Below are 113865 nucleotides of genomic sequence, written 5' to 3'. Positions count from 1 at the left end.
CAACAACGTCGTGCGCGGGTCGGCGCAGTTCGCCTCGATCGGCTACTGGCTGGACCGCGAGGTCGCCGGGCGCGGGATCATGCCGCGCGCGGTCGCGATGGTCATCGACCACTGCTTCGGACCGCTGGGGCTGCACCGCATCGAGATCGCGATCCGCCCCGAGAACTCCAACTCGCTGCGGGTGGTGGAGAAGCTCGGGCTGCACGAGTACGGGCTCGCGCCGCGCTACCTGCACATCGACGGCGACTGGCGCGACCACCGGCTCTACGCGATCACCCGCGAGGAGCGCCGGGGCTCGATGCTGGACCGGCTCGACAAGTCCTGAGCTCCGGCAGGTCGCCCCGGGCTGCTCGGGGGCTTTCGGATGTCCGGTGGGCGAGACGGGCCCGAGAAATGTCGGCCAGTCACAGGAGCCTCACCAGTAGTTTTGCGACACACCTGCCGATCTCCGGAAGTCGGTGGGGCCGCGCTCCTAGGCTCTTGACTCGTGAACCCGAGCGCACTCATCTTCCTCGCCCTGGCTGTGGCGTGGGCGGTCTATCTCGTCCCGAAGGCGCTCAAGCACCACGACGAGGCGGTCCGCAGCCGCTCGGTGGAGCGGTTCTCCGACACCATGCGGGTGCTGGCGCGCCGTGAGCCCGTGGACCGTGGCTCCCGCACGGTGCTCACTCCGGGCCGCACGCCCTCCGCGCCGGTCGTGGCGATCAAGCCCTCGGGGTCCTCGACTCCCTCCGCTCCCTCGGTCGAGGTGCCCGCTGCGGCCCCCGTCGTACTCACCCCCGCGCAGCGCCGCGCGCGCCGCGAGGCCGCCAACCGCGCCGCGGCCCGTCGTCGCCGGGTGCTGGTCGCGATCCTCGGCGCCAACGCCGTGGTCATCGGGCTCGCGTCGTTCTCGGTGATCTCGTGGTGGTGGGTCGCCGCCCCCGTGGCCGTCCTCGTGGCCTGGCTGGTCGCGTGCCGGCTGATGGTGCGCCAGGAGCGCGGCCTCTCCGCGCGCGTCGCGCGTCCCGCTGCCCCCGTCTCGGCGGCGGCCGAGGAGTCGCCGGCCGAGCCCGAGCAGGCTCCCCTGGTGTCCGCGACGGCCGAGGAGGCCGACCACGAGGCGCCCGGCGAGAGCACCGAGGAGTTCAGCGTCGTGACCGTCACCCCCGACGCCGAGACCGGCCTCTGGGACCCGGTGCCGGTCACCCTCCCGACGTACGTCTCGAAGCCCGCGGCGGCGCGCCGCTCGGTGCGCACCATCGACCTCGACGACACCGGCGTGTGGACCTCGGGTCGCACCGACGCCGACAGCCAGATCGCCCGCGAGGCCGCGGACGCCGAGCGTGCCGAGCGCGCGGCCCGCACCGAGGGCGACAGCCAGCGGGCCTTCGGGTCCTGACCCGCTCCTCGCCTCGGGCCGATTGGCTGGCCCGGGGGAGCGGGTGCTAACGTTTCGCCCGCGTCATCACGACGCGATGGGGCTGTGGCGCAGTTGGTAGCGCGTCTCGTTCGCAATGAGAAGGTCAGGGGTTCGAATCCCCTCAGCTCCACCGAAGACACGAACGGCCGGCGAGGATCTCGCCGGCCGTTCCTGTATTTCCGCCCCGGTCGCGAGACCGTCCGGGACGCTCCGCCCGCGCGTCACCCGGACGGGCGAGATCGTGCCGCGCTCGAACGGGTGACAGGGGGAAGCCGATCCTCAGCAGCGGGGCTCGGTTGGTACGACGTCGAGAGACGTCCTGTCTGAAGGCGAGACGACGATGCTGACCCTGAGTGTCATCCTGGCCGCCCTTGCGCTGGCGGCGTTCGTCACCCGCGTGCTGGTCCCGACCTGGCAGCACGACGCAGAACGGCGACACCACGGCACGCCGGGACGGGTGGGCCGCCACGCCGATCGGACGCCGCGGGGCGGCCTCGCGCGGTGAGGGCGGGCCGGCCCGGCCCGGCCCGGTCACCCGCTGCCGCGTCACCCGCTGTGTTCGCGCGCGGACTGGCGCAGCCGGCGCCGCATGGCCCGGGCTGCCGGCGGGAGCGTGGCGGGTCGCGGGCGCTCGGCACGCCGTGCCGCGGCGCGGTAGAAGGAGTGCTTGGTCGCCTCGGCGGCGACGACGTAGGCCAGCGTGATCAGCACCAGGGACCCCAGCACGGCGGCGGGCAGCGGACGCAGGCCGAGCAGGGAGGCGCCGGTGGAGTAGGGGATCGCGATGGTCACGACCGCGACCACGCCGGAGGTGATCAGCAGGGCCCTGCCCGGGCGGCTGCGGTACGCCGGCCGGCGGGTGCGCAGCACGAGCAGGACGGCCAGCTCGGTCAGGGTCGACCCGACGAACCAGGCGGAGCGGAACAACGTCGAGCCGGCGTCGAAGACCTGCAGCAGCACCGCGAAGGTCAGCAGGTCGAAGGCGGTGCTGAGCAGGCCGAACAGCACCATGAAGTCCCGGATGAACCCGATGTCCCAGCGCTGCGGCCGCTCGAGCTGCTCGGCGTCGACGTGGTCGGCGGCGAGCGTGGTGCTGGGGATGTCGGAGAGGAAGTTGAGCAGCAGGATCTGCCGGGGGAGCAGGGGGAGGAACGGCAGGAACGCCGAGGCGACCACCATGCTCGCCACGTTGCCGAAGTTCGCGCTGACGGTCGTGGTGATGTACTTCAACGTGTTGGCGAAGGTCTGGCGGCCGAGCCGGACGCCGTGCTCCAGGACCGCGAGGTCCTTGTCCATCAGCACGATCGCGGCCGCGCTCTTGGCCACGTCCACGGCGGTATCCACCGAGATGCCGACGTCGGCGAGGTGCAGGGCACCGGCGTCGTTGATCCCGTCGCCGAGGTAGCCGACCGTGGCGCCGCCGGAGCGCAGCGCCCGGATGATCCGCTCCTTCTGCGCCGGGTCGACCTCGGCGAAGACCTGGGTCTCGCGTGCCTGCGAGACCAGCTGGTCCTCCTCCAGCCGGTCGATGCCCGCGCCGGTCAGCAGCCCGGCCGGGTCCAGGCCGACCTCGCCGGCGACGTGTGCGGCCACCCGCTGGTTGTCGCCGGTGATCATCCGGACGCTGATGCCGGCGGCGGCCAGCTCGCGCAGGACCGGGGCGGCGTCCTGCTTGGGCGGGTCGGTGAGCACGAGGAACCCGGCGAACACCAGGTCCCGCTCGTCCTCGGCCGTGACGGTGTCGACCCCGGGCAGCTCGCGCTGAGCGAGCGCCAGCACCCGGTGGCCCGCGTCGCTGAGCTCGCGGAACCGGGCGTCCAGCTCGGCGTGGGGCGTCTCGGGGACGCAGACCCCGATCACCGAGTCGTAGGCGCCCTTGCAGACCAGACGACGGCCGTCGGGGCCCTCGACGAGCACGCCGAGCCGCTTGCGGGTGAAGTCGTAGGGCACCTCGTCCACCGCGGCGTACGCCGGGTCCGGGGCGCGGGCGGCCACGACGGCGGCGTCGATGGGGTTGGCATACCCGCCCTGCAGCCCCGCGTTGAGCGCGGCGAGCGCGAGCACCTCCTCGCTCGGGGTGCCGGCGGCGTCCAGCGCCGCGTGCAGCCGGACGGTCCCCTCCGTGAGCGTCCCGGTCTTGTCGGTGCACAGCACGTCCATCGCGCCGAAGTCCTCGATGGCGTCCAGGCGGCGCACGATCACCCGCTCGGACGCCATCCGCCGCGCGCCGACGGCCAGGCTGACCGCCACGATCGCCGGCAGCATCTGCGGGGTCAGCCCGACCGCGAGGGAGAGGGAGAACAGCAGCGACTCGGCGAACGGCCGGTCCAGGCCCAGGTTGAGGCCGAAGATCACCAGGCCCAGCACGAAGGTGACCCGGGCGAGCAGCAGCCCGAAGCCCCGCACGCCGCGCTCGAACCCGGTGGTCGGGGCGCTCTCCTCCAGTCGTCCCGACAGCCGGCCCAGCTCGGTGCGCGCGCCGGTGCGCACCACCACCGCGAGCCCGCGACCGCTCACGACGTGCGAGCCGAGGAACAGCGCGTCGTGCCGCTCGGCCAGCACCGTGTCGGCGCGCACCGGCTCGGGGTGCTTGTGCTGGGGGAAGGTCTCGCCGGTCAGCGGCGCCTGGTCCACCTGGAGCGCGTCGGCGTCGAGCATCCGGCAGTCGCCGGGCACGACGTCCCCGGCCTTGAGGACGACGACGTCGCCGGGCACGACCTCCTCGACGGCGACCTCGACGTCGGTGCCGTCGCGGCGCAGGTCCGCATGCACCTGCACCAGGGCGAGCAGCCGTTGCATCTCCACCGAGGCGCGGTGCTCCTGGTAGAACCCGAGCAGTCCGCTCAGGGCCACGATGGTGAGGATGATCGCGGCGTCGGTGACGTCGCGCAGCACGATCGAGACCAGGCTGGCGAAGACGAGGATGAGGATCACCGGGTCGGCGAACTGCTGACCGAGCGTCCGCAGCCAGCTGCCGTGCCGGGCCTCTGCCAGCCGGTTCGGGCCGACCTCGTCGAGGCGCCGCGCGGCCTCCTGTGCGGACAACCCGGCCTCGGTCACCTCCAGCGAGCGAAGGACCGTGTCGGCCGGTGTGGCCCAGTAGGTGTCGAGATCCCGCGGGGGCGGACCCATCTCCCGATCATGGGCGGCGGTGTCCCGGGCGTCCACCGCCATCGGACCCGGGCCGGACCCGGCATCGGACCAGGGCCGGGCTCACCGGCAGGTCAGTCGGCGCCCAGCAGGGAGAGCGCGGCCAGGATCGCGGTCTCGCGCAGCTGGCGTACGTCGTCGCCGTCCTCGGCCGCCCGGGCGACCAGCTCGCGCAGCCCACCGATCAGCACCAGGGCGAGCGGTGCGCGGGCCGCGAACAGCTCGCCGGCGCCCGCCTCCTCGGCCACCCGGGCGATCAGGGAGGCGAAGGAGTCGTTGGCCATCCGGGTGAGCTCGCGCCCGGCGGCACCCAGCGCCGGGACCTCCCGGATCCAGGCGAGGGTCAGCCCGGGGTCGGCGGCGACCTCCTCCACCCAGGCGCTCACCGCCTGCACGACCTGCTCGGTCAGCGGCAGCGAGGAGTCGATCGCGGCCTCGATGCTGGCGACGGTCTGGGTGTTGCGGTCCTGCAGGAGGGCGACCAGGCAGGCGTCGCGGTCGGCGAAGTGCTGGTAGAAGGTGCGGCGCGAGGTGCGCGCGCGGCGCACGACCTCCGACACGGTGACCTCGGCGAACGGGTTGTCGCGCAGCGCCTCGGCCATCGCCGCGAGCAGGCGGGCACGGTGCTCCGCGGGGGGAGAGGTGGCGGGTGCGGGGTCAGCGTGGGTCATCGGGACTCCTTGCCGTGTCGGGCCCTCCGCCGTACGGTAGTTGGTACGGCAACGTACCGATATGGGAGGTACCTGTGGCACAGGTTAGTCCGCCCCTCGCCCGGACGCGCGCGTCGGTGCGGTGGGGCCTGGGCCACGCGCTGCCCCGCACGGCGATGACGCTCGCGGCCCGCCGCGGCGACCTGCACGCCCGGCTGGTGGTGCACAGCGGTGCGGGCGGGGAGGAGTTCTGGAGCATCGCCGAGGAGGTACGCCGGGCGGGTCCGCTGACCCGCAGCCGGTTCGCCCACGTCACCTCCTCCCACGCGGTGGTCCGTGAGGTGCTCGGCAGCCCCGACCTGCGCTCCGGCGTCGCGGTCGCGCCGGCCCGGGGACCGCTCGCCCGGCTGGCCGAGTGGGGGTACGCCGACGCGCCGCTCGGGCCGCTCTCGCCGCCGTCGCTGCTCGTCACCGAGCCCCCCGACCACACGCGGTACCGCAAGCTGGTGACCCGGGTGTTCTCGGCGCGCGCCGTGCAGGACCTCACCGAGCGGACCCGCGAGATCGCCGAGCGGCTCGCCGACGACCTCGAGCGCCGGGCCCGCACCGAGCCGAGCCTCGACCTGGTCCCGGCGTACTGCGCGCTGCTGCCGGTCACCGTCATCGCCGACATCCTCGGCGTGCCCGCGCAGGAGCGCGACGTGGTCCTGCGGCTCGGCAGCGCCGCCGCGCCGAGCCTGGACCTGGGCCTGTCCTGGTCGCGCTTCCACGCTGTCGAGGCCGCGCTGCGCGACTTCGAGGCCTGGCTGACCCACCGCCTCGAGCAGGTACGCCGCGCGCCGGGGGAGGACCTGCTCAGCCAGCTGGTGGCCGCGCAGCACGACGACGGTAGCGGAGGGCTCACCGACACCGAGCTGCGCTCCACCGCCGGGCTGGTGCTGGCGGCCGGCTTCGAGACCACCGTCAACCTGCTCGGCAACGGCGTCGCGCTGCTGGCCGCCCACCCCGAGCAGCGCGAGCTGCTGGGCCAGCAGCCGGAGCGCTGGCTCGACGCGGTCGAGGAGGTCCTGCGCCTGGACCCGCCGGTGCTGCTCACCGGCCGAGTCGCCGCCCGCGACACCGTGCTCGCCGGGGTGGAGGTGCCGGCCGGGTCGGTGATCACCGCGCTGCTGGCCGCGGCCAACCGCGACCCGGAGGTGTTCGCGGACCCCGCGCGCTTCGACGTGACCCGGGCCAAGGCCCGAGAGCACGTCTCCTTCTCCTCCGGGCGCCACTACTGCCTTGGAGCGTCGCTGGCCCGGATGGAGGGCCAGGTCGGTCTGGAGACGCTGACCCGGCGCTTCCCTGCGCTGACCGTGGAGGCGGGGGTCCGACGCCCGACCCGGATCCTGCGCGGCTACGACATGCTCCGCGTGGCTCTGCGAGCCGGTTGTGCTCCGGAGGTGGCATCGCGCTAGCATCGGTGCCAAGCACCACCTCCCGGGACTCGCCGTCCCCTGGTCCGCGTCCTGTCGGATCCACGCGCACGGCCCTGGGAACCGCATCACGATCGCCGGGCGATCGACCCGCGACTTCGTCGTACGACACGGAGAACGGGCCCGGCGTGCACCACGTGCGGGGTGCCGCACGCCTCGACCGGGGCGGAAGGCAGTCCAGAGGAGGACCCTTGGCCCGAGGAGGCCAGCGCCAGGCCGGCGCTACCCGCAACGCACCCCGAGCCCGTCGTCGTCAGCGAGAGCTGGACAACGAGGGGCTCATCCCGGTGCTCGCACGCGCCGTGCGCGAGGTCGAGACCGGGGTGCAGCGCAAGGCGGTCCGCCCCTCGACCCGCACGAAGTTCCAGGTCGTGGCCCTGCTGGTGCGCGAGGAGCGCACCCGGGTCAAGAACGACACCGGGCTCAGCGAGGGCCGTCGCGCGGAGGAGCTCAAGCGCCTCGACGGCATCGGCACGATCCTCGCCAAGACCGCCGCCCGCGACCCCTCCCTGCTCGCGCTGCTCGCCGAGGACGCCAAGGTCACCGAGGAGGCCCGCGAGCTGCGCCGCGAGATGGTGCTGGCCGCCGGTCTCGAGCCGGTCGTCGAGGAGGAGCCCGAGGCCGAGGAGGTCGCCTCGCCCTTCGCCCACCCCGAGCGCCAGGTCGTCCCCCAGTCGGTGATCGCGCGCAAGCTGGCCAACCCGTTCCTCGCCCCCGACTTCACCTTCGCCACGCGCAACGGCCACCCGCGCCGGCTCGCCGGCTGGGAGCTGCTCGGGCCGCTGTTCCGCTCCTTCGAGCAGGCCGGGCCCAGCGCCTGCATGCCGCTGCCGGAGGAGAGCGCCGTACGCGCCCCGCAGGGTCTGGAGCTGATGCCGCACCAGGCGCGCGTGATCGCCGCCGCGGCCGCCGGGCACCGCACCTTCCTGCTCGCCGACGAGCCCGGCCTGGGCAAGACCGCGCAGGCGCTGATGGCCGCGCACGCCGCCGACGCCTACCCGCTGCTGGTCGTCGTGCCCAACGTCGTCAAGACCAACTGGGCCCGCGAGGCGCACCTGTGGACGCCGGGGCGCACCGCCACCGTCATCCACGGCGATGGCCACGACGTCGACGGGTTCGCCGACATCGTCGTGATCAACTACGAGATCCTCGAGCGCCACGTCGGCTGGCTGAGCGACTTCGGGTTCCGCGGGATGGTCGTCGACGAGGCGCACTTCATCAAGAACAAGACCTCCCAGCGCTCCCAGCACGTGCTCCACATCGCCGACCGGATCCGCGAGCGGATCGCCTCGCCGCTGATGATGGCGCTCACCGGTACGCCGCTGATCAACGACATCGAGGACTTCCGCGCGATCTGGCAGTTCCTGGGCTGGATCGACGACGTCAAGCCGCTCGGCACCCTGATGGAGGCCCTCGAGGACACCGGGCTGACCCCGGCCGAGCCGGCGTTCTATCCCGCCGCCCGTGGCTGCGTGGTCAACATGGGCATCGTGCGACGTCGCAAGATCGACGTCGCCAAGGACATCCCCGCCCGCCGGGTGGCCGACCTGCCGGTCGAGCTCGACGACGAGGCCGGCCGGTCGATCCGGGCCGCCGAGCGCGAGCTGGCCCGCCGCCTGGTGGAGCGCTACCTCTCCGCGCTGGAGGTGCGCGGCCAGTCCTACGACGGCATCGACGAGGAGCTCGTACGCCGCGTCGCGACGTGGGAGCGCGAGGACACCGTCTCGGCCAAGGACGGCGAGAACGTCTTCAGCATGATGCGGCGCATCGGCCAGGCGAAGGCGGGCCTCGCGGCCGACTACGCCGCGCAGCTGGCGCGCAGCGTCGGCAAGGTCGTCTTCTTCGCCAAGCACGTCGACGTCATGGACGCCGCGGAGGAGACCTTCGCCCGCCGCGGGCTGAAGTACTCCTCGATCCGAGGCGACCAGACCCCGAAGGCGCGCCAGAAGGCGATCGACGCGTTCGTCGAGGACCCCGAGGTCGCGATCGTCGTGTGCTCGCTGAGCGCGGCCGGCGTCGGGCTCAACCTGCAGGTGGCCTCCAACCTGGTGCTCGCCGAGCTGTCGTGGACCGACGCGGAGCAGACCCAGGCGATCGACCGCATCCACCGCATCGGTCAGGAGGAGCCGGTCACCGCGTGGCGGATCATCGCCGCGCAGACCATCGACACCCGGATCGCCGAGCTCATCGACAGCAAGGCCGGCCTCGCCGCCCGTGCTCTCGACGGCTCCGACGAGGAGATCGGCGGCTCCGCGGACGTCCAGCTCGAGGCCCTTGTCAGCCTCCTCACCGACGCCCTGCAGCAGCGCTTCGGCCGCTGACCGCGGGGACTCCCGGGCCTTCGACCTGATGGTCCGGGCGTCAGCGGGGGGCGACCAGGGCGGGGCCGAAGACGAAGCGGTCCACCTCGAGGCGCAGGGCGACGCGCTGCGGGTTGGGGTGCGGGGTGCGGTAGCGGGCGGTGTAGCGCTCGATCGCGCGGGCGACGGAGTGCTCGTCGTCGCAGACGGTGGCGGTGCCCTCCAGGCTCGACCAGCGGGGCCCGTCGACCGAGCAGGCCGCGACCGGCGCGCCCGGGCCCGCGGCCCGCACGTTCGCGACCTTGCGCGAGCCCGCACTCGTGATCACCCAGGCGCACTTCTGCTCCAGGTCCAGCGACACCCCCACCGGTACGACGTGGGGCCGGCCGTCGGGGCGCAGCGTCGTGAGCGTGCAGATGTGGTACTCGGTCCAGAAGTCGAGCAGCGGCGTGGGGATGGTGTCCCAGCCGGGACGGAAGGTCGTCATCGCGTCAGTATCCGGTCGGGTCAGCGCGCGGCCGACATCGGCGTGGACGTGCGCACTCGGCGCCCCTGCCCGCCCCGCTCGCGCGGCACCGGGGGCAACGCTGCGGCGGCGAGCAGCAGCACCGCCGCGCACAGCCCGGCGGCCACCGCGGTGGGCAGCGACTCGGGGGTCTCGGCGGTGCGCCCGACGGCCACCCAGGCAAGCCCCCACGCACTGGCCAGCGCGACCGCCCAGCGGGCGCCGTATCGCCAGAAGAACCCCACCTCGAGGGTGGTCAGCAGCGCCAGCAGGGCGATGGTGCCGACCACCGCGATGGTGTCCTCGGAGGAGACGTCCCAGCGCGAGTCGCCGACCGCCGCGGCGGTGTTGGCGCAGGTCGCCACGGCCACCCAGCCGAGGTAGAGCCCGAACGTCGCGTCCACGGCCAGCCGGTCCCCCCAGCCCTCGGCACGGTGCCGGGCCAGGCGGCGTACCAGCTCGACGAGGACGGCGAGGAGCACCACGATCACCACGACGCTGAGCCAGACCAGGTCGGCCTGGGTCACCAGCAGCCAGGTCGCGTTGAGCACCATCGACGCGGCCGCCAGCCATCCGGTCGCGCGGGCCCGGACGTCGGTGGCGTTGCCGGGCAGCAGCTGCCAGATCGTGTACGCCGCCAGCCCCAGGTAGATCACCGACCAGATCGAGAACGCCGTCCCGGCCGGTGCCACCAAGGTGGCGTCCGCGGACAGCGCGCCCCCGGCCGTCTCCGCGACCGGGGTGCCGATCACGCCGGTGCCGACCAGGGTCCCGACGACGCAGAACACCTCCGCGAGCACGACGACGAGCTGGCGGACACGGTCGGTGCGTGTGGGGCCCATGGCCCCGTAGTACCCCGACGGGTCAGATCCAGCGCTCGAACCAGATCCGGTCGAGCCACTCGCCGTGGGTGAGCAGGCCGTGGGTGAGGACCGGCCAGAACCACGCGAAGTTGAGCAGCGCCAGGACCACGAACGCCCCCGACACGATCACCCCGGTCGTACGCCGCGGCGTGGCGGCCCGCGACGGCCCGATCAGGCGCCCCATGGTCAGGGTCAGCGCGAGCACCAGGAAGGGCAGCGTCAGGACCGCGTAGAAGAGGAAGATCGGCCGGTCGTCGTAGAGCAGCCAGGGCAGCCAGGTCGAGGCGGTGCCGACGACCGCGACGCCGAAGCGCCAGTCGCGTGCGCCGACCCAGGCGACCACGGCGAACAGCAGCGCGAGCAGGCCGCCCCACCAGATCACCGGGGTGCCGATCAGCAGCACCTGGCGCAGGCAGTCGCTGTCCGGCGCGGCGTCGCAGCCGCGGGTGCCGGGCTCGATGCCGGTGTCGGCGGAGACCCCGACCGGGCGGTTTAGCAGCAGCCAGCCGAGCGGCTTGGAGGCGTAGGTGTGCTCGGAGTCGTTGAGGAAGTGGGTGTGGAAGGTGTAGACGTCGCGGTGGTAGTACCACAGCGAGCGCAGCGACTGGGCCACCTCGCCGAGCCCGTCGGCGTCCGGCTCCTGGGCGGTCGGCCAGGTGGCGTCGCCCTCGGCGACCGCGCGGTCGCCGTCCATGTGGCTGTAGCGGGTGTACTGCGTGGAGGAGAGGTGCTCCTCGTACTCCTCGGCGTGCACCATCCAGCCGGTCCAGGTCGCGGTGTAGACGACGCCGGCGAGCACCACCAGGTAGCCGAACGCCGGGAGCCCGTCGGTGAGCGCGGAGCGCAGCACCGGGCGGCGTACGCCGAGGGTGCGCCGCGCGCCCGCGCTCCACAGCCAGCACAGCAGCCCGAACGCCGCGAGCGGGTAGAGCGCCGTCCACTTGGTGCCGATCGCCAGGCCCCACGCGATCCCGCCGGCGAGCAGCCACGGGCGCCACAGCATCGCGCGCACCGGCCCCCAGCCGTGGGTGACCTGGTCGGGCACCAGCCGGGCGAGGCGGGCCCGGGACCAGTCGCGGTCGTTGACGATGCACGCGACGCCGCACAGCATGAACAGGGCCAGGAAGATGTCGAGCAGGGCCAGGCGCGAGAGCACGAAGTGCAGCCCGTCCAGGCTCAGCAGCAGCCCGGCCACGCAGCCGAGCAGGGTGGAGCCGGTCATCCGGCGGACCAGGCGGCACATCACGAGCACCATCAGCGCGCCCGCGACCGCGGCCGAGACCCGCCAGCCGAACGGGTTCATCCCGAAGGCCCACTCGCCGAGCGCGATCAGCCACTTGCCGACGTCGGGGTGCACGATCATCGACGGGTCGTCGGTCCACAGCCCGGTCGTGGTGCCGTCGAGGATCTTCTCGTCGGCGCCGTCGACATGGCTGCGGACGTAGCCGTGGTGGAGCAGCGACCACGCGTCCTTGGCGTAGTAGGTCTCGTCGAAGGCGAACTCGCGCGGCGTGCCCAGGCGCCACAGCCGCAGCACCAGCGCGAGCAGCGCGATCCCGAGCGGCGCCAGCCACCCGATCAGCGGGTCGCTGCCGGTCAGTCGGCCGCGCATCCGGACCCAGGCCGAGGGGCGCGCCTCGACGGGGATCCGAGGCGGGCCGGCCGCGGGGGCCGGGCGGGTGGACGTCACGGGCACGAACAATACGGGCGCAGCGGGCCGGGAGGGCCCGGGCTGACATGATCGGGCCATGACTGGCGTGCTCGTCCTGGCCGCGACTCCGATCGGACAGGTCGGCGACGCCCCGCCCCGGCTGACCCAGGAGCTGACGACGGCGGACGTGATCGCCGCGGAGGACACCCGGCGCTTCAAGCGGCTCACCACCGACCTCGGCGTCACCGTCACCGCGCGGGTGGTCTCCTACTTCGAGGGCAACGAGGCGGCGCGCACCCCGGTGCTGCTCGAGGCGCTGCTCGCCGGTGAGCGGGTGCTGCTGGTGACCGACGCCGGGATGCCCAGCGTCTCGGACCCCGGCTACCGGCTGGTCGCCGCCGCCGTCGAGCACGACGTACGCGTCACCGCGGTGCCCGGACCGTCCGCGGTGCTGACCGCGCTCGCGGTCAGCGGGCTGCCGGTGGACCGGTTCTGCTTCGAGGGCTTCCTGCCCCGCAAGGCGGGCGAGCGCGCCCGCCGGCTGGCCGGGCTGGCCCGCGAGGAGCGCACGATGGTGTTCTTCGAGGCCCCGCACCGCACCGAGGCCGCGCTGGCGGCGATGGCGGAGGCGTTCGGGGAGGACCGGCCAGGCGCGGTGTGCCGCGAGCTGACCAAGACCCACGAGGAGGTACGCCGCGGCCCGCTCGGCGAGCTGGTGGCCTGGGCCGCCGAGGGGGTACGGGGGGAGGTGACCGTGGTCGTCTCCGGGGCCGAGCCCGGGAGCACGATCGGGACCGATCCCGAGAGCCTGCGCGCCGCGGTCACCGAGCGTGAGGAGGACGGGATGACCCGCAAGGAGGCGATCGCCGAGGTCGCGAAGGTGGCCGGGGTGCCCAAGCGCGAGGTCTACGACCTCGTGCACCGGGGGAGCGGGGCATGAGCGCCCGCCTGACCTCCTTCGAGCGCGACGGGCTGGTCTTCGACGTCCGCGACGAGGGCCCGCTCGACGGCGATCCGGTGGTCCTGCTGCACGGGTTCCCCGAGCGCGCCACCTGCTGGCGCCGCGTCGAGCCGCTGCTCGCCGAGCACGGCCTGCGCACCTACGCCCCCGACCAGCGCGGCTACTCGCCGGGCGCGCGCCCGTCGGGTCGCCACGCCTACCGCACCGGCGAGCTGGTCGCCGACGTCGTGGCCCTCATCGACCGCATCGGCGGGCCGGTGCACCTGGTCGGCCACGACTGGGGCGCCGCCGTCGGCTGGGGCCTGGCGATGACGCGCCCCGACCTGGTGCGCACCTGGACGGCCGTCTCCGTGCCGCACACGGGTGCGTTCATGTCCTCGATGCTCACCTCCACCCAGGGCCTGCACTCGACCTACATGGCGTTCTTCCAGCTGCCGCTGGTGCCCGAGCTGCTCGCCCGGCGCGGGCTGTTCGAGCCGTGGCTGCGCAGCGCGGGCATGGACGCCGAGGACCTCGACCGGTTTCGCACCGAGGTGCTCGAGGACGGTGCACTGCCCGGCGGGCTCGCCTGGTACCGCGCGGTGCCGTTCTCCCTCGGCGGCGCGAGCGGTCGCCAGGTCACCGTGCCGACCACGATGGTGTGGAGCGACGGTGACGTCGCGATCACCCGGGCGCCGGTGGAGGCCACCTCGGCGTTCGTCGAGGCGCCGTACGAGCTGGTCGTGCTGGAGGGGGTCTCGCACTGGATCCCCACCCACGCGCCGCGCGCGCTCGCCGACGCCGTGCTGGCCCGCATCGGGGCCGCATGAGCCAGCGCCCGCCCGTGCCGGAGCCGCTTCCGCACCCCGTCGTCGACAACCACTGCCACCTCGACATCGCCCGGGGCGACGAGCCGGCGCTGCCGGTCGCCGACGCGCTCGCCTCGGCCGCCGCGGTCGGCGTCACCCGGATCGTGCAGATCGGCTGCGACCTGCCCGGCGCGCGCTGGGCGGTCGAGACCGCGGCGACGTACGACGCAGTGGTGGCCGGCGTCGCGCTGCACCCCAACGAGGCGCCGCGGCTGGCGGCGACCCCGGGCGGTCTGGACGCGGCGATGGCCGAGATCGAGGCGCTGGCCGCCGCGCACCCGAAGGTCCGCGCGGTGGGGGAGACCGGGCTCGACCACTTCCGCACCGGCGAGGACGGCCGCGCCGCCCAGGTCGAGTCGTTCCGGCGCCACATCGACCTCGCCAAACGGCTGGACAAGACCCTCGTGATCCACGACCGCGACGCCCACGACGACGTGCTGGAGGTGCTGGGGGAGGAGGGCGCCCCGCCGCGCTGGGTGATGCACTGCTTCTCCGGCGACGCCGACTTCGCGCGGGCCTGCCTGGACCGCGGCGCCTACCTCTCCTTCGCCGGCACCGTCACCTTCCGCAACGCCCAGCCGCTGCGCGACGCGCTCGCGGTCACCCCGCAGGACCGGGTGCTGGTCGAGACCGACGCGCCGTACCTCACCCCGCACCCGCACCGAGGCGCGACCAACGCGTCGTACCTCGTCCCGCTCACGATGCGCCTGATGGCCGAGGTGCGCGGCGAGGACCTCGGCGAGCTCTGCGCGGCGGTCGACGCCAACACCGAGCGGGCCTTCGGGGGCAGCTGGTAGCGGTCGGTGCGGCTGGTCGCGGAGCCCGCGAGAACCTGCACTCCGCACCCCCGGAAACGGCGTCCGGGAAGCACGAGACGCTGCCCACACCGCCACAAGATGTGGGACGAGGGTTTGCAATCGGTCCGAGATCTTGTTGCAGTAGACGACTTGTAGGCCGGGATCGGGTCGATCAGACCAGTGCACCGCGGCCGGCCAGGGCCCCCATCGCGGCCCGCCAGCCGCCCCGAGCACGACGTCCGCACTGGGGAGCACGAGGCTGTGCTCGCACTGACACCCGAGGCCCGGAGAGCACGACGTATGGAGAATCGTGGCTTCCACGCTGTCCACCCTGCGCGCCCGTCTGGGCCGCATCACCCGTAGCCGGGCCATCCTCGGCACCCTGGCGGCCGTCGTCGTCCTCGCGGTCGCCGGCACCACTCTCGGCTACAGCGCCCTGACCACCACGGTGACCCTGTCCCTGGACGGCGAGTCCCGCGAGGTCCGCGCGATGGGCGGCACCGTCGGCGACGTCCTCGAGTCCGAGGGCATCGAGGTCGGCAAGCACGACATCGTCGCCCCCGGCGTCGAGGAGGAGGTCTCCGACGGGTCGAAGATCTCGGTCCGCTTCGGGCGCCCCCTCGAGGTGACCATCGACGGCGAGACCCAGACCTACTGGGTGACCTCCACCGAGGTCGACGACGCGCTGGACGAGATCGGCCGCTCCTTCGCCGCCGCCCGCCTCTCCACGAGCCGCGGCGCGCTGATCAGCCGCTCGGGCCTCGAGCTCGAGGTCGTCACCCCCAAGAAGCTCACCTTCGCCATCGCCGGTCGCAAGCCGGTGCAGAAGACGGTCACCGCCCTCACCGTGCGTGAGGCGCTGCGCGCGATGAAGGTCAAGGTCGACGACCTCGACCAGGTGAGGCCCGGCCTGAAGACCGAGGTCGAGGACGGCGACAAGATCGTCCTCACCGACATCCGCAAGGAGACCCGCCGGGTCGAGGGCGAGCGCATCGACTTCTCGACCGAGGAACGCGAGGACGCCTCGATCTACGAGGGCGAGGAGAAGGTCGAGCGCGAGGGCCGCGCGGGCAGCCGCGACGTCACCTACCGCCTCACCTACCGCAACGGCGAGGTCGTCGAGCGCAAGGTCGTGAAGCAGAACGTCACCGCCAAGCCCGTCTCGCGCATCGTGCTGGTCGGCACCAAGGAGAAGCCCGCGCCGGCCCCCGCCGCGCCGGCCCCGAACTACGCCGGTGGCGACACCGTGTGGGACCGCCTGGCGCAGTGCGAGTCCGGTGGCAACTGGGCCACCAACACCGGCAACGGCTACTACGGCGGCCTGCAGTTCAGCGCCTCCACCTGGGCCGCCGTCGGTGGCACCGGCCTGCCGCACCAGCACAGCCGCGAGGAGCAGATCAAGCGCGGACAGATCCTGCAGTCGCGTGCCGGCTGGGGCCAGTGGCCGCACTGCTCCTCCCAGCTCGGCCTGCGCTGAGCACCACCCAGCAGGCCGCCTCGACTGCGAGAACCGGGCTCACGCTGACTACGCTGGCGCCCATGTCTGACACCTCCGCCGGTCCGAAGCTCCTCGGACCGGCGGAGGTGCGTCAGCTCGCGGCCGAGCTCGACCTGCGCCCCACCAAGCAGCGCGGCCAGAACTTCGTGATCGACGCCAACACGGTGCGTCGCATCGTGCGCGAGTCGCGGATCGGCGAGAACGACGTCGTGGTCGAGGTCGGCCCCGGCCTCGGCTCGCTCACCCTGGCGCTGCTCGAGGTCGCCGGCCGGGTGACCGCCATCGAGCTGGACCCCGTCCTCGCCGCCCGGCTGCCGCAGACCATCGCCGAGCACGCGCCCGCCCAGGCCGACCGCTTCGAGCTGGTCCTCGGCGACGCGATGCGGGTCACCGAGGTCCCCGGCCCGGCCCCGACCGCGCTGGTCGCGAACCTGCCCTACAACGTCTCGGTGCCGGTGCTGCTGCACCTGCTCGAGCTGCTGCCCAGCCTCGAGCGCGGCCTGGTGATGGTGCAGGCCGAGGTCGCCGACCGGCTGGCCGCCCGCCCCGGCTCCAAGGTGTACGGCGTCCCGTCGGTCAAGGCGGCCTGGTACGCCGACGTGCGCCGCGCCGGCTCGATCGGGCGCAACGTCTTCTGGCCGGCCCCCAACGTCGACTCCGGGCTGGTGGCCTGGACCCGCCGGGAGCCGCCGACCACCACCGCGACGCGCGAGGAGGTCTTCGCCGTCGTCGACGCCGCCTTCGCCCAGCGCCGCAAGGCCCTGCGCGGCGTGCTCAAGCCGCTCGCCGGCTCCGCTGCGGTCCTCGACGCCGCGCTCGCGGCCGCCGGCATCGACCCGTTGGCCCGTGGCGAGTCGCTGGGCATCGAGCAGTTCGTGGCCCTCACCGAGGGCATCGTCGCCGGGCGCCGCGAGGAGCGCGGATGAGCGAGCGCACCGTCCGTGCCCCCGCGAAGATCAACCTGCACCTCGGCGTCGGTGCCCCGCGCGGGGACGGCTTCCACCCGCTGGTGACCGTCTACCAGGCCGTGGGCCTGCACGACGACGTCACCGTGCGCGAGGCCGACGACTGGTCGGTCGAGGTCGCGGTCGCCGACTGGATGGCGGGCGTCGAGCTGCCGTCGGTGGCCGACAACATCGTCACCCGCGCGGCCGACCTGCTCGCTGCGCACCACGGCGTACCGCGTCGCGGGGCGGCGTACGTCGCCAAGGCGATCCCGGTCGCCGGCGGAATGGCCGGCGGCTCCGCGGACGCCGCCGCCGCCCTGGTCGCACTGGACCGGCTCTGGGGCACCCAGACCACCGACGAGGACCTGCTGCGCCTGGCCGCCGAGCTCGGCAGCGACGTGCCGTTCGCCCTGGTGGGCGGCACCGCGCTGGGCACCGGACGCGGCGAGGTCGTCGAGCGGGTCCCCGACGCCGGCACCTGGTGGTGGGTGGCGGTGCCCTCGGCCGAGGGGCTGTCCACCCCCGCGGTCTACCGCCACTACGACGCGATGTTCCCCGACGCCGACCCCGAGCCGCGCAGCGCCGACGCGCTGCTGGCCGCCCTGGCCGCCGGCGACGCCGACGCGCTGGCCGCCGCCCTGCACAACGACCTGCAGGCCCCCGCGCTCGACCTGCGACCCGAGCTCGGCGACCTGATCGCCCGGGGCGAGGAGGCCGGCGCGCTGCGCGGGCTGCTCTCCGGCTCGGGCCCCACCTGCCTGTTCCTCTGCCGCGACGGCGACCACGCCCGTGAGCTCGCCGCGGCCCTCGACGCCGGCGATCCCGGCGACCCCCCGCACCCGACAGTCCTCGTCGCCAACGGCGCGGTCTCGGGAGCCCACCTCGTGGAGTACGCGTGAGCACCGCCCCGAACAACCTGATCAACCTCGAGCGCGTCTCGAAGTCCTACGGCGTCCGCCCGCTGCTGAGCGAGGTGTCCCTCGGCATCGGCGCGGGGGAGCGGATCGGCATCGTCGGACGCAACGGCGACGGCAAGACCACGCTGCTCGAGGTGATGACCGGCATCGAGGAGCCCGACAGCGGGCGCGTGTCGCGCACCCGCGGGCTGCTGATCGGCTACCTGCACCAGGGCGACGAGCTCTCCGACGAGCACACCGTGCGCGAGGCCGTGCTCGCCGGGCTCGCCGACCACGAGTGGGCCGCCGACCCGCGCACCCGCGAGGTCGTGGAGGTGCTGCTGGCCGGGATCGAGCTCGACCGTCCCGTCGTCGGGCTCTCCGGCGGCGAGCGGCGCCGCTGCTCGCTGGCCGCGCTGCTGATCGGCGACCACGACCTGCTCGTGCTCGACGAGCCCACCAACCACCTCGACGTCGAGGCGGTCGCCTGGCTGGCCGCCCACGTCGCCGCCCGGCCCTCCGCGCTCGTCGTGGTCACCCACGACCGGTGGTTCCTCGACGCGGTGTGCCAGTGGACCTGGGAGGTCCACGACGGCGCCGTCGACGCCTACGAGGGCGGGTACGCCGCGTTCGTGCTCGCCAAGGCCGAGCGGCAGCGCCAGTCCGCGGCCTCCGAGGTGCGCCGGCAGAACCTGGTCCGCAAGGAGCTCGCCTGGCTGCGCCGCGGCGCCCCGGCGCGCACCTCGAAGCCGAAGTTCCGCATCGACGCCGCCAACGCCCTGATCGAGGACGTGCCGCCGCCGCGCGACCGGCTCGAGCTGCAGAAGTTCGCCGCCCAGCGCCTCGGCAAGGACGTGCTCGACGTCGAGGACGTCGACCTGTTCCGCGGCGAGCGGCAGCTGCTGCACCACGCGACCTGGCGCATCGGTCCCGGCGACCGGATCGGCATCGTCGGGGTCAACGGCGCCGGCAAGACCTCCCTGCTCTCGCTGCTCGCCGGCGACCTGGAGCCGAGCGCCGGCAAGGTGAAGACCGGCCGCACGGTGGCGCTGCGACACCTGACCCAGCAGCTCGACCACCTCGACCCGACCGCGCGGGTGCTGCCGACCGTGGAGCGGGTGCGGCAGCTGACCCGCACCACCGACGGCGGCGAGATCACCGCGACCTCGATGCTGGAGCGCTTCGGCTTCACCGGCGACCGGCTGACCGCGCGCATCGGCGACCTCTCCGGTGGCGAGCGCCGCCGCTTCCAGCTGCTGATGCTGCTGCTCGACGAGCCCAACGTGCTGCTGCTCGACGAGCCGACCAACGACCTCGACATCGACACCCTCAACGTGCTCGAGGACTTCCTCGACCGCTGGCCCGGCACCCTGATCGTGGTCTCCCACGACCGGTACTTCCTGGAGCGGGTCACCGACTCGATCTGGGCGCTGCTCGGCGACGGCACCGTCTCGATGCTGCCGCGCGGGGTGGAGGAGTACCTCGAGCGCCGCGAGGCCGCGCTGGCCGCCGAGGACGCCGCTCTCGCCGCGGCTGCCGCGGCCCCCGCCGTACCGACCGCGGGTGGGTCCACCAAGGCCCGCTCCGGCTCCGCCGAGGAGCGTACGGCGCGCAAGGCCCTGGCGCGGGTGGAGAAGCGGCTCGCGAAGATCGCGGAGCAGGAGGCGGTGCTGGAGGAGAAGATGGCCGCCAACCTCGAGGACTACGCTCTGCTCGCCGACCTGGGCAAGCAGCGGTCGGCGCTCGCAGAGGAGAGGGACGCCCTCGAGCTGGAGTGGCTCGAGGCCTCCGAGCAGCTCGGCTGAGCCGAGCCGGGGGCGTCAGCTGAACGGCACCAGCAGGGTGCGCAGCAGCGAGGCCAGCTGAGCCTGCTGGTCGGTGTCGAGGTCGGCGAGGATGCCGGCCTCGGCCTCGAGCAGCTCGGTGAACGCGCTGTCCACCGCCCGCTTGCCGTCGGCGGTGAGGCGCACCAGCACCCCGCGGCGGTCGTGCGGGTCGGGCAGCCGCTCGACGAAGCCGCGCGCCGCGAGCCGGTCGACCCGGTTGGTCATCGTCCCGCTGGTCACCAGCGTCTCGCGCAGCAGCCGACCGGGGGAGAGCTCGTACGGCGTACCGGCGCGGCGCAGCGCGGCCAGGACGTCGAACTCCCATGCCTCGATGCCGTGCTGGATGAACGCCGTACGGCGGGCCAGGTCGAGGTGGCGCGCGAGGCGCGAGATCCGGCTGAAGACGGCGACGGGGGCCAGGTCCAGGTCGGCGCGCTCGCGTCCCCAGGCCTCGACCAGCTCGTCGACCTCGTCCCGCATGGCGTCATGGTAGCGCCCCGGTCGAGAATCTTGACATCGAGAGACTCTGGGAGCAGGGTGGAATTACCTCGACGTCAAGAGACTTCGGGAGGTTTGTGACCCGGGAGGCTTCGATGAGCGTGCCGTCCACCCCGCGTGACCCGTTCCACCCGTTCGCTTGGGACCCCGAGCGTTATCTCGCCTACGGCGACGAGCGCGGGCGCCCGTTCCTCGACCTGATGGCGCGCGTCGGCGCCACTGCGCCGCAGCGGGTGGTCGACCTCGGCTGCGGTCCGGGCCACCTCACCGTGCTGCTGGCGGCCCGCTGGCCGCAGGCCGACGTGCTCGGCGTCGACGCGAGCCCGGAGATGGTGGAGCGGGCCCGCGCCGACCATCCCGGCCTGACGGTCGAGCTGGGGGACCTGCGCTCGTGGGTGCCGGCGGCGCCGGTGGACGTGCTGGTGGCCAACGCGGTGCTGCAGTGGGTGCCCGGCCACCTGTCCCTGCTGGCCCGGCTGCTCGAGGCGGTCCGGCCGGGTGGCTGGCTGGCCTTCCAGGTGCCGGGCAACTTCGCCGAGCCCAGCCACGCGCTGCGCCGCGAGCTCGCCGCGCAGGAGCCGTACGCCGCCCACACCGCCGGCGCGGCGGAACCGGACGCCCACGACCCGGCGGTCTACCTCGCGGCGCTGGCCGGCCTCGGCTGCGCGGTCGATGCCTGGGAGACGACCTACTTGCACGTGCTGCAGGGCCCGGACCCGGTGCTGGGCTGGATCTCCGGGACCGGGGCGCGCCCGACCCTGGAGGCACTCGAGGCGGCGTCCCCGCGACTGCGCGCGTCCTTCGAGGAGGAGTTGCGCCGCCGCCTCGCCGCGGCGTACCCCGCCACGTCGTACGGCGTGGTGCTGCCGTTTCGCAGGGTCTTCGTGGTCGCCCGGCGCGGGGAGGGATCGTGACGCCCGCCGGGGCGCGGGGCGAGGCCGCGCTGCGCCTGCACCACGTGCAGCTCTCCTGCCCGCCCGGCGGGGAGGGTCTGGCCCGGCGGTTCTGGGCCGAGGGACTGGGGCTGGCCGAGGTGGAGAAGCCGCCGGCGCTGCGCCCGCGCGGCGGCGCCTGGTTCCGCTCGCACGACGGGGGCGGCGCGATCGTCGCCGAGATCCACGTCGGCGTGGAGGACCCGTTCGTGTCTGCCCGGCGCGCGCACCCCGCGCTGCTGCTGGCCGACCTGGCCGCGCTCGAGGCGACCGGCGCGCGACTGGAGACGCTCGGCTTCGAGGTCGACCACCGCGAGCGGCACACCTTCGCCGGCTACGAGCGGTTGCATGTCCGCGACGGGCACGGCAACCGGGTGGAGCTGCTGGCCGAGGCCGCTGCGCGACACTGAGACAGGCCGGACGAGAGGCCCCGCGAGAAGACAGGGGCCCCTCGAGCGAAGCGGGGGGAGCTACGCCCGAGGGGCCGCGGCCTACGCTAGCAGTCCCCGGCGACGAATGAGAGGACCCCCAGGTCCCGGATCGCCGCGCAGGAGCGCGCGACCATGGCGGCGAACATCCGATCGCCGCGCTCGCTGCGGGCGCCGTAGGCGCACCCGAACACCGACACCAGCGGCCCCTGGAGCATCGCGAAGCGGTAGTCCTCCCACGCCTCGCGCCCGGTGTAGCCGCCGACCCCGTGCCCCACCAGCGCGGTGTGCCAGGCGCCGACCAGGTCGCGCTCGTGGGTGCGGCGGTCGGCGACGGAGAGACCGGTGCCGAGGAAGTACGCCAGGTCGCGGGCCGGCAGCGCCAGCGACAGGGTCTGCCAGTCCAGCGCCACGCAGCCGGCGGCGCCGTCGGGCGCGAACATCAGGTTGTCGAGGCGGTAGTCGCCGTGCACCAGGCCGAACCGCTCGCCGCGGGCCAGGACCCAGCGCTCGCACAGCGGCACGCAGGCCGCCAGGGTCGCGGCGTCGGCGGGATCGACGAGGTCGCCCAGCCCGGCCAGGAAGATCTCGGTCGCGGGCCCGTAGAGCTCCGCCAGCAGCGCGGCGCCCTCGGGACCGCTGCGGTCCAGGCCCTCGATCGCGAGCAGCGTCGGGTCGCACCAGCGCGGCCCGTGCAGCCCGGCGAGGTTGACCACCGCGTCGTGCGCCTGGGCCGGCGAGCACCCGGCGACCTGGTCGCCCTGCACCCGCGGCGCGAGGTCCTCCAGCAGCAGGGTGAAGTCCGCGCCGTCGCCGCTCCAGGCGGCGTGGTGCACCCGCGGCACGCGCACCGCCACGGTCGGGGCGATCTCGGCGTAGAACCGCAGCTCGCAGCGGTAGGCGCCGGCCACCATCGCCCGGGCGGCGGGGTCGGCAGCGGGCAGCTTGGCGAGCAGTACGCCGGGGACGCGCGCGCCGACGTCCGGTCCGGTGAGCCGCAGCCGGAAGCAGGTGGCCATCTGGCCGGTCCCGACCGGCTCGGCGACCACGGTGTCGATGCGGCCGCCCAGGGCCTCCGAGAGCCACTGCGGGCTCAGCTCCTCCGGCGTGGTGGCGACGGTCGTGGTGCTCATCGCAGCCACCCGGGGTTGCGCGGCAGCGCGTCCAGCCCGTCGGGGCGCACCGTCCGCCAGGCGTCCAGCACCGGCGCCAGCTCGGCCGGGGTGGCGCCGTGCAGGATCACGCTGTCGGCGCCCGCGTCGAGCTGGTCGCCGACCCGGGCGGCGCACTGCGCGGGCGAGCCGTACGCCGCGGGCAGCCACTCCGCCGGCAGCAGCTCGGCCAGCCGGCCGAGCTCGTCCACGGTGCCGACCGCGTCGAACGCCCCGGCGTACCCGCTCACCAGCGGGTCCTCGCGGAAGCGGCGCAGCACCTCGGGGTCCCAGCCGTTCGCGCTGACCAGCACCTCGCCGTACCCCTGGAGGTAGGTGGCGAGGCGACCGACCAGGCGGCGCAACCGCTGCTCGTCGGTGACGGGATCGGGGACGGTCGCGAGCACCGCCCAGACGCGCACCGCGGCCGGGTCGCGTCCGGCCTCCTCGGCCGCGCGCCGCACGGTGGCGACCGAGCGGGCCAGGGTCTCGTCGGTGAGGAAGGTGTGCAGCACGACGCCGTCGGCGACCCGACCGGCGAGCGCGAGCGACCTCGGGCCGATGGCGGTCATCAGCACGGGGACGTCCTCGTCGAAGGACGAGTCCTGGGAGAGGTAGGGGAAGCGGCCGGCCGGACCGTCGTGCCCGAACGCCTCGCCGCGCCACAGTCGCCGGTAGATCCCGATCGCGTCGGCGAGCTGGGCGCTGGTCACGCGGGGCAGGCCCATGACGTCGAAGAGCAGGTCGAAGCCGCGTCCGAGGCCGAGGGCGTAGCGCCCGTGGCTCATCCGGTGCAGCGTCGTGGCCATCGTGGCGGTGACCAGCGGGTGCCGGGTGTTGTGGTTGGTCGCGGCGGTGCCGATCCCGATCCGCTCGGAGGCGGCCACCGCGGCCCCGGCCAGCACGCCGGCGTCCTTGAGGTTGAACCGCTCGGAGAGGAAGACCGCTCCGATGCCCAGCCGCTCGGCCAGGCGGACCTCCTCCAGGAGGTCGGCGGGGGAGGAGGTGTGCCCCGCCAGCCCGTAGCAGCCGATCTCCGGCAGTGGCGCGTGCGATGTGGCGTGGGTCACGTCGCGGACGCTAGCAGCGCGCCCGCCCTCTTGACGCGTGTCAGTACGCCGAGTCGGCGCTTGTGGTGCTTGTGGCGCAAGTTACCGCTCGGTAATGTGCCGCCCATGACTCAGGTCCTCACGATGTGGCAGAAGACCAACGCCGTCCCGAGGGTCGGCGCCCGCGTCTTCTCGATCCTGTTCGCCCAGAAGGCGCCCTACTTCGCGAGCGTGCGCCCCCGGTTCACCGTGCTGGAGCCGAACCGCGCCGAGCTGGTGGTCCGCAGCCGGCGCCGGGTGCACAACCACCTCGGGACCGTGCACGCGATCGCGCTGTGCAACGGCCTCGAGGCGGCGATGGGCGCACTGGCGGAGGCGAGCGTGCCGGCGGACCGGCGCTGGATCCCGAAGGGGATGGAGGTCAGCTACACCGCGAAGGCGACCGGCGACGTCACCTGCATCGCCGAGACCGACCCGGCCCAGTGGAGCGGCACGGACCCGGACCTTCCGGTCCGGGTCCGTGGGGAGCTCGCCGACGGCACCGTGGTGATCGAGGGCGTCATCCGGCTCTGGGTGACGCCGCGGCGCTAACGGGGGGCTAGACGGCCCGCCCGCCGTCGGTGCCCGACACTCCCACCCCGGCGACCATCGGCACGTCGAGCATCTTGCGCTCGCCGACGAGCCGGCGCTGGAGCACCGTCGCAATGGCCGTCAGCACCAGGTTGACCAGGATGTAGATCGCGGCGATGACCAGTGCGGTCGGCACCTGGTTCTTGAAGTCCAGCGTGACCTGCTTGTACACGAACGTGAGACCGGGCGCGAGGATGTAGGAACCCAGGCTGGTGTCCTTGAGCGCGACCACGCACTGGCTGATCAGGGCCGGGAGCATCATCTTGACCGCCTGCGGCAGCTGGATCTGCACCATCACCTGGGTCTTGCGCATGCCCAGCGCGTACGCCGCCTCGACCTGTCCGCGCGGGACGGCGTTCACGCCGGCGCGGAAGACCTCGGCGAGCACGGAGCCGTTGTAGAGCGTCAGCGCGATGATCACGCACCACATCGGCGACAGTGGGCCGTCCCCGACGGCCAGCAGGTAGAAGAGGAAGATCATCAGCATCAGCACCGGCACCGCGCGGAAGAACTCCACGACCAGCCAGGAGGGCCAGCGCAGCCAGGCGTGCTCGGAGAGCTTGCCGACGCCGAAGATCAGGCCGAACACGACGGCGAAGATGATGGCACCGAAGGCCATCAGGAGGGTGTCGAGCAGGCCCTGCAGGATGACCTCGATGTACGACGGGGTGAGGAAGACCTCCCACTTGTCGTACTCCAGCTGGCCGGTGTCCTGCATCCGCCACACGAAGAAGCCGATCACGGCGACGAGCGACAGCCAGGTCAGCACCGAGTAGAGACGGTGGCGCGCGATGGTGCGCGGGCCAGGGGCGTCGTAGAGGACGTTGCCGCTCATCTCAGGCCACCTTCCACTTGCGCTCGAGGGCATAGGAGGACAGGGCGACGACTTCGACGATGATGATGTAGCCGATCGCGAAGAGCAGGAAGATCTCCGGGCGCTGGCTGCCGTAGTCGTTGGTGAACGAGCGCATGGTGGCGGTCGCCTCGGCCATGCCGAACGCCGCGGCGACGGAGGTGTTCTTGATCAGCGCCACCTGCACGCTGGTCAGCGGGGGTACGACGGCGCGCAGCGCCTGGGGGAGCACGACGTAGCGCATGCTCTGGAGGAAGGTGAGGCCGATGGCGCGAGATGCCTCGGCCTGGCCGACGTCGACGGAGTTGACCCCGGAGCGGAACGCCTCGCAGACGAAGGCGGAGGTGTAGAGCGTCAGCGCGATGGTGGAACGCACGAAGAACGCCGACACGCTCCACCCGGCGATCTCGATGTTCTCGACCCACTTGAAGTTGTAGCCGAGCTTGGGCATCGCGGCCGCCATGAAGACGAAGATCATCAGCAGCGGCGTGTTGCGGAAGATGGTCACGTAGAGGCCGGCGGCGCGGCGCATGACGCTGACCGGCCCCACTCGCAGCGCGGCGAGGATGAGCCCGAGCACGAGCGAGGCAAGCCCCGAGACGATGAACAGCGCGAGGGTGACGCCGAACGCCTTGAGGTACTCGTCGAAGTTCGAGAAGACCGCCTCCACAGGCGTGTCCCCTTCCGTGAAGGACCGGCGGGAGCCCGAGAGGGCCCCCGCCGGTCAGTGGCGTACGGAGCTCAGGACTGGCAGTCGTCGAGCTCGGGCTGCTCGGGGGCGTCGGCGCCGGACTCACCCAGGGTGATGTCGAACGCCTCCTCCCACGAGCCGTCCTCGAAGGACGTCTTCAGCGTGTCGTTGATCCACTGGCACATCTCGGGGCGGTCCTTGGAGTAGCCGATGCCGTAGCGCTCCTCGGAGAACGGCTCGCCGACGACCTTGAGCTCGTCGGGCTGCTCGGCGGCGTACCCGAGCAGGATCGAGCCGTCGGTGGTCATCGCGTCGACGGTGCCGTCCAGGACCTGGTCCACGCACTCGGAGTAGGTGTCGAAGCCGCGGGGCTTGGCACCCTCCTTCTTGACGTTCTCGAGCGAGGTCGAGCCGGTGACCGAGCAGACCTCCATGCCCTTGATGTCCTCGACGCCGTTGATCTCGTCGTTGTCGGCGCGGACCAGGAGCTGCTGGCCGGTCACGTAGTACGGGCCGGCCTGGCCGACGACCTTGCGGCGGTCGTCGGTGATCGAGTACGTCGCGATGACGAGGTCGACCTCGCCCTCCTCGAGGAACGGCTCACGGTTGTCGGAGATGGTCTCCTTCCACGTGATGTCCTCCGGCGCGATGCCGAGCGAGCCCGCGAGGATCTTGCCGATCTCCGGGTCGAAGCCCTTCGGCATGTCGTCGGTGGCGCCCTTGAAGCCCAGGCCGGGCTGGTCGTACTTGACGCCGATGGTGATCTTGCCGTCCTCGGCGAGCTCCTTCATCCGCGTGCCGTCCTCGAACTCGTCGGCGGCGTTCTCCGCGACGTCGACGTCGCGGGTGTCGGTGTCGTCGTTGCCGGCGTTGCCGCAGGCCGCGAGGGACGTGGCCAGGACCGCGGTGGCTGCCGCTGCCGTGAACCTACGGAGGGTCGGGCGAGGTCGCATGCTGTCTCCTTCAGTGCTTGAGGATCTTGCCGAGGAAGTCCTTGGCCCGATCGCTCTTCGGGTTGGTGAAGAACTCGTCGGGAGTGTTCTCCTCGACGATCGCGCCGTCGGACATGAAGACCACCCGGTCGGCTGCTGTGCGGGCGAAACCCATCTCGTGGGTGACCACGACCATGGTCATGCCGCGCTTGGCCAGATCGACCATGACCTCGAGGACCTCCGAGATCATCTCCGGGTCGAGCGCCGAGGTCGGCTCGTCGAAGAGCATCACCTTCGGGTCCATCGCCAGCGCGCGCGCGATCGCGACGCGCTGCTGCTGACCGCCGGAGAGCTGCGCGGGGTACTTGTCGGCCTGGTGTGCGACGCCGACGCGCTCGAGGAGCTCGCGGGCGCGCTTCTCGGCGTCGGCCTTGGACTGCTTGCGGACCTTGATGGGGCCGAGGGTGACGTTCTCGAGGATCGTCTTGTGTGCGAACAGGTTGAAGCTCTGGAAGACCATCCCGACGTCGGCGCGCAGCGCCGCGAGGCCCTTGCCCTCCTGGGGCAGCTCCTGGCCGTCGAGGCTGATCGTGCCCTTGTCGATGGTCTCGAGGCGGTTGATCGTGCGGCACAGCGTCGACTTGCCCGACCCGGAGGGGCCGATGACGACGACGACCTCGCCCTTGCCGATCGACAGCTCGATGTCCTGCAGGACATGGAGGTTGCCGAACCACTTGTCGACGTGGTCCAGCACCACCAGGGGTTCACTCATGTTTTCCTCCGTGCCCAGCCGGGGGAGGGGTGAACCCCCGAGGATCGGGTAGGTGGGTAGGTGTGTCCGAACTGTGACCTGATCGCGGGGCGGTCCGGTCCACTCGTCGGTGTCGTCGGCTGCGTTCTACCGCGGTTCGGGGAGGATATCCCAGTGAGCACCCACGATGCCTTCAGCACCCTGTCCGTACGGCGCGCCGACGGCACCCGCGAGGTCCACGAGTACGCGCGGTTCCTGGGCATCCGCGACGGCTTTCTCTTCCTCGAGGACGGCGTGCCGACCGACCGGGCGGGCATGGGGATCAAGACCGCCCAGACCCACATGCTCCCGCTCGCCGACGTCGTCGCCCTCGACATCGAGACCCACGCGGACGGCGACGACAACAGCGAGACCGCTCTCGCGCTGGAGTCCGCCGGGCTGCTGAACTTCGACGGGTCGGTGTACGCCGGCTGAGCCGGGTGCGGGCGCGAGCAACCAGCTGTAACGCGGGGTTATCGACGCTGCACACGCCGTATGCGGTGGGTGCAGCGTCAGTAACCCCGCATTACATGCCCTGCGCCAGCGCCGCGCCTACCAGTAGTAGGTGCCTCGGAGTTCGCCGAAGCGGCGGCGGCGCTCGTAGGCTTGAGCGGTTATGAGCAACGCGCGCACGTACGAGGTCCGCACCTACGGGTGCCAGATGAACGTCCACGACTCCGAGCGCCTGACCGGGCTGCTGGAGGACTCAGGCTACCTGCCCTCGCCGGCCGGCGAGCAGGCCGACGTGGTCGTGTTCAACACCTGCGCCGTGCGCGAGAACGCGGACAACAAGCTCTACGGCAACCTCTCCCACCTCGCGCCGATCAAGGCCGCCAACCCGGGCATGCAGATCGCCGTCGGCGGCTGCCTGGCGCAGAAGGACCGCTCCACGATCACCGAGCGGGCGCCGTACGTCGACGTCGTCTTCGGCACTCACAACATCGGCTCGCTGCCGGTGCTGCTGGAGCGGGCGCGCGTGCAGGAGGAGGCCCAGGTCGAGATCCTGGAGAGCCTCGACGTGTTCCCCTCGACGCTGCCCACCAAGCGCGAGTCGGCGTACGCCGCCTGGGTGTCGATCTCGGTCGGCTGCAACAACACCTGCACCTTCTGCATCGTCCCGGCGCTGCGCGGCAAGGAGAAGGACCGCCGCCCCGGCGACATCCTCGCCGAGGTCCGCGCGCTCGTCGCCGAGGGCGTCAGCGAGATCACCCTGCTGGGCCAGAACGTCAACGCGTACGGCGTGGAGTTCGGCGACCGTCAGGCCTTCTCCAAGCTGCTGCGCGCGTGCGGCGAGATCGAGGGCCTGGAGCGGGTGCGCTTCACCAGCCCGCACCCGGCGGAGTTCACCGACGACGTCATCGAGGCCATGGCCGAGACGCCGAACGTGATGCCGAGCCTGCACATGCCGCTGCAGTCCGGCTCCGACCGGCTGCTGCGCGCGATGCGCCGCTCCTACCGCTCCTCGAAGTTCCTCGGCATCATCGAGCGGGTCCGCGCCGCGATGCCGGACGCCGCGATCACCACCGACATCATCGTCGGCTTCCCCGGCGAGACCGAGGAGGACTTCCTCGAGACGATGCGGGTGGTGCGCGAGTCGCGCTTCTCCAGCGCCTTCACCTTCCAGTACTCCAAGCGCCCCAGCACCCCCGCCGCCGACCTGCCCGACCAGGTGCCGGCCGACGTGGTCAAGGACCGCTACCTCCGCCTGGCCGACCTGGTCAACGAGGTCGCGTGGGAGGAGAACAAGAGGATCGTCGGGCGCACCGTCGAGCTGATGGTCGCCGAGGGTGAGGGCCGCAAGGACGCCGCCACCGCGCGGCTGTCCGGCCGGGCGCCGGACAACCGGCTCGTGCACTTCGCGGCCGACTTCTCCCGCGTGGACGCCGACTCCGTGCGCCCCGGGGACATGGTCACCGTCGAGGTCACCTACGCCGCCCCGCACCACCTGGTCGCCGACGGCCCGGTCCTCGGCGTACGACGCACGCGCTCGGGCGACGCCTGGGAGGCGCGCACCGCCGCGCCGCAGCAGTCCGGTGTCGCTCTGGGCATGCCCACGATCGGTGTCCCGGCCCCGCTGCCGGACGCGCCCGCCTGCGGCGTCTGACCGGCCGCGGAAGCCGGACCCACCCCGCAGACACCGGAGCCCCCCTCGACCAGGTCGAGAGGGGCTCCGGTGCGCCGGACGAGTCAGCTCACTGCTTGACCTTCACCTTGCGGGTGAGGGTGGCGGTGGCGACGTCCTCGTTGCCGAGGTAGGTGACCTTGAACGGCGCCTTCGTCCGCAGCTGCTTGGCGGTGAAGAACGCTTTCTTCAGCTTCGGCAGCCGTACGACGGCGCGGCCGTCGACCAGGCGGGCCTGGACGGTCTTCTTGCCGAGCTTGACCGTCACCGGGCCGTTCGTGGCCGCGCCGGTCAGGCCGCGGACGGTGAGGGTCGCGGTGACCGTCGGTCGCTTGCCGAGCCGGACCGTCTTCGCGGTGACGGCGACCTTGAGGCTCGCCGCCAGCTTGGCGCTGGTGGCGCTGACCGCTTCGCTGGTGGCGGGGTCCCACCGGCGGTCGGCCGGGACGAACGCGGCGGTGTAGCTCCGCCTGCCCAGGGGCGCCCGGTCGACCTGCAGCGTCGCGACGCCGTCCGTCACGGCGACCGTGCCCAGGACGGTGGCGCCGTCACGGAACTCGACGCTGCCCTCCGGGGCAGGGTCACCGGTGACCGTGGCGCTCAGCGTGACCGCGCGGCCGAGTGTCGTCGAGGTCAGGGCGACGCCGGTGTCGGAGACGGGGCTGAGGACCAGGGTGGCCGTCGCCGCGCTCGAGGCGCCCTTCGCGTTCAGCGCCACGACCGAGACCTCGTGCTCGCCGGGGGCGAGACCCTCGACGTCGAGGACGGCCTCGGTGATGTCGCCCGAGACCTCCTCGGTGAGGTCGCCGAGCGTGAGACGGTAGCCGGTGACCGGGGTGCCGCCGTCGGAGACGGGCGCCTCCCAGACGACGCGGGCCGACCGGTCCCGCGGCTCGAAGTCCGCCGTCAGCGCACGCGGGGCGCCGGGCTCGACCATGACGTCGGCCGAGGCCTCGGCCGACGACTGGCTCCACCGCTTGCTCGTGGGCACGACGACCGCGACGTAGGTCTGCCGGCCGAGCGGCTGGTCGGTGAGCGTGAGCTGCGCGACGCCGCGGGTCGTCGTCGCGGTGCCGAGCGGCGTGTTCCCGCGCCGCACGGTCACCTGGCCGTCGACCAGGGCGTCGTCCGTGCTGGACCGGGTGGTGACCTCCAGGGTCACCGTGCGCCCGCGGGTGGCGGCGGTCATCGTCGTGCGGCTCGCCGTCGGAGCGGGGACCTTGAGCTCGGCGCGGGCGGGCGTGGAGGCGCCCCGCGCGTTCACGGCCTGGACCTCGACGCCGAACGTGCCGGTCCCGGCGGGGAGGGTGTGCGAGGTGGCCGGCGCCGCGACGGTGTGGGTGGCACCGCCCGCGGTCACGCGGTACGCCGTGACGGCCGAGCCGCCGTTGTGCTCGGGCGCGCGCCAGGTCGCGGTGACCTCGCGGGTGTCCTGGTCCAGGCCGAGGGCGAGGTCGCGCACCGTCGACGGGGCGGTCTGCGGCGTCGTCGCGGTGGCGGTGCGTGACGGGTTCCAGCGCTTGTCCGCGGGGACGTACTCCGCCGTCAGCTCGGTGCCGAGGACGTCCTCGTAGGGCACCGTCACGGTCGCCTCGCCCCCCATCAGCGCGACGGGCGTCGCGAGCTCGCGACCACCGGCCGTGACCCGCACGGTGCCCTGGGCCGTCGTGGTGCTGGAGGTGACCCGGGTGCGCAGGCTCACCGTCCTGGCGGCGTCGCCGTAGGTGGCCGTGAGCGCCGTGGTGGTCGTGGCCGGCGCCGGGGACCTGAAGGTCGTCCCGGCCACCTGGCCGTCGCCGAGGGCGTTGTTGGCGTTGACGTAGACCTTCAGGTCCCCGGCCGGGACGTCGGTGAAGGTGTGTCGCCGCGCCGAGGCGTCGAGCCGGATCGTCGGCATCTTGCCGAGCTGTTCGCCGACGGTGTAGCCGGTGACAGGGTGCCCGCCGTTCTCGGCGGGGGGCTGCCAGGTGACCGTCAGGTTCCGGGTCGCGGGGTCGAAGCTGTGCGTGACCGCGGTCGGCTGCAGCGGCGGGGTCGTGACCGGTACGCCGTCACACCCGGTGACGCTCCAGTCGTAGTAGCCCAGCACGCCGTAGTCGTTCTGGTACTCGCCCCTGGCGTCGGTCATGACCTTCAGGTAGTACGTGTCTCTCGGCAGGCCCTTGACCGTGGTGTCGACGTCCTCGCGGCTCGTCGGGGCGTGCTCGTAGACGTCGTCTCCGACGGCGTTGGTCACCCCGATCCGGGTGTCGGTGTTCGAGCCCTTGGGGGCGATGTTGACGCGGACCTTCACGTCGCCCTGACAGGTCCCCAGCTGGAAGATGTCGATGTCCCGGGTCTCGTGGTGACCGTCCTCGCCGCGGATCGCGGCGGTACGCGTCCACCGCGCGTCCTGCCAGTTCTCCGGCCCGCCGTCCGCGCGCGAGCCGAGCCGCCCGCGGATGATCGCCAGGTCGTCCTGCTTGGGCTGGGTGGCATCCGGCCAGGCGCCGTTCGCCCACCGGGTGTGTTCCTTGCCGTAGCTGTCGCCCATGATGGGTGCCCAGCCGCTGTGGCCGGCGTAGTACTCCGTGCTGCCCTTGCCGTGGTGGTACAGGCCGAGGTTGTGGCCGATCTCGTGGCTGGTCACCTCGGCCACGTTGGCCGCGGAGTTCCCCGACCCACGGGTGAGGGTCCAGGCCGGCTTGAACTGGTTCCGGGACGGGTCGACCCCGACGTAGGCGATGCCGCCGCAGCCCTCGTCGCACAGCGCCTTGTGCGCGGCCTGGTTGCCGGTGATCACCGCGTGGTAGCCGGGGAAGGTGAGCAGGTTGGCGGGGGCGACCGTGGTGACGTTGACGTTGAAGGGGTGGAAGTCCTCGGCGACGCGCTGCCAGACCTCGATCACGGCGCGCTTCTCGTCGTCGTTGAACGCCGCGCCGTTGTTCTTCGGGTCCCAGCCGGGGACGCTGCCGGAGACCCCGTAGCTCTCCTGCCACCTCGAGCCGTAGGAGGAGGAGATCTCGACGCCGTCGAAGTCGAGGTAGATCGTCGCGCCCGCCCCGGGCAGCGAGTTGAGGTTGAACGCGTCCTTGACGTCGATGTTGCGCGGGATGGCGGCGACCTCGGGGCCCTGGTCCTGGTCGCCGTCGATGTCGTGGTCGTGGTCGTCCGGGTTCGTGGACGCGTCGCGCAGGTGTGCCGGGGCGGCGGGGTCGACGAACAGCAGGTCGCCCTGCGGCGTCACCTGCAAGGTGTCGTGCGTGGCGAGGTTGTGACGCAGCTCGGCGACGGAGAGGTCGTTGTGCTCGGCGACGTCGCGCAGCGAGGGGCGGTCGAGCAGCTCGAGCGCCTCCGGGGCGGGGGTCGGCTCGGCGAGCAGGTCGGACAGGTCCGGCCCCTCGCCGGCGCCCGTGCCGTCCTGGGCGGCAGGGGTGCTCGGTGAGGGGACGGCCTGGGCGCTGGGCATGGCGCCGAGGGTGCTGAGCACCAGGGCGCTACCGAGCGCGAAGGTCGCGCCCAGCCTGAGGGCGCGCCGGCGCCGGGAATGGGGCAGGGAGTGCACGTGCAGTCCTCCGTGAACGGGCGCACTCCCGAGAGCACGCAGAGTGGTTTGAGGAGGCCACTTTAAACGGAGGCTGCGAGTTTTTAGTACTTCGTCTTACGGAGTGTCGCGTGTGAGGGGTGCGCGGCCCGGATCAGGGCTGGTACGGCTCGTCCGCCGAACGCGGGTCGGCGCTGGGGTAGCCGGCCTTGGGGTGCAGTCCGGCCGGGTTCTCCTCGCGGCCGCCGGCCGACTGCTCCGGGGGCGCGACCTCCTCGGGGTCCGGCTCGTCCTCGGGCCCGACCGCCGGTACGCCGCCGGGCCCCGCGCCCGTGGTGACGTCCCGCTCGCCGGTGCGCGCGGTCTGGCCGGGTCCGGTGGGGCCGACGCGCTCGCTGCTCACGCCCATGTCCCCGTCGCGGTCGTGCGTCGGGTCGGGGCTGGCCAGGTCGGGGTCCGAGTCGGGGGCGGGGCCGGGCTCGCTCATGCCGGGGACTCCTCCTCGGCCGGGGTGGGGTCCTTGTCGTCGCGTGTCGCCTCGGTGCTGGTGTCCTCGCCCTCCTGGAGCGGGTCCGGGGCGGTGGCGGTGTCGACGGCCGGGTTGTCCTCCAGCGACAGGTCGGCGGGCACGGTGCTGTGCTCCTCCGGCAGCGCGTCCGCGCCCCCGGGGTTGGGCTCGCCGGGCTCGATCACCGGGTCGGGCTTGGGGCCGAGGTCGACCTCGTCGTTGCTCATGCAGTGCTCCCTTCGAAGCCGAGGGTCAGGTAAGGAGGGGCGGTACCCGACGCGATCGCCTCCAACACCACCCGCTCGTGGGGGACCACCGGGTCGGGCAGTGCCGCCAGGGGGAACCAGCGCAGCGCGGCACAGCGCTGTGGCTCCCGCACCCGGGGCGTGCCGCGCCAGGAGCGCGCGGTGAAGAAGAAGTCGACCCGCTCGCCGATCGGCTCCCCGCCGCCGGTGCGCTGCACCGTGGTGAGGAACGCCAGGTCCAGGCCGTCGACGCCGATCTCCTCGGCCGCCTCGCGCCGGGCGGCGTCGTACGCCGTCTCGCCGTGCTCCACGTGGCCGGCGGCGCCCGCCGCCCAGTGCTCGTCCATGAAGCCGGTGCCGCGGCGCAGCTGGAGCAGCACCTCCGGTCCGTCGGCGCCCTCGCGCAGGAGGAGGACGTACGCCGCCGGCACGAGCAGGTGGCGCTCGCCCGGCGGTGCGCTCACTCCTCGTCCGTCTCCTCGGCGACGAGGTCCTGCGGGGTCTCCGCGGGCTCGCCGTCGGGCTCGTAGACCGTGCCGGTGTCGGGGGAGATCCGCGCGTCCTCATCGGGGAGGTACTCCTCGGCGTCGGGACCCTCCGCCGTGGCGGCCTCCTCGGCCACGACCTCCTCGGGCACCTCGGGGGACAGGTCGCTCATCGCGCCCCACCCTCACCGTCGGGGCGGTCCAGCCGGCGGAGCGCGTCCTTGGCCTTCGCCGCTCCGGAGTCGAGCTTGTCGGCGTGCTTGCCGCCGGTGCGCCGGTCGATCGTTTGGGCGGCCTTGTCGATGCCGCCGGAGATCTTGTCCCCGTGCTTGTGCACCGCATCGCCCAGCTTGGCCTTGGCATCGTCCAGGAATCCCATGGGTCTCTCCTGCCGCTGTCGGGATGGATCCTCCACCGTAACCAGCCCGGGCTACTGCGACGGCTGGTCGAGCGAGGTGCCGGCGTTCTCCGCCTGCACCGCGGCGTCGACGGCGTCCTGCTGCGTGCGGTCGCCCTGCGGCGTGGGCACGTCGGGGTCCTCGGCCAGGTCGTCGGGGAGGTCGGGCGTATCGGTGTCGCGGGCGTCGGCGGGGTGTTCGGGTCGGGACTCGGTCATGGGATGCCCGTACCCCGGACCCCGGGCGGCTCACCCGGGAACTGCGGTCGGGTCGGCGCTGCTGGGCGAGCCCGTCACCCAATGACGACGGCGACTTCGTCGCGGTGTCGGCGGACCGGGAGACCTCGGGGCTGGCGTTCCAACGGGCCCCGGGCCACCCGCGGGCGACCTGGCCGGACCCGTCGGTGCCGCAGCAGATGCACCTCGACGTGATGGTCGAGGACGTCGCGGCGGTCGGCGTACGCGTCCCCGAGGTCGGGGCGCGCCACCTGCAGGGCGACGTGTACGCCGACCCGGCAGGTCACCCGTTCTGTCTCATCCGGCGCCCGGGATGGGCGCCGCCGTTCGCCGCGGGGTGAGGCTCAGCGCCGGTGCGTGTGGGCGATGTAGACGTCGCAGTGGGCCTTGTGGGCGATCTCGTTGGCGATGCTGCCCAGCACCCGGGAGAGGCCCTGCATGCGCTTGTTGCCGACGACGATCAGGTCGGCGTCCAGCTCGTCGGCGGCCCGGACGATCGCCTCGGCGGGCTGGCCGACCGCGGCGGCGGTGTGCAGCTTGAGGTCGGGGAACTCCATGCGCAGGGCGTCGGTGACCTCGTTGGCCACGGAGAGGGCGTCGCCCTCGGAGCTGTAGACGAACTCGTCGCTGCCGGCCTTGAGCCGCTCCACCTCGAGCTTGCCGTAGGCGGAGAGCACGTGCAGCTCGGCGCCCAGCGACAGCGCCAGCCTCGCAGCGGTGCGGGCCGCCTCCGCGGCGGTCTCGCTGGCGTCCACGCCGGTCACGATCCTGGTCGTCATCTGCACTCCTGTGGGGTGGGCGAATCTGCTCGGATCCTAGGGGGACGGAGCGACGAGCGGGGCGGCTCGTCGCAGTCAGCGAACGTCGGTCGCGAAACCGACGCTGGTGTAGGCCGGCACGTCGCCGCCGGCGAGCAGGTCGAGCACGATCCGCTCGTGGGGCACCACCGGCTCGGGAAGCGCCGCGAGCGGGAACCAGCGCAGCTCGGCGCACTTGTGGGGCTCGACCACCCGCGGCTCCCCGCGCCAGGTCAGGGCGGTGAAGAAGAAGTCGACCCGCTCGTCGATCGGGTCGGCGTGCAGGGTGCGCTGCATCGTGGTCAGGAAGGCCAGCTCGAGGTCCTCGACGCCGATCTCCTCGATCGCCTCGCGCCGCGCCGCGTCGTACGCCGTCTCGCCGGGCTCCACGTGGCCGGCGGCCGCCGCGGCCCAGAAGCCGTCCATGTAGGGGGTGTTCTGGCGCAGCTGGAGGAGCACCTCGGTGCCCTGGGAGCCGTCGCGCAGCAGGTAGACGTAGGACGCGGGGACGACGACGAAGCGGCCCTGATGGGGGTCGGGCTGGGGGTCGGGGGATCCCATGCGGTTCTCCTGGGGCGGCGCGGTGGGGCGAGGGGACGGCTCGCCACGCTAACGCTCTTGCGACACTTCTCCCGTGTCCGAGCAGCCCTCCGCGTCGCGGGTCCCGGTCGTCGCCGTCGTCGGGGCGACGGCGTCCGGCAAGACCGCGCTCTCCCTCGACCTGGCCGAGCGCCTCGGCGGCGACGTCGTCAACACCGACGCCATGCAGCTCTACCGCGGCATGGACATCGGCACCGCGAAGCTGCCCCCGGACCAGCGTCGCGGGATCACCCACCACCTCCTCGACACCCTGGAGGTGCGCGACGCGGCGAGCGTGGCGGAGTTCCAGGGCTGGGCGCGCGAGGTGATCGCCCGGCTGCGGGCCGCCGGACGCCCGCCGGTGCTGGTCGGCGGCTCCGCGCTCTACACCCGCGCGGTGCTCGACCGCTTCGAGTTCCCCGGCACCGACCCCGCGGTCCGCGAGCGGCTCGAGGCCGAGCTCGCCGAGATCGGGCCCGCCGCGCTGCACGAACGGCTGCGCCGCGTCGACCCCGAGGCGGCCGCATCGATCCTGGTGGAGAACGGTCGCCGGATCGTCCGCGCCCTGGAGGTCGTCGAGATCACCGGGCGGCCGTTCTCGGCGTCCCTGCCGCGCCTGGAGTACGTCGACCCGCACACCGTGCAGATCGGCGTCGACATCGACCGGCCCGCGCTCGACGCGCGCATCGAGCAGCGGGTGGAGCAGATGTTCGCCGACGGCTTCGTCGCGGAGGTCGAGCGGCTGCTCGCCGAGGGCCTGGCCGAGGGCCGCACCGCCTCGCGCGCGATCGGCTACCGCGAGGTCGCGGCCCACCTCGCCGGCGAGCTCTCCGAGGACGAGGCCCGCGAGCGCACGGTGATCGCCACCCGCCGCTTCGCGCGGCGCCAGGACGGCTGGTTCCGCAAGGACCCCCGCATACGGTGGGTGCGGTACGACGACCCCGACCGCGTCGAGCGCGCCCTGGAGGCCATCCGTGACATCCGTCCCGACGACCGATCCTGAGGCCGGCGGAGCCGGCGCCCCAGCGGCCACCGAGGCGTTCGACCGGGTGGAGGAGGTCCTGGCCACGACCCACGGCCTCCGCGACGGCGCCGTCGTCGGCGTCACCGCCGGGGGCGTCAGCCGGGTCTGGCAGCGCGGGCCCCTGCCGGACGGCGCCGGATCGATCTTCGAGATCGGCTCGGTGACCAAGACGTTCACTGCCCTGCTGCTGGCCGACCTCGCGCGGGAGGGGGTGGTCGTGCTGGAGGACCCCGTGGCGGCGTACCTCCCGGTCGCGCCGCCGGTCGTGGGCCGGCCGATCACGCTCGAGGACCTGGCCACCCACCACTCGGGCCTGCCCCGGCTCCCCGCGGGGATGACCGGCCCCGCGCTGACCGGTCGCGGCGGGGCGCTGGACCGGCGCGACCCCTACGCCCACCTCGACGAGGCCGCGATGACCGAGGCCTTACGTCTCACCACGCCGACCGGCCCGCCCGGGGAGCGGTTCTCCTACTCCAACTTCGGTGCGGGCCTCCTCGGCTGGGCGCTCGCGCGCCGGCTCTCCACGACGTACGACGCCCTGGTGGCGCAGCGGCTGACCGGCCCGCTCGGTCTGCACGACACCTGGATCGACCCGCCCGCCGAGGCGCGGCGGCGGGTGGCGACCGGGCACGGTTGGTGGGGACGCGAGGCGCACCCGTGGCACCTGGCCGGGCTGGCCGGTGCGGGCGGTCTGCGCTCGACCGCGGCCGACCTGCTGAGGTTCCTCGCGGTGTTCGCCGAGGGCGCGGCCGGGCCGCTCGCCGCCGCGGCCGCGGCGACCACGCGCGCCCGCCACGAGGTCGGGCGTCTCGAGGCCGGCCTCGGCTGGCTGCGGATGCCAGCCGGCCGGGCGCCGAAGCGCCTCGGCCTGAGCGAGACAGTGCTCTTCCACGACGGTGGCACCGGCGGCTTCCGCTCGTTCGCCGGCCTGGCGCCGGCCACCGGGGCGGCCGCCGTCGTCCTCTCCGCCCGGGCCCGCGGGATCAGCGGCACGGGGTTCCGGGTGCTCGCCGCTGCGACCGGCGGCTGAGCAACTTCGGTCGGGCGCGGCGGGGTGCTCGGCGCCAGACTGGCTCCATGGCTGACACCACCCCGGGGCGCGACCGGCTCCGCGAGCTGCTGGACGCGGTCCTCGAGGAGGACAACGCGACGCTGACGCAGATGGCCAGCGAGGCGTTCACTTCGCCGTACCACTTCAACCGCCAGCTCTCCCGCGGCGCCGGCGAGCCGCCGGTGGCGATGCGGCGCCGGGTGATGCTGGAGCGCGCGGCCTGGCAGCTGCGCCAGGGCGCCTCGGTGACCGACACCGCCTGGGCCGCGGGGTACGAGTCCGTCGAGGGGTTCAGCCGCGCCTTCGCCCGGGCCTTCGGCCAGCCGCCGAGCGCCGTGCCCGCCGAGCCCGGCACCCACTGGCTGCCCGCCCCCAACGGCATCCACTTCCACCCGCCGACCTCGCTGTGGGTCGAGGGGCCCGCGTCGCAGGCGGCTGGCGAGGCGACGATGCTGATGGTCCACCACGACCTCGACGACACCCGTGACCTGCTGGAGGCCGCCAAGGGGCTCAGCGACGCCGAGTGGCGCGCGGTCCGGCTGCCCGGTCACGCCCCGCTGCCCTTCGACGGGGAGGAGGCCACCCCGGCCGCGGTGCTGCACCACCTGGTGCGGACCAAGGAGATATGGCTGGCCTCGATCACCGGCGCCGACGAGCCGCCCGCCGGAGCGGACGACCCCGCCGCCCTGCTCGCGCGCCACGATGCGGTCGCTCCCCGCTGGCTGGCGGCGCTGCGCGACATCGAGCGCCGCGGTGCCTGGGGCGACCGGCTCATCGACGCGCTGTGCGAGCCACCGGAGAGCTTCGTGCTCGGCAGCGTGGTCGCGCACGTCCTGACCTACGCCGCCCACCGGCGCCAGCTGGCCCGCTGGCTGCTCGGCGCCGCCGCCCCCGGATGGCCCGAGGGCGACCCGATCAGCTGGCTGAGCCGACGCACCGGAGGACTCCCATGACCCGCACCACCTACTACACCGCGACCACGCTCGACGGCTTCCTCGCCGACGAGCACGACTCGCTCGACTGGCTGCTCAGCCAGGACATCGACGAGCGCGGCGCGATGAACTACGACGACTTCTACGCCGGGATCGGCGCGCTCGCGATCGGCGCCACGACGTACGAATGGGGGCGCCGGCACTTCGCGAGCACCGGGGAGAAGTGGCCCTACGACGTGCCCTCATGGGTCTTCACCCACCGCGACCTGCCCGCGGTCGGCGAGCGGATCACCTTCACCGCCGAGCCGGTGGCGCAGGTGCACGCCGCGATGGTCGAGGCCGCCGAGGGCAAGGACGTGTGGATCGTCGGCGGCGGCGACCTGGCCGGGCAGTTCGCCGACCACGGGCTGCTCGACGAGGTGGTGGTCTCGATCGCCCCGGTCACCCTGGGCGCCGGGCGCCCGCTGCTGCCGCGCCCGCTCGACCTGCGCCTGGTCGAGCACGCCCGCAACCGGGCGTTCCTCTGCGCGCGCTACGAGGTCGTCGGGCCCCGCTGAGGAGACGCCGCGTGGCCGGTGCGAGCAGGATCACGGAAACGGGGTACACGGGGCATGGACCGCACGTCACGGGAGGACCACCATGCGCCGCACTGCCTCTGCCCTGCTCGCTCTCAGCCTCGCCGCGGTGGCGGTCCCCGCCACCGCCCCCGGAGCCACCGCCGCGCCACCGGGCAGCGGGAACGGTCCGAACGGTGCCGTGCCGGAGCCGCGCAAGGTCGCCACGGCCGTCGGTGCCGGCGGCGCGGTCTCGACGGTGGACCCCTACGCCACGCAGGTGGGCCTGCGGGTGCTGCGCCGCGGCGGCAACGCCGTCGACGCGGCGGTCGCAGCCGCGGCCACCCTCGGGGTGACCGAGCCGTACAGCGCCGGGATCGGCGGCGGCGGCTACTTCGTGCACTACGACGCGAAGACCGGACGGGTGCGCACCATCGACGGCCGCGAGACCGCGCCGTCGCGGATGCGCTCGGACTCCTTCATCGACCCCGCCACCGGGGAGCCGTACCGGTTCACCCCCGAGCTGGTCACCAGCGGCGTGTCCGTCGGGGTGCCGGGCACCCCCGCCACCTGGGAGGACGCGCTGGGTCGCTGGGGCACCTGGGAGCTCGCCGACGCGCTGCGGCCGGCCACCCGGATCGCGCGCCAGGGCTTCGTGGTCGACCAGACCTTCCACGACCAGACCGACGACAATGCCGAGCGCTTCGGCGCCTTCACCTCGACCCGCAAGCTGTTCCTGCGCGGTGGCAAGGCCCCACGGGTCGGCAGCGTGCTGCGCAACCGCGACCTCGCCGAGACCTACGACCTGCTCGCGCGCCGCGGCGCCGAGGCGTTCTACCGCGGCCCGCTGGCCCGCGACGTGGTCCGCACCGTGCGCACGCCCCCGAAGACCCGCACCACCGATCTGCCGGTGCCGCCCGGCCGGATGCGGCTGGCCGACCTGCGCGAGTACCGCACCGCCAAGCAGGCGGCCACCCGCAGCCGCTACCGCGACGTGGTCGTGCACGGTATGGCGCCGTCCTCCAGCGGCGGCACCACGATCGGTGAGGCGCTCAACATCCTGGAGCGCTTCGACCTCGAGGACCTCGACGACACCGAGGCCATGCACCACTACCTCGAGGCCAGCGCGCTGGCCTTCGCCGACCGCGGCAAGTACGTCGGCGACCCGGCCTTCGTCGACGTCCCCGTCTCCGACCTGCTGAGCGACCGCTTCGCCGCGGAGCGCGCCTGCGAGCTCGACCCGACGCGCGCGGCGACCAAGCCGGTGGCCGCCGGGGACGTCACGTCGTACGACGGGCGCTGCGACGCTCCCGCGTCCGCCGGGGAGGTCGCGGAGGACACCGAGAACATCTCCACCACCAACCTCACCGTGGCCGACCGGTGGGGCAACGTCGTGGAGTACACCCTCACCATCGAGCAGACCGGCGGCTCGGGCATCGTCGTGCCGGGGCGTGGGTTCCTGCTCAACAACGAGCTCACCGACTTCAGCACCGTCTACGACCCGCAGGACCCGAACCGGATCCAGCCCGGCAAGCGGCCGCGCAGCTCGATGTCGCCGACGATCATCACCCGTGACGGCAAGCCGGTGCTCGCGCTCGGCTCGCCCGGTGGCTCCACGATCATCACCACGGTGCTGCAGATGATCGTGGGCGTCGTGGACCGCGGCCTGAGCCTGCCCGAGGCGATCGCGGCGCCGCGCGCCGCGCAGCGCAACACCGCCGCGGTGACCGCGGAGCCCGCGTTCATCGACGCCTTCGGGCCCGGGCTCACGGCGCTCGGGCACACCCTGACGCCCTCGGGCGATGCGTTCACCAGCGCCGCGGAGATCGGGGCGGCCACCGCCATCGGCTTCGGCCCGCGCGGCCGGCTCACCGCGGTCGCCGAGCCGGAGCGCCGCGGCGGCGGCAGCGCGGCCGTGGTGAAGCCGGTGCGCTGAACCGCGGCGGGCCGCTGAGCGCGCCGATCCCGGCGGGCGGCGGACTGGGTAGATTGGGCAGGTGAGCCCGTCCACCCAGCCGCCGCCCGACTGGGCGACGATCGCCAGCGTCGAGGAGCTCGTCGAGGTGATCGGGGAGCCGCAGCCGCGGGCCCGCGACAAGGCCCGCCACGCGCTGCTCGAGGTGGACCGCGCCTGGCTCGCCGCCTCGCCGTTCTGCGTGATGGCGACCGCCTCGGCGGCTGGGGAGTGCGACGCCTCGCCCAAGGGCGATCCCGCCGGCTCGCTGGTCCACGTCATCGACGAGCGCACCATCGCGCTGGCCGAGCGACCGGGCAACCGGCGCGCCGACGGCTACCGCAACATCGTGGAGAACCCGCACGTCGGGCTGGAGTTCTTCATCCCCGGCCGCGGCGACACGCTGCGCATCAACGGCCGCGCCCGCCTGGTCACCGACGCCCCCTTCTTCGAGGAGCTGGTGGTGCGCGGCCACCGACCGGTGCTGGCGGTGGTGGTCGAGATCGAGGAGCTGTTCTCCCACTGCGCCAAGGCGTTCCTGCGCGCGGGGCTGTGGGACCCCGAGACCTGGGACCCCGAGGCGGTGGTGCCGCGGCGCGCGGTGCTGGCCGCCGAGACCGAGACGACCGGGATGAGCCTGGCCGAGCTCGACGAGTACTACCGACCGCAGAACTACGCGAAGGGGCTCTACGCCTGATGCACTACGAGTTCCTCAAGGGCCACGGCACCGAGAACGACTTCGTGATCCTGCCCGACCACGACACCGCCGTGCACGGCGAGCTGGACGCCGCCCGGGTCCGCGCGCTGTGCGACCGGCGGGCCGGCATCGGCGGCGACGGCGTGCTGCGCGTCGTGCGCACCGAGGCGTACGCCGCCGCGCGCGAGCACGTCGACCCGGCCGAGGCGACCTGGTTCATGGACTACCGCAACGCCGACGGGTCGGTCTCGGAGATGTGCGGCAACGGGGTGCGTGTCTTCGCCCGCCACCTGGTCGAGGCGGGGCTCGTCGACGCCGGTGCCCCGATCCCGGTCGGCACCCGCGACGGAATCAAGACCGTCACCGTCGACGGCGACGCGGTCACCGTGGACATGGGCGTGGCCCGTGTCCTGGGCGGCACGATGGTCTCGGTCGGCGCCCACACCTGGCCGGCGCTGCACGTCGACATGGGCAACCCGCACGCGGTGGCCCGGGTGGAGTCCCTCGACCCCGCCGGGCCGGTCGGGTCGCTGCTGGAGTCCCCGGCGTACGACCCGGAGGTCTACCCGCACGGCGTCAACGTCGAGTTCGTCGTCCCGCGCGGCCCGCACCACGTGGAGATGCGCGTCCACGAGCGCGGCTCGGGGGAGACCCGCTCCTGCGGCACCGGCGCCTGCGCGGTCATGGTGGCCACCGCCATCCACGAGCACCACGGCACGATCGGCTCCCCGCCGGCGAGCGACGCGACGTACCGCGTCGACGTCCCCGGCGGCTCGCTGTCGATCACCTGGACCACCGAGGGCCGGGTGCTCCTCACCGGCCCCGCCGTCCTCGTCGCCCGCGGCACCACCGCCCTGTGACCCCCGCCCGTCGGTTGAATCGATACTTCTGAGCGTCGAGTCGAGAGTCGTCACCGGTCGAGTCGATCCTCAGACGTACGCCGGGGCACGGCGCGGCACCTGTGACCCGGCCCACGTGACGCACATCGCACGAGCGCGCCTATGCTCCGGCGCATGGACATCAACGGAGCAAGCGCGATCGTCACCGGCGGAGCCTCGGGCATCGGCGCCGCCGCAGCCCGGCAGCTGGCCGCCCGCGGCGCACACGTCGTGGTCGCCGACCTGCAGGTCGAGCGGGGCCAGGCGCTGGCGGAGGAGATCGGCGGCGTGTTCGCGCACGTCGACGTGACCCGCACCGACGACATCACCGCGGCGGTCGAGCAGGCCGTCCGGCTCGCCCCGCTCCGCGCGGTGGTCAACTCCGCCGGCATCGGCTTCGCCCAGCGCACCATCGGCCGCGACGGCCAGCTCGAGTCCGCGCACTCCCTGGAGGCGTTCACCAAGGTGATCGCGATCAACCTGATCGGCACCTTCGACGCGGTGCGCCAGACCGCGACCGCGATGAGCGGAAACGAGCCCGACGCCGACGGGTGCCGCGGCGCGATCGTCAACCTCGCCAGCGTGGCCGCCTTCGACGGCCAGATCGGCCAGGCGTCGTACTCCGCCTCCAAGGGCGGCGTGGTCGGCATGACGCTGCCGGTGGCCCGCGACCTCGCGGCCGCGGGGATCCGGCTCAACACGGTCGCCCCCGGCCTGATCGACACCCCGATCTACGGCGAGGGTCCGGAGTCGGAGGCGTTCAAGGCCAAGCTGGGCGAGTCCGTGCTGTTCCCGCGCCGGCTGGGCACGCCCGACGAGCTCGCCTCGATGGTCCTGGAGTGCCTCACCAACTCCTACATGAACGGCGAGGTCGTCCGCGTCGACGGCGGCATCCGGATGCCCCCGAAGTGAGCGGACGCGGGCGGCTGCGCCGTGCGGAGCGGGGTACCGGGCGGGTCCTGGACGCCGGGCATAGTTAACCGGTCGCGGGCGTTCACCCGGGGACCTACTCTGGAAGGCGTATGACGAACTCTTCTGCATCTCACTTCAGCCTCGACCACGCGCTCGAGGAGACCACCGGCTGGGACGACACCGACCCGTCCACGGACCGCCTCGACCCGACGACCGACGAGCCCGACGGGCCCGATGGGGAGCCGTTCGAGGACGCCTCCGACTGGGCCGACGAGCCGGACCCCGAGGAGGAGCCGACCGTCGGCGCGATGGAGCTGGCCGAGCGCCACGCCCTGCGCCGCGTCGCCACGCTGCGCACCGACCTCGAGGACATCACCGAGGTCGAGTACCGCCAGCTGCGCCTCGAGCGCGTGGTGCTGGTGGGTGTGTGGACCGAGGGATCGGTCGAGGACGCCGAGAACTCCATGGCCGAGCTCGCGCTGCTTGCCGAGACCGCCGGCTCGGAGGTGCTGGAGGCGATCTACCAGCGCCGCCAGACGCCCGACCCCGCGACGTACATCGGCCGCGGCAAGGTGGACGGGCTCAAGGAGATCGTCGCCGCGACCGGCGCCGACACCGTCATCTGCGACGGCGAGCTCGCGCCCAGCCAGCTGCGCAACCTCGAGGACCGGCTCAAGGTCAAGGTCGTCGACCGGACCGCGCTGATCCTCGACATCTTCGCCCAGCACGCGAAGTCCAAGGAGGGCCAGGCGCAGGTCGAGCTGGCGCAACTGAGCTACATGAAGCAGCGCCTGCGCGGCTGGGGCGGCAACCTGTCGCGCCAGGTCGGCGGCCGGGTCGCCGGCGGTGCCGGTATCGGTGGCCGTGGTCCCGGTGAGACCAAGATCGAGACCGACCGGCGCCGGATCAACACCAAGATCGCCAAGCTGCGCCGCGAGCTGAAGGAGATGAAGGGGACCCGCGACACCAAGCGTGCCGAGCGCCGTCGCCACCAGATCCCCAGCGTCGCCATCGCGGGCTACACCAACGCCGGCAAGTCCTCGCTGCTCAACCGGCTCACCAACGCCGGGGTGCTGGTCGAGGACTCGCTGTTCGCCACGCTCGACCCCACCACGCGTCGTACGACGACCGAGGACGGGCGCGTCTACACGATGAGCGACACCGTCGGCTTCGTGCGGCACCTGCCCCACCAGCTGGTCGAGGCGTTCCGCTCCACGCTGGAGGAGGTCGCCGACGCCGACCTGATCCTGCACGTCGTGGACGGCTCGCACCCCGACCCGGAGGGCCAGATCTCCGCGGTCCGCGCGGTGCTGGCCGACATCGACGCCGCCGGGGTCCCCGAGCTGATCGTCATCAACAAGGCCGACCAGGCCGACCCGATGGTGATCGCGCGGCTCCAGCAGCGTGAGCCGCACTGCGTGGTCGTCTCCGCCAAGACCGGCGAGGGCATCGCGAAGGCGCTCGCGGTGATCGAGAGCGAGCTGCCGCGTCCCGACGTGGAGTTCCGGGTGCTGCTGCCCTACGAGCGCGGCGACCTGGTCAACCGGATCCATCAGCAGGGCGAGATCGAGTCCCTGGAGCACACCCCCGAGGGCACGCTGGTCAGCGGCCGCGCCAACGCCGACCTCGCCGGCGAGCTCGAGGAGTACGCCGTCGCGGCTCCCGCCTGACGGGCTCGGCGCGCCCCGGTCACGCACCGGGGCGTGCTGGGTCGGGGGAGGATCGGTCACGGCGTCCTCGTGCCGACGCGAAAAGGGGTGCCGGGGACGCCGCGTTGTCCGACAATGGTGTGGTGCGACGTCGCGGGGCCGGGTCCCCTCCAGCTGGTGGGTCGGTCGCGCCGACGCCCGAACGGTTGCCCCGACGGTCGCCTTGGCGGCGTCGCCGGGTGGCGGCGGTGCTCGCCGCCCTCATCGTCGGGGCCACCACGACGGTATGGGTGGCCGGACAGGCCATCGGTGACAACGTCGGGCGCTGCGAGCGCTTCGCCGCCGCCGCCACCGACCGCGCGGGCATCGTCACCGGCGAGGGACGCCAGGTCCTCGTGATCGGCGACTCCTACGCCGCCGGACTGCTGCTCGAGGACCCGGCGACGGCGTGGCCCGATCGCCTCGAGGGGCGGGTACGGGTGGCGGGGTTCTCCGGCTCCGGCTTCAGCCGGGAGGCGAGCGGGTGCGGGGACGTCTCCTTCGCGACCCGCGCCGCGGCTGCGCTGCGCGCGCACCCGGGTGCGGAGGTCGTCGTGGTCGAGGGCGGCCTCAACGACCACGACCAGGGCGACGTCGAGATCGTCGCCGGGTTCAGGCGCCTGACCGAGGCGGTCGGCGCGCGCCCGCTCGTGGTGGTCGGCCCGCCGCCCGCCCCGACACGTGCCGAGCAGGCCGGGCTCGTGGACGCGCTGCTGGCCCGGCTGGCCGCCCGGCACGGCGCGACGTACGTCTCGACGGCCGGGCTCGCGCTGCCCTACCTTCCCGACGGGCTGCACCTCACGCCCGAGGGGCACACGGCGTTCGGCGAGCAGGTCGCGGCGGTGCTCACACGGTTGTGAGGACGCCGTCGGCGCCGTCGGTGGCCGCGGTTAGGGTTCTCCGGTGTCCTCCACTGTCGAGCAGACCTCCGTCCGCGACGTCCTCGCGACGGCCGTGCGTGCGCTCGGCGGCAGCGAGCGCGCCGGACAGGTGCAGATGGCCGAGGCGGTCGGTCGGGCGATGGAGGACGAGCAGCACCTGCTCGTCCAGGCCGGCACCGGCACCGGCAAGTCGCTGGCCTACCTCGTGCCCAGCCTGCTGCACCGCGAGCGGGTCGTCGTCGCCACCGCGACGCTGGCGCTGCAGCACCAGCTCGTCGAGCGCGACATCCCCCGCCTGACCACCGCGCTGAAGGGGCAGCCGGGCGTCGACACGTCGTACGCCGTGCTGAAGGGCCGCTCCAACTACGCCTGTCTCCACCGGGTCCGTGAGGGCGTGCCGGACGACCAGGGTGCGCTGGTGCAGCTGCCCGAGGGCTCCATGGGCGCCAAGGTGCTCGAACTGCGCGCCTGGGCCGACAAGGAGGCCGAGGACGGCGGCAGCGGCGAGCGCGACAACGCCCCGCGCCACACCGACAAGGAGTGGCGCCAGGTCAGCGTCAGCCACCGCGAGTGCCTCGGCGCCGCCAAGTGCCCCTTCGGTCAGGAGTGCTTCGCCGAGCTGGCCAAGGAGAAGGCCCAGAAGTCCCACCTGATCATCACCAACCACTCGCTGCTGGCGATCGACGCGGTCGAGGGCGTCCCGATGATCCCCGACTACAACGTCGTGGTGATCGACGAGGCCCACGAGCTGACCCAGCGGGTCACCCAGGCCGCCACCGACGAGCTGTGGGCCGCCGAGGTGGAGCGGGCCGCCCGGCGCGCCCAGCGCTACGTCGACGGCAGCGAGGCCGACGACCTCTCCGACGCCGCCGACGCACTGCGCGCCGCGATGGGCGAGGCCCGCCCGGGGCGCCTCGAGCAGCTCCCGGTCGACCTCGGGGACGCGCTCGTGCTGGTCCGTGACAGCGCCCGCGCCGCGATCTCGGCGTTCCCCAAGGACAAGGACCGCGACGGGGAGGCCGACGCCGGCCGCACCCAGGCCCGCGGCACGCTCCAGGAGGTCTTCACGACCGCGGAGCGGATGGCCGCGGAGCTCGACTCCGACGTCCTGTGGATGACCGAGGGCTCCGAGCGGATGCCCCCGCGGCTGTGTGTGGCGCCGCTGCAGGTCTGGGGCCAGATGCGCGACAAGCTGCTCAACGAGAAGACCGTCGTGTTCACCTCGGCCACCCTGATGCTCGGAGGCGACTTCAGCTCGGTCGCGACCAGCGTCGGGCTCAAGCCGTCCGAGCGGATCATCGACGGCTCGCCGACCGCGGCCGCACCGGGGGAGGGCCAGCCCTGGCGGGGCCTCGACGTCGGGTCGCCGTTCGACTACGGCCAGCAGGGCATCCTCTACGTCGCGCGTCACCTCCCGCCGCCGGGACGCGACGGGCTGGTCAAGGCCCAGCTCGACGAGATCGTGGAGCTGATCGACGCCGCCGACGGGCGCGCGCTGGGCCTGTTCTCCTCGCGCCGCGCGGCCGAGGCGGCGGCCGAGGAGGTCCGCAAGCGGCTTCCGCACCTGACGACGCTCGCGCAGGGCGACGCCCAGCTGCCCGAGCTGGCCAAGCAGTTCGTCGCCGACCCGCACACCTGCCTGTTCGGCACGCTGACGCTCTGGCAGGGCCTCGACGTACCCGGCGAGACCTGCCAGCTGGTGCTGATCGACCGGATCCCGTTCCCGCGCCCCGACGACCCGCTGATGTCGGCGCGGCAGAAGGCGGCCGACAAGGCCGGCGGCAACGGGTTCATGCAGGTCGCCGCCACCCATGCCGCGCTGCTGATGGCCCAGGGCGCCGGTCGGTTGATCCGCACGACCTCCGACCGCGGCGTGGTCGCGGTCCTCGACCCGAGGCTGGCGACCGCGCGCTACGGCGGCTTCCTCAAGGCCAGCCTGCCCTCGATGTGGACGACCACCGACCCGGGGATCGTGCGCCAGGCGCTGGCCCGGCTCGCGGGCAAGCCCTCCGCCTGAGCCGCTCCGCCGGCCGGCATCGCGCCGCGTGCGCGACGAGCGAGGACCTCGCAACGGCGACGGGGCTGGCGCGGGGTGAGCGTGTCACCCCGCGCCAGCCCCGGTCAGAGCCGCGCTGCGTCGATCCGTGCCGGGATCAGACCCGGCGCAGGACCGCGGTGACCTTGCCCAGGATCGATGCGTGGGTGCCGTCGATGGGCTCGTAGGCGTCGTTGTGGGGGAGCAGCCAGACCTTGCCGTCCTTGCGCTGGAAGGTCTTCACCGTGGCCTCGCCGTCGATGAGCGCGGCCACCATGTCGCCGTTGTTGGCGGTCTGCTGCTGGCGGATCACCACGTAGTCGCCGTTGCAGACGGCGGCGTCGATCATCGAGTCGCCGGAGACCTCGAGGAGGAACAGCTGCCCGTCGCCGACCAGCTGGCGCGGCAGCGGGAAGACGTCCTCGACCCGCTCCTCGGCCAGGATCGGCCCACCCGCGGCGATCCGACCCACGACGGGCACGTACGACGGGGCCGGCACGCTGTCGCCGATGCCGGTCTCGTCGATCGAGGATCCCTCGCCCGAGGACATCGCCTTGCGTGCGGCCATCACCTCGGGCAGGAACACCTCGAGGGCGCGCGGGCGGTGCGGGTCGCGCTTGATGAAGCCCTTCTGCTCGAGGACCTTCAGCTGGTGCGCGACGCTCGAGGAGCTGGTCAGGCCGACCGCCTGCCCGATCTCGCGCATGCTCGGCGGGTAGCCGCGCTTCTCGATGCAGTCGGTGATGTGGGTCAGGACCCGCACCTGGCGCGGGGTGAGCCCGGTCGCGTCGGCGGGACCGTCGGGGAGCTCAGCGACCCCGTCGCTCTTCTTCTTGGCCATCTGTGCCTTCCCTCGGGTCGTGGTCCGGGTTGTCGGTGCCCGCTCGCCCGGTAGTCGTCCCCGGGTCGGTGGCGTGAGGCCACCGTAGCGACTCCCACCCCCAGAGTTCAAACATCTGTTCGAAGGGCGTGTCGCGGGCCGGTCGCGGACCTCGACCCTCGAGGTGCCTCGAACATTTGTTCGCTCAGGTGCTTGCGTTCCTCGAACACCTGATCTAACGTCGTACACATGTTCGATCGAACGTCTGGTCGAACCGCTGATCTGGTCCTGTTCCGGCGGGACTGTCGGTGGCGGGCGTTAGACATCCTCTGACGCCGCGATCCGCGGCCGACGCACTTTCCTGCACTTCCCGGCACTTCCCCAGGAGCCATCATGAGCACGCTGCACCCCGCAATCGCGATCGCCCCCGCTCGCCCGACGAGCGGTCAGTCGGTGCGACTCACCCGCCGAGGTCGCGCGGTGATCTTCGGGTTCTGCGTCGCGGTGCTGCTCGCCGTGGGGTTCGCCCTCGCCGGCGGCTCGATGGCCACGGCGGAGAAGGGTCAGGCGGAGCCCACGGAGGTCATCACGGTCGGCACTGGCCAGACCCTGTGGGAGATCGCCTCGGAGATCAGTGACGACGGCGACGTGCGTGAGGCGATGCGTCACATCGAGCGGCTCAACGCCCTCGAGTCCCCGATGCTCATCGCCGGTCAGCGCCTGGCGGTGCCCACCAGCTGACGCCACATCCAGACATCGCCGGTCGCCTCGACCCCGACCGGCGAGCAGGGGAAGAGCGGGGGGCGGGACCATGAGGTCCCGCCCCCTGTTTCATGTGCGGAGGCGTCCGATCCCCGGTGCCCGGTGGTCAGGGCTGGGTGCTCAGCGCGCCGCGCGCCGTCCGCCCGGGGCGGTGGCCCGTGGGGCGGCGGTGTGCTCCGGTTGAGCGGGGTGCGGCGCCGGGAGGGCGGAGTCGGGCGTGTTCGGGTCGGAGGTGATGCCGAGCTCGCGCAGTAGGCGGGCGATGAGCATGAGCGCGACGAACAGGCACGCCACGGCGCCCATCGAGGCGAGGGCCAGGAGCCACCAGCCCTCGGTGTCGCCGCCGCGGGCGCTGGCGCCGAAGTCGATCGCGGCGTAGACCAGATAGCCCCAGGCGACCACCGCCAGGGTGACGCACCCGGCCAGGCCGAGCAGGCGTGGTCGCCAGGTCGGCGCCTTCTTGGTGCCCCGCCTCGAACCTGCCCGCTTGCCCTTGCTTGCCACGCCGTCATTGTCGCTGATGACGGACCTCGGCGCGCGGCGACCCGCATGTTCGCGCGGGGGCTTTCCTGCCAGCCCCGACCCGGCGGCGTCGGTGCCGAGTGCGGTGCGACAGGGCTCTGACCTGCGGTTACGGAGCGGTCCGTACCGGGAGGGGAAAACGGGCGTCGCGGGCTTGCAGACGGTCGGTGGCACGCGTACGGTTACCCCTACATCTAGTACTTACAGCGCTGTAGTTATCCACATCTAGTGCACAGCCCAGCGGTGGAAGACTCACAGATGTGAGCGAGTTCTACACAGAAGAACCCCTGTTATCCACACCCTGAGGCACCTCGCCCCGGGCCGTCGTGGCGCGCCTGAGAGGAGCCCCGGATGCACTGTCCCTATTGCCGGAACACCGACACCCGGGTGATCGACTCCCGGGTCGCCGACGACGGGGGTTCCATCCGGCGTCGCCGCACCTGCGGCTCCTGCGCCAAGCGCTTCTCCACCGTCGAGCTCATGCAGCTGATGGTGCTCAAGCGCTCCGGTGCCAGCGAGCCGTTCACGCGGGACAAGGCGGTGTCCGGCGTCCGCAAGGCCTGCAAGGGCCGCCCGGTGAGCGAGGACCAGCTCGCCTGCCTCGGCCAAGCCGTCGAGGACGCACTGCGTCTCGCCGGGCAGGCGGAGATCCCGGCCCACGAGGTCGGCCTGGCGATCCTCGGCCCGCTGCGCGAGCTCGACGAGGTCGCCTACCTGCGCTTCGCCAGTGTCTACCGCGCCTTCGAGTCGGCGGACGACTTCGCCGCCGAGATCGCCACGCTCCGCGCCGAGCGGAGCCCCGGTCACCCCGCACCCACGCCGGGCTGACCCACGAGCAGCCCGGCGCGTAGTGGGGAAGCTGCGCGCCGGGCCTTCCACGAACTTCCCGCACCACTGTCGGTGCTCGGAGAGACCATCGACAGTGAGAGCACGGACCGGAGCACCACCACCAGCATGAGCACCACACCACGCACCACGAGCCACGACGCATCAGAGGAGACGGGCATGACGGAGACGGTCACCAGCGCAACCAGGGGGCGCAAGGCCGCGAAGAAGGGCCTGAAGGTCGAGCGGGTGTTCAGCACCGAAGGCGTGCACCCCTACGACGAGATCAACTGGGAGCGTCGTGACGTCGTCCAGACGAACTGGCGCACCGGTGAGACCGTCTTCGAGCAGCGCGACGTGGAGTTCCCCGACTTCTGGTCGGTCAACGCCTCCACCATCGTGACCACCAAGTACTTCCGTGGTGCCGTCGGCACCGAGTCCCGCGAGAACGGTCTCAAGCAGCTCATCGACCGGGTGGTGCACACCTACACCAAGGCCGGCCTCGAGAACGGCTACTTCGCCAGCGCGGCGGACGCCGAGGTCTTCGAGCACGAGCTCACCTGGCTGCTCGTGCACCAGTACTTCTCCTTCAACAGCCCCGTCTGGTTCAACGTCGGCACCGAGTCGCCCCAGCAGGTCTCGGCCTGCTTCATCCTCTCGGTCGACGACTCCATGGACTCGATCCTGAACTGGTACAAGGAGGAGGGGTTCATCTTCAAGGGCGGCTCCGGCGCCGGCCTCAACATCTCCCGCATCCGCTCCTCCAAGGAGCTGCTGCGCTCCTCCGGTGGCACCGCCTCCGGTCCGGTCTCCTTCATGCGCGGTGCCGACGCCTCCGCCGGCACGATCAAGTCCGGTGGCGCCACCCGTCGCGCCGCCAAGATGGTCGTGCTCGACGTGGACCACCCCGACATCGAGGAGTTCGTCGAGACCAAGGCGCGCGAGGAGGACAAGATCCGCGCGCTGCGCGACGCCGGCTTCGACATGGACCTCGGTGGCAAGGACATCACCTCGGTCCAGTACCAGAACGCCAACAACTCCGTCCGTGTCTCGGATGAGTTCATGCGCGCCGTGGAGGAGGGCACCGACTTCGGTCTGCGCTCGCGCACCACCGGCGAGATCATCGAGCGCGTCGACGCCCGTGAGCTGTTCCGCAAGATCTCCAAGGCCGCCTGGGAGTGCGCCGACCCGGGTCTGCAGTACGACGACACGATCAACGACTGGCACACCAACCCCGAGACCGGCCGGATCACCGCGTCCAACCCGTGCTCGGAGTACATGTCGCTCGACAACTCCTCGTGCAACCTCGCCTCGCTGAACCTGCTGAAGTTCCTCAAGGACGACGACACCTTCGACGGCGAGCTCTTCGCGAAGGCCGTGGAGTTCATCATCACCGCGATGGACATCTCCATCTGCTTCGCGGACTTCCCGACCGAGTCGATCGGCGAGACCACCCGCGACTACCGCCAGCTCGGCATCGGCTACGCCAACCTCGGCGCGCTGCTGATGGCGATGGGTCTGGGCTACGACTCCGACGGCGGCCGGGCGATGGCCGCGACCATCACCTCGCTGATGACCGGCACCTCCTACAAGCGCTCCGCCGAGCTCGCCGCGATCGTCGGCCCGTACGCCGGCTACGCACGCAACGCCGACGCCCACAAGCGGGTCATGCGCAAGCACCAGGCGGCCAACGACACCGTGCGCCCGCTGCACGTCGCCGACGAGCAGGTCCACAAGCTCGCCACCCAGGCCTGGGCCGACGTCATCGCGCTCGGGGAGACCAACGGCTTCCGCAACGCGCAGGCCTCGGTGCTCGCCCCGACCGGCACCATCGGCTTCATGATGGACTGCGACACCACCGGCATCGAGCCGGACTTCTCGCTGGTCAAGTTCAAGAAGCTCGTCGGCGGCGGCTCGATGCAGATCGTCAACCAGACGGTGCCCCGCGCGCTGAAGAAGCTCGGCTACCAGCCCGAGCAGATCGAGGCGATCGTCGAGTACATCGCCGAGCACGGCCACGTCATCGACGCCCCGGGTCTCAAGACCGAGCACTACGAGGTCTTCGACTGCGCGATGGGCGCCCGTTCCCTCAAGGCCATGGGCCACGTGCGGATGATGGCGGCGGCCCAGCCGTTCCTGTCGGGCGCGATCTCCAAGACGGTCAACCTGCCGGAGACGGCGACCGTGGAGGAGATCGAGGACGTCTACATGCAGTCCTGGAAGCTCGGCCTCAAGGCCACCGCGATCTACCGCGACAACTGCAAGGTCGGCCAGCCGCTCTCCGGTGGCAAGGGTGACAACAAGGGCACCGAGGCCAAGCCGGCCGAGGTCGAGACCAAGGTCGTCGAGAAGGTCGTCTACGCCCCGACCCGTAAGCGCCTGCCCAAGTCGCGTGTCTCGCGCACCACGTCGTTCACCGTCGGTGGTGCCGAGGGCTACATGACCTCGGGTGCCCACGACGACGGCGAGCTCGGCGAGGTCTTCCTCAAGCTCGGCAAGCAGGGCTCGACCCTGTCCGGCGTGATGGACGCGTTCTCGATCGCGGTCTCGATCGGCCTGCAGTACGGCGTCCCGCTGGAGACCTACGTCTCGAAGTTCACCAACCTGCGCTTCGAGCCCGCGGGCCTCACCGACGACCCGGACGTGCGGATGTCGCAGTCGATCATGGACTACATCTTCCGTCGCCTGGCCTTGGACTACCTGCCCTTCGAGCAGCGCGCTGCGCTGGGCATCTACTCCGCCGACGAGCGTCAGCGCCACCTCGAGACCGGCTCGTACGAGTCGGTCGAGGAGACCGGCGCCGCCGCTGAGCTCATCGAGGATGCGCCCGCCGCGACGACCCCGGTCGTCCCGGTCGCCAAGCCCGCCCCCGCGGACGCCCACACCTCGGCCGAGCTCCTGGAGAAGATCACCGGCTCCGCGGTCGACTCGCCGCTCTGCTTCACCTGCGGCACCAAGATGCGCCCCGCCGGCTCCTGCCACGTGTGCGAGGGCTGCGGCAGCACCTCCGGCTGCAGCTGAGTCGTCTGTAGGGCGCCAGCATGATGCGCGCGCGACGACAGATGCTGCGACAGATGTTCGGACACGTGCACACAACGCGCTGACCTGCATAGATGTGTGAGAGGCCCCGAGACTCCTTCCGGAGGAGTCTCGGGGCCTCGCCGTTCTGGTCGCGCGCCGAATGATCGGGACAGGCCTCCTCGTTGATGGCACACTTGGGTACCGCATCGCTGGTGCTGTCCCGGGTCGCTCACCCGTTCCCAATCAAACGGGCAGCGTTACAGCGTCACAGGCTGCGGGGCATGATGGCTGCATGGCAGCGAGAGGCGACTCTTGGGCGTCGAGTAACGCGGTGCGTGCGGTCATGCAGGCCAACCGCCGTCGCGACACCAAGCCTGAGATGGCGGTCCGTCGACTCATCCATGCCCGCGGGCTCCGCTACCTGGTGGATGCGAAACCGTCGCCGACGTTGAATCGGCGCGCCGACATTGTGTTCCGGCGCGCTCGCATAGCCGTGTTCGTCGATGGCTGCTATTGGCACGGTTGCCCTGCGCATGGAACCGTGGCCCGGTCTAACGCGACGTACTGGTCCCAGAAGATCGGCCGTAACCGTGCGCGCGACCAGGAGACCGATCGCCTACTCAGACAGGAGGGCTGGCGCATCATTCGCGTCTGGGAGCACGAGGATCCGGTCGCCGTCGCAGACCGTATATTCGCCGAGGTTCGCGCGGCCCATCATCGGCAGCCGACATCGTCGAACGACCCGGACTAGCCTTCTTCAGTTAACCACTCGGGTTCCTGCGCGCAGTTCCTTGAAGGTGATGATCTCCGGCGCATCGAGATGGGTTTCTAGTTCAACGCCGCTGTGTCAGAACCTCAAGGTGTTACTGACGGAGTTCCGGTAGTTGTCGGAGCCGGTGTAGACCCACCGGTAGTCGATCTTCTTCTTCTTCGCGGCGGGGGGCTTCATGTTGACGACACCGGCGGCGTTCGTCTTGTAGTTCTTCACCGTTAGCCAGCGCCCGGTACCGACCGGCTTCCTCTGAAGGATCACGGGCTGTCGTGCGAGGGCTGATACCCCGGTGCGGAGTGTGACCTTCAGGTTCTTCTTGACCTTGGTCGCCTTCATCTTGGTGTAGACCGTGACTCGCTTGGTCGTTGAGTACGAGGCGTTGTAGGCACGGTCCCCGTGGAAGACGACCCGGAACGTTGAGGCTGTGGTTACTGGCATCGTGAACTTCGCCGTCCCCGTTGACGGAAGGAGGATCTTTTTCACGGTGACGTACTTGCCCGCGTTGTTCCGCTTTTCCAGGTTGACGGTCTTCCCTCCGAGCGGGCGACCGAGGTAGCGGTCCCTGAGCGAAATCGTCATGGTCGTCGGGTAGGTGCCGGTGGTTGCGAAGGTGAGCGCGGTGTCGTGTGCTTCGTCGCCGTCCTCATACCCGTCGTCGCCCTCGTCGCCTCCCGTGTCCTCACCGGGAGGATCTGTGATGCGCGGTCCGACCGTGTAGGGGAACCGAACCGTCTTGTACACCCCGTCTGCGGAGTCGAACACCGTGAGGATCAGCACGTCGGACTCTGGCTTCGACAGGTTCCAGGGGGCGACAAGCGTCACCGTCTTGTTGGAAAGGTTAGTCAGTTGCCACCCTCGTTCGCTCGCCCAGTTGTAGGAGGGCAAGTCCCAGCCTTCGATGTCGGCCGTGAACTGGACCGTTTGTCCTGCTTCGACGTGCGTTGGTCCTACAACGGCGAGGGACTGCACGCCGGGCACTCGCGGCCTGATCTCGAACCGTGCGCTTGCATGTCCGCGCACTGAGTACTCGTCCACTGGGCGGGTCGCGGTGGCTCCGATGTTGAGGTATCCGGTGTTGCCGGTGCACACCATGGTGAGAGTCACGTGCATGGTCCGGTCCCCGGTGCGACTGACGATTCGACATTCGCCGCTGCTGCTCCAGTTCGTCTCTAGTGGCAGCCATGTCGCGTTCTGCGGGTCCGTGATTTTTGCGTGGACTTGGAACTCTTCTCCTGGGAAGACGGTTTCGGGGAGAGTCAGAGCCATCGTGGGTGGCACTAGATCATCTAGGAGGATCTGCGTGCTCGCATATGCGACGGTGTTGCCGCCGCTGGTGGATGATGCCCACACGGTCAGCAGGCTCCTGTGCCAGCACCGCAACGTGTAGGTCCTGCCGCCGTCGGACAGTACTGGGGGATCGCATCGTGAGCCGTCCGATGACCACTGAACCGTGGCATCGGGTGCGGTGAGAGCGGTGAAGGTGATGGTTTCGCCTGCTGCGGGGGCCGCCGAGGAGGTTGTGATGTTGATTGCCGGTGCAGGAGGCAGCGGCGCTACGTCTTCCAAGAACGGTGACAGTGCGATGTTCGATGCGGGGTTGTTCGCGAGGAAGGATCCTGCGGGTGGGTTGGTGTTGAAGTAGTCGTCGTTGTTGCAGTCGATGTTGTAGGCCTCTGTGGCAGGGCATACCGTGCGGCTGTACTGCGGGCCGGTGCCGTCGGCGTAGCACATGACTTCGGACCCGTCGGCGCAGTGCCCCACCTTGCTGCCGTGCGGGGCGTGTGGCTGTACTGCACCGAGTGTGTGGATGAGTTCGTGCAGAGCGGTCGCGGTTGGATCGCCGTCCGTGGTGACCCAGCAGTGCCGGTGGACGCGCGCAATCTGCGCATACCGCCCGTCGTTCAGGTTCACATTCGGGTCTTTGTTGACGTAGTACTCACCTTCACCGCAGATCATGCCGCCACTGTCCAGTGGGGCGTCAGCGAAAAAGAGGTACTTGCGGTCACCCTTGAGCCAGCCACCGTTTTCGAGCGCACGTCGCATGGTGTAAAGGGAGTCGCTCACGGCACCGTCAGGCAGGACCACGTTCAACACGTCGATGTTGCATGACTGGTCCGTGACCCATCGGACGCGCTTGCCGCCGCCGGTCTTTGCGGACGACACGGCAAAGACGTCGTCGATGTAACGGGCCTCGTTGAGAAGAAGGGGCTTAACCTGCGCATACCTGTCCGGAAGGCTCTGCTCGCGCACATACACGATCTGAACACGCTTGCCGTCGGCCCCTGAGCCACCACACCATGGGTCCACATGGTCCACCAGTCCGCGCGGGATCGTCTGCCCCTCGGAGTTAACGGTCGTCGGAGCGTCACGGATCGACGACAGCCCAACTTCGGGTGCTTCGTTGTCCTGTGTCTCTTCCACGAGGGCGCTGGTGGCTCTCGCGAGTTTGCGGGGAGCGTACTCGCCCGACTCCGCGATCGCTGAGAGGACCGACTTGTCGGGCATGAACCCGGCTTGCTTGTACAGGCTGAGCGTGTCGGTTGCCCGGTTGGCGACCTTGTTGGATGCCGGTGGCTCGACCGACACAAGGGGCAGCGGAGCAGCAGACGTGGTCGTCTCAGGTCCGCTCGCCGACTGGTAGGGCTCGTTCGCGGCAGCAGGAACCAGCGACGTCGTAACGACAGTAGAAGCGAACGCCATAGTGGCGAGGGCGGCGGTTAGGCGTCTGAACTTCACAGTCCGTCCTTCGGATCTCTCGACGGCGACCTGTTGCAGAGCGTCACTCTGAGCACAGCCAGCCGTGTGCCAGACGAAGGCACACCAGATTACTAACAGATCGTGTGCCCGCCGCGACGTTCTTTTGTCGAAACGTCCGTTCCGTGGGCCCTGTCAGAAGTGGCGGCGTACAACTCGGCCATTTGGAACCGGCTGGGCGTTTTTCGCCACGAGGGCTCACAGCGTCACGCGATATCCCGTGATGATCCGGTTCGCTGTCACCACCCGGTCGCGGCTCAGGGTATGAAGACAGCGCACACCGTTCGTGAGCACGCTGGTCACGGCTGCGAGCACCCACTGCGGGTCGTTCTCTGCGCGCCAGTTCTCTTTCGCAGTGAGGTTGAACGTGAGGGCGGTGCCGATGATCCCCTTGACCTCTACGTGGAGGGTGGTGCCTTCCCGAGAGAACTCAAGGTCGTAGCCGACTCCATCGGACTGTCGATCCGCCGTGAGTTCCCATCCGCCGTCTTCGAATGCCTTGATGGTCGTCTGCACGGCAATGACCTCAGCGTCGCGGTCGCGAGCGGGGTCGCGCTGCGCTCGTCGACCGCGGCCGTTCCCTCGGGTGGGCCGGAGATAGTCCCCGTCGTCGACATATTGCGCCGGGCGGGGAGGGACCCCGGCAATCTGGCCACTCGGCAACGTCGGCAAATCGAGGATCTGGTGTTCACGCGAGGAGTCGAATGCCTCCCGCGCGCGGCGGGCGGTCACGCGCCCGCCGGGGTCGGGGCTGGTCTCATCGACTTCGTCGTCCGTACCGGCGATCTCGTCGGCATCGACGGTCACAACCATCCCTCGCGGGAACGCCTCCGTCAGGATGTCGTCGAAGGAGGCTCGCGGGATCTCTGTGATGGCGGCCGCTCGGATGTCCCAGCCGGTGATGTGGATGTCGTCCTGCCTGAGCGGAACATCGAAAGGTCGGTAGTCGTACAGGTCGACCGTCCAGGGCGCTCCGCGCGCGGAGCCGTGCACGTAGCGGACCGTCGCAGTCGCGGTGAATGCGCCGCTGTGGCGGTCTGCAAACACGATCCTGCTGCCGGGACCGGCCTCGGCAAGGGTCCGCTGGTGCAGCAGGCCACCGACGGGCAGGGGCATCGTCCGCCAGTCGCGGAGGAGGCGAGGCACAATGAAGCACCGGTCGCGCCCGGTGCAAGCGCTGAGCATCTGGGAATAGGCGCGGACGGTGACTGTGCTGCCACCCCCGGTAGGAGCGTTCTCGCTGGTGTCCCAGGATCCGTCATAGGTGCGCCCGAGGTGAGCGAGGATGGCCTCGGTTTTCCGGTAGGCCGTGCCGATCGCCTCACGACCGGCAATCGCGCGGAAGACTCTGCCTAGGAACTCGGACTCGACCGTGCTGCCTTCGGACAGTCGGGGTGGTGCTGGGAGGTTCAGTTCGGCCGCGAGGGCGCGAGCGAGGGCCTCCTTGCCGGGCCGCGGAATGGAGGATCCCCGGATCACCAGACCACCTGCGCATCCATCTCGTCAAGCATGGGAGTAGTTAACCAATCCCGATGGCTCCGCGCCGCGGTTTGCGCCCCAACCGGAGGACAGTCGATCGGGGACGTGATCCAATGTTGGCCGTGTCCAGAAGCAGCGGGTCTAAGGCGTTCGACGATCTACGTGATGCGCTGCTCAGGCAGCCCGCGCTCAGGGCGGAGTTGGAAGCGGCCCTCGACCTCAACGTAAGGCGCGTCAATCCGACCGATCGCGCTAACCGCTTCGGATCCGGGGCGGCTGTGGAGTGGATCCTGGCGTCCGTCGCCTTCGCCGCAGGCGTTCTTTCCATCCCCGCTGGTCACAACGCCAACGGGTTCGACCTGCGGGATCTCCGGGAGGACGCCCGGGGCCTGTGGTCGGTCAAAAACACCACAAAGCGCAGCGATTTCCGATTGACCAATGGCATTGGCGGTCCGGGGGCAGGTTTCACGGAACCCGTCGTCTTCCTGAGCCCGGTCCTACCTGGGGTCGTGTTCTGCGACCCGAAGACGCACGAGGATGTCCGCCGGGAGGTCCAGGTCAAGTCCGATGCGACCGTCTTGCCATTTCGCGTCGTCGAGGCACATGCGAAGCAGCATCCGGAGTGCGTGGCAGCGTGCTCGATGCCGACGAATCCTGGCACGGGCCAGGATGACCCATGGATGGACTACGTGGAGTCTCTCTTGAGCCGAGAGCGCTTCCCCCAGTTGTCTCGCCTATTCAACGCGGCGAAGCCGGTGCAAGGATCGCTCACCTCGGAACTGCAAGCCCTCATCGCCCAACGCGACTCGGGCGCGATCAACGCCGAGCAGTTCGACCTGCTCGTCCGCCGTCTCGGGGCATGATGTGGGCGGTATCCAAGACACTGCATCCGCGCGGAGGCGCCTAGCGATCGACGCACTGAGCCGGGAACTCGACGGGTCAGACAAGGCGTCCAGCGCCCACCAACTAGGTGAGCGCCTTGCGACCGCGCGTCCCATGGTGGTGAGCGCGGACATCGACGGCCTCGTGTCGGCCGCGATGCTTGGCTCGGTTGCTCCCAACTGGGAGATCGTCGCCTTCGTCGTCGAGTCCACGAAAATCATCCTTCACCCGTCGGTCGTGTCGGGGATGCCTACGGACCTGGTAGCAGTAGACCTCTTTAGCCTCCGCCACGACTCGTTGAGCAACCACGTGGTGAAGTACGGCAACAAGCAGATACGTCTGCGGGGGCTCCGGTCTGCCTTCTCCATCTGGGACGGAATGGTGGACGCGGGCGCATCCAAGCATCTCTACGCTTTGCCATCGGTTTGGGCTGGCACCCAAGGATGCTACGAGGACGCCTACAAGCCCACGTCCTCGAAGTACAAATACCCCCTGGGCACTGCACAGATCCTGCTCGCCATGTTGGAAGCGGCAGGTCACGCGCCCAAGTTCTTCGACCGGCACTACTTGCCATGGCTCGTCGCGAACTGCGACGGAGGCGTGAGCACGTACACAAAGTACGGCTTTAACGCGCGCATCTGGTGGGCGACCATGGCCGGCGCAGTCGGCCCGGCGAGCCTCACGGAGCAAGTCTTTCGCCTCGTCGACACCATGCGCCCGCACGACTTTCTGGACACTGTCAACGCTCTGGACCGTGAGCGCCAAGCCAGCGGAGTTCAGCCTTGGCTAAACGACGACTGGAACCTGGCGGGTGCAGATCGTGGCACTTTGGAGCGAGCACTCACTTGGATCCACGAACTGACCGGCTGGCGCGACCCTGTCCGGGGCGGGATCAGCCAACTAGCATCTTGGGTCGAAGTGCCGGCCTCAGGCAGCGGGATCGTCTACGTCGCGGGCTCCAACGTCGTGAAGCCCGCGACCGAAAAGGCGGCGATCGGATCGGTCATGGCTGCCAACAACGCCATCAATGCGAATTTCTACCACGGCGGATTCTCCGGAAGTCGTTTTAACTGGGTGGGCGGGTGGTAGCGACGCTCTTCGTTGGGACCCGCGGTCCTACTTATGGGGTTGCGACCGTGCGGTCCACCCAGCGCGTCGAACGCTTTCAAGTCCGCTGGCCACAGCGTCAAGCGTTCGGTGTCGTTATCCCGTCGGCTGATGCTCCTTGAGGATCCCGTCGGGGGACCGCGGCGCGACGTCGAGAACCGCCTCGCGGATGGACTCGCCGATCGCGCCGTGGCCCTTGAGGAGCCAGGCGTCGCGGCGTACGTGCTCACGAAGGACGTTCCACACGACTCCGACGTTGACCCCGTTGCCCATCTGCTTATACGTCGCGGCCGGGCGCTGACCTCCGAAATCAAACGTGTCCGGAAGTCCCTGGAGACGGGCTGTCTCCCGCGGGGAGACTCGCCTTTCACGAGGTCCCACGATGCTGGTCTGTGTTATGGCGACGAGTGCAGGGAGATATGTGGGTGCCTTCGCGCGGATGCCGGACGGCCGGAAATGCATAACGGTGTCCCAGAGTCGAGGTGTCTCTTGCGCCTGCCACTCCAACTTTCGGCGGGAAGCCGGGAAGGAATCGGTATACAGGCCCCACTTTTCGGCCCAGGCTCGGATGACTCTGTGATGTGCCCCGAAGAACTCGTAGTTCTTGATCAGGTGCGAGCGCTTCCAAGACGGTAGCGTCGGGTCGATCGTCGGGATTCGCGGTTCGTCGGGGACCCGCGACTTGTCTCGCTTCCACGCGTCACGAACGTCGAGCCAGGAATCCGCCCACAGCGGGAAGCCCGGAAGGCGTCGTCCCTCCCGCTCCTCCCACATGACTTGCACAAACTCGTCCCACGCGTCGATCCAGAGGCGTTCAGCCTCCGTGAGGTTGCAGCCGGGGATGTTGTGGGCGTCATCGAGGAAGTCTTCGATGTCCCACCCCTCCCGCGGGTCCCAATCCGTTCCTGGCAACGTCAGGGGGTCTGGCTCGAACTCCAGTCGGGGATCGGTCTCGAATGATTCCGGGATGAGAGTCGCGGTGATGAAGACCCGCTCGCGAGCCTGTGGGCGGCCCCCGTACTCGGGCGGCAACAGGTGTGGCGAAAAGACCGCGGACTTCTCTGCGACCCGGTACCCCTCGTCCCGCAGCGTCTCGATGATGATCTGCCACTCGTGGATATGCCGGGGGCCGGCCAGGTTACGGACGTTCTCCAGCATTACGATCTTAGGCTTGCGTACCTGGATGATGCGGGCAATGTTCCAGAAGAGCGTGCCTCGCGCCTCCTCCATCCCGTGCTGAGCGCCGCTCTTGCTGAAGGGCTGGCAGGGGAATCCGGCGCAGAGGATGTCGTGCTCGGGGACGTTCATAACGTCGTCATTCGCGTCGGCAGTTATGTCCCCGTACGGGTTGTGACCCCAGTTCCGCGCGTAGGTTTGCGCTGCCTCCTTGTCGATCTCGACCGCGTAGACACACTCGCCGCCGTACGACTTCAGGGCCGCGTGAAAACCGCCGATGCCTGCGAAGAGGTCGACGAACCTGAACTTGGGAGCAGTCTGGGACACAGGTGCAAGCCTACTCGCACCGAACGCACGTTCGATGCAGGACGCGGCGTGTCTCTTGACACGACCGGGCCCCACGCCACGGGGCGGCCGAGCCAGAGTAGACCGCCAACGGGCTGAGGGTCGGCGCGGCGGTAGTCGTGGCGCGGGAACGTAGATCCGCTCGTCGTGGCCTCTCGTGCAGCCGCTCCGTGGTTCTCTCGGTGTGGCGACCAGGAACCACGTCGGACCTGTGGCACCTCTAATCGGAGCGAGGAGAAGGAAGCGCATCGTTGACCAGGGTGCTGCCGAGTTACACCGGCCACGGCGGCCAGCGCAGTATCCTGATGCCATGCCGGAGGGCGGGGTGCCAGAAGAAGTCACGAAGAGCGATCCCGCCTGGAAGATCTTCGAGAAGGACGTGGCCGCCTTCGTGGCCGAACTTGATGACTCGGCAGTGGTTGAGCACGATGTGAAGGTTTCCGGGAGATTCAGTGGCCGAAAGAGGCAGATCGATGTTCGGGTAACAGGAACCGTTGGTGGCTCAACTTTCGAGGTCGCCATTGAGTGCAAGCGCAACGCGAAGAAGGCGCTTGGTATCGCGGTGGTCGACGAGTTCGTAGGCAAGGTTCTCGATGTCGGGGTTGATCGAGGCGTCCTCTACGCTTTCGGTGGCTTCGACGCGGGCGCAAAGGCGCGGGCGAAGGGATCCATCCACCCGAAGATTGAATTGCGAGACCTCGGCGATCGGGATGTCGACCTGCTTCAGCCTTGGGCCGACATTGCCGACGACTTCGTCCGAGACGACTGCCCAAATCCCGATTGCTGGGGTGAGATCACATGGGGCGACTACAGCAGTGAAGCCGGTCGCGCGGTGAAGGCTGGGACCTGCGACTCATGCGGCTCACTCGTCGGAGAGTGCGCTGTCTGCGGAGAGAAGACATCCCTGGACGCCGAAAGAACGCGGTGCGACGGATGTTGGGGTGCTGCGTGGGAGGTCGTGTGGTCCCGCAGCGACCACGATGGCATCGACTTCATCAATTTCGTCGATCCGGGTCAAGAGGAACTGTAGGCGTCCAATCATTGACCGCGATCTCAGCCGAGGCGTTGCATGGCGCAGAATCGATCGTGCCTGACATCTCGGTTCGTGAACGTTGTGGGTCTTCGCCCCGATTGGCCGCGGCTATCGCCACGCTGCGCGGCTGACGCGAGGACGGCTAACGGCGCCTAGTCGTGGGCTAGTCCTGCCTCCGGATGTCGTCACGGTGATTCCAGATCGGGTTGGTCCAGGCGAACAACGGCCTCTGCGCAGCCGCGGCACAGGGTCCCACCTCGGGGCATGGGTTTTTTGGCAGGTCACGATGGAGGGCCCGCCGATCTACCTGGTGTCCGTGCAGGCTAGGAGGGTTACGCGGTTGACCCCGTCGTCCGGCATGGGAGGAGAAGGTCGGTGACCCCACCGCGGTTTACGGGCCAAGGTGAATGCACCACGGTGATCACCGCATACCGTCAGACCGTGTGGCCGAGTCCTTCCAGGACGGCGTCGGTGAACTCGTCCACGAGAGTGTCGTCGATCTCGGAGACGAACCGCCACGCCTTGGACTGAGACACGGTCGCGAGCGGGCGGCGAAGTCCCTTGTTCAGCGCCCACAGATGGGTCCCGGCCCGAAGCAAGGCACCCTCGAAGTCACTCGCTTTGACCCGAGTCCGCAGCGGTGAGTCGACCCAGTCCGCCTCCACCATCGCGATGCTGAATGGCAGGGTTTCCTGCTGCCAGTAGACGGCTGTATAGCCGTCGACCACATGGGTTGCCTTGGGAATCTCCTGCCCGTACTCGGCGAAGTCCGCTGCTTCGACGACTACGCCAGGTCTGCCATCCACCAGCCAGGTGTCGCCTAGCCTGCCGGCCTTGGCCATGATGGGCTGCCAGCGAGGATTGGAGGGGAATCGTTCGTTTAGACGCGGGCTTATATCGATTACCCCGAAGCCAGGGACCAATAGCCAACTGTGGCCTCGTGTGCTCTGTGGCGCGTCGTTGCCGACGCCGTACGGGGAGGCTCCCTCAGAGGACGGGCCGACGATGAACATGTTCGCACCGAATACGAAGTCGGATGCGACCCCCTCGGCTGCAAGCAAGACCCCGGTCAGGACGGTGTGTTCGCGGCAGGACCAGCCGGTGTCGAACATGCGGCTCGCCGCGTTCCAGTGCGGGTCGATGCGCAGGAGGTGGTGTAGATCGGCTCGCGCCGGGCTGTCAAGCAGCGTTCGGACTCGGGTGGTCACATCAGTCGCTGCAGTCACAACAAGATTATGACGTTCGGCAGAGGCCGGTCGCCTTCGTGGGTCCAAGGCTGGACCGGGCGGAGGCCCCGGACGTTACGGCATGTCATAGGTCCTACGGGAAGCCATAGTTAGAGCGCACCGGTAGACGTCCAACAAGTCGAGGCGCGCGCGATGGACAGGCTGGAGGGACCGACGACCCCAAAGGGCCGGAGCCCTGACCGCATTCCCGGACGCGGGCGCTAACGACGCGGCCGCGGAGCCGCCGAACGGCACCGCCGAGCCCGCGACCGGCGGTGCGAGGCTGCGCTGCTCGCCCACTGGATCCCGGTGCTGGCCGACTCGACGTCGACGGGCCGACGCACGTCGCCTGGGTGGAGCGCCACGCGCCGGGCGTGACCGTGGTCGATGACTGGGACGGCCTTGGGCAGCGCGCCACCGCCAGTAACTCGGTGCGCCAGGAGTCCGCAACCTCGCCAAGACCGCTGACCGGGAACGCAAAGACAAGCCACAAGTGGCGGCGTTCTTCAACGTAATCGAGCGGGGTGTTCCCGCTCTCCACGCTGGATCTTGGACACGGCCGTTGGCTGAAGTAAGTGAGAGCGACGGCCGTATCGCCACCCTCGCGGGAGGAGACCCGGTCCTCAGAGGTGGTCGAGGACTGCCCATCGGACGGGGATTGGAGGGACTTATAGGGACTTATAGGAGAACGCTATACATCCACATAAGTTGCTACACCTGCGCGCATGGAACGCGCACCAGCCCTACCCGCCCGGAGCGGGCTGATCCCGAGCGGCGGGGCGCGCGACCCCATCGGCATCTCCTTTCCTCACGGTGACTCTTCGGATCAGGTTTGGTCCCAGGCGACGTTTTCTACGCCTGGTGGCACAGCGCTCCGCGTCGGAGGACGCCCGGCGGAAGGGAAGCCCGGGGCGGTTGGGAGGGTTCTCGATTGCAGTGCCGTACAGCGAACAGTGCGCTTGTTGTTGCGGGCGCGGAGAGGCTCGCCACCATGCCTGAGCCGGAACGTGTGCTTGTGACCTCCTTCGCGCAGTGCGAGACCGCACTTGTCGATGACGACTGGTCTGTTGCCCAGCGCGGGGTTCGCCGGTAACTGGGTCCGGGGTCCGCGGGTCTCCGGCGAGAGCCCAGCCGGGTCCTAGATCTGGGTGAGGTGCTGCCTCAGCCTGACGCTTGATGCCGACACGGCGATCGGGATCTCGGTGCGTAAAGAGCAGTACGAGTGCCTTCCGGTGCCCCTCGCCGGTCCCGCCAGTGGTCGCTCCCGGGCGCGGTGAGATCGTCGGCCTTCTTGACACCGGCTCCCCATCCGGAACGTGGGTCCATGTGCGCGACAGACCACACCGGGAAGCCGATGGTCTGGGCATGCCCCACAGCCTCTACCGGGCATCCTCATCACCCCCCCCGGCGTTCCGTCCTCCCAAGCCCCGCGTGCTCACCGGCCAACGTCCGGGGCGCGCTCTCCACTCAATACCAGTAGAGGGGCTTCAACGGGATTCGCGAGGTTTCGAAGGGGAGAACCTCAAACGTTTCCTGAACCTGGCTCGAGAGGTAGTGGACGCCAATGTACCGGGCGGGTTTGAGGTAGCGGAATGCTGAGATACCAACAACGCTGGCACCGGGGCTGATCGCAGAGACGCCCCACATATTTCGGGCGGCGGGGGTGGTCATGTCGCCCAAAGATTGACTCTCGTGCTTGGTGCCCGTTGTGTCGTACCGCTCGAGGTAGGCACTGGGGCAGAAGGCGAGGAGGTCGTCAGGGGCCTGCGGGCAGTATCGCCAGCGGGCGTAGGCGAAGAATACGGATCGGTCGCCGTCCGCACGAATGGTCATGTGCGTTACATCGTCGTTGAACTCGTGAAGGTTGATGATCTCGCCGTTTCGGTCAAAGAAGGCGAGTACGCCGCCGTTGTCGACTGTGACGAGGACAGCGGCGGACCCGCCGGAGAGGGCTTCGATGTCCTCGATTCTGCAGTTGTCGGACTTGCCTGCGAGTCCGGCGAGGGTGAAGGCAAGCCGTTTGCCGTTGGCGTGTCGGTATCCGACCTGCACCTCCGCGCACGTCCCGTAGTTGATGTCGGCGTCGACGACCGTGCCGTCCTTGGCGACCTTCGCTAGCGCGTAGTCGCGTTCAGCGATGGGCGATACTTCGCCGCCCGAGGCGGGGTCGTACGTTGCGGGATCGTCGAAGGCGGAATAGGGGATCCGGTAGAGGCTTCTGGTGACACTGTCGCCGTCCCTCATGACTACGAGCGCGTCAGCGGTCGGGGCGAGGTTTGCACTGGGGCCTGCCTCGGGGTGCAGGGTCGCGAGAGTGGTGAGTGTCTTCGGGTGGAGGCGTTGAACGGTTCTGCCGTGGTAGAGGTACAGGTAGCCGTCGGTACCCTCGGTGACTGACTTCTTCTCCCCGCCGGTGGTTCCACCAAGGTCGCGGGTGGCCATGACTCCAGATGGCCCGAATCGATAGATGCGGTCGTGGGATGAAGAGAGTCGGTTGTCCCAGCCGGTGACGATGATGCTGCCGTCACTCATGGATGCGACTGAGGTGACGTGTCTGAGGTCTCTCGTCCCGGGCTCGATTTCCGCTCCCCGAGTGCCGTCCGCGTGAATCCAACGGAAGCCGGTGGCGTCGTCGGTTTGCCACCAGACAAGCCATGCACCCCGCGCCGATGGAGTGGCGACAAAGTACTGGCCGTCTAGGTCGGTGGCGCGGTCGATCGCGAAGGCTGCTGCAGGCGGCTCGGAGGGGATGTCGTTGCCTCCGCCGTCCTCGCTGATGTGAACGGAGAGGCTGGCGTCCTGCCACTTCCCGCCGGTTGTCCGGTACTGGACAGTGACGCGGCTGCTGAACGGTGTGCGGAAGTACCCGGAGGCTTTGCCCCGCCGGGTGAGTTTTAATCCGTCTGGTACCACGGCGTCGGGCGCGAAGCGCCACTCCACTGTGCGGCGCGGTGTCACGTCGGCGGCCAGGGTGTGGTTAATGGGGGTGTGGGTGGACCCATTCATCAGGAGCGACTTCGGCGTGGCTTTCGGGGTATCCCGGATCTTCTTGACGACTTCGGCGGCGACGGCGTTGACCATGGCGCCGTTCTTGTAGTCAGGGCCGGTGTGGATCCGGGCTCCCCCGACCGAGGACACAAGGCCGCTCGCGTTCAACAACTGGGGGCGGAAGTCGCACACCAGGTCAAACTTTCGGCAGACCGACCACGTGACGCCGGCCAGCGGCGCCCCGACGTCTGGCGGCTTCGCGAGAGCCAATACGGCATTGCCGATACCTTCTCGCGACCAGTCAGCGTTGCCCACAAGATGTGTGCGACTGCGCCTCGCGCGGTAGCCGTCCGCGAGCAGCACGATTCCGTCGATGCGGCTGAAAACCGCCCGCATGTTCTTCTGGAGGAGCAGACTCGCAGAGCGGTGCATGACCATGGCGCCCTGGGAATAGCCCACAAGGACGATGCGCTGGTCTCGACACTTGCCCGCATGCTTTTTGAGGAGCCCCACGGTGTGAATCGCCGCAGCCTCGATACCGACGAGGTAGCCCAGCGGGCCCACGAAGGGGCTAGCAATCATGCCGACAGCGTGGGCCGGATAGCCCTTCTTCTTGAGCGGAACGGCCGTCACGGTGCGCGGTACTGGCAGGTCCCCAAGTGCGCGAGCGATCAAGGCGCGCATGTTGTTGACCTGTTGGCCGTAGCCGAGCGCCTGGCCCTCCTTCTGCCCGGACCCACGCGCTCCGAGCAACAACACGTCAGAGCACCCAGAGGGAGGTGCCACCATGGCGTTACTGGCTGCGGCTGGATGCTCCGACACCCGGACGAGGGCGGTGGCTCCCACCGCGGTCATCACAGCCGACAGCACGACGAATGCACGGATACACGACCTAACAGGTTGCGCTCCGCGAAAGGACTCGAGCATCGGCTGTCACTCCCTCGGTCAGGAACTTCTGATCGATTCACGCTCAGGGACACACCTCGGGCTGACGAGACTGGGTGGCTTGACCCATTTCGGTGAGGGCAGTCGGTCGGAGGGTCCCTCGGACGAGCAAGAGCCGGGTGCTACATCACCGCGGCTAGAGCCGCGCACCGGCGGCTGCGGGGAGGAGCGCCCGCGGCACCGGACAGCGACTGAGCGGCATCTCGTTCGTCACGGTGATTTCGGATCAGGTTGGTCCAGGCATGCGACGGTCTCTGCGCACTGGTGGCACAGCGCTCCGCTTCGGAGGAAGCCCGGCGGAAGGGGATCAGGGGGCCGGTTGGGAGGGGGCCCGACTGCACTGCCGCATAGCGAACAGTGCCCTTGCTGTTGCGAGCCTAGGAGAGGGAGGTCGAGTTGGTGCCACCCGCAGAGTGGTGTTCGTCGGGTGGGTAGCCGGCCACATCGCGGTGCTGTACATAGCCGGACTGGCGGTGGGCCGTAGGAAACGGCGAGGAGTTTGAGTGCTTCTGTGCGTGTGGGGCCTGGGTTCATGAGTGCGACTAGTTGGGTCAGCACCTCGGAGACGAGGAGACGGCCTCGAAGTCGGTACCGCAGCCAGTTCGTGTTGCCGCTTCCGGCCTCGAGGTAGCCCGCGCCGATCAGGGTCATCAGCGTGTGCGCTGTGTGGTGGCCCAGGCTGTTAATCGAGAGGACGAAGGGCCCGTTCGGCTGTGAGGGGTGCCCGCTGCGCGGGAACTGGAGCCTTCCGGTTGCCTCCACATGGGCGGCGACCCACGCCAACTCCGCGCTCGTCCGGACCGGAAGGCGACTTGGCGGATGCCGGTCGTTGGGCATAGCGGGACCATAGACCGGTTCCGGGTCGTCTTCGGGTGTCAATCGACTCCGTTTCGGTGTCAATCGGCTCCGGCTTAGAAGCCGCTATTGCTCTCATTGGGCGTCGCGAATGACGATCAAGTGGTGGCGAGGAAGCGGGCGTTGCCCGGCGCTAGAGGTCGCGAGGATGTGTCGTGCGAGCGGGCAACAAGACGAACTGCCCGGGGCGTGTCGTGTTCGCCTCCGGTGTGCCACGCCAGCAGTCAGATGGAGCCTCCCTGGCTCGGGCGACTGGTACTGGCTTTTCGCCCTCGCGCCGCTCGTGGTTGGCCAGGGCCTTGTTCTGCACGGCGATCGGCCCGACGGCACGGACGACCTGGAGGAGTCTTGACCGAGGAACCTGTTAACCAACCTGCTCCAGGCGCTCACGCCGCGGACGGCACGGACGACGTCGATCCGGGAGACGTGACGGCCCCGCTGTCAGCGTTCCTGCATGGTGTCCTGGTAATCCACTTCGATCGTGGTGCTGTGGTCAGGCGTCGGATGTCGCAGTCGGACGCCCGCGCTTTCCTCGCCAAGCAGGACGGCAAGGAGAACAACGACGACGCCACGAGGGCTGCGCACTGGCTCAGGTGGGACGGCGACCGGGTGGTGTTCGCATCGTTCGACCGGCTGGTGGACCAGAACTTCGCCATCAGCCCCGAGGAGCGCCGTCACCTTAAGAGCGCCGGCCACGAGCACGGGATCCTCGACTCACTCGCGCGCCTGTGGGACAGCCGTCCGCACCCAAGCGAGCCGACGTACTCGCCTCGCGCGGTTGCAGTGCTGCAGCAAATCGCCCTCAGCGGCGCGAGCCCCCGAAGGTGGGAGAGGGCCGCGGTTCGGCTAGAAGGTGAAGCGGGCGCCGACCTGGTCGCAGGCGCGTGGGTGGGGGACGCGGCACCGGCTGCGGGGGTGGCACCACCCGACGGTGTTCCGCCGGATCTGGTCGATGGCGACGCGGAAGCGGACGGCCTTGAGAACTCGGATGCCTCGGAGCCTGGCGGGGCCAGTTCAACTGGTCGACCTACGGGCAGCCAGACGGCAGATGCGCCTCCTGGTGGCGTCTCCGAGGATGATGACGCTGCGGATGTCGAAGCGGCGGGGTCGGCGGAGCCGGGGCGAGGAGATGATCCGGGCACGCCAGATGTGGATAGGTAGCCAGGTTCGGTCGTCTCAGCAGCCGAGGTGAGGTGCGCTGATGCGCCAGATCGCCGTCGCAGTTCGGTTTGGGCCCGTAGGGTCGATGGCGCGACTAGCCCGGATCACTCGGCGATCGTGCTGCGAGTTGCGCGACATGGCGAAGCAGGTCCTCGGTGGCCTTCATCAGATCCTCGGCGTCGCGATCGCGGGCACGTACGCCGTGCGCAGACACCGGGCGCTTCAGACCAAGGCCGACCGCACGGGCGGCGCGTCGTGCCCGGTTGGCCGAAGCAGCCAGTTCCCGAAGAGCGCTGTCTTGACTGACCCCATCCCGTTCACCTGCGCGCTCCGATGTCTCTTCGGTCGGGTCGGCGACCTGAGAACTGGTTCGAGATGCACGCTGTAGAGCCTTGCGACGTCGTTCCCAGTCCTGCTTGTGCCGCGGGCACCGTGCCGCGCCTTTCTCGGATTCGGTGTTGACGTAGTTGCAGAAGGCGCACCAGTAGAACCTGCCGCCCCATGGGGCGAGCGCCTTCACGCTGGGTCGTGCCCGCACCCGCAATCGATCCGAGGGCGGGCCGGGGTGGGGCTTGAAGTTGTTGCTGAGATCTGGCTCTACGGGACGGCGTGGTCGCGCCCCAATATCTAGGAGTTCAAACTCGGCAGGGTCGTCGTACCATCGCCCGGGTTCAGGTAGCGCGGACGACGATTGTCCGGCGAGCGGTCCGCTTCCCGCCGCGCTCTTCGTGACGCTTGCGGCGGCGCGGTGCTCGGGCGGATCAGCGTCAACGCTCTCCGCGTCCTCCGCAAACCTGCCGCTGGCGATCAGAACTCCTAGGCAACTTGACCCGCCCTGGAGCGGACCTCTTCCGTCGGTGCCTGCGGCTCCGAAAGCCGAGGCGGGGTTGAGCGCTTCGATGCCGAAGGTGCGTCCGATCGAGGGATCTTGTGCATCCGCGACGTCAAGAGCGCTGCAGCAGTTGGAGACTACGTGCGCTGCGCCGCTATCGCTACCGAACAAGCGGGCCGCGTCGGCGCTAGTCGTGGCAGGGCCACGTCCACGGGACACAACCCCGGCATCGCGATCGGGTGTGCCCTGCGCAGCGGCATCTTCTGCGCGCAACTGCTTGACCGCCTCACTCTTGTCCCCGGTAGTCCCATCTATTAGCGTAGGTTGCAATCGCAGTCGGCCCAAACCGGCCCCGTTTCCCGGTGACACGTCCAGCACGCCGATCCCTTGGACGTGACCACCACCAGTCGCCTCGCCGAGGCCACCCACGCAACGAACACCACGAACCCCACCGAGGGTCCTGCACCGTTAACTCATCGCTTTCCGCGTCGCAGCCATGCGGAGGCCCAGGCGTTTCAGCAGGAACTTCTCAGCCCCGGTGGGCCGTGCGTCGTGGGGGAGACCCCGACGCCCCGGTCCGGGGCGCGGACAGTGCCTCGAAGTGCCGCATCGATCGGAGTCCTCGTGCCAGGAACTGCACTTCCCAGAGAACTGTCCGGATACCGCGCTCAGGACGTCGGTCTGCTCACCCACGCCGTCCTCGCCATCGTCACCCCGGCTCTGCGAACGATCCAGCCGATCGATCTTGTCGAGTACGTGCTCGACGTGGCGGGAAGCCTCGTGAACGGCGAGAACCACAATCGTCGCCGTAGCCTCCAGCAGACCGCTACCGGTTTCGCGTGCCGCTACTTGCGCCGCTTCGCGCCCGCCGAGCCCTGGATCCTGATCGGAGCGGAGTTCCAGACCGGGCAGGGCCGAACCGACCTGGCGTGGCAGCACCCCGAGACCGGAGCCGTCTTCTTCGACGAGATCAAAACCCATAGCGGCAGCATCGAACACCTCAGTAGCAACGTCCTCGACCAGGCACTGCGTCAGGCAGCGGGTGGCTACGCGAAGTTCGGCGACGACTTCAAGGGCGTGCGGGTCATCCCCTTCGGGGCTCTGCATCGCACGACTCTGGTACGAGCGGCCAACGACCGAACCTTGCTGGCGCCGACCCCACAGGGGCCCCTCGACCTTTGGCCGCACCTCAACGAACCGGTCGACCTCTCCCATCTGACCAACGGTGTCAAGGACCGTGCTCTCGCCGCGAAGGTGAAGAGCGGCGAGGTCCACGCCCGTCCCCGGTACAACCCCAGTCACTCCCGCACCCGGCGTTCGCCGGGAATCCGGGCATCCGCCTAGCCGTCGACGCCGACCCCTCCCATCCACCCGAGGACCAAGAACATGGCCATCGCAGATCCGCCGTCCGGCGCTGCCGCACCGTCCCAGTCCACGCCGCTCGCCGATCCCGCCCCGCGCGATGCCTTGGCCGCGACGCGCCCCAACATCAAACGCAACAAGCGGGTGGCAACCGCATCGCAGAAGCGCCGGATGCGCTCCTCCGCCAATCCCGGTCTCGTGCGCCGCCCGCTGTCCCCAGCGGAGCAGGGCGCCCGTGACCTGGCGGCCGCCCGGACACGCCAGATCAGCGCCGGCCTGGCGGCGGAGTCTCGTCGTGTTCGCCGGATCGGTACGTCCCCCGTTGGCATCGCCAACACCGTTCCGGCCGGATACCCGGCTACACCGGTCATTCCGAACGAGGCCAACACCCTCACGATGCCGAAGATCGAGCACGGCGTTGCCCTCCGACCCGCACCAGCAGCACGCGCGGATGCCCCGGCAGTGCTGCGTTCACACTTCCCGATCGACTCCGAACGCACCCAGCAGATCAAGGCCCTCGCCATCATGAAGGTCGACTGCGGCCGAATCCCGGGACGGGAGACGAAGGAGACCGCCGCGGCACTCGGAATCTCCGAAGGGCACTGCCGCCGGATGGTGAAGGAGTTCATCGAGGACGGCTTCGTCCGTGATGCCACGCGCCACCGCGAGAAGATCGCAGTGCCCGACATGATCCGCCTCCAGCAGGCCTACTTCATGGCTAATGGGGACGCCGCGAAGGCATATCGCGACTACCTCGACGTCGACGTGGACATGGGAGGCGCCAGCCTTCGCACCTTCCAGCGGATCGTCAACGAGTGGGCAACACCGTTGCGGGCCGCGGCCAAGCACGGGGTCAAGGGCATGATCGTCGAGCAGGTCTACAACCAGGAAGTCATCCCCTACCGGGCCTACGCCTTCGGAATGGACCACACCCGACTGGCCGTGCGGGTCCTCCCCGATCAGCGTGGCGAAGCCGACTTCCCCTGGCTGACCACGTGCTACGACCTTTATAGCGGCGTCACTCTGGCGTATCGGCTCACCCTCGGCGACCCGAACCATGAGACCGTTCTCGACGTCCTCGCCGAGGCCGTACGGGGCTCCTACACCGCGGACGGCGTCTTCGTCGGAGGCAAACCGGAGTACCTCAGGACCGATCGTGGCGCGGACTTCATCTCCAAGGCCGTCAGCAAGCAACTCCTGAACCTCGACGTGCTGCGCCAACTCACCAAGCCCTACCACTCCTGGCAGAACGGAGCCAAGGAGCGGCACCACCGAGAGATCGACACGAAGTTCGCACCGAACATGCCGGGCTTCAATGCTGGCGGAGCCGACACCTACAGCCGCCGCACCGGGGGCCTGATTCTTCCGGAACGATCCCTGGTCAGGCTCTCCACGCTCGACCGGCGCCTGGGCGAATGGTTCGACGAGCAGAACCGCAACCCACGCAAGTCACGAGGGAACAAGACCCCACACGACCTGTGGCGTGAGAGCGACGCCGAGCACGGCATCCCCGTTGTGCGCGCCTCCCAGGACGAGGTGGTCTACGCGATGTCGCGCCGGGAATCACGCAACCTCCACCACTACGGAGTCGAGGCCCGCAAGAACCGCTACCAAGGCCCGGTCCTGAAGCGGCTACGCGACGCGGGCACGCGGCAAGTAGAACTGCGTTACCACGAGCACGACCTCGACACCGTGGAGATCTTCGTCCACGGAAAGTGGGAAGGCACGGTGCAACGTGCCGCGAAACAAACGCAGGGTCAGAAGGCGGCTCTAGTCGCGATGCGAGACGCCGACACCGAGGCCTACCGCGACCTGATGCGCGCTTCCGACAGTGCCCGCGTGCTGATCGAGCGTCAGCGACAGTCCGCAGAAGGGGTGCCCGAGGCCGACTGGCCAGAGATGCCCTACCCCGAGGAGCCCGACGAGGACTGCGAGGCATCTCTCGCCGAGAGCCTGCTCTCCTCGATCGACTTCAGCGTGGACTTCGACGACCCAGACCACGACCCGATCGAGGACCTCGCCACCGGACATCGCGTGAACCCGACCACCGGCGAGATCACCGCCTGACGACGGCGAAGCCTCCAACTACGCCCGCCTCGACACCCATAGACCAGGAGAACCCATCCCATGACCACCTCTCTGACCCCACCGGCAGGGTCGCTTCGGGAGCCGAGCGCGGAAGCCATCGGCCTTACGTCCGGCAACAACGCCGCGAAGCGCACCACGCTGCCAGTACCGCCGTCGCGCTATGTGCCCACCGCCGACGTGAACGCGGTCCGGTTCGCGCTCCGCACCACAATCCGCACCGGGCACATCTCACTCATTGACGGCCCGCGCGGCGTCGGCAAGACCACCGCCATCGTCGAAGCCGTGCGGCTCCACAAGACAGCGCACCCGATCTATGCCAACCTGATCGACACCCGCACCCCACGAGACGCAATGCGCCAGATCTGGGAAGCCGCCACCGGGGAACCCGCCGCTCCGCGGGCAACCGCCGCCGACATCCGCGACGACCTCACCAGCGAGATCCGGCACCGTGACGCGGTACTCGTCACCGACGACGTGCACAACCTCACCGTCCCTGCGATGCGGATCATCCTTGCCCTTTGGAACCGCACCCACGACGCCACCGGCAAGGGCCTACCCACCATCCTCGTCGGCAACGGCCTCGCCAAGAAGGTCGGCGCCACCGTCCCAGAACTGGTCTCCCGAGCAGCAGTCACCGTCAACGTCGGCAAGATGCCCGACAAGGACCTGATGGCGTTTCTCCTCCGCCTCGAACCCGGCATCGAAGGCACGAACCCGCGCGTGTTTCAGGATGTCAACCGGCTGCATCTCAAGGGTCGCATCCGCAAGTGGATCCAGTTCTTCGATCTCATCAAGGACCTACGCAACCAGCAGACCCTCAACGGGCCGATCGATTCCCTCGAGGTCCGCCACACGATCGCCTTCATGCCGGTCATCGACGAGAAGAACGACAACTGATGACCACCGCAACGATGCTTCCCCCATCGATGGACCGACTCGTCTGCGAGGGGCATCCGCTAGCAATCGTCGAGGCGCCCGCTGACCTCCCGTCCACTGCGCTTCGCAGGCTTCGGGCTCACGATCTGTCGGCGATCACCCTCGTCGACGGGCCTGACCTAGACACTCCGGCCCAGATTGCGAAAGCCCTCCTGGCCGCTCTGGGCAAGCGCAACGACGTACGCGGAGTCCTCAAGAGCGAATCTTCTGAAATCGGGCTGGTGGCCACCTGGCTCACCGCTCACCAAACCAGACTCGTCACTGTCACCGCCGCCCAACACATGAGTGCCAAGGCGCTCCAAACACTTGCCGACATGGTGACCCCTACGTCCGCAACGCTCCTGCTCGCCGTCGACAACGGCTACCGCGACGACCTCTTGGGGCGAAGCCAACACCTCGCACCCGTGACGACCAGTTGGCCCGAGGATATCGAGGCGGCCGACGCCGACACTGCGTCCGTCCCGACGAGCGCGACCACGGCTCCAACCTGGCAACTTCCCGTGAGCGTCTACTGGACCTTCCTCGCCGACTGTCGACGACAGATGCTGCCCGAGGCCTATCGCCAGGTGCACCTGCTCTACCTCGACGCCTACCTGCGAGTTCGAGACTGGTTGCAGCAGACACAGCCCGTCAACGCCGAGATCTCAAAGGCGGAGGCATGCGACTGCCTGCACGGGCTCATCGTCGAGCAGCCTCGGTTCGAACACGTCCAAGTCGTCACCCGCGCCGCACAGGCCGCCTTCCACGCCCGCGGTTGGTACCTCGGCCTCGATGAGCGAGCGCTCCGCCACGGGCTACTCCGCTTCCCGCCCAATCACCTCGACGCATCCCTGTTCGTCGCGCTGCGCGGGCTGAAGGCAACCTCACGCGCCGCAGAAACCGCCCTCTACATGGCGGGGGCCACGATCAGCGACATCGCCAAGGTGACAATCGACGACCTCTCACAATGGCGACACAACCCAGCGCGCTGCGTCGCCGGAATCGACGTGCCCCATACCGCGAGCCCCTACTTACGCGCTCACCTCATCCACCGCATGCCCGATGGCCTGTCGCCTCACGACGCCGCGTTTCCCGCCGAGCGACGTATCGCCAACGACATCAACCAGGCCGCCGCGGATCTCGGCCTCAACCTCGGCGAGGCCAACCTCATCTCCGACAAGTCTGCGGCCGACCGACGAGTGCCTCACGACACCGTCGTGCTCGAAAGGCTGTTCACCCATGTCTGAGCGACGAACGTACGCCCGCCCGGCGCTCCAAGAACTCAGTCAGTCGCGCTTGCGACGCATCCGCATGCAACGCGAGGTCTCCTCTCGCCACGTCGCACTTGAGTCCGGCGTGGGCGTGCCCGTCTATCGCCGACTCGAAGATGGCGATAACCCGGACCTGTCCACAATCTCGGTGGCTTCACTGGTGCGCGTAGCGGACTGCCTTCGCGTATCCATCGGCGACTTCTTCGAGCCATCGCTCAACGCCGAAGGCGAAGGCGCGACAGAGACAGGAAGCGACCCCGCCGCGCGGGACACCGACGCCGCAACGCTCGGGGCACTCCTCCAGGCCCTCCAGACACAAGCCTCCGCGGTCGCCCTCGCCGACAGCCTTAATTGGACCCAGGAACGACTGCAGTCCGCAACCCGCCAACTTGACGAAGCCCTAGCCCCGGCCGGACTGCTCGTGTTCCAGGAATCGGGCCGAGTTCAGATCCGTGCCCGCGACGAGGCGCACCAGGAAGCCGAGACGCGGTTCCGTCAACACCCGCGGGCGACTAGGTCGCAGCGATTGGACAGCCGACGACGAGCCAGCCTGATCGCCCAGGCACACAAGTCTCCGATCGGCCCCAACTTCCGGATCCCCGCCACAACCTCCGAGGTCAACCTCCTCCTCGGACTCGGGGTATTAGTCGACAGCGGTTCCGGCTTCGCCCCGAGCGGCGACGTCACCTACTCCCTCTACCCGGCCGCCCTCGACGACACCCCAGCAGGACTTCCCACGTCGCCCCTGAACTGACGCATGACGACCCGGTCGGGGTGTGACGCAGGGGTGCCGCCAGGCGCGACTCGCCCACATCTCAAGGCGTCAGACCGGGAGGCCACCGCGGGGGACCCCGGCAGCCCCCGAGCAACCGCCGCCGACATCCGCGACGGGCCGAATCGCCCAGACGTACTTCGATCGGGGAAGTGAACCGGGCGGTTCTCGGGCCATCGGGGATCGGAGCACCGGCTGTACCTCTCGTGTGGGACCCCGCCACTGGGCCGGGCGCCAACACTTGGCAGGGGGCGTGCTCCCGGGCAGTGACGGGTCCCGCGATGGTTTCACCCGGGTGCTCCGCCTCCGCCAGCCGCAGAGTTCCGCGGCGCAGGGGCCGCGCCGCCGATACTCTATGGCTATGTCTTCGCTTGACCCGGAAGTTCCAGTAGTCATCACGATTCGTTTGACGGAAAACGGCGAAGTCGACGAACTCTTGTCATTGAGGCACCCGCGGGATCCAAATCCATACTCGATCGGGCTTCTGGACACGCCTAGTAATCGAGAGATCGCTGCCACTCGAACCGACAATGTGCCCCTGCTCTCGCCCGCGGAACTTGTGCACGCTGCGGTCGAGCACTGGGAGATGGAGTGCCCAGGGATGCGGCCGTTCGACAAGGGAGAACTCGAACGCCCCGTCTCCCTGGCAGAAGTCGGCGGCAGCCCACACTCGGCGCTCGACCTCTTGACCGAGTTGCGGCCCCGCTACTGCGCCATCGACCCGCAGCCATCCAGCCGGCCATAGCGCGCGGAGCCAATCGGAGCATGGCGCGGATTAGAGCGGCGATTCCGCTCAAGCGATAGTCGTTGTTCTTCAGCGTCGGTGCATCGCAGGGAGTTCCCTGCGATGCATGGTCGGCGCGACCCGCGATGCCCTCGTCAACATCAACGACCCCGGGGCCGTCGACCAACGTTTCCGTCCTGAAGATGCTCGCGCTCAGCCCTGTTGCGCGTCGTCGCGTCGTCGCGCGCGTGCCTCGGCCCAGACCGCTGCGAGGTTCACCGGAGGGTCGGGGACACGGCGGGGAAAGCACTCACCGAATCGCAACACCTCGACGAACTCCTGTGAGATCGCCAGTGGCGGGGTAGTCCCACCCGTACCCGTGGCGTCCGGCTCTTGCTTGTCCATGGGACCTCTCCCATCGCCATGTCCAGGACGACAACTTGACGCAGGAGGCAAGGGTAGTCGCACTCGCGCAGATCGGGACTGCGTCGGTCGCGCTCTACGGGAGGGCAAGCCTGCTGCTGGGCGGGCGTGCTCTCACGGGGCGGATCATTCGAAACAGCCATCGCGAAAGACGTGGAGAACTCATGATGGCCGGATGAACATGGGCCCTGCTCCGCACCGGGTGTTGGCAGCCGTACGGCACCGCATGGATGTGTCCATCCCGCCAGGCGTCGACTTGCCTAGAGGTAGGTCCAGTCTCCGTGGACAAGAACTTGCCGAGTGGCTAGGCGACGTCATTCAACTGCTCCAGCGGCGTTGGGATTGCGAGGTCAGCAGGTTCTCCCGTACGGCAATCGTCATGGAACTCGCGCTGGGTGTCTCAGAGTTCTTGGACAAGGTCCCGCCGGTTGGATCGTCGATCCCGCCGCCGATGTCGAAGCGCCGAGTGCCCATCCCCCCGGGTGCGTACCGCGTGAATGCGCGGCATGCCCTTGAGCGAGCAGTCACCCTGGACCGGTTCGGCACCAAAACCCTCAGCGTGCGGAAGCGGGATCTCCTCATTGAGCAGTTCAGCACCATCGCGCACCTGCAATTGCTCGAAGAGATCGCTCGACGAGAAGACGAACGCCCTCGGACCGATCCTGGCTGGCTTGGCGCGCTCGAAGCAGCGACCAACAATCGCGTCGTGCACATCGACTACGTCCCGGGAGCGTTTGACCTGGTCAAGCATCTGACCCACGCCCAGGTCTTTCGGCGCGATTACGACGAGGGGGACCTTGAAATCTACGCCTCCATCGCGGACGCGATCAAGGACGGTGGGGCGACGGGTGATCCGACATTCGATGCGCTCTCCGAGGCGATGAAGGTTGCCACCGGATTCTCGCTTATCGAACTCATATCCGTTTTTGGCGAGTTAAGGAACGCGGTTGGCGACGTCGAAGTCGGTCGGTGTCGATACGTTGACCTACGCGACCACATCCATCGGGTTGCGTCGAACTATGGCGCTAACTTCGTCGACCCCTTCGACTACCTCATGTTCCAAAGTGACTCGGTGGCCTTGACCGACCTAAAGCCGGGCGCGCTCCGCTGGCAGCCCGTTCGCCTTACTACCCACCCCATCGTGCGTTCCGGCGATTGGGTATTCGTCATCCGAGACCTAATGTTCCAAGCGGTCATCCACTATGTGACGAGCCTCCTGATCGCGGACTGGCCCGCGACCAGCAAACATCGCAAGGAAACAATCCCGGCCTTCGAGGAGGCGCTCAGGGCTGCGAAGGCGCAGCGCGGCAAGCGATTCGAAGAGCAGATCGCTGCCCGACTCGATTCGGCCGGAGTTCCCAACGCCTCCATCAATCACAAGGCGCGGTGTGGACAAACGACGATGCGACGGGAGATCGACCACCTTGCTGTGGACGTGCATCGCAAGATCCTCTGGATCCTCGAAGACAAGGATCTCGTCCACGAAGGAACTTTACTGTCGATTCGTTCCACGCTCGACGAATTCCTTCAGCCGAAGGGGTATCTGTCCAAGTTGCTCATGAGCGTTGAAGACGTCGCGGTTGACCCTCATGCCGTGGCGGACCACGTCCTTCGCCTGAGCGGTCACGCTTCGGTGGCTGGACCTTGGGATGTGCGCGCAGCCTTTGTTATCCGCGACCTGGGTCCGATGGCTCACGTCGTTGGACTCCCAGTCGATGTCGTCTCGGCCCGAGGCGTTGCGGAACGTGTCCTCACCGGCTGATGCCGACCGCTGGGGTCTGCCCCCAGTACGGAGCCGCGCGGGCCAGTAGTCGAGTCGGGACATGATGCCGCGACCGCCTTCGGGAGCGGGTGTCGATCTGCGCCCGCACGAGTTGGTCCGTGCTTCCTTGCGGCTGGTGCGCTGGTGCGCTGGTGCGCTGGTGCAGCCGGTCAAGAGGGTTGCCGCCAGTTCCAGCCGGGGACCGCTTCGAGCAAGGCGATCTGCCCGGTGGTGAGGTCACCTGAAGCGTAACGTTGACGTTGTTTGATTACCCATTGCCCGAGGCGGCGCCCGTCCACGTTGACCTTGGCGTCCGGGATGGTGTTCTTGTGGGTCTGTGCCCAGACAAAGAGGGTTCCAACCGCGCGGTTGAACTGGGCCGCGCTCCGGTCAGCGTCGTGCCAGTCGACGATGACTTTGAGTTTCTTCTGTTCTCTGGGACCGAGTTGGTTCTGGGAGCCGAGTTCCTGCTGGGCTTTCACCCATCCGTCCACGTCGAGGCCCTCGAGTCCCTCGGTGATGGAGGAGGGGACGTTGCCGTCGTGCGTGGTGAGGTAGTTAGCGAGCAGCGAGATGGCGGCCGGTGTTGCAGAGGCTATCTTCGCTGTCGCGTCCGGGTCGGGGGCTGCGGGCACTTGTGGGAAGGAGACGTGCAGGTCCCAGGTCTCGTCATTGCCTGCACCGGCCAATATGTGGGCGGTTGCGCTCGTGCTTCCCGGGGGAGCGATGGTCTTACCGCTCAGGGTCGCCTTGCCGTCCACATCGGGGTAGACCTCGACGCTGATTAGTTCCTGAGGGGCGTCTCCCTTTCTGGGTGCGTTGGTGGTGACGCTGACGGTGACCTTGCCGTCCTCGTCGACACCGTCGACGGCTCCGCCAAGTTCGATGGCGACGGCACCCTTGTCACCGACTGTGGTGGACAGGGACGCGTTGTTGCGTGGTGTCGCGCTGGTGATGACGAGGATTCCTGCTATCGCCGAAGTGATGGCGGCGGCGAATGCGGACCAGATGAAGATGCGGGCGGACCAGGTGACTGGGCTCTTCTTGCGGTCGATCTCAGTTCCGAACCACGCCTCGACGTCTTCGAGCCGCGAGGGGTTGACGTCGGTGAAGTTGGGGCGCCTGCCCCAGAGTGCGACACCGACCGAGACTCCAGCGAGGATGCTGGTGACGAGCGCTCCGACGGGCACGACGGGGATGCCGCACAGGTCCAGAGTGCTGCGGCCGATGGCAATTGCAGCGGTGACTCCACCGGCTCCGGCGAGGAGGGTGCCGATCGTGCCAACGGTGGTGATGACGAACTTAGTGTGTTCGTTAGCCCGGTCCAGGTTCTTCTCCGGGGTCAGTTCCTTGGCCGACTCGCGCAGCATCTGGGCTCTGGCTTTGGACATTGGCTCGGACACGTTCGTCATTGGACCTCGCCTTGGCACAACTCGTCGTGCGGCTTGTCCTCTTCCTCCTCAGAGCCTTCAACTCCGGGGCAGATAACCCAAACTGAGAAGGGCCCCTTCTTAGGTTCCGACCCTAGGGTGACCCTCTTTGTTTTGGTCATCGCTCTGAACAGGACCGCCAGGGGTCGGATACGGAGATAGCCGCCGCCGGGAACGGTGATGGTCCCGTCGCTAACCTGTGCCCGCACCTCGTCAGTCAAGGACACGCCCTCGTGACGGCTGCAACGATAGGTGTCCGGGGAAAGCGACCAAGACAAGGTGAGTCTCCGAGCGGGGCGCGGTGGGCACGTCCCGAACCATAGAACTCCTCCCGTGCTTCCTAGGCGGGATTCTCCGAGAATTTACCCTGCTTTGGGGGCGTGAACTCTTTCTCCCTAATTGAAGCCGAAGAGGGCGCTTACTCGATCTCCGCGTCGCGCACGACCGGTGCGGCATGCGGATCCTGCCCACGCGGTCGAGTCTGCCGTACTCGACATCGGAAGGCGCGACGTGACTCCTGTCGCGACTGTCTGGCCACATGCCGGTCGGCCAATCCCCAGCCTCGCCGTCAGTCACATTCGAAGAGACGCTTTCACGCGGCATGGAGGTGCACAGACTCGTCGCTCCATCTTGCGTGCACTCAGAAGCCCGCGACCGCCAACGCACATGGTTGCTGCGTCACTGCCAGACGTGTCTGCCTCCTAACACATGTGCAATCGATGGTCTCGCGGTCCAGCACGCTCGGATCTCTTGGGCAACAGACGGTCGACATCTTCGGGTTAGTGGCTGCGGTTGGCGCCTGCGACCGGGTACCTTCCACCTCCTGAGGAGAGACACGGCTGCGTGCAAGTCGGCGTCGCTGCTGAGGACGCGAGCGGCAATGGTGCTGCCCCGGATTGGATCGCGCGAGCCCTTGAGGCACCCTGAGCCTCCTCGCAGCGAGCGGATATAGAGGACGGTGACAACATGACGGTGCCCGACCAGCCGCTCGCTGGACCACAGCAGGACTCCGCGGCTGAGGTGCCGCTAGCCGAGCAGGTCACCGCCGTTGGCATCTCGGTTCCCGTTCCCGAGAGAGATCGAGCGCGTCTTGAGGCTGTGCTCGGTCTCAGCGATGTGACTAGCGTCCTCGACGCGCTTCTCCGTGCGGGAGCAATGGAGTCCCTCGCTTATGCCACTGGCGGAGCAGTGTTCTCGTCGATGTCTGAACTGAGAATGTTTCGGGTTGCGTGCCTCGTCAACGCAGGATTGCCAATTGATAAAGTCGAACAACTGGTGGCCAGCCTCTTTAAGTTGACGCCTGCCGGAGCGCGCCGAATTGTGGCTGCATCGTTTGCTCGCTACCCGGTAGAACTTCGTGGATCCGCCGACGGGGCCGTCAAGGAGCAACTGGGGCGTGCGGCACTAACCGCGGACGAAGAGTGGGAGGTGCGGCTTCCCCCTGGGTTCGTTCGAGACCGCGTCTTATCGATGTGCCGTGAGAGCGATCAGCCCGATCCCAAGCCGAAGTATGGAGCGATCTGGTTGCTTCCGCAGGAAACGTTCGTGTGGCTGCGTGCACAACTGGGGATGCCTCAGCCGCCGGTTCCCCCAGAAGGCGCGGGCGAACGGCCGGGCAAAGCCAAGAGGTCGCGCCGCGGATGAGGCAACCACCGAGTCTTGACCAGCAGATCGTTGATGCTTTCGGGGTCGTAAGTCTGCTCCTAGCGGTCGCCGCCGCGTATCTAGCAGGAGTCTGGCCAGTCGTTAACGAACTCCTCAACACTCGGACCCCCGACACCAGGGCGGAGCGGAAAAGGTTGGCGAACCGCTGCAGATCTTACGCGGCTGCTGCGTTCGCCCTAGGGGTCATTGAGATAGTGATTGTTGCGCTGCTCATCCCGCTGGGTCTGAAGGTGCTCGGCGCCTTTGAGTGGGGTGGAGCCTTCCACACAGTGCAGGGCGGGTTGATTGTTGCGGTGGTCCTTCTGGGGGCAGGTACCATCGCCGCGTTTTCCCTTGCCTGTCGCCTGACCAGGCGGGCCAACGGTCTTTCATGCTCGGGTGATTGACCTTTTTGTGCGCGGGACCTCCGCCCTGTTGTTGCCCTCTCATTACGGGTGGGGACCACCCACCCCGTTGCTACCGTGTCGTGCGGCGCGCCAACGCATCCATCGATAGTGATGCATCCAAGCGGCCTGGAGACCTCCCGGAGCCGGGCGACCCGGTTACCTCCTGTGTCAACCCAACTGGAGGGTGCGTGTCGCGGAACCCGTGTCCCTAGACGTCGGGTCCACAGGACTCGGCTACGTGCCACGCTGGTTGGAAAGTAGCAACCGCCAGCGCGCGGACCGACGATCACCTGTCGTCCTACGACGGTCCTACTGTCGTCCTACATCGTCATCCGATGAAGGTGGGCCGACCCTGATCCCCTGCGGGGAGTGACGGCGAGTCCACGAGCGGCAGCCACGCGAACCCGGCCCCTCCGTGTGGGGGGTCGGGTTCGTTGCGCTTGTGCGGGAGACTGGCGACATGGGCTTGACCGTGCATGTCCCCGCTTGGCACTTGGAAGAAGACGGTGCCGTCATCGTCGTGGGTGACCAGCTCGGTGCGTGGCTGGAGTTCCGCGAGAGCAGTCGAGGGGACCAGGGTCCCGATCAGCACCACCGGCTGACCGGTCTCGCCCGGGCCATTCCTCCGTGGGCCGGAGCGGAGGGTGGCAGGCATCCGACGGTCATCGACGCCGACGGCGCGACCATCTACTGGGATGCGCCCCGACCAGTCACCGGCCCCGTCGACCTCATCGGTGTCGTCTCAGCGAACAACCTCGACGCCCCTGACGGATTGCCGATGACAGAGGGCCTCGTGAAGCGGGTCCGCATGGAGTGGCAGGACTACCGACCCGGCGACGGCGCTGCTTGGTGCCCCGTCCCGGGCACGGCCCGCTACGAGGACCTCGAGTCGAGCTACCTGCCGCCCCCCGGACCCATCGACCCAGCGACGCGCGCCGTGTGGACGGGCGTTCTGGTCGACCTCGAGGTGACGGGCAACTAGTCGTCGTCACTGTCCGGATGGTCGCAGCCCGCGCGCCTCCACAGATTCACTCTTTACCTTCCGAGCCATTTCGAACACTTTCGAACTTCTCCACCACGTCCTCTCGGGAGGCGACGATGGCTGACACGGCTCATCCCTACCTCGCCGACGTGGGGTGCGCGGTGGCGTTCCTCGACAAGATCGCGGACCGCGACCCGACCTTCCTGTCGATCTCGGAGAAGCGTGGCCGCGTGGGTCGCGCACCGCACCCACACCTCCGGCCCGTCCGCCCGAAGGCTTCAGCGACTCGGAGTCGCCCGTGAGCAGCGTTGGCACCGCGTCGGCACGGCGCTCGCGGGCGGGCAGGTCAGCCTGGACCATGGCCACGTGATGGTCGCTGCCCTCGACGACCTGACCGATGCGTTCTCGCTGGTCGAGGCCGACGCGGAGGAGTGGTCGGCCAGCTGGCTCGCGCCGAGACGCACCCGGTCGAGCAGGCCGCCGACTTCGGGCCCCGTGAGCTGGGCCGCCTGGCCGAGCGGCTGCTGGAGGTCCTCGCGCTGCGACTGACCACGATGCTGGAGTCCTTCACCAACCCCCGCCGGGCAGCGGACGAGCCCGCCTCGCCGGCTGCGGACGGGCGGCGCGTGCCCTACGAGCGGCGACTCGGCGAGGCATTCTGCTCGCTGCTCGAGGCGATCGACCCCACCCGCCTGTCGCTGCACGGCGGCGACGCGACGACGCTGGTGATCACGATGGACCTGACAGCCCTCGTCGAGGGGCTGGGTTCCGCGACGCCGCGGACGGCTCCCGCATCACCGCAGGCGAGGCACGACGCCTGGCCTGCACGGCAATCTCGTCCCCGCAGTCCTCGGCACCCGCTCGGTGCCGCTCGATCTCGGTCGCACGAACCGGCTCTTCAGTCCGGGCCAGAGAAAGGCATTGGCGATTCGAGACAAAGAATGCCGGGCGGACGGCTGCACGATTCCCTCGACGTGGTGCGAGGCGGATCATGTGGATCCGTGGTCAGCGGGCGGAAAGACCGATCTCGACAATGCCATTCTTCTGTGCGGTCATCATCACCACCTGATCCACGACGGCCGATGTCTGCACCAACGCATGTCGAACGGCGACCTGCGATTCACTCGGCGAACCTCACGACCGCGCGATCCGCCCTATCGCTCGTCCCACGCGCCACACAGCGCTTCGGAGAGCCGCCACAGCTCCTCCGCCTGGTCGGCAGCGACTGCATGGGGCGCGGGGGTGTCCTCCGCGCAGTCGGAGAGATAGAGCCCGCCGCGGCCGACGAGCTCGTGGCTGGTCGCTGCCCAGACGGAGGTGGCCGCGCCGTCCTGCACGGTCGAGTACACCAGCGGCGGGGGCTTCTCGCCGCTGGGCGCGCCCGTGCGCTCCGCGACCAGCTGCTTCAGATGGCGCATGTCCTCACGGGTCAGGTAGCGCCCGAGCGTGGTGTTCACGGTGCCCGGGTGTACGGCGAACGCGTGCACGCCGTACCTGCCGAACCGACGCTCGAACTCGACGGTGAACAGGATGTTCGCCGTCTTGGCGGCCCCGTAGGCCGCGAACTTGTCGTAGGGCCGTCGCTCCCAGTTGGCGTCAGCCAGGTCGACGCCGTGGGCGCGGTGCGCGGCGCTGGAGAGGTTCACGACGCGGGCCCCGGACCCGGCCAGCAGCAGGGGCATGAGCTGCTTGGTCCACTCGAAGTGCCCGACGTGGTTGACGCCGAACTGCCTCTCGAACCCGTCGCTGGTGCGCTCCAGCGGCGTGTACATGACCCCGGCGTTGTTGATCAGCACGTCGACCGACTCGTAGCGGTCCCGGACCTGCTGGGCGGCACGGCGGACCTGGGCGAGGGACGCGAGGTCCAGCTCCACGACGTCGAGCGACGCCTCCGGACACCGTTCGAGGACGGTGGCCCGAGCCGACGCGAGCCGTTCCTCGTCGCGCCCGCACAGGACGACGTGATGACCGGTCGAGGCGAGGGAGGCAGCGGTCTCCAGACCCAGGCCGGCCGTCGCGCCGGTCACGACGTGGACGGCGGCCTCGGGTGGGCGCTTCGATGACATGGCGCCCATGGTCGGCCTTCTCCAACCGCGGCAGGAGGCCGTCGTCCACTGAGTGGCCAGCAGTGCACCGGAAACCAAGCGGGGTCCGGTGCCCTGCTGGCACGCTCGCGCTGTGCCCCGACTGATCCCGCCGACGCCCGCCTTCACGACCTCCTCCGAGCGCGAGGTCTGGGAGCGTCTGGCTGCGGACCTCGGCGAGGAGGACGTCGTGGTCGCCAACCTGCGCCTCACCGACGAGTCGAAGGACCACGAGGCCGACCTGGTGCTGCTGATGCCCGACTTCGGCGTGCTGGTGCTCGAGGTCAAGGGCGGTTCGGTCTGGTACGACGAGGGGTGGCGGCAGGGCCGGGCGGGGGAGTCGCACCCGATCCACCCGGTCGACCAGGCGCGCGACAGCAAGCACGCGCTGCGCCGCTACGTCGAGAACGACCCGCGCTGGGGCAGCCGGGGACGAGTCGCGTGGGCCCATGGGGTGGTGACGCCCTACTCCAGCTTCGCGGCGGACTTCGCGGCACCCGAGCTGCCGCGATGGGCGCTGCACGACCGCGACGACCTCGAGCAGCCCACCCTGCGGGTCCGGAAGAACGCCCACCTCATGGACCACGGCGGCCGGACTCCGACGCTGGCCGACGTCGAGCTCATCGCCGAGATCCTCACCGGGCGCCACCACACGACGTACGACGTCAACGCCGAGGCCGCCGAGCGCGCGGCCGAGGCCGACCGGCTCACCGTGGAGCAGGCGGCCATCCTCCAGGTGACCCGGCTGCTGCGACGCGTCGAGGTGCGCGGTGGCGCGGGCAGCGGCAAGACGGTGCTGGCGCTGCAGCAGGCCAAGGAGCTCACCCGCGGCCGACTCGGGCGCAAGGCCGAGCGCGTCGCCGTGCTCTGCTACTCGATCGGACTCGCCGAGCACCTCAAGCGCCAGGTCGCGGGCTGGCACCGCAAGGAGCGTCCCGCCTTCGTCGGGACCTTCCACGAGTTCGGCGCCCAGTGGGGTGCGCCGGACGGGGACCGGCAGGACAGCGGGTTCTGGGAGCACGAGCTGCCGGCGCTGATGGCCGATCTCGCCGCGCGCCTCCCGGACGGCAAGAAGTACGACTCGATCGTCGTCGACGAGGCGCAGGACTTCGCCGACGACTGGTGGACCCCGGTGCTCGCGGCGCTGCGCGACGAGGAGGACGGCGGGCTGTTCGTCTACTCCGACGAGAACCAGCGGATCTTCGCCCGGTTCGGTCGGCCGCCGGTCCCGCTGGTGCCGCTCGTGCTGGACCACAACCTGCGCAACACCAAGCAGATCCACGACTCCTTCGGTCCGCTCGCGCCCAGCCGCATGTACGCATCCGGAGGCGAGGGGCCCGAGGTGCGCTTCGTGAAGGCGACGACCGAGGACGCGCTCGGGATCGCCGACGACGAGGTCGACCGGCTCCTGGAGGAGGGCTGGGAACCGCGCAACATCTGCCTGCTCACCACCGGCCACCGGCACCCCGTGCAGACGGAGCGCACCGATTTCCACGACCAGCACGGCTACTGGCGCACCTTCTGGGAGGACGAGGACGTCTTCTACGGCCACGTCCTCGGGTGCAAGGGGCTCGAGCGGCCCGCGGTGGTCCTCTGCCTCAACGAGGACGGCACCCGCGACCGGGCTCGCGAGCGCCTCTACGTCGGGATGTCCCGCGCCACCGACCAGCTGGTGGTGGTCGGTGACCCCGACATCGTACGCCGGGTGGGCGGGGATCAGGTCGCCGGGCGGCTCGGGATCTGACCGTCCGGCGAGGCGGGCTCCGGTGCGGACCCGAGCATCGCCCACCGCCCCTCGGAGACCACCTCGACGGACTCGTCGACGACCTTGATCGCCGTCTGCTCGTCGATGACGTACGCCGGGGCGCCGAGGTCGGCGGCCCATCGCTTCGCCGCCTCCATGGTGTTGGTCGGGAACGCGTCGAGGTGCGGGAAGATCGAGAAGTCGACAATTCCGAGCGTGCGGTCGTCCGGGGCGCCGGGCCACTCGACGAAGTAGTCGCCGATCCGCGGGGTCATCACCATGCTCCCGGCGCTCACCCCCACCCAGACGGCGTCGGGGAGCGAGGGCAGCAGGTCGGCGAGCCCGGACTCCCGCATCCAGTGACACAGGTAGGTGGCGTCACCGCCGTCGACGAGCAGCGCGTCGGCGTCGCGCACCCACGGCACCCAGCGGTCTGCGCCGATCGTGGGCAACGCGGTCAGCTCCAGGACCCCGAGCGAGGCCCACCCGAGACCGGTGAGGTGGCCGAAGCGCGAGTCGGGGGCCGCGGCCACCAGCCCCTGCACCGAGGAGGGCTGACACATCGGGTGCCCCCACTGTGCGGTGGGGACGACCAACGCGTGCGACTCGGCGACGGGCTTGCCGAGCATCTTCTCGAGTTCGGCGTGGATGCTGGGGTTGGTGACGCCGCCGGAGGTGAGCAACAGCTTCACGTGGACTCCTGGGACAGAGGAGGGGGACGTGCCTGGAGACCCGGGACGGCGCCAGAACTCAGCGGCGCCGGTCGAGGGCGTCCTCTCCCGAGCGCTAGCCGCCGGGTCGGACCGGCGCCACGTCGGCGTCCGTGTCCGCGTCGGGGGCAGCGCCCGGCGGGGTGTCGTCGGGGTCCTGGGGCTCCTTGCCGTGCCAGTGCCGGGGGAGACCGATGGCCGGGATCAGGATCAGCGCCATCAGCACCCAGGCCACCCAGAAGGCGAAGCCGTAGGAGTCGGCGAGGAGCGGACCGATGACCGGCATCTCCGAGCGCGGGATCGATGACAGCTCGGTGCTGCCGCCCCCGCCACCGCCGCTGCGGCTCTGCGACTGCACGCCGCGGTCGAGGAGCTCGTGGGTGAAGTGGTGGGTCAGCGCGGTGATCAGCAGCGCGCTGCCGAGGGAAGCGCCGACCTGCTGGGTGGCCGAGAGGGTGGGCGCGGCCCGGGAGGCCTTGTCCTTGCTCAGCGTGCTGTACGCCGAGGAGATGGTCGGCATCATGACCGCGCCGAGGCCGATGCCGCGCACGAACAGGGCGAGCGACAGCCACCAGTAGGAGGTGTCCGTGCCGACCTGGGTGAACGGCAGCGTGCCGGCGAGGGCGAGCAGGACGCCGACGGGGACGACGTACCCGGCGCCGATCCGGTCGGTGAGCTTGCCGGTGAGGACGACCGCCACGACCGCGCCGAGGCCCTGGGGTGCGAGCAGCAGCCCGGCGTCGAGCGCGCCCTGACCGCGCACGGTCTGGTAGTACAGCGGCAGCAGCAGCATCCCGCCGAACATGCCGATGCCGACCAGGAAGATCGTGACCGTGCTGCTCGCGAAGACCCGGTTGGTGAGCAGCCGCACGTCGATGATCGACGCCGGCCCACGGATGAGGCTCCACGCGGTGTAGGCGACCAGCCCGACCCCGCCGCCGATGAGCCAGCCGAGCACCCCCGCCTTGTCGAACCCGCCCTGGGAGCTCGCCTCGGAGAGGCCGTAGAGCAGGCTGGCGAGGCTGCCGGAGAGCAGCACGAGGCCGACGATGTCGAGCGCGCCCGCGTCGTCCTCCGGCCGGCCGCCGGGCAGCTTCCAGACCGCCAGCGCGATCGCGATGAGCCCGACGGGCACGTTGACCACGAAGATCCAGTGCCAGGTCGTGTACTCGACGAGCAGGCCGCCGAGCACCGGCCCGAAGACCGGTCCCAGCAGCATCGGGATGCCGAGGACGGCCATCGCGCTGCCCATGCGGTCCTGCCCGGCGGCCTTGGCGATCATCGCCTGCCCGGCGGGCAGGAGCATGCCGCCGCCGAGGCCCTGAAGGATGCGGAAGCCGATCAGGCTCTCGATGTTCCAGGCGGCCGCGCACAGGGCGGAGCCGAGCATGAACAAGGTCACCGCCATGATCCAGATCGTCTTCGACCCGAACCGGTCCATCGCCCATCCGGTGATGGGGATGACCATGGCGACGGCGAGCAGATAGCCGGTGACGACCCACTGCGTCTTGTTCAGCGAGGCGTCGAGGTCGGAGCTCAGCGTGTCGAGGGCGACGTTGACGATCGTGCTGTCCAGCACCGGCATCAGCATGCCGGCCACCACGACCAGGCCGGTGACGAGCACGGCCCGCGGGATCCTGCCCGTCTCTTCGGAGGTGGTTGCCATGCCGGCTCCAGCCACTGGGGTTCAGGGGATGAGCCGAGTGCGCGCCCGGCCACTGCCACGGTACGACCGCGACGTGACCTGGGTCATGGTCCAACGGCACTGCGGAGTGGGCAATCACGCACTTGCGCCCGAGGCGGAACACCCGCGCCGCAGCGGTGTTGTGCACGGGCATGGATCTCTTCACCCCCGTGACCCTCGGCGACCTCGAGCTGACCAACCGTCTCGCGATGGCACCCCTGACCCGGATGCGTGCGGGCGCGAGCGGCGTGCCGAACGACCTGCTCGTCGAGCACTACGCGCAGCGCGCCGGCCTCGGGCTGATCGTCACCGAGGGGACCTACCCCCGCCGCGAGTCCCAGGGGTTCGTCGGCCAGCCCGGCATCGTGAACGACGAGCAGCAGGCCGGCTGGGCGCGGGTCGCCGAGGCCGTGCACGCGCGCGGCGGGCGGATCGTCCTGCAGGTGATGCACGCCGGCCGGGTCACCCACCCCGACGTCAACGGCGGGCGCCGGATCGAGGCGCCGAGCGCGATCGCCATCCAGGGCGAGGGCCACACCGAGAAGGGCAAGCAGCCCTACCCGGTGCCCCACGCGCTGAGCGTCGAGGAGGCCGAGGAGGTCAAGGCCGACTTCGTCGCGGCCGCCCGCCGCGCGATCGCCGCCGGGCTCGACGGCGTGGAGGTGCACGGCGCCAACGGCTACCTGCTCCACGAGTTCCTCTCGCCGGCCGCCAACCAGCGCACCGACCAGTACGGCGGCTCGCCCGAGGCGCGCGCCCGCTTCGTCGTCGAGGTCGTCACCGCGGTCGCCGAGGCGGTCGGCCCGGGGCGCGTGGGTCTGCGGATCTCCCCGGAGCACCAGGTCCAGGACGCCGGTGAGACCGATCGCGCCGACGTCCTCGCGACGTACGGCGCGCTGCTCGACCAGCTGCGCCCGCTCGGCCTGGCCTACCTCTCGCTGCTGCACGCCGAGCCGGCCGGTGACCTCGCCCAGGAGCTGCGTCGCCGCTTCGACGGCCCGTTCATGGCCAACAGCGGGTTCGGGAAGGTCACCACGCGCGAGGAGGCGGTGCAGCTGATCGAGGCCGCCCACGCCGACGTCGTGGCGGTCGGACGGGCCGCGATCGCCAACCCCGACCTGGTCGAGCGCTGGCGCGGCGAGCACCCCGAGAACGCGCCCGACCCCGCGACCTTCTACAGCCCCGGCGTGACCGGCTACACCGACTACCCGTTCCTCTCCGCCTGAGCGGACGCCGATGCCCGGGTCTCCGGGCCCGGGGCGCCGCACCAGTGCGCCAGCGCCTCCCGCAGCGCACCGGTGTCGGCCCGTTCGTCCACGCCCGCCGCCCAGGCGACGTGGGCGTCCGGGCGCACCAGCAGGGCGTCGGCGGGCCGGTCCCGGACGCTCAGCGTCCGGGCGTCGACCCGGTGCCGCCACTCCCGGGCGGCGTCCCGGACCTCGGGGCGGTCGGCGAGCAGGAGCAGGACCGGCCGCGCGCCGACCCGGAGCGTCCCGCGGTCGTCGGCACCCGGATCCTCGTCGGGCACCAGACGCGGCAGGAACCGCCCGACGAGCGGGTGCCGCTCCTGCCCCGGGAAGGGGTAGCGCACGTCGCTGCCTGCCATCAGCGACCCGATGCGGCGCAGCGGCCGCTCGTCGAGCAGCAGCTCGCCGACGAGCTCGCGCAGCGCCTGGGCAGCAGGGTCGTGGCCGCGACGCAGCGCGACCTGCGCCTGGGTGTGCAGCATGGTCCGCCCCACGGCCACGCGGCGCTCGTCGTGATAGCTGTCCAGCAGCCCGGGCGAGGCCCAGCCGGCGACCTCGGCGCCCAGCTTCCAAGCCAGGTTGACGGCGTCCAGCAGGTCCACGTTGAGCGCTGCACCGGGAGCCGGGAACAGATGGGCGGCGTCACCGGCGAGCAGCACCCGGCCCTCGCGGTACCGCTCGACCTCGCGGGCGTGGAAGGTGAAGCGGGTCAACCGCAGCGGCTCGCCCATCGGCAGGTCGACGCCGAGGACGCGCCGGACGCTGGCCCGCATCTCCTCCACGGTCATCGGCTGGTCGTCGTCGTACGCGCCGGAGTCCGGCTCGCTGGTGAAGACCCCCAGCACCTCCGGGTCGGCCGAGCCGACGGCGAGCTCCCCGTGCTCGGTGCGGGTGAAGCCGAAGCGGATCCGGCCGACCCCGTCGACCTCGAGGTCGCCGCCGTCCACGACCCTCACGGAGGCGGGCATCGTCGTCGACGCGAGCCGGTGGACCTCCGGGTACGTCCTGCCGGGGAACTCCACGCGGAGGAGCTCGCGCACCCGGCTGCTCGCCCCGTCGCACCCCACGACGTACGCCGCCCGCAGCCGGTCCAGCCCCTGCGGACCACGGACCTCGACGTCCACGCCGTCCTCGTCCTGGCTCAGGTCCACCACCTGGTGGCTGCGGCGGACCTCCGCGCCCAGCTCCCGGGCGAAGTCGTCGAGCAGCGCCTCGAGGCGCGGCTGCGGCAGCGGCAGCGCCGACATCGGCGGGCCGGGCAGCCGGCTGAGGTCCACGTGCATCCCGCCCCACGGGAAGTGCGGCGTCGGGCGGGGCGCGGTGCTGGCCGCCTCGAAGCGCGGCAGGTCGCCGCGCAGCTCCAGCAGGTCCAGGACCTGGCCGTTGAGCCCTCCGGCCTTCGCGACCTCCCGGATCCGGGGGTGCTGCTCCAGCACGAGCACGTCGACGCCCGCCCGCCGCAGCTCCACGGCCAGCAACAGACCGGTCGGCCCGGCCCCCACCACGATCACGTCCGCATCCATCGCCGATCCCTCCTCGCCGCGGCGCCGGTACGCGCCACGACCAGCGATTCTGCGAGCCCCCGGGGGTCTTGCCGCAAGCCCCGTGGGCCGCTATACGTTGAAGAGGGAGACGCGGGAGGCCGCGGTTTGTGACCCGGCCCACCGGGTATGCCGCAGCCGTGAAGAGCACCGACATCGGGGGCGTCTCGTCCCGTGCGCCCCGCCCGCCGTGCGAGGGCGACCACGTCGGCGGCGACCTGATCGTGACCGACGCCCCTGAGTGGCCCCAGCAGCCGGGCGTCGACGACCGGCGCCGCGCCTTGGTCACGATCGTGCTCGGCGCGCTGCTCGTCCTGCTCGCCGTCCTCGTCGTCCCGCGGCTCGGGTACGTCGTGTCCGCGACGTTGCTGTTCGGCGCGACCGCGGTCGTGCTGGGCGCATCCCACCGGGTGCGCGCCTTCGGCTACGGCTTCGCCGTCGCGGCGCTGGTCTTCCTGCTCCTCGACACCGCCATCGGCATCTCCCTCCCGGCCGGTCCCTGGGGCTTCTGAGACCAGCAGCGGGATCGCGCCCACCCGCGCCGTCGGCGCGGTCTCGTCGGCGCGCTGGCGTAGCGTCTCCCGTGCCGGCACGCACACCGGCCACGGGACGACATGCAGCGAGGGGAAGGGCGGCGGATGGAGGAGCAGCGCGACGGGTTCGACCAGGAGGTCGACGCCGCCTGGCGCCGGTTCCGCCGCGGGCTCGCCGACGACCTGGCGGCCCTCGAGGTCGGTCAGGCCGTCCACGTCGGCCTCAGCGAGGCCCAGACGCGCGGCGCCGACGACGACCCGGCCTACGTCGTGTTCGTGCTCCAGGCCGGCGGCCGGCTGCGCCTCGAGGCGGGCGGCGGTGATCCCGACCCGCAGGAGATGCTCGACCTCGGCTGGGGGCTGCCGTACTTCCAGCCGACCGGTGAGGCCGTGCACGAGCTCGAGGTGCCGGCACGCGAGGTCGACCGGCTCGCTGCGCTCAGCATCGACACGCTGCGCGGCGTCCACGGCTGCCTGCACCCGGCCCTGCTGGAGGTCGACGGGCTGGGCTCCTGGGTGCGGGAGTCCCCGCACGCGGAGTTGCCGCAGCCGGTCCCCGACGAGCCGCTCGCGACCGTCCCGCTCGACGACGAGCACCTGCGAGGTCTCGTCGAGGACGCACTGCGCCCGATGACCGCCGAGCTGATGCACACCGACGACGGCGACCTGGTGATCCCGGTCTCCGAGGACAACGCCGTGGTCGTGCGGGTGCTGCACGACGAGCCCGCGCTCGACCTGTTGATGGAGGTCGTCTGCGACGTGGTCGACACCGACCGCGTCGCCCTCGAGCTCGAGCTGCTCAACCGCGACGCGACCCTCGGTCGCTACCTGCTCTGGGACGGCTCGGTGGTGATCACCCAGCGGGTCGTCGCGATGCCGTTCGCCCCGGTCGCCCTGCGCGGCACCGTCGCGGTGCTGGTCGAGGAGGTCGAGCGCGTCGCCCGCGACCTGCAGGCCCGCCTCGGCGGCCGGCTGCCGCTCGAGCGCGAGGTGACCGCGCCCCGGCGCACCACGGTGCCGCTCCACCCGGCGGTGGCAACCGTCGCGGAGCTGCTCCAGGCGGACCCGACGATCCCGGTGGAGACCGTCGCGCACGTCTTCGGCCACGACCGCCACGAGCTCGTGCGCCAGCTCGTCGCACTGCGGCGCGGCGAGCACACGCTGGGCGAGGAGGATCTCGAGGCCGTGCTGTCGCACCTGCGGCGCGCACTGCGTCTCGTGGCCGACCGGGAGGCGGGGGTGGCCCCGCCGCCTGCGCCGGCGGCGGCACCCTCGTCCGCGGCCGGTCCCGGCGCCACCGAGACCTCCCCGGTCGCACCGGAGGGCCCTGCGGGCGGGGCGTCCGACGATCCTGAGACTTCCCTCAAGAAACCCTCAAGAAAGTCGATTTCAGTTCGGATCGGTCCTGAAACGACGTAGAGTTCTACTCGACCCCGCTGGTGACCCGAGACGCCAGCGGGGTCGCTCCATTTCTGCCGCCGGGTGTCGATGCGCCCGACGTGGCGGGCGCCACAGGCAGGGCTGAGCGGGATCTGGACCCACACCTCGGCCGCGGGTCGCGTTGCCCTGCGTTGGTACCTTGAGGGTCACCACTGGCCGAGTCGCGGCACAGCCTGCAAGGAGCACATGACGCATGGACGTCCCCATCTGGGTCTGGGGCATCACGATGGCATCCATCGTGGGGCTGCTGGCCTTCGACTTCTTCTTCCACGTCCGTCAGGCACACGTGCCGACGCTCAAGGAAGCCTCGATCTGGTCGGCGATCTACGTCGGCCTCGCCATCGTCTTCGGGCTGCTCGTGCTCGGGTTCGGCGGCACGACCATGGGCGGGGAGTACTTCGCCGGCTACATCACCGAGAAGGCGCTGTCGGTCGACAACCTCTTCGTCTTCCTGGTCATCATGGGCAGCTTCCGGGTTCCCCGTGAGGACCAGCAGAAGGTGCTGCTCTTCGGCATCGTCTTCGCCCTGATCGCGCGCTCGGCGTTCATCTTCCTCGGCGCCGCGCTGATCAACCAGTTCGCCTGGGTCTTCTACATCTTCGGCCTCATCCTGCTGATGACCGCCGGCAACATGCTCAAGCACGACGAGGGCGGTGACGAGGGCGCCGACAACTTCATCATCCGTCTGGCCCGGCGCTTCCTGCACACCAGCGATCACTACGACGGCGACAAGCTGTTCACGATGGAGAACGGCAAGAAGGTCATGACGCCGATGCTCCTGGTCATGGTGGCCATCGGCGGCACCGACATCCTGTTCGCGCTGGACTCGATCCCGGCGATCTTCGGCCTCACCCAGAGCGCGTTCATCGTGTTCACGGCCACCGCGTTCAGCCTGATGGGCCTGCGCCAGCTGTTCTTCCTCATCGACGGGCTGCTGGACCGCCTCATCTACCTGTCCTTCGGTCTCGCCGCGATCCTCGGCTTCATCGGCGTCAAGCTGATCCTGCACGCGCTTCACGAGAACAACGTGCCGTTCATCAACGACGGCGAGCACGTGAAGGTCTTCGAGATCACGACGGGCCTCTCACTCACCGTGATCATCGGCGTCCTGGTCGTGACGGTCATCGCCTCGCTGGTCAGCAAGAAGGGCAAGGCGATCACCGCGATCAACAACGCGCGCCGCCACGCCCAGGCCTACCTCGATGCCGAGTACACCAAGGACCCGGCCGAGCGGGAGCGCATCTACCGCGCGCTGCTCCGCGAGCGTGCCCAGATCATCGCGCTGGGCGACAAGTACCGCGAGCTGGTCCGCGAGGAGAAGCCGGACGCCCTCACGCTGCTCACCTCGGCGCGCGAGAGCCACGACCAGGCCGTTGCGGCGGGGCGCGAGACCGCGCAGAGCCTCGACGACCACGTCTGAGCCGGTCCACCGGACCTGACCACGCACGGGGCCGCACTCCGCAGGGAGTGCGGCCCTGGCGTCATTTCGCAGGTCCCGCCGCGCCCCGACGACGTGGCCCGTAGCCTTGCCGAGCCATGCAGTGCCATCACTTCGACGCCGGACGCTGCCGCTCGTGCACGTGGATCGAGCGGCCCTACGCGACCCAGCTCACCGACAAGGAGCGGCACTGCCGCGAGCTGCTCGCCGCGGGCCCGGACCTCACCTGGCTGCCGCCGGTGCGCAGCGCCGAGGAGGGCTTCCGCAACAAGGCGAAGATGGTCGTCGCCGGCAGCGTCCCCGAGCCGACGCTCGGCATCCTCGACCCCGTCGGCGGTGGCGTCGACCTGCGCGACTGCGGACTGCACGCGCCGCTGATCCAGGCCGCGCTGCCGGTGCTGGCCGACTTCGTCACCCGCGCCGCGCTCACGCCGTACGACGTGCGGGCGCGCCGCGGGGAGCTCAAGCACCTGCTGGTCACCGCCTCCCCGGACGGGGAGCTGATGGTGCGCTTCGTGCTGCGCTCCACCGAGTCGCTCGCGCGGATCCGCAAGCACCTGCCCGGGCTGCTGGAGCGGCTGCCGGCGCTCGCCGCGGCATCGATCAACCTCCAGCCGCACCACAAGGCGGTGCTGGAGGGTGCCGAGGAGATCGCGCTCACCGAGCGCGAGACCCTCCCGATGCGGGTCAACGGGCTGGTCCTGCACCTGCGTCCGCAGAGCTTCTTCCAGACCAACACCGACGTCGCGGCGGCGCTCTACCGCCAGGGTCGCGAGTGGGTCGAGGAGGCCGCGCCGCGGACGGTGTGGGACCTCTACTGCGGGGTTGGCGGGTTCGCGCTGCACGTCGCCGCCCCGGGGCGCGAGGTCGTGGGCGTCGAGACGAGCGCCGAGGCGGTCGCCAGCGCCACCCTCACCGCGACGGAGTCCGGGCTGGCCGGCGTACGGTTCCTGGCCGACGACGCCACGGCGTACGCGCTGGCGGCGCCGGGCGCGCCCGACCTGGTCGTCGTCAACCCGCCGCGGCGGGGGATCGGCCCCGACCTCGCGGGCTGGCTGGAGGCCTCGGGGGTGCGCCACGTGGTCTACTCCAGCTGCAACGCCGTGAGCCTGGCGCGCGACCTGGCCGTGATGCCGTCGCTGCGCCCGGTGCGGGCCCGGGTGCTCGACATGTTCCCGCAGACCGCGCACTACGAGGTCATCGTGCTGCTCGAGCGGCAGTAGCCCTGGCCGACCCGGCATGGGCGGGCCCGCAAATCGGGATGCGCGGGGGAGAGCGGTGTCGCTAGCCTCCGAGGCGGAGGTCGAACGCCATGCCCCAGCCCCGAGACGTGCGCCGACGTGCTTGGCGCGCCCTGTCGGCGGAGGAGAAGGCGCGCCGGCTCGCCGAGCTCCGGGCCCGCCACCAGGCGCAGATCGAGGTCGAGGCTCGGCGGCTGCCGAGCACCGAGCGCCCCGGGGACTGACGGCGCCTCAGGAGTCGCCGGGCTCGGCCAGGATGGCCGCGAGCGCCGCGCGGTGGCGCGCGTAGGCCTTGCGGCCGGCGCCGGTGATCTTGAACGTCGTGGTGGCCCCGCGTCCGCGCCCCGACTTCGAGATCTCGACGTAGCCGGCCTTCTCCAGCGTCGCCATCTGCTTGGACAGGTCGGAGTCGCTGATGTCGAGGTGGTCGCGCAGGAAGGTGAAGGTCACCGTGGTGGCGGAGGCGAGCACGGCCATCGCCGCGAGCCGCTTCGGCGCGTGGATGACCGGGTCGAGGTCCTCGATCACGCGAGCCGCTCCCGGGCGCGACGCGCGGCGGACGCGAACGCCCGTTCGTAGACGACGAGCCCGGCGACGGTCGCCGTGAACGCGACCGGGGCGGCCAGCAGCGGTCCGGCCAGCCACCAGGCCAGCGCGATGGAGCCGACGATGCTGACGACCACGACGGCGTAGCAGGCGAACGCGCTGCGGAACTCCCGTGGGGCGTGACGCAGGTTGGGGATCGCGCCGTGGTGGCGGGAGTACCAGCCGAGGAACAGCCCGACGAGGCCCGAGAGCACCACCATCCCGGCGACCAGCCACGCGCTGTGGTCGCCGCGCAGCGTCAGCAGCAGCACGTAGGCGGTGACCCAGGCGCCCATCGCGGGCGGGTACCACACCGGCGTCGGCGGGTAGTCGAGGTACGGGGCGGCCTCGGCGCGCTCCGCGGCCCGCTGCGCCTGGCGGAGGGACTCCCTGTCGATACTTTCCATGTTGGAAACCATAGGGGTGACTTTCCACTCTGGCAAGTGTTCGGTGGGGGCGCGTGCGGGCGGCGTACGGCGAGGACGTAACGTCTGTGCCGTGGCTGATGCCGACTACTGCGACCTGTGTGACCTTCCGTTCAGCACCTGCGTGCACGGCATGCCGAAGCCGGTGCCCGCGCCCGAGCCGCCGCCCAAGGCGAGCACGCCCCGGGTGCGCACCGCCCGGGTCCCCGGCACCCGCGAGGCGCCGCCGCGGGTGGTCCCGCGCAAGTGGACCCAGCCCCACGAGCTGGTGCCGCACGTGATCGCCGTCCTCGACGAGGCCGGTGGCGAGCTCGACGGCGAGGGCATGTTCGAGGCCCTCGAGGAGCGGCTGGCCGACGTCCTCAAGCCGGGCGACCGGGAGAAGAACCCGCAAGGGGAGCTGCGCTGGCGCGCGGCCGCGCGCAAGGCGCGCAAGGAGCTCATCGACACCGGTGTCCTGGTGGCCGCCGGCCCCGGGGTCTGGAAGCTGGCCTGACACGCGCCGCGCGACCGGCCACCCTCGGGTGACCGGCCGCGCGGGACTGCCTGGCCGCCTCAGCGGCGGTGGTGCTTCGGGCCCTTCTTCGCCTTGGTCCACACGAGCTCAAAGAGCGCCCCGGGGCCGAAGATCGGGCTGGCGACGAAGACGCGTCCGTCCGGACCGACGTCCACGCCGGCGGGCAGCGTGAGTTGGCCACGCACGAGCTCCTTCACCTGGGTGCCGCCGGAGCGGGGACGGGTGATCATGAACAGTCCACCGACCTCCGAGCCCTCGACGCCGAGCTCCCAGGCCAGCCAGCTGGCCTTCGACAGCGTCGAGACGTAGATGGTGCCGCGGCGGTCGACCGCGAGGTCGTTGATCGAGGTCAGGCCGTCGGCCACCCTGGTGCAGTCGCCGGCGCGCGGGTCCGTCGGGTCGCACACCGCCTCGGTGGCTCCGGGCTCCACGCGCCACACCTGCGAGGTGCCGGGGGTGGCGGGGAAGCCACGCAGCTCGCCGATGTAGACCGCGCCGTCGGGGCCGACGGCGACCGAGGTGGTCACTGCCTCGCTCGGGATCGGGGTGCCCGCCGGCGGCAGCGGGTTGCCGTCGGGGTCGGTCGGCGGCAGTCCGTCCGGCACCTCGATGGTGCGGGGCATTACCCGGACGAGCGTCGAGATGTCGCCGTCCTCGGTGACCCGAAGCACGTCGTTGCCGGCCGCGTCGGCCACCAGCACGCCACCGTCGGGGTGGGCGGCGAGCCCGAAGGGGTTGGACTCCCCGGGATCGCCTTCCACGTTGAACGGGTCGGGGTCCCCGGCCTGGTAGGCGGCGATGTCGGCGAGCGGTGCGGGCTCGTCGTCCCCGGGGGACCAGGTGTAGAGGGTCGCGCCCCCGGTGCCGGGCTCACCGGCGCCGCTGAGCAGGTAGACGGTGCCGTCCGTGCCGACGGCGACGGCTGCCGCGACGCCGACGGCGCCGGGCACGGTGCCGAGCTCGGTGACCCGCGCCGGCTTGCGACCCTTCTCCACGACGAGGCTGAAGGAGCCGTCTTCCTCGGTGACCAGGGTGCGGCCGCGGCCGAGCGCCGCGATGCCGCGGGGGCCGTCGAGGGCGGCGACGGTGCGCAGGTACGGCGCGTGCTGGTGTCCGTGATGGCCGTGCCCGTGATGCCCGTGCCCGTGCCCGGGGCCCGCGGTGGCGGGCCCGGCGATCAGGACGGTGGAGGCGAGTGCGGTGGCCGAGAGCGCGGCCACGAGCGTGCGTGTCGTGCGGGATCGGTGCTGGCGCATGGGGGGTGTCCTCTGGTCTCGGGGGGTCCTCGGTGACCCTTCTCCACGAAACCCACGGGCGCCCGAAGCGTCATCACCAACATTGAGCGTTGTCCTGGACGCGCCGACGCGGCCCGTCCCGGGAGGGACGGGCCGCGTCGGAGAGGAGCTCAGATCGCGCTGGTCAGCGCTCGATGACCACGTGCTCGTTGGGGACGCAGTGGGTCATCGTGATGCCCTCGACGTCGCGAGGACCGTTCTTGCCCAGGTTGGCCGCACGGGCCTGCTCCTCCTCGGTGAGGGTCTGGGTCGCGAGCGGGGGGAGGGTGCGGACGTCGTCGGCGCCGATGCCGAGGCCATCGCCGACCCGCTGCCCGAGCTCGTCGTCACACATGAAGAAGTGCCAGACCATCCGCTCCTGGACCTCACGGGTGGCCTCGGAGATGTTCGCGACCAGGTTGGCCACCAGGTCGTCCTTCTCCCACTGCTCCATCAGCTGGTAGCGCTGGCCGGCCTGCTGGTAGTCGTTCGTCCGCGGGAGCCGTGCCCTGGTGAGCCGGCCGCTGATCTCGTGGCGGCTCTCGACGGGTCCGGGCTTCTCCGCCTCCTCCAGGCCGCCCATCGTCGACGGCTCGTAGTTGACGTGCGGGTTCTGCCCGGGGGCCAGGTCCACGCGGTAGCTCATCTCGCCGCCGCGCTGGTTGGTGTGGACGGTGGCGTTCTTGGGCGAGTTCACCGGCAGCTGCAGGTAGTTCGGGCCGACCCGGTAGCGCTGGGTGTCGCTGTAGGAGAACGTGCGACCGACCAGCATCTTGTCGTCGGAGAAGTCCAGGCCGTCGACCAGGACGCCGGTGCCGAACGCGATCTGCTCGTTCTCGTTGTGGTGGTCGCTGACGTTGGAGGTCAGCGTCATCGTCCCGACGTACTTCGGCTCGAAGAGCTCCTCGGGCCAGACCTTGGTGTCGTCCAGCGGGTCGAAGTCGAGCTCGGGGTGCTCGTGGTCCTCCATCAGCTGCACGTAGAGGTCCCACTGCGGGTGGTCGCCGCGCTCGATGGCCTCGTAGAGGTCCTTCGAGGCGTGGCCGAGGTCGCCTGCCTGGATGTTCGCGGCGTCGGCCTCGGTCAGGGACTTCACGCCCTGCTTGGGGTACCAGTGGTACTTCACCAGGTGAGTCTCGCCCTCGGCGTTGACCCACTTGTAGGTGTTCACGCCGAAGCCCTGCATGTGGCGGTAGTCCGCGGGGATGCCGCGCGGGCTGAACAGGTTGACCAGCATGTGCATCGACTCCGGCGTCTGCGACATGAAGTCGAAGATCCGGGCCGGCTCCTGGCGGAAGGTGACCGGGTCCGGCTTGAGGGAGTGGATCACGTCGGGGAACTTGATGGCGTCGCGGATGAAGAAGACGCCGAGGTTGTTGCCGACGAGGTCCCAGTTGCCGTCCTCGGTGTAGAACTTCACCGCGAAGCCGCGCGGGTCGCGCGCCGCCTCGGAGGAGTCCCGGCCGCCGATCACGGTGGAGAACCGGATCGCGAGGTCGGTGTGCTTGCCGGGCTGGAAGACCTTCGCGCGGGTGTAGCGCTCGATGGGCTCCTCGCCCCAGCGACCGGTGGCCTCGAAGTGCCCGAACGCCACCGCGCCGCGCGCGTGGACGACCCGCTCGGGGATCCGCTCGCGGTCGAAGTGGGAGACCTTCTCCAAGAAGTGGTAGTTCTCCAGCGTCGCGGGCCCGCGGGGCCCGACGGTGCGCTCGTTCTGGTTGTCGTAGACGGGGTGGCCCTGTCGGGTGGTGAGCCTGCGGTCGTCGCTCATCGCGTCGTCCTTCCATCGCTGGTGGTGCGGGCAGGAGTTGTGCTGCCCGTGGTGGTCGTGCGCGCGGAGGCGGGCGCGCAGTCGGCGCACCAGCCCCAGAACACGACCTCGGCCTCGTCGAGGACGAAGCCATGCGGGTCGTCGGGCGTCAGGCACGGGGCCGACCCGGTCACGCAGTCGACGTCGGCCAGGACCCCGCACCCGCGACAGGTCACGTGGTGGTGGTTGTCGCCGACCCGGCTCTCGTAGCGGGAGCCGGATCCGGGGAGGTCCAGGCGTCGTACGGCGCCGATCCCGACCAGTGCCTCGAGGCAGTCGTACACCCCTTGCGTGGACACCTTGCCGATCCGTGCCCGGGCCCGTTCCGCCACCTCGGCCACGAGGAGGTGCTCATGGGTACGGCGGGCGTCGTCGAGCACGTCCAGGACGGCCACCCGGGGACGGGTGGCGCGCAGTCCTGCGGTGCGAAGACGCTCTTCGGAACGGGCCATGCCTCGGGGTACCCGTCTGGAATCACTCCAATCACGGGGACCGCGCGGTCACGCGGGGGCTGTGTCAGAGGTCTCCGTCAGAGGTCTGGGTCAGAGGTCTCGCAGGTCGTAGAGACGACGCCCGGTCGGGACGAGGTCGATCCCGCGGTCGGCACCCATGCGGCGCACCGAGCCCATCAGCGCGCGGGTGCGGCGCGCGAGCTCCGCCTCGTCCCCGTCGCTGCCGTGGAAGGCGTGCCGGTCGTGGATCGCGGCGGGGACGAAGAGCTCCTCCACGAGCGCCGCGACGTCCTCGCCGCGGGCGGTGAGCGGGGTCTGCACGATGTTCTGCACGTAGCCGAACGTCGCCTGGGTGCGGATCGCGACCCCGGTGTGCTCGACCTGCCAGATGTGCAGCCACTCCTCGTGCGACAGCTCCTCGGGACGGCGCAGCAGCGCCACCTGGGCGAGCGCGTCGACCCGGCTGCCGTCCCAGGTCTCCGGCGGGTCGAGCCGGCGCCGCTCCTCCACCCGCCAGCCGTCGACCCGCTCGACGCCGTCCAGGCCCGCCAGGCACCGGGTGATCCGGTCCGCGTCCGGGTCCTCGCCCCAGGCGCTCACGATTGCGCCCACGTGGTCGCCCGCCGAGGCGATCCGCATCGCCTCGACCACCCCCTCGTCGTCGAGGTTGAGCTGGAGCCGGTCCACCCCGGCCCCGCGCAGCTCCGCGTGCAGCTGCGGCGCGCGGAGCGCCGAGGTCAGGTCGCGGCCCCACACGGCGTACATCAGCTTGGTCATGGCGGTGAACCTAGTGCGTCCACAGCCTGCGCCGGGGCGGTTCAGCGGTTGGCGGGGCCGGGAAGGCTGGGGGGAGCCGCGTCCTCTCGGACGACGCCGGACCCAGGAGCCGCCGTGCCCGATCCCTTCGACCTCCCGCAGCGCCTGTGCGTCGCCCCCGCCCTCGGGCCCGACGAGCGCACCCTGCTCTCCGGGTTCGCCACCGCGACCGTCCGGCGGGTCTGGCCGGGCCAGCCCGGCGCCCGCTCGCCGTGGACGGTCTGCCCCGAGGGCTGCTGCCTGCTGCTGAGCGAGCGCGTCGGGCCGGAGCGGACGGCGCTCTGGCTGCGGTTCCTGCTGCGCGAGCTGGTGGCGGCGCGTTCCTACGACGCCCGGCAGCGGGCCGAGGCGGCGGGCCTGGGTCGCCACCGGGTGGACGGCCGGGTGCTGGTCGCCGGCGGCCTGCGCGCGCCGCGGCTGCTGTGCGTCGCCGACAGCCGGGTGCGTGAGCTCGTCCTCGACGACGAGCTCTTCGCGGTCGAGGACGCGCGCCGCGGGACGGGCCCCGCGGAGGTCGTCGACCTGCACCGGCCCGTGGCGGAGGAGTCCGACTGACGCCCGGGCTCAGTCGCGGAGCACGCCCGCGGCCCGGGCGGGGGCGGCGTAGGCCTCGGCGAGCGAGGCGACGGTCGCGTGGGCGTTGAGGCCGCTGGGGTTCGGCACCACCCAGAGCTCGGCGCCCGCGAGCGGCTCCGGCTGGCGACCGAGCGTGGCCTTGGGCAGCCCGAAGGCGGCTCGGTACGCCGTGATGCCGGCGATCGCGACGACGGCGGGGCGGTGGCGCTGGATGGTCTCCACCAGGCGCTCGCCGCCCGCGCGCAGCTCCTCGCGGCTGAGCTCGGAGGCCTTCGCGGTCGCCCGGGGCACGACGTTGGTGATCCCGATGCCGCGTGCCCGGAGTCGCTCGCGGTCCTCCTCGGTCATGCCGTTCGCCGGGTCGATGGGGTGATCGATGATCCCGGCGCGCAGCAGCGCGGGGTAGAAGCGGTTGACCGGGTGGGCGAAGTGGGTGCGGGTGGCCGCGGTCCACAGGCCCGGGTTGATGCCGACGAACAGCAGCCGCAGCCGCCCCGGCTCGGGCAGCAGGTCGGGCACCTCGGCGTCGCGGAAGGACTCCAGCTCGGCGCGGGTGAAGCGGGTCCGGGCAGGGCGGGCGGATCGGTCGCTCACGGGCGGAAGCGTGCCACGGCGCCACGGCCCAGGCCCGGGAGGGTCCGCGCGATCAGCCGCAGGACACTTGGCCGAGGCGGGCGAGGCCCTCGCGGTCGCCGGGGCCGAAGTCGTCCTGGCCCAGGCTGTCCTCGTACATCAGCTCGTCGCGGTCACCCACGTGCCCGAGCCCGAGCACGTGGCCCAGCTCGTGCATGAGGATGGCGCGCATCGTGTCCTCCCCGCCCGGGCGGCGCTCCAGCTCGTCGTACAGGTCGACGTCGAGGGTCACCGAGCCGGTGATGTAGCGGCGCTGCCGGGCCTGCTCGACGTAGGTGCTGCCGCCGAGACCGGCCACCTCACCGGCGAGCTGCGGCACCTCGTCGGGGCCGGCCCAGCCGATCAGGACGGGTGCCGGGCGGCCGAGGCCGTTGATGCGTCGGGTGAAGTCCCGGTCGTCGGTGGTGCCCTCGTCCTCGAAGGCGAAGCCACTCAGGGTGCCGACCCGTTCGACCGACTCCTCCACGAGGCGCTCCCAGTCGTCGGGGGCGCCAGCGGGGTTGACGACGTAGCGGATCGGTTGGCAGGGGTTCCAGGCGACCGGGTCGTCGCTGTCCGGCTGGGTCGCGGCGAAGGCGTACTCGCCGTCGCTGCTGATGCCGACGGCGTCGGCCAACCGCCCGTCGAACCCGACGAGCTCGCGCAGGCGCTGCCCGGAGCCGGAGGGGTCGAGGAGGAAGACCCCGAGCATGATCACCGCGACGATCACCAGCCCGGGCAGCAGCGGACCGCGCTCCTTGCGCGCCGCCCGCTCGGCCTTGCGGGCGCGGGAGCGGTGGCGGCGCTGGTGGACCGGCAGCGGGATGGGGGTGTGGGTCGGCGGCTGGTCGCCGAGCGAGCGGATCGCCTCGTCGACGCCCCGATTCTCCCGGGCGAGCGCCTCGAGCTCGCGGTCGAGCTCACGTGCCCATCGCCGTTGCTCGCGACGCTCCCTGAATCCCACCCCGCCCATGATGCCGGGTGCCTGTCCACAGGTGCTCAGAATGGGGGGTTCCCCAGGGGCGGTGCGCCGGTAGGTTGCGCGTGGGCGCCCTGCTCCGGGCCCCGCGGCTCTCGGAGGGCTGAGATGAGACGTGTGTGTCTGGTGGTCGCGGCCGCCGTGCTGGTCGCAGGCGCCGCCGCCTGCAGCGAGGACCCCGATCCCCAGGTGGCGCCACCCGACCCGCCCACCCCGACCGTCACCACCACCCCGGCCAGCGGACCGGTCGCCCCCACGCTGCCGCCCGAGGCGGAGGGGGACGACGCCGCGGCCGCGGAGGCGTTCGTGAGGTTCTACTGGGAGATGGCCGACTACGCCCAGGCCACGGGCGATGTGAGCGGGTTGAAGGCGCTTGGGGCGGAAGGTTGTCGCCCGTGTGCCGCAGGGGTGGCGTTTGTGGAGGAGGTCTACGACGGTCGGGGCTCGATACGCGGGGGCGAAACCGATGTATCAAACCTTTCGACTACGAAGATCAAAGTCGCAGGCGACATCGCCTATCAGGTCCGTTTGAACATTCGGACTACCGATCAAGACGTCGATCGCGATCCAGGGACCAAGAAGGACCAGTTCTTCCCAGGCGGGACAGTCAAGGCCAACTTCGTTGTGCGGTCAGTGGACGGCAAATGGCTTGCTGAGTTCTGGGAGATCGGATGACGACGCTTGTCAGGCTCTGCGCATTATTGCTTGTCGTAGCAGCGCTCAACGTTCTCCCAGTGACTTCAGCGACCGCATGCGGCAGCGGCCCAAGCGGTTCCGTTACCCCGGGAGCTAATGGTTTCATCGCGTCGGCGCAGACGGCCGAGTGTTCAAGCAGTCCGGCGATCACAGGCTCGATAACTCAGGCCGCCGGGGAATGGCACTCGCAACAGAGTTGCGCGTTCGGCGGCGCAGCACTTTGCACTGAACTTGCGACGTGCATCGATGGGTCACCGATGATGACGAACTGGTTTGAAACGCCGGACGGAGAAGTCCTGTACTCCGCGACCACCTGTCCGTCCGAGGAAGAAGCAGTACCGCAGCCCGTGGTGATAACCGCGGAGATGGCCGCGCAGGCGCTGCGGCAGGTGGACCTGCCGGCGTCGGTGCTCGAGGTGCAGCCGCCGGGCGGGCGGACGCTGGTGAACTTCGAGACCAACTTCTACACCGGGGCCGAGGAGTTCGAGCGGACCGTGCGGCTGCTGGGGCAGCGGGTCGACCTGCGGATCTGGCCGGCGTCGTTCGAGTGGCGCTTCGGCGACGGGACGACCTCGCGCACGAGCGAGCCCGGTGCGCCGTACCCCGACCTGCAGGTCACCCACAGCTATCTGCGCAAGGGAGCGGTCGCCGCGGCGGTGGACACCACCTACGAGGCCGACTTCCGGGTCAACGGCGGGCCGTGGGCGCCGGTCGCCGGCACGGTGACGATCCCGGGCGTCGCGGTTGGCCTCGACGTCGTGACGGCGACCCCCACGCTGACGGGCTATCGCTGACGGCGGCCCCCGATGGCCTAGTCTCACCGCGTGACCGCGCCCGGCGAGCCTTGGAACACCTTCGCCGAGGGGGACAACCTCGAGGTGCTCGCCCGACTGCGTCACGAGGGCGCGGCGTACGACCTGGTCTACATCGACCCGCCGTACAACACCGGCAACGACTTCGCCTACAGCGACCGGATCAAGGGCGACCGCACGACCAGCCGGCACCAGGCCTGGGTCGCGATGATGCGCCCCCGCCTCGAGCTCGCCCGCGAGCTGATGAGCCCCGGCGCCGCGATCTTCGTCAGCATCGACGACAACGAGGCGGCGCACCTGCGGATCCTGCTCGACGAGGTGTTCGGCGAACGGCAGTTCCTGGCCCAGGTGGTGGTGAACCTCAACGCCAAGGGGCGCCAGCTCGGCAAGGGCTTCGCGACCAGCCACGAGTACCTCCTGGTCTACGCCAAGGACGCGCGCACCTGCGTCCTCGACGCGAGCAGCCCCGACACGGTCGACCCCGACGACTTCCCGCTGGTCGCGCCGGATGGGCGCCACTACCGCCATCTGCCGCTGCGCAACACCAACAAGAAGTTCAACCCCGCGACCACCCCGACCCTGCACTACCCGCTGTGGGGCGACCCCGAGAGTGGGCGCGTGTGCACCGCCGAGTTCGAGGGCGCGAGCCGCATCGAGCCGATCTTCGGCGACGCCCGGCCGGCGGTCTGGCGCTGGAGCCGGTCCCTGGTCGAGGCGCGCCCCGACGACCTCGTCTGCCGCCGGATCAAGGGCCGCCTGGGGGAGCGTGCCGACATCTTCCAGCGCGACTGGCTCCACGACGGGCGGCGCAAGAAGCTGCGCACGATCTGGCTCAACGAGGAGATCGGCAGCACCGACACCGCGGTCGCGGAGCTCAAGGCCGTGCTCGGCCACGTCTTCGAGTCGCCCAAGCCCACCGCGCTGCTGCGCCGGGTGCTCCAGACGATGCCGCCGGATGCCCGGGTGCTCGACTTCTTCGCCGGCAGCGGCACCACCGGGCACGCCGTGGCGCTGCAGAACGTCGCCGACGGCGGCACCCGCACCTGCCTGAGCATCAACTGCGCGGAGCCGACCCGTCCCGGGTCCAACGCCCAGCTCGCCGGCTACGCCACCGTCGCCGACATCACCCGGGCCCGGCTGCGCGCGGTCGCCGACGCCGTCGGGGGCGGGCTCACCGAGCTCTGAGGGGCCTCAGACGCCCACCGCCACCTCGAGGGCGTCGAGCTCGGCGTCGAGGTGGCCGAGCAACAGCTGCAGGCTCGGCAGGGTGCGGCGGCAGCCGGTCACCCCGAAGCACATGGTGTCGGCGTACGACGTGCAGGTGATGTTGAGCGCCATGCCGTTGATCGGGATCGACAGCGGGTAGGAGCCGACCAGCCGCGCGCCGTTCCAGTAGTGGGTGGTCCTCGGCCCCGGGACGTTGCTGATGATCAGGTTGTACGGCGAGTGCACGATGCCCTGCATGCGCAGCAGCGGCGGCAGGATCGCCGGGATCTGCCCCAGTGCACTCATCGCGACGATCTGCAGCGGCGTCATCGAGGCCAGCGCCTGCTTGCCGGCACGCATCGAGCGGTGGATCGTCTCGAGCCGCTCGGCGGGGTCGTCGAGGTCGGTGCCGAGGCGGCACATGACCGCGCCGACGGCGTTCCCGCCATCGACGGAGGCGAGCTGGGACTCGCGGGCCTTCAGGCCCACCGGCACCATCGCGACCAGGGGATCGGACGGCAGCGCGTCGAGCTCCAGCAGGTAGCGGCGCACCGCACCCGCGGACATGGCGAGCACCACGTCGTTGATCGTCGCGTCGCCGGCCTTCCCGACCATCCGCAGCCGCTCCACCGGCCAGCCCTGGGCGCCGATGCGGCGCGAGCCGGTGATCGGCTGGTTGAAGATCGTCCGTGGGGCCTGCAGCGAGATCGCCGAGGCCTCGTTGCGTGCGGCCCGCGACAGCGTGCGCAGCAGCGCCGAGGGCATCCCGGCCGCCTCGGACACCATCGCGAGCGCCGAGCGCAGCGCCTGGATCGGGACCTCGCTGAACGGCACCCCGAGCGCCGACGACGAGGCGTCGACCACGACCGCCTCCTCCGGCACGGGGTCCGGCTCGGTCACGCCCTCGTCCCAGGGCGCTGGCATGTCCCGGCGGTCCGGGTCGGTGGTCAGCACGCTCTGGAGCAGGCGGCTGGCGGAGACGCCGTCGAGCAGGGCGTGGTGGATCTTGGTGTAGAGCGCGACCCGGCCGTCGCCGAGGCCCTCGATCACGTGCGCCTCCCACAGCGGCCGCTCCCTCGCCAGCCGGGTGCTGTGCAGGCGCCCGCACAGGTCGAGCAGGTCGCGGACATCGCCCGGCGCCGGCAGCGCGCTGTGCCGCACGTGGTGGTCGATGTCGAACTGCTCGTCGGGGCGCCACACGAACTGCCCGCCGGTCGCCAGCGAGCGGTGCGGATGGCGCAGGAAGAGCGGCCGGGTGTGCAGCGACTGCCGCATCCCGGCGTACATCTGCCGGGTGAAGTCGGGGCCCGCGTCGTCGGGGTTCTCGAAGAGCTGCAGCGACCCGACGTGCATCGGCTGGCTGCGGCTCTCGATGGTCAGGAACCCCACCGAGGTCGGGTCGATGAGCGCGGCCATCGGTCCCCCTTCGTCCGAGCCCGCCGGAGCGGCGGGAGGCCTGAACTATGGCGTGTGGTGACGTACGCCACAAGGGGTCCGTCGGGGGGACCAGTCAGGGGAGGCAGCGTGGCGTCGGCCCCGTGCCTCTCCGGGCGGGCGCCGACGGGCCGCTGGGCGTCCACAGTCGACGGTGCGGCACGGCCGTCCCCAGGCCCCGTCGCTGCACGCCGGAGGTGTCCGCGTCCGTACCTAGCGTCGTCGGCACGCCGGGGTCCACCGGCGCCCACCGACCATCGGGAGTCCCCATGCACCAACGTCTCGCCCTCGCTATCGCCGTCCCCGCCGCCGCAGTCGTGGCCGTGATCGGCACCCTCGCGGTCGGCCCCGCCAACAGCGCGCCGTACGCACCTGCCGGCGACACCATCGTCGAGGTCACCGGCGACGCCGCCAACGGGTTCGAGATCCACCGCTACGACGGCACCTCGCTGTTCCCGCCCACCGACTCCGAGGCCCGCGCGGAGTGCAACGAGTACGACCGGCGCATCCAGCGGGTGCGCTGCCGCGTCGAGGTCCGCACCTGGTACCGCGACCTGGGCGATCTCAAGCAGGCGCTCGCCTGGGCCCACGCCAGCGCCTGAGCGCCCCCAGGGTCGTGCCGGGCGAGGGGCGGCGCTCTGGCACGATCGGGGGCATGGAGGCGCGGCCGTTCGACGAGGTGCTGACCAAGGGCCGGACCTCGTTGCGGTTCCGCCGCAAGCGGCTGTCCTCCAAGCGCTGGCAGATCGGTCAGGCCGCGATCGCGGCGGGTCTCGCCTGGTTCATCGCCGCGGACCTCTTCCACCACGAGCTGCCGTTCCTCGCGGCGACCTCCGCGATGCTGTGCCTCGGCACCTCCTACGGCCAGCGGCTGCGCCGGGTCGCTGAGGTGATGATCGGCGTGGCGATCGGCGTCTTCGTGGCCGATCTCTTCGTGCTGGAGTTCGGCACCGGCGGCTGGCAGATCGCGTTGATCGTCGCCATCTCGATGTCGGTGGCGTTCCTGCTCGACGGCGGCCAGCTCTTCGTCAACCAGGCGGCGATCCAGGGCATCATCGTCTGCGCGCTCGTGCCCGAGCCCGGGCAGGCCGTGACCCGCTGGACCGACGCCCTGATCGGCGGGTCGGTGGCCCTGGTCGCGGCCACCGTGGTGCCGGCGGCACCGCTGCGACGCCCGCGCGAGCAGGCAGCCGCGGTGATGCGCAAGATCGCCACCCTGCTGCGCACTGCGGGGGAGGTGATGGTGGACGGCGAGGTCGAGCGGGCCTTCGAGCTGCTCGCCGACGCCCGCTCCACCGACCACCTGATCAGGGAGCTCCAGGCCGCCGCCGACGAGGGCATGTCGGTCGTGGCCTCCTCGCCCTTCCGGTTCCGGCACCGCCACCGGGTCCGCCGGATGGCCGACCTGGTCGACCCCCTGGACCGCGCGCTGCGCAGCACCCGGGTGCTGGTGCGCCAGGTCGCGGTCGCGGCGTACCGCCGTCAGCCGATCCCGTCGGAGT

Annotated in this window: 105 protein-coding genes and 1 tRNA gene (2 of these 106 running past the window's edge); 63 read left to right on the top strand and 43 right to left on the bottom strand. The window is 70.4% G+C overall.

Annotated features, from left to right (window positions below; translation table 11 throughout):
- The 4 genes from HBO46_RS17730 to HBO46_RS17715 form a co-directional block, all read left to right on the top strand.
- A protein-coding gene (locus HBO46_RS17730; RefSeq protein WP_207950227.1) for a GNAT family N-acetyltransferase crosses the window boundary here: on the top strand, positions 1-325 show its 3' portion. It extends 293 nt beyond the left edge of the window; 325 of the gene's 618 nt are visible here — the last part of the coding sequence; its start codon lies beyond the left edge, outside the window; its stop codon occupies positions 323-325.
- 162 nt (positions 326-487) lie between these two features.
- Positions 488-1381 carry a divisome protein SepX/GlpR gene (sepX, locus tag HBO46_RS17725; RefSeq protein WP_166134070.1) on the top strand — a complete coding sequence of 298 codons (894 nt, stop codon included), beginning with the start codon at positions 488-490 and terminating at the stop codon, positions 1379-1381.
- Between the two features lie 78 nt (positions 1382-1459).
- Positions 1460-1532, top strand: a tRNA-Ala gene (locus HBO46_RS17720).
- Positions 1533-1742: 210 nt separating this feature from the next.
- Positions 1743-1907, top strand: a complete 165-nt coding sequence (locus tag HBO46_RS17715) for a hypothetical protein (RefSeq protein WP_166134068.1) — start codon at positions 1743-1745, stop codon at positions 1905-1907.
- Positions 1908-1948: 41 nt separating this feature from the next.
- On the opposite strand, the gene mgtA is transcribed toward HBO46_RS17715, so the two are convergent.
- Together mgtA and HBO46_RS17705 are read right to left on the bottom strand one after the other, a co-directional pair.
- The gene (gene mgtA / locus HBO46_RS17710; RefSeq protein ID WP_166134066.1) at positions 1949-4534 is read right to left on the bottom strand and encodes a magnesium-translocating P-type ATPase; all 2586 of its coding nucleotides are present in this window, start codon (positions 4532-4534) and stop codon (positions 1949-1951) included.
- 92 nt (positions 4535-4626) lie between these two features.
- Positions 4627-5223 (bottom strand): TetR/AcrR family transcriptional regulator, encoded by a 597-nt coding sequence (locus tag HBO46_RS17705; protein ID WP_166134064.1) that lies wholly within the window; start codon positions 5221-5223, stop codon positions 4627-4629.
- A gap of 116 nt (positions 5224-5339) precedes the next feature.
- Between HBO46_RS17705 and HBO46_RS17700 the strand changes: the two genes are divergently transcribed.
- Complete coding sequence (locus HBO46_RS17700) at positions 5340-6659, top strand: cytochrome P450 (RefSeq protein WP_224769212.1); 1320 nt, start codon at positions 5340-5342, stop codon at positions 6657-6659.
- Between the two features lie 209 nt (positions 6660-6868).
- On the top strand, positions 6869-8998 hold the full coding sequence (locus HBO46_RS17695) for a DEAD/DEAH box helicase (RefSeq protein WP_166134062.1): 2130 nt from the start codon (positions 6869-6871) through the stop codon (positions 8996-8998).
- Positions 8999-9038: 40 nt separating this feature from the next.
- Here the strand turns inward: HBO46_RS17695 and HBO46_RS17690 are convergent, their stop codons facing one another.
- Genes HBO46_RS17690 through HBO46_RS17680 form a run of 3 tightly spaced genes read right to left on the bottom strand, consistent with a single transcriptional unit; the run spans position 9039 to position 12035 of the window.
- Entirely contained in the window at positions 9039-9464 is a 426-nt protein-coding gene (locus tag HBO46_RS17690) for a pyridoxamine 5'-phosphate oxidase family protein (protein WP_166134060.1), read from the bottom strand.
- Between the two features lie 20 nt (positions 9465-9484).
- The gene (locus HBO46_RS17685; RefSeq protein ID WP_191480170.1) at positions 9485-10324 is read right to left on the bottom strand and encodes a tryptophan-rich sensory protein; all 840 of its coding nucleotides are present in this window, start codon (positions 10322-10324) and stop codon (positions 9485-9487) included.
- 22 nt (positions 10325-10346) lie between these two features.
- Complete coding sequence (locus HBO46_RS17680) at positions 10347-12035, bottom strand: dolichyl-phosphate-mannose--protein mannosyltransferase (protein ID WP_224769211.1); 1689 nt, start codon at positions 12033-12035, stop codon at positions 10347-10349.
- A gap of 58 nt (positions 12036-12093) precedes the next feature.
- Between HBO46_RS17680 and rsmI the strand changes: the two genes are divergently transcribed.
- From rsmI to HBO46_RS17645, 7 genes are all read left to right on the top strand, one after another.
- Positions 12094-12936 carry a 16S rRNA (cytidine(1402)-2'-O)-methyltransferase gene (rsmI, locus tag HBO46_RS17675; protein WP_166134056.1) on the top strand — a complete coding sequence of 281 codons (843 nt, stop codon included), beginning with the start codon at positions 12094-12096 and terminating at the stop codon, positions 12934-12936.
- On the top strand, positions 12933-13766 hold the full coding sequence (locus HBO46_RS17670; protein WP_166134054.1) for an alpha/beta fold hydrolase: 834 nt from the start codon (positions 12933-12935) through the stop codon (positions 13764-13766). The genes rsmI and HBO46_RS17670 overlap by 4 nt, the downstream gene beginning before the upstream one ends.
- Entirely contained in the window at positions 13763-14602 is an 840-nt protein-coding gene (locus tag HBO46_RS17665; RefSeq protein ID WP_166134052.1) for a TatD family hydrolase, read from the top strand. The genes HBO46_RS17670 and HBO46_RS17665 overlap by 4 nt, the downstream gene beginning before the upstream one ends.
- A gap of 310 nt (positions 14603-14912) precedes the next feature.
- Positions 14913-16079, top strand: coding sequence for a transglycosylase family protein (locus tag HBO46_RS20815; RefSeq protein WP_166134050.1), 1167 nt, complete (start codon positions 14913-14915; stop codon positions 16077-16079).
- A gap of 62 nt (positions 16080-16141) precedes the next feature.
- Positions 16142-17026, top strand: a complete 885-nt coding sequence (gene rsmA, locus HBO46_RS17655; RefSeq protein WP_166134049.1) for a 16S rRNA (adenine(1518)-N(6)/adenine(1519)-N(6))-dimethyltransferase RsmA — start codon at positions 16142-16144, stop codon at positions 17024-17026.
- Positions 17023-17946 carry a 4-(cytidine 5'-diphospho)-2-C-methyl-D-erythritol kinase gene (locus tag HBO46_RS17650; protein WP_166134048.1) on the top strand — a complete coding sequence of 308 codons (924 nt, stop codon included), beginning with the start codon at positions 17023-17025 and terminating at the stop codon, positions 17944-17946. The genes rsmA and HBO46_RS17650 overlap by 4 nt, the downstream gene beginning before the upstream one ends.
- The gene (locus tag HBO46_RS17645; protein ID WP_166134047.1) at positions 17943-19748 is read left to right on the top strand and encodes an ABC-F family ATP-binding cassette domain-containing protein; all 1806 of its coding nucleotides are present in this window, start codon (positions 17943-17945) and stop codon (positions 19746-19748) included. Before HBO46_RS17650 ends, HBO46_RS17645 begins: the two co-directional genes overlap by 4 nt.
- A gap of 15 nt (positions 19749-19763) precedes the next feature.
- Here HBO46_RS17645 and HBO46_RS17640 read toward each other — a convergent pair whose 3' ends face one another.
- The gene (locus HBO46_RS17640) at positions 19764-20249 is read right to left on the bottom strand and encodes a MarR family winged helix-turn-helix transcriptional regulator (protein WP_166134046.1); all 486 of its coding nucleotides are present in this window, start codon (positions 20247-20249) and stop codon (positions 19764-19766) included.
- Positions 20250-20362: 113 nt separating this feature from the next.
- Between HBO46_RS17640 and HBO46_RS17635 the strand changes: the two genes are divergently transcribed.
- Both HBO46_RS17635 and HBO46_RS17630 read left to right on the top strand, forming a co-directional pair.
- A complete protein-coding gene (locus HBO46_RS17635) occupies positions 20363-21181 on the top strand; it encodes a trans-aconitate 2-methyltransferase (RefSeq protein WP_166134045.1) in 819 nt (272 codons plus the stop codon).
- Positions 21178-21609, top strand: coding sequence for a VOC family protein (locus HBO46_RS17630; RefSeq protein ID WP_224769209.1), 432 nt, complete (start codon positions 21178-21180; stop codon positions 21607-21609). The genes HBO46_RS17635 and HBO46_RS17630 overlap by 4 nt, the downstream gene beginning before the upstream one ends.
- Before the next feature lie 86 nt (positions 21610-21695).
- Here HBO46_RS17630 and HBO46_RS17625 read toward each other — a convergent pair whose 3' ends face one another.
- A complete protein-coding gene (locus HBO46_RS17625) occupies positions 21696-22760 on the bottom strand; it encodes a phosphotransferase family protein (RefSeq protein WP_166134043.1) in 1065 nt (354 codons plus the stop codon).
- The gene (locus HBO46_RS17620; protein ID WP_166134041.1) at positions 22757-23848 is read right to left on the bottom strand and encodes a TIGR03857 family LLM class F420-dependent oxidoreductase; all 1092 of its coding nucleotides are present in this window, start codon (positions 23846-23848) and stop codon (positions 22757-22759) included. The genes HBO46_RS17625 and HBO46_RS17620 overlap by 4 nt, the downstream gene beginning before the upstream one ends.
- Positions 23849-23953: 105 nt before the next feature.
- On the opposite strand from HBO46_RS17620, the gene HBO46_RS17615 reads away from it, so the two are divergent.
- Positions 23954-24418 (top strand): hotdog fold domain-containing protein, encoded by a 465-nt coding sequence (locus HBO46_RS17615; protein ID WP_166134039.1) that lies wholly within the window; start codon positions 23954-23956, stop codon positions 24416-24418.
- Positions 24419-24425: 7 nt separating this feature from the next.
- Here HBO46_RS17615 and HBO46_RS17610 read toward each other — a convergent pair whose 3' ends face one another.
- From HBO46_RS17610 to HBO46_RS17595, 4 genes are all read right to left on the bottom strand, one after another.
- The gene (locus HBO46_RS17610) at positions 24426-25292 is read right to left on the bottom strand and encodes an amino acid ABC transporter permease (protein ID WP_166134037.1); all 867 of its coding nucleotides are present in this window, start codon (positions 25290-25292) and stop codon (positions 24426-24428) included.
- Between the two features lies 1 nt (position 25293).
- Positions 25294-25980, bottom strand: coding sequence for an amino acid ABC transporter permease (locus HBO46_RS17605; RefSeq protein ID WP_166134035.1), 687 nt, complete (start codon positions 25978-25980; stop codon positions 25294-25296).
- 71 nt (positions 25981-26051) lie between these two features.
- Complete coding sequence (locus tag HBO46_RS17600; protein ID WP_166134033.1) at positions 26052-26954, bottom strand: glutamate ABC transporter substrate-binding protein; 903 nt, start codon at positions 26952-26954, stop codon at positions 26052-26054.
- A gap of 10 nt (positions 26955-26964) precedes the next feature.
- Positions 26965-27705 (bottom strand): amino acid ABC transporter ATP-binding protein, encoded by a 741-nt coding sequence (locus HBO46_RS17595; RefSeq protein ID WP_166134031.1) that lies wholly within the window; start codon positions 27703-27705, stop codon positions 26965-26967.
- Positions 27706-27858: 153 nt separating this feature from the next.
- On the opposite strand from HBO46_RS17595, the gene HBO46_RS17590 reads away from it, so the two are divergent.
- Both HBO46_RS17590 and miaB read left to right on the top strand, forming a co-directional pair.
- Positions 27859-28158 carry a hypothetical protein gene (locus HBO46_RS17590; RefSeq protein WP_166134029.1) on the top strand — a complete coding sequence of 100 codons (300 nt, stop codon included), beginning with the start codon at positions 27859-27861 and terminating at the stop codon, positions 28156-28158.
- A 181-nt stretch (positions 28159-28339) separates the two neighbouring features.
- Positions 28340-29827 (top strand): tRNA (N6-isopentenyl adenosine(37)-C2)-methylthiotransferase MiaB, encoded by a 1488-nt coding sequence (gene miaB, locus HBO46_RS17585; protein WP_166134027.1) that lies wholly within the window; start codon positions 28340-28342, stop codon positions 29825-29827.
- An 88-nt stretch (positions 29828-29915) separates the two neighbouring features.
- Here miaB and HBO46_RS17580 read toward each other — a convergent pair whose 3' ends face one another.
- From HBO46_RS17580 to HBO46_RS17550, 7 genes are all read right to left on the bottom strand, one after another.
- Positions 29916-33389: an Ig-like domain repeat protein gene (locus HBO46_RS17580; RefSeq protein WP_166134025.1), complete on the bottom strand. Its 3474-nt coding sequence runs from the start codon at positions 33387-33389 to the stop codon at positions 29916-29918.
- A gap of 133 nt (positions 33390-33522) precedes the next feature.
- Positions 33523-33855, bottom strand: a complete 333-nt coding sequence (locus HBO46_RS17575) for a hypothetical protein (protein ID WP_166134023.1) — start codon at positions 33853-33855, stop codon at positions 33523-33525.
- On the bottom strand, positions 33852-34103 hold the full coding sequence (locus HBO46_RS17570) for a hypothetical protein (RefSeq protein ID WP_166134021.1): 252 nt from the start codon (positions 34101-34103) through the stop codon (positions 33852-33854). The genes HBO46_RS17575 and HBO46_RS17570 overlap by 4 nt, the downstream gene beginning before the upstream one ends.
- Entirely contained in the window at positions 34100-34585 is a 486-nt protein-coding gene (locus HBO46_RS17565; RefSeq protein ID WP_166134019.1) for an NUDIX hydrolase, read from the bottom strand. Before HBO46_RS17565 ends, HBO46_RS17570 begins: the two co-directional genes overlap by 4 nt.
- A complete protein-coding gene (locus tag HBO46_RS17560; RefSeq protein ID WP_166134017.1) occupies positions 34582-34779 on the bottom strand; it encodes a hypothetical protein in 198 nt (65 codons plus the stop codon). Before HBO46_RS17560 ends, HBO46_RS17565 begins: the two co-directional genes overlap by 4 nt.
- Positions 34776-34985 (bottom strand): antitoxin, encoded by a 210-nt coding sequence (locus HBO46_RS17555; protein ID WP_166134015.1) that lies wholly within the window; start codon positions 34983-34985, stop codon positions 34776-34778. The genes HBO46_RS17560 and HBO46_RS17555 overlap by 4 nt, the downstream gene beginning before the upstream one ends.
- A gap of 51 nt (positions 34986-35036) precedes the next feature.
- Entirely contained in the window at positions 35037-35222 is a 186-nt protein-coding gene (locus HBO46_RS17550) for a hypothetical protein (protein WP_166134013.1), read from the bottom strand.
- A gap of 41 nt (positions 35223-35263) precedes the next feature.
- On the opposite strand from HBO46_RS17550, the gene HBO46_RS17545 reads away from it, so the two are divergent.
- Positions 35264-35581 carry a VOC family protein gene (locus tag HBO46_RS17545; protein ID WP_166136071.1) on the top strand — a complete coding sequence of 106 codons (318 nt, stop codon included), beginning with the start codon at positions 35264-35266 and terminating at the stop codon, positions 35579-35581.
- A gap of 3 nt (positions 35582-35584) precedes the next feature.
- Here the strand turns inward: HBO46_RS17545 and HBO46_RS17540 are convergent, their stop codons facing one another.
- The gene (locus HBO46_RS17540) at positions 35585-36019 is read right to left on the bottom strand and encodes a universal stress protein (protein ID WP_166134011.1); all 435 of its coding nucleotides are present in this window, start codon (positions 36017-36019) and stop codon (positions 35585-35587) included.
- 75 nt (positions 36020-36094) lie between these two features.
- Positions 36095-36598 carry an NUDIX hydrolase gene (locus HBO46_RS17535; RefSeq protein ID WP_166134009.1) on the bottom strand — a complete coding sequence of 168 codons (504 nt, stop codon included), beginning with the start codon at positions 36596-36598 and terminating at the stop codon, positions 36095-36097.
- A gap of 73 nt (positions 36599-36671) precedes the next feature.
- On the opposite strand from HBO46_RS17535, the gene miaA reads away from it, so the two are divergent.
- From miaA to HBO46_RS17480, 11 genes are all read left to right on the top strand, one after another.
- Positions 36672-37619 carry a tRNA (adenosine(37)-N6)-dimethylallyltransferase MiaA gene (miaA, locus tag HBO46_RS17530; protein ID WP_166134007.1) on the top strand — a complete coding sequence of 316 codons (948 nt, stop codon included), beginning with the start codon at positions 36672-36674 and terminating at the stop codon, positions 37617-37619.
- Positions 37591-38670, top strand: coding sequence for a serine hydrolase domain-containing protein (locus HBO46_RS17525; protein ID WP_166134005.1), 1080 nt, complete (start codon positions 37591-37593; stop codon positions 38668-38670). The genes miaA and HBO46_RS17525 overlap by 29 nt, the downstream gene beginning before the upstream one ends.
- Before the next feature lie 47 nt (positions 38671-38717).
- Positions 38718-39644: a helix-turn-helix domain-containing protein gene (locus HBO46_RS17520; protein WP_153325001.1), complete on the top strand. Its 927-nt coding sequence runs from the start codon at positions 38718-38720 to the stop codon at positions 39642-39644.
- Positions 39641-40180: a dihydrofolate reductase family protein gene (locus HBO46_RS17515; protein ID WP_166134003.1), complete on the top strand. Its 540-nt coding sequence runs from the start codon at positions 39641-39643 to the stop codon at positions 40178-40180. The genes HBO46_RS17520 and HBO46_RS17515 overlap by 4 nt, the downstream gene beginning before the upstream one ends.
- A gap of 82 nt (positions 40181-40262) precedes the next feature.
- Complete coding sequence (gene ggt, locus HBO46_RS17510) at positions 40263-42113, top strand: gamma-glutamyltransferase (protein ID WP_166134001.1); 1851 nt, start codon at positions 40263-40265, stop codon at positions 42111-42113.
- 61 nt (positions 42114-42174) lie between these two features.
- Positions 42175-42828, top strand: coding sequence for an MSMEG_1061 family FMN-dependent PPOX-type flavoprotein (locus tag HBO46_RS17505; protein ID WP_224769205.1), 654 nt, complete (start codon positions 42175-42177; stop codon positions 42826-42828).
- Complete coding sequence (gene dapF, locus HBO46_RS17500; RefSeq protein ID WP_166133999.1) at positions 42828-43688, top strand: diaminopimelate epimerase; 861 nt, start codon at positions 42828-42830, stop codon at positions 43686-43688. The genes HBO46_RS17505 and dapF overlap by 1 nt, the downstream gene beginning before the upstream one ends.
- A gap of 153 nt (positions 43689-43841) precedes the next feature.
- Positions 43842-44618 carry an SDR family NAD(P)-dependent oxidoreductase gene (locus HBO46_RS17495; protein ID WP_166133997.1) on the top strand — a complete coding sequence of 259 codons (777 nt, stop codon included), beginning with the start codon at positions 43842-43844 and terminating at the stop codon, positions 44616-44618.
- Between the two features lie 110 nt (positions 44619-44728).
- On the top strand, positions 44729-46288 hold the full coding sequence (gene hflX / locus HBO46_RS17490; protein WP_191480169.1) for a GTPase HflX: 1560 nt from the start codon (positions 44729-44731) through the stop codon (positions 46286-46288).
- Positions 46289-46515: 227 nt separating this feature from the next.
- Complete coding sequence (locus tag HBO46_RS17485; protein WP_166133976.1) at positions 46516-47166, top strand: SGNH/GDSL hydrolase family protein; 651 nt, start codon at positions 46516-46518, stop codon at positions 47164-47166.
- Positions 47167-47209: 43 nt separating this feature from the next.
- Entirely contained in the window at positions 47210-49204 is a 1995-nt protein-coding gene (locus HBO46_RS17480) for an ATP-dependent DNA helicase (protein WP_166133974.1), read from the top strand.
- Between the two features lie 136 nt (positions 49205-49340).
- Here the strand turns inward: HBO46_RS17480 and lexA are convergent, their stop codons facing one another.
- The gene (lexA, locus tag HBO46_RS17475) at positions 49341-50063 is read right to left on the bottom strand and encodes a transcriptional repressor LexA (protein ID WP_166133972.1); all 723 of its coding nucleotides are present in this window, start codon (positions 50061-50063) and stop codon (positions 49341-49343) included.
- 372 nt (positions 50064-50435) lie between these two features.
- Here lexA and HBO46_RS17470 point away from each other — a divergent pair, with 372 nt between their 5' ends.
- Positions 50436-50783 carry a LysM peptidoglycan-binding domain-containing protein gene (locus HBO46_RS17470; RefSeq protein WP_166133970.1) on the top strand — a complete coding sequence of 116 codons (348 nt, stop codon included), beginning with the start codon at positions 50436-50438 and terminating at the stop codon, positions 50781-50783.
- Between the two features lie 141 nt (positions 50784-50924).
- Here HBO46_RS17470 and HBO46_RS17465 read toward each other — a convergent pair whose 3' ends face one another.
- Positions 50925-51308, bottom strand: coding sequence for a hypothetical protein (locus tag HBO46_RS17465; RefSeq protein ID WP_166133968.1), 384 nt, complete (start codon positions 51306-51308; stop codon positions 50925-50927).
- A 369-nt stretch (positions 51309-51677) separates the two neighbouring features.
- Between HBO46_RS17465 and nrdR the strand changes: the two genes are divergently transcribed.
- The 3 genes from nrdR to HBO46_RS17450 all read left to right on the top strand — a co-directional run bounded on the left by nrdR (position 51678) and on the right by HBO46_RS17450 (position 55923).
- The gene (nrdR, locus tag HBO46_RS17460; RefSeq protein ID WP_166133966.1) at positions 51678-52154 is read left to right on the top strand and encodes a transcriptional regulator NrdR; all 477 of its coding nucleotides are present in this window, start codon (positions 51678-51680) and stop codon (positions 52152-52154) included.
- A gap of 177 nt (positions 52155-52331) precedes the next feature.
- Entirely contained in the window at positions 52332-55172 is a 2841-nt protein-coding gene (locus tag HBO46_RS17455; protein ID WP_166133964.1) for a vitamin B12-dependent ribonucleotide reductase, read from the top strand.
- A 331-nt stretch (positions 55173-55503) separates the two neighbouring features.
- Complete coding sequence (locus tag HBO46_RS17450) at positions 55504-55923, top strand: very short patch repair endonuclease (protein WP_224769203.1); 420 nt, start codon at positions 55504-55506, stop codon at positions 55921-55923.
- A 96-nt stretch (positions 55924-56019) separates the two neighbouring features.
- On the opposite strand, the gene HBO46_RS17445 is transcribed toward HBO46_RS17450, so the two are convergent.
- Complete coding sequence (locus tag HBO46_RS17445; protein ID WP_166133962.1) at positions 56020-58680, bottom strand: hypothetical protein; 2661 nt, start codon at positions 58678-58680, stop codon at positions 56020-56022.
- A 216-nt stretch (positions 58681-58896) separates the two neighbouring features.
- Complete coding sequence (locus HBO46_RS17440; RefSeq protein WP_166133960.1) at positions 58897-60177, bottom strand: protein NO VEIN domain-containing protein; 1281 nt, start codon at positions 60175-60177, stop codon at positions 58897-58899.
- A 122-nt stretch (positions 60178-60299) separates the two neighbouring features.
- Between HBO46_RS17440 and HBO46_RS17435 the strand changes: the two genes are divergently transcribed.
- Positions 60300-61040: a hypothetical protein gene (locus HBO46_RS17435; protein WP_166133958.1), complete on the top strand. Its 741-nt coding sequence runs from the start codon at positions 60300-60302 to the stop codon at positions 61038-61040.
- 139 nt (positions 61041-61179) lie between these two features.
- Complete coding sequence (locus HBO46_RS17430) at positions 61180-62148, top strand: hypothetical protein (RefSeq protein WP_166133956.1); 969 nt, start codon at positions 61180-61182, stop codon at positions 62146-62148.
- Between the two features lie 114 nt (positions 62149-62262).
- Here HBO46_RS17430 and HBO46_RS17425 read toward each other — a convergent pair whose 3' ends face one another.
- Positions 62263-63669, bottom strand: coding sequence for a DNA cytosine methyltransferase (locus HBO46_RS17425; RefSeq protein WP_224769201.1), 1407 nt, complete (start codon positions 63667-63669; stop codon positions 62263-62265).
- 328 nt (positions 63670-63997) lie between these two features.
- Here HBO46_RS17425 and HBO46_RS17420 point away from each other — a divergent pair, with 328 nt between their 5' ends.
- On the top strand, positions 63998-64717 hold the full coding sequence (locus HBO46_RS17420; RefSeq protein WP_166133952.1) for a restriction endonuclease: 720 nt from the start codon (positions 63998-64000) through the stop codon (positions 64715-64717).
- Positions 64718-65154: 437 nt separating this feature from the next.
- On the opposite strand, the gene HBO46_RS17415 is transcribed toward HBO46_RS17420, so the two are convergent.
- Together HBO46_RS17415 and HBO46_RS17410 are read right to left on the bottom strand one after the other, a co-directional pair.
- On the bottom strand, positions 65155-65946 hold the full coding sequence (locus tag HBO46_RS17415; RefSeq protein ID WP_166133951.1) for a hypothetical protein: 792 nt from the start codon (positions 65944-65946) through the stop codon (positions 65155-65157).
- 1467 nt (positions 65947-67413) lie between these two features.
- On the bottom strand, positions 67414-69780 hold the full coding sequence (locus HBO46_RS17410; protein ID WP_166133949.1) for a cutinase family protein: 2367 nt from the start codon (positions 69778-69780) through the stop codon (positions 67414-67416).
- 1302 nt (positions 69781-71082) lie between these two features.
- Between HBO46_RS17410 and HBO46_RS17405 the strand changes: the two genes are divergently transcribed.
- On the top strand, positions 71083-71895 hold the full coding sequence (locus HBO46_RS17405) for a hypothetical protein (protein ID WP_166133947.1): 813 nt from the start codon (positions 71083-71085) through the stop codon (positions 71893-71895).
- Between the two features lie 94 nt (positions 71896-71989).
- Here HBO46_RS17405 and HBO46_RS17400 read toward each other — a convergent pair whose 3' ends face one another.
- Positions 71990-72415, bottom strand: a complete 426-nt coding sequence (locus HBO46_RS17400; RefSeq protein ID WP_166133945.1) for a hypothetical protein — start codon at positions 72413-72415, stop codon at positions 71990-71992.
- Between the two features lie 705 nt (positions 72416-73120).
- Between HBO46_RS17400 and HBO46_RS17395 the strand changes: the two genes are divergently transcribed.
- The 7 genes from HBO46_RS17395 to HBO46_RS17365 all read left to right on the top strand — a co-directional run bounded on the left by HBO46_RS17395 (position 73121) and on the right by HBO46_RS17365 (position 82044).
- Positions 73121-74071: a hypothetical protein gene (locus HBO46_RS17395; RefSeq protein WP_166133943.1), complete on the top strand. Its 951-nt coding sequence runs from the start codon at positions 73121-73123 to the stop codon at positions 74069-74071.
- A gap of 42 nt (positions 74072-74113) precedes the next feature.
- Positions 74114-76156: a Mu transposase C-terminal domain-containing protein gene (locus tag HBO46_RS17390; RefSeq protein WP_166133941.1), complete on the top strand. Its 2043-nt coding sequence runs from the start codon at positions 74114-74116 to the stop codon at positions 76154-76156.
- A gap of 60 nt (positions 76157-76216) precedes the next feature.
- Positions 76217-77074 (top strand): ATP-binding protein, encoded by an 858-nt coding sequence (locus HBO46_RS17385; RefSeq protein WP_166133939.1) that lies wholly within the window; start codon positions 76217-76219, stop codon positions 77072-77074.
- Complete coding sequence (locus tag HBO46_RS17380; RefSeq protein ID WP_166133937.1) at positions 77074-78339, top strand: hypothetical protein; 1266 nt, start codon at positions 77074-77076, stop codon at positions 78337-78339. Before HBO46_RS17385 ends, HBO46_RS17380 begins: the two co-directional genes overlap by 1 nt.
- A complete protein-coding gene (locus HBO46_RS17375; protein ID WP_166133935.1) occupies positions 78332-79117 on the top strand; it encodes a helix-turn-helix domain-containing protein in 786 nt (261 codons plus the stop codon). The genes HBO46_RS17380 and HBO46_RS17375 overlap by 8 nt, the downstream gene beginning before the upstream one ends.
- A 379-nt stretch (positions 79118-79496) precedes the next feature.
- On the top strand, positions 79497-79880 hold the full coding sequence (locus HBO46_RS17370) for a hypothetical protein (protein ID WP_166133933.1): 384 nt from the start codon (positions 79497-79499) through the stop codon (positions 79878-79880).
- Between the two features lie 781 nt (positions 79881-80661).
- Positions 80662-82044: a hypothetical protein gene (locus tag HBO46_RS17365; protein WP_166133931.1), complete on the top strand. Its 1383-nt coding sequence runs from the start codon at positions 80662-80664 to the stop codon at positions 82042-82044.
- A 170-nt stretch (positions 82045-82214) separates the two neighbouring features.
- Here the strand turns inward: HBO46_RS17365 and HBO46_RS17360 are convergent, their stop codons facing one another.
- A complete protein-coding gene (locus tag HBO46_RS17360; protein ID WP_166133929.1) occupies positions 82215-83456 on the bottom strand; it encodes a helicase associated domain-containing protein in 1242 nt (413 codons plus the stop codon).
- A gap of 984 nt (positions 83457-84440) precedes the next feature.
- On the opposite strand from HBO46_RS17360, the gene HBO46_RS17355 reads away from it, so the two are divergent.
- The 4 genes from HBO46_RS17355 to HBO46_RS20890 all read left to right on the top strand — a co-directional run bounded on the left by HBO46_RS17355 (position 84441) and on the right by HBO46_RS20890 (position 87776).
- Positions 84441-85118, top strand: coding sequence for a hypothetical protein (locus HBO46_RS17355; protein ID WP_166133927.1), 678 nt, complete (start codon positions 84441-84443; stop codon positions 85116-85118).
- Positions 85119-85985: 867 nt separating this feature from the next.
- The gene (locus HBO46_RS17350; protein ID WP_166133925.1) at positions 85986-86507 is read left to right on the top strand and encodes a hypothetical protein; all 522 of its coding nucleotides are present in this window, start codon (positions 85986-85988) and stop codon (positions 86505-86507) included.
- A gap of 222 nt (positions 86508-86729) precedes the next feature.
- Positions 86730-87056, top strand: coding sequence for a 13E12 repeat family protein (locus HBO46_RS20895; protein WP_166133923.1), 327 nt, complete (start codon positions 86730-86732; stop codon positions 87054-87056).
- Positions 87057-87371: 315 nt separating this feature from the next.
- The gene (locus HBO46_RS20890; protein ID WP_166133921.1) at positions 87372-87776 is read left to right on the top strand and encodes an HNH endonuclease signature motif containing protein; all 405 of its coding nucleotides are present in this window, start codon (positions 87372-87374) and stop codon (positions 87774-87776) included.
- On the opposite strand, the gene HBO46_RS17335 is transcribed toward HBO46_RS20890, so the two are convergent.
- On the bottom strand, positions 87662-88573 hold the full coding sequence (locus HBO46_RS17335; RefSeq protein ID WP_207950224.1) for an SDR family NAD(P)-dependent oxidoreductase: 912 nt from the start codon (positions 88571-88573) through the stop codon (positions 87662-87664). The genes HBO46_RS20890 and HBO46_RS17335 overlap by 115 nt on opposite strands.
- A gap of 112 nt (positions 88574-88685) precedes the next feature.
- On the opposite strand from HBO46_RS17335, the gene HBO46_RS17330 reads away from it, so the two are divergent.
- Entirely contained in the window at positions 88686-90335 is a 1650-nt protein-coding gene (locus HBO46_RS17330) for a nuclease-related domain-containing DEAD/DEAH box helicase (protein WP_166133917.1), read from the top strand.
- Here HBO46_RS17330 and HBO46_RS17325 read toward each other — a convergent pair.
- Both HBO46_RS17325 and HBO46_RS17320 read right to left on the bottom strand, forming a co-directional pair.
- Positions 90308-91027, bottom strand: a complete 720-nt coding sequence (locus HBO46_RS17325) for a Type 1 glutamine amidotransferase-like domain-containing protein (RefSeq protein WP_166133915.1) — start codon at positions 91025-91027, stop codon at positions 90308-90310. The two genes, HBO46_RS17330 and HBO46_RS17325, sit on opposite strands and share 28 nt — an antisense overlap.
- 94 nt (positions 91028-91121) lie before the next feature.
- Positions 91122-92711 carry an MDR family MFS transporter gene (locus HBO46_RS17320; RefSeq protein WP_166133913.1) on the bottom strand — a complete coding sequence of 530 codons (1590 nt, stop codon included), beginning with the start codon at positions 92709-92711 and terminating at the stop codon, positions 91122-91124.
- A gap of 170 nt (positions 92712-92881) precedes the next feature.
- On the opposite strand from HBO46_RS17320, the gene HBO46_RS17315 reads away from it, so the two are divergent.
- Positions 92882-93955, top strand: coding sequence for an alkene reductase (locus tag HBO46_RS17315; RefSeq protein ID WP_166133911.1), 1074 nt, complete (start codon positions 92882-92884; stop codon positions 93953-93955).
- Here the strand turns inward: HBO46_RS17315 and HBO46_RS17310 are convergent.
- Positions 93934-95499, bottom strand: coding sequence for an FAD-dependent oxidoreductase (locus tag HBO46_RS17310; RefSeq protein ID WP_166133909.1), 1566 nt, complete (start codon positions 95497-95499; stop codon positions 93934-93936). The two genes, HBO46_RS17315 and HBO46_RS17310, sit on opposite strands and share 22 nt — an antisense overlap.
- Positions 95500-95657: 158 nt before the next feature.
- Between HBO46_RS17310 and HBO46_RS17305 the strand changes: the two genes are divergently transcribed.
- The 5 genes from HBO46_RS17305 to HBO46_RS17285 all read left to right on the top strand — a co-directional run bounded on the left by HBO46_RS17305 (position 95658) and on the right by HBO46_RS17285 (position 100393).
- Positions 95658-96029, top strand: a complete 372-nt coding sequence (locus HBO46_RS17305; RefSeq protein ID WP_166133907.1) for a tripartite tricarboxylate transporter TctB family protein — start codon at positions 95658-95660, stop codon at positions 96027-96029.
- A gap of 126 nt (positions 96030-96155) precedes the next feature.
- Positions 96156-97469, top strand: coding sequence for a T3SS (YopN, CesT) and YbjN peptide-binding chaperone 1 (locus tag HBO46_RS17300; protein ID WP_166133905.1), 1314 nt, complete (start codon positions 96156-96158; stop codon positions 97467-97469).
- 214 nt (positions 97470-97683) lie between these two features.
- A complete protein-coding gene (locus HBO46_RS17295; RefSeq protein WP_166133903.1) occupies positions 97684-98910 on the top strand; it encodes a TerC family protein in 1227 nt (408 codons plus the stop codon).
- 116 nt (positions 98911-99026) lie between these two features.
- Positions 99027-100151 carry a 23S rRNA (uracil(747)-C(5))-methyltransferase RlmC gene (gene rlmC, locus HBO46_RS17290; protein ID WP_166133901.1) on the top strand — a complete coding sequence of 375 codons (1125 nt, stop codon included), beginning with the start codon at positions 99027-99029 and terminating at the stop codon, positions 100149-100151.
- Between the two features lie 89 nt (positions 100152-100240).
- The gene (locus HBO46_RS17285; RefSeq protein ID WP_166133899.1) at positions 100241-100393 is read left to right on the top strand and encodes a hypothetical protein; all 153 of its coding nucleotides are present in this window, start codon (positions 100241-100243) and stop codon (positions 100391-100393) included.
- A 7-nt stretch (positions 100394-100400) separates the two neighbouring features.
- Here the strand turns inward: HBO46_RS17285 and HBO46_RS17280 are convergent, their stop codons facing one another.
- Together HBO46_RS17280 and HBO46_RS17275 are read right to left on the bottom strand one after the other, a co-directional pair.
- Positions 100401-100697, bottom strand: a complete 297-nt coding sequence (locus HBO46_RS17280; protein ID WP_224769199.1) for a transcriptional regulator — start codon at positions 100695-100697, stop codon at positions 100401-100403.
- A complete protein-coding gene (locus tag HBO46_RS17275; RefSeq protein ID WP_166133897.1) occupies positions 100694-101161 on the bottom strand; it encodes a hypothetical protein in 468 nt (155 codons plus the stop codon). Before HBO46_RS17275 ends, HBO46_RS17280 begins: the two co-directional genes overlap by 4 nt.
- A 91-nt stretch (positions 101162-101252) precedes the next feature.
- On the opposite strand from HBO46_RS17275, the gene HBO46_RS17270 reads away from it, so the two are divergent.
- A complete protein-coding gene (locus tag HBO46_RS17270; protein ID WP_166133895.1) occupies positions 101253-101675 on the top strand; it encodes a hypothetical protein in 423 nt (140 codons plus the stop codon).
- A gap of 59 nt (positions 101676-101734) precedes the next feature.
- Here the strand turns inward: HBO46_RS17270 and HBO46_RS17265 are convergent, their stop codons facing one another.
- The 4 genes from HBO46_RS17265 to HBO46_RS17250 form a co-directional block, all read right to left on the bottom strand.
- Positions 101735-102952 (bottom strand): ScyD/ScyE family protein, encoded by a 1218-nt coding sequence (locus tag HBO46_RS17265; RefSeq protein WP_166133893.1) that lies wholly within the window; start codon positions 102950-102952, stop codon positions 101735-101737.
- A gap of 163 nt (positions 102953-103115) precedes the next feature.
- On the bottom strand, positions 103116-104741 hold the full coding sequence (locus HBO46_RS17260) for a catalase (RefSeq protein ID WP_166133892.1): 1626 nt from the start codon (positions 104739-104741) through the stop codon (positions 103116-103118).
- A complete protein-coding gene (locus HBO46_RS17255; protein ID WP_166133890.1) occupies positions 104738-105232 on the bottom strand; it encodes a Fur family transcriptional regulator in 495 nt (164 codons plus the stop codon). Before HBO46_RS17255 ends, HBO46_RS17260 begins: the two co-directional genes overlap by 4 nt.
- Before the next feature lie 90 nt (positions 105233-105322).
- The gene (locus HBO46_RS17250; RefSeq protein WP_166133888.1) at positions 105323-106009 is read right to left on the bottom strand and encodes a hypothetical protein; all 687 of its coding nucleotides are present in this window, start codon (positions 106007-106009) and stop codon (positions 105323-105325) included.
- Positions 106010-106123: 114 nt separating this feature from the next.
- Between HBO46_RS17250 and HBO46_RS17245 the strand changes: the two genes are divergently transcribed.
- On the top strand, positions 106124-106603 hold the full coding sequence (locus tag HBO46_RS17245) for a hypothetical protein (protein WP_166133886.1): 480 nt from the start codon (positions 106124-106126) through the stop codon (positions 106601-106603).
- A gap of 9 nt (positions 106604-106612) precedes the next feature.
- On the opposite strand, the gene HBO46_RS17240 is transcribed toward HBO46_RS17245, so the two are convergent.
- Together HBO46_RS17240 and HBO46_RS17235 are read right to left on the bottom strand one after the other, a co-directional pair.
- On the bottom strand, positions 106613-107218 hold the full coding sequence (locus tag HBO46_RS17240) for a mismatch-specific DNA-glycosylase (protein ID WP_166133884.1): 606 nt from the start codon (positions 107216-107218) through the stop codon (positions 106613-106615).
- 52 nt (positions 107219-107270) lie between these two features.
- Positions 107271-108200, bottom strand: coding sequence for a matrixin family metalloprotease (locus HBO46_RS17235; protein ID WP_166133882.1), 930 nt, complete (start codon positions 108198-108200; stop codon positions 107271-107273).
- Positions 108201-108341: 141 nt separating this feature from the next.
- On the opposite strand from HBO46_RS17235, the gene HBO46_RS17230 reads away from it, so the two are divergent.
- The 3 genes from HBO46_RS17230 (at position 108342) to HBO46_RS17220 (ending at position 110908) form a co-directional block, all read left to right on the top strand.
- Positions 108342-108890, top strand: a complete 549-nt coding sequence (locus HBO46_RS17230) for a DUF6318 family protein (protein ID WP_166133880.1) — start codon at positions 108342-108344, stop codon at positions 108888-108890.
- Positions 108891-109258: 368 nt separating this feature from the next.
- Positions 109259-109705, top strand: a complete 447-nt coding sequence (locus HBO46_RS17225; RefSeq protein ID WP_166133878.1) for a hypothetical protein — start codon at positions 109259-109261, stop codon at positions 109703-109705.
- A gap of 30 nt (positions 109706-109735) precedes the next feature.
- Positions 109736-110908, top strand: a complete 1173-nt coding sequence (locus HBO46_RS17220) for a site-specific DNA-methyltransferase (protein ID WP_166133876.1) — start codon at positions 109736-109738, stop codon at positions 110906-110908.
- Positions 110909-110914: 6 nt separating this feature from the next.
- On the opposite strand, the gene HBO46_RS17215 is transcribed toward HBO46_RS17220, so the two are convergent.
- Positions 110915-112345 (bottom strand): WS/DGAT/MGAT family O-acyltransferase, encoded by a 1431-nt coding sequence (locus HBO46_RS17215; RefSeq protein ID WP_166133873.1) that lies wholly within the window; start codon positions 112343-112345, stop codon positions 110915-110917.
- Between the two features lie 287 nt (positions 112346-112632).
- Here HBO46_RS17215 and HBO46_RS17210 point away from each other — a divergent pair, with 287 nt between their 5' ends.
- Both HBO46_RS17210 and HBO46_RS20785 read left to right on the top strand, forming a co-directional pair.
- Positions 112633-112965 carry a hypothetical protein gene (locus HBO46_RS17210; protein ID WP_207950223.1) on the top strand — a complete coding sequence of 111 codons (333 nt, stop codon included), beginning with the start codon at positions 112633-112635 and terminating at the stop codon, positions 112963-112965.
- 53 nt (positions 112966-113018) lie between these two features.
- On the top strand, positions 113019-113865 hold the 5' portion of the coding sequence (locus tag HBO46_RS20785) for an FUSC family protein (RefSeq protein WP_166133871.1). It continues 254 nt past the right edge of the window; 847 of the gene's 1101 nt are visible here — the first part of the coding sequence; the start codon lies at positions 113019-113021; its stop codon lies off the right edge, out of view.

The sequence above is a fragment of the Nocardioides ochotonae genome (genome assembly GCF_011420305.2).
GTDB classification, from domain to species: domain Bacteria; phylum Actinomycetota; class Actinomycetes; order Propionibacteriales; family Nocardioidaceae; genus Nocardioides; species Nocardioides ochotonae.
Note: the sequence above shows the minus strand (reverse complement) of the source record. Positions and strands in the feature narration are given on the sequence as shown.

Bases quoted from the DNA above. Each gene is read 5' to 3' on its own strand.
- HBO46_RS17715 (WP_166134068.1), top strand. From the start codon at position 1,743: ATGCTGACCCTGAGTGTCATCCTGGCCGCCCTTGCGCTGGCGGCGTTC.
- mgtA (WP_166134066.1), bottom strand. From the start codon at position 4,534: ATGGGTCCGCCCCCGCGGGATCTCGACACCTACTGGGCCACACCGGCC.
- HBO46_RS17705 (WP_166134064.1), bottom strand. From the start codon at position 5,223: ATGACCCACGCTGACCCCGCACCCGCCACCTCTCCCCCCGCGGAGCAC.
- HBO46_RS17690 (WP_166134060.1), bottom strand. From the start codon at position 9,464: ATGACGACCTTCCGTCCCGGCTGGGACACCATCCCCACGCCGCTGCTC.
- HBO46_RS17685 (WP_191480170.1), bottom strand. From the start codon at position 10,324: ATGGGCCCCACACGCACCGACCGTGTCCGCCAGCTCGTCGTCGTGCTC.
- rsmI (WP_166134056.1), top strand. From the start codon at position 12,094: ATGACTGGCGTGCTCGTCCTGGCCGCGACTCCGATCGGACAGGTCGGC.
- HBO46_RS17670 (WP_166134054.1), top strand. From the start codon at position 12,933: ATGAGCGCCCGCCTGACCTCCTTCGAGCGCGACGGGCTGGTCTTCGAC.
- HBO46_RS17665 (WP_166134052.1), top strand. From the start codon at position 13,763: ATGAGCCAGCGCCCGCCCGTGCCGGAGCCGCTTCCGCACCCCGTCGTC.
- rsmA (WP_166134049.1), top strand. From the start codon at position 16,142: ATGTCTGACACCTCCGCCGGTCCGAAGCTCCTCGGACCGGCGGAGGTG.
- HBO46_RS17650 (WP_166134048.1), top strand. From the start codon at position 17,023: ATGAGCGAGCGCACCGTCCGTGCCCCCGCGAAGATCAACCTGCACCTC.
- HBO46_RS17640 (WP_166134046.1), bottom strand. From the start codon at position 20,249: ATGCGGGACGAGGTCGACGAGCTGGTCGAGGCCTGGGGACGCGAGCGC.
- HBO46_RS17635 (WP_166134045.1), top strand. From the start codon at position 20,363: ATGAGCGTGCCGTCCACCCCGCGTGACCCGTTCCACCCGTTCGCTTGG.
- HBO46_RS17625 (WP_166134043.1), bottom strand. From the start codon at position 22,760: ATGAGCACCACGACCGTCGCCACCACGCCGGAGGAGCTGAGCCCGCAG.
- HBO46_RS17615 (WP_166134039.1), top strand. From the start codon at position 23,954: ATGACTCAGGTCCTCACGATGTGGCAGAAGACCAACGCCGTCCCGAGG.
- HBO46_RS17610 (WP_166134037.1), bottom strand. From the start codon at position 25,292: ATGAGCGGCAACGTCCTCTACGACGCCCCTGGCCCGCGCACCATCGCG.
- HBO46_RS17600 (WP_166134033.1), bottom strand. From the start codon at position 26,954: ATGCGACCTCGCCCGACCCTCCGTAGGTTCACGGCAGCGGCAGCCACC.
- HBO46_RS17595 (WP_166134031.1), bottom strand. From the start codon at position 27,705: ATGAGTGAACCCCTGGTGGTGCTGGACCACGTCGACAAGTGGTTCGGC.
- miaB (WP_166134027.1), top strand. From the start codon at position 28,340: ATGAGCAACGCGCGCACGTACGAGGTCCGCACCTACGGGTGCCAGATG.
- HBO46_RS17575 (WP_166134023.1), bottom strand. From the start codon at position 33,855: ATGAGCGAGCCCGGCCCCGCCCCCGACTCGGACCCCGACCTGGCCAGC.
- HBO46_RS17570 (WP_166134021.1), bottom strand. From the start codon at position 34,103: ATGAGCAACGACGAGGTCGACCTCGGCCCCAAGCCCGACCCGGTGATC.
- HBO46_RS17560 (WP_166134017.1), bottom strand. From the start codon at position 34,779: ATGAGCGACCTGTCCCCCGAGGTGCCCGAGGAGGTCGTGGCCGAGGAG.
- HBO46_RS17555 (WP_166134015.1), bottom strand. From the start codon at position 34,985: ATGGGATTCCTGGACGATGCCAAGGCCAAGCTGGGCGATGCGGTGCAC.
- HBO46_RS17550 (WP_166134013.1), bottom strand. From the start codon at position 35,222: ATGACCGAGTCCCGACCCGAACACCCCGCCGACGCCCGCGACACCGAT.
- HBO46_RS17540 (WP_166134011.1), bottom strand. From the start codon at position 36,019: ATGACGACCAGGATCGTGACCGGCGTGGACGCCAGCGAGACCGCCGCG.
- HBO46_RS17535 (WP_166134009.1), bottom strand. From the start codon at position 36,598: ATGGGATCCCCCGACCCCCAGCCCGACCCCCATCAGGGCCGCTTCGTC.
- HBO46_RS17520 (WP_153325001.1), top strand. From the start codon at position 38,718: ATGGCTGACACCACCCCGGGGCGCGACCGGCTCCGCGAGCTGCTGGAC.
- HBO46_RS17515 (WP_166134003.1), top strand. From the start codon at position 39,641: ATGACCCGCACCACCTACTACACCGCGACCACGCTCGACGGCTTCCTC.
- ggt (WP_166134001.1), top strand. From the start codon at position 40,263: ATGCGCCGCACTGCCTCTGCCCTGCTCGCTCTCAGCCTCGCCGCGGTG.
- dapF (WP_166133999.1), top strand. From the start codon at position 42,828: ATGCACTACGAGTTCCTCAAGGGCCACGGCACCGAGAACGACTTCGTG.
- HBO46_RS17495 (WP_166133997.1), top strand. From the start codon at position 43,842: ATGGACATCAACGGAGCAAGCGCGATCGTCACCGGCGGAGCCTCGGGC.
- hflX (WP_191480169.1), top strand. From the start codon at position 44,729: ATGACGAACTCTTCTGCATCTCACTTCAGCCTCGACCACGCGCTCGAG.
- lexA (WP_166133972.1), bottom strand. From the start codon at position 50,063: ATGGCCAAGAAGAAGAGCGACGGGGTCGCTGAGCTCCCCGACGGTCCC.
- HBO46_RS17470 (WP_166133970.1), top strand. From the start codon at position 50,436: ATGAGCACGCTGCACCCCGCAATCGCGATCGCCCCCGCTCGCCCGACG.
- nrdR (WP_166133966.1), top strand. From the start codon at position 51,678: ATGCACTGTCCCTATTGCCGGAACACCGACACCCGGGTGATCGACTCC.
- HBO46_RS17455 (WP_166133964.1), top strand. From the start codon at position 52,332: ATGACGGAGACGGTCACCAGCGCAACCAGGGGGCGCAAGGCCGCGAAG.
- HBO46_RS17420 (WP_166133952.1), top strand. From the start codon at position 63,998: ATGCCGGAGGGCGGGGTGCCAGAAGAAGTCACGAAGAGCGATCCCGCC.
- HBO46_RS17390 (WP_166133941.1), top strand. From the start codon at position 74,114: ATGGCCATCGCAGATCCGCCGTCCGGCGCTGCCGCACCGTCCCAGTCC.
- HBO46_RS17385 (WP_166133939.1), top strand. From the start codon at position 76,217: ATGACCACCTCTCTGACCCCACCGGCAGGGTCGCTTCGGGAGCCGAGC.
- HBO46_RS17380 (WP_166133937.1), top strand. From the start codon at position 77,074: ATGACCACCGCAACGATGCTTCCCCCATCGATGGACCGACTCGTCTGC.
- HBO46_RS17375 (WP_166133935.1), top strand. From the start codon at position 78,332: ATGTCTGAGCGACGAACGTACGCCCGCCCGGCGCTCCAAGAACTCAGT.
- HBO46_RS17370 (WP_166133933.1), top strand. From the start codon at position 79,497: ATGTCTTCGCTTGACCCGGAAGTTCCAGTAGTCATCACGATTCGTTTG.
- HBO46_RS17365 (WP_166133931.1), top strand. From the start codon at position 80,662: ATGGAACTCGCGCTGGGTGTCTCAGAGTTCTTGGACAAGGTCCCGCCG.
- HBO46_RS17360 (WP_166133929.1), bottom strand. From the start codon at position 83,456: ATGACGAACGTGTCCGAGCCAATGTCCAAAGCCAGAGCCCAGATGCTG.
- HBO46_RS17355 (WP_166133927.1), top strand. From the start codon at position 84,441: ATGACGGTGCCCGACCAGCCGCTCGCTGGACCACAGCAGGACTCCGCG.
- HBO46_RS17350 (WP_166133925.1), top strand. From the start codon at position 85,986: ATGGGCTTGACCGTGCATGTCCCCGCTTGGCACTTGGAAGAAGACGGT.
- HBO46_RS17335 (WP_207950224.1), bottom strand. From the start codon at position 88,573: ATGTCATCGAAGCGCCCACCCGAGGCCGCCGTCCACGTCGTGACCGGC.
- HBO46_RS17320 (WP_166133913.1), bottom strand. From the start codon at position 92,711: ATGGCAACCACCTCCGAAGAGACGGGCAGGATCCCGCGGGCCGTGCTC.
- HBO46_RS17315 (WP_166133911.1), top strand. From the start codon at position 92,882: ATGGATCTCTTCACCCCCGTGACCCTCGGCGACCTCGAGCTGACCAAC.
- HBO46_RS17310 (WP_166133909.1), bottom strand. From the start codon at position 95,499: ATGGATGCGGACGTGATCGTGGTGGGGGCCGGGCCGACCGGTCTGTTG.
- HBO46_RS17300 (WP_166133905.1), top strand. From the start codon at position 96,156: ATGGAGGAGCAGCGCGACGGGTTCGACCAGGAGGTCGACGCCGCCTGG.
- HBO46_RS17295 (WP_166133903.1), top strand. From the start codon at position 97,684: ATGGACGTCCCCATCTGGGTCTGGGGCATCACGATGGCATCCATCGTG.
- rlmC (WP_166133901.1), top strand. From the start codon at position 99,027: ATGCAGTGCCATCACTTCGACGCCGGACGCTGCCGCTCGTGCACGTGG.
- HBO46_RS17285 (WP_166133899.1), top strand. From the start codon at position 100,241: ATGCCCCAGCCCCGAGACGTGCGCCGACGTGCTTGGCGCGCCCTGTCG.
- HBO46_RS17275 (WP_166133897.1), bottom strand. From the start codon at position 101,161: ATGGAAAGTATCGACAGGGAGTCCCTCCGCCAGGCGCAGCGGGCCGCG.
- HBO46_RS17265 (WP_166133893.1), bottom strand. From the start codon at position 102,952: ATGCGCCAGCACCGATCCCGCACGACACGCACGCTCGTGGCCGCGCTC.
- HBO46_RS17260 (WP_166133892.1), bottom strand. From the start codon at position 104,741: ATGAGCGACGACCGCAGGCTCACCACCCGACAGGGCCACCCCGTCTAC.
- HBO46_RS17255 (WP_166133890.1), bottom strand. From the start codon at position 105,232: ATGGCCCGTTCCGAAGAGCGTCTTCGCACCGCAGGACTGCGCGCCACC.
- HBO46_RS17250 (WP_166133888.1), bottom strand. From the start codon at position 106,009: ATGACCAAGCTGATGTACGCCGTGTGGGGCCGCGACCTGACCTCGGCG.
- HBO46_RS17215 (WP_166133873.1), bottom strand. From the start codon at position 112,345: ATGGCCGCGCTCATCGACCCGACCTCGGTGGGGTTCCTGACCATCGAG.
- HBO46_RS17210 (WP_207950223.1), top strand. From the start codon at position 112,633: ATGCACCAACGTCTCGCCCTCGCTATCGCCGTCCCCGCCGCCGCAGTC.